Annotated in this window: 106 protein-coding genes (2 of these 106 cut by a window edge); 48 read left to right on the top strand and 58 right to left on the bottom strand. The window is 59.8% G+C overall.

Going from position 1 to position 115343, the window contains the following annotated elements; translation table 11 throughout:
- The 14 genes from lipA to leuS form a co-directional block, all read right to left on the bottom strand.
- Positions 1-774 carry the 5' portion of a lipoyl synthase gene (gene lipA, locus G5168_RS04255; RefSeq protein ID WP_139740976.1) on the bottom strand. Its footprint begins 192 nt before the window's first position, so the window shows 774 of its 966 coding nt (coding positions 1-774); its start codon is at positions 772-774; the stop codon falls past the left edge of the window.
- Positions 771-1448: a lipoyl(octanoyl) transferase LipB gene (gene lipB / locus G5168_RS04250; RefSeq protein ID WP_216953013.1), complete on the bottom strand. Its 678-nt coding sequence runs from the start codon at positions 1446-1448 to the stop codon at positions 771-773. The genes lipA and lipB overlap by 4 nt, the downstream gene beginning before the upstream one ends.
- A 62-nt stretch (positions 1449-1510) precedes the next feature.
- Positions 1511-1774 carry a DUF493 family protein YbeD gene (gene ybeD / locus G5168_RS04245; protein ID WP_005348100.1) on the bottom strand — a complete coding sequence of 88 codons (264 nt, stop codon included), beginning with the start codon at positions 1772-1774 and terminating at the stop codon, positions 1511-1513.
- A 292-nt stretch (positions 1775-2066) separates the two neighbouring features.
- A complete protein-coding gene (locus tag G5168_RS04240; protein ID WP_216953014.1) occupies positions 2067-3263 on the bottom strand; it encodes a D-alanyl-D-alanine carboxypeptidase family protein in 1197 nt (398 codons plus the stop codon).
- A 184-nt stretch (positions 3264-3447) separates the two neighbouring features.
- On the bottom strand, positions 3448-4431 hold the full coding sequence (locus tag G5168_RS04235; RefSeq protein ID WP_421230633.1) for a septal ring lytic transglycosylase RlpA family protein: 984 nt from the start codon (positions 4429-4431) through the stop codon (positions 3448-3450).
- Positions 4373-5371, bottom strand: coding sequence for a lytic murein transglycosylase B (mltB, locus tag G5168_RS04230; RefSeq protein WP_421172121.1), 999 nt, complete (start codon positions 5369-5371; stop codon positions 4373-4375). Before mltB ends, G5168_RS04235 begins: the two co-directional genes overlap by 59 nt.
- Positions 5371-6474 (bottom strand): rod shape-determining protein RodA, encoded by a 1104-nt coding sequence (gene rodA, locus G5168_RS04225; RefSeq protein WP_005335170.1) that lies wholly within the window; start codon positions 6472-6474, stop codon positions 5371-5373. Before rodA ends, mltB begins: the two co-directional genes overlap by 1 nt.
- Positions 6467-8389, bottom strand: coding sequence for a penicillin-binding protein 2 (gene mrdA, locus G5168_RS04220; protein WP_421172120.1), 1923 nt, complete (start codon positions 8387-8389; stop codon positions 6467-6469). The genes rodA and mrdA overlap by 8 nt, the downstream gene beginning before the upstream one ends.
- Positions 8390-8438: 49 nt before the next feature.
- On the bottom strand, positions 8439-8906 hold the full coding sequence (gene rlmH / locus G5168_RS04215; RefSeq protein ID WP_005335166.1) for a 23S rRNA (pseudouridine(1915)-N(3))-methyltransferase RlmH: 468 nt from the start codon (positions 8904-8906) through the stop codon (positions 8439-8441).
- 19 nt (positions 8907-8925) lie between these two features.
- Complete coding sequence (gene rsfS / locus G5168_RS04210) at positions 8926-9267, bottom strand: ribosome silencing factor (RefSeq protein WP_005335165.1); 342 nt, start codon at positions 9265-9267, stop codon at positions 8926-8928.
- 103 nt (positions 9268-9370) lie between these two features.
- Positions 9371-10021: a nicotinate-nucleotide adenylyltransferase gene (nadD, locus tag G5168_RS04205; protein WP_421172119.1), complete on the bottom strand. Its 651-nt coding sequence runs from the start codon at positions 10019-10021 to the stop codon at positions 9371-9373.
- Positions 10015-11052: a DNA polymerase III subunit delta gene (holA, locus tag G5168_RS04200; protein WP_227342067.1), complete on the bottom strand. Its 1038-nt coding sequence runs from the start codon at positions 11050-11052 to the stop codon at positions 10015-10017. The genes nadD and holA overlap by 7 nt, the downstream gene beginning before the upstream one ends.
- Positions 11053-11065: 13 nt before the next feature.
- Positions 11066-11548: an LPS assembly lipoprotein LptE gene (gene lptE / locus G5168_RS04195; RefSeq protein ID WP_227342068.1), complete on the bottom strand. Its 483-nt coding sequence runs from the start codon at positions 11546-11548 to the stop codon at positions 11066-11068.
- A 98-nt stretch (positions 11549-11646) separates the two neighbouring features.
- Positions 11647-14223, bottom strand: coding sequence for a leucine--tRNA ligase (leuS, locus tag G5168_RS04190; RefSeq protein WP_216953020.1), 2577 nt, complete (start codon positions 14221-14223; stop codon positions 11647-11649).
- Between the two features lie 145 nt (positions 14224-14368).
- Between leuS and G5168_RS04185 the strand changes: the two genes are divergently transcribed.
- On the top strand, positions 14369-14863 hold the full coding sequence (locus tag G5168_RS04185; RefSeq protein WP_005335155.1) for a zinc ribbon-containing protein: 495 nt from the start codon (positions 14369-14371) through the stop codon (positions 14861-14863).
- Between the two features lie 84 nt (positions 14864-14947).
- Here G5168_RS04185 and G5168_RS04180 read toward each other — a convergent pair whose 3' ends face one another.
- From G5168_RS04180 to fldB, 3 genes are all read right to left on the bottom strand, one after another.
- Complete coding sequence (locus tag G5168_RS04180; RefSeq protein WP_216953021.1) at positions 14948-16288, bottom strand: TldD/PmbA family protein; 1341 nt, start codon at positions 16286-16288, stop codon at positions 14948-14950.
- On the bottom strand, positions 16288-17688 hold the full coding sequence (locus G5168_RS04175; RefSeq protein ID WP_216953022.1) for a TldD/PmbA family protein: 1401 nt from the start codon (positions 17686-17688) through the stop codon (positions 16288-16290). Before G5168_RS04175 ends, G5168_RS04180 begins: the two co-directional genes overlap by 1 nt.
- Positions 17689-17890: 202 nt before the next feature.
- The gene (gene fldB, locus G5168_RS04170) at positions 17891-18409 is read right to left on the bottom strand and encodes a flavodoxin FldB (RefSeq protein WP_005335151.1); all 519 of its coding nucleotides are present in this window, start codon (positions 18407-18409) and stop codon (positions 17891-17893) included.
- 250 nt (positions 18410-18659) lie between these two features.
- Between fldB and xerD the strand changes: the two genes are divergently transcribed.
- Entirely contained in the window at positions 18660-19559 is a 900-nt protein-coding gene (xerD, locus tag G5168_RS04165; RefSeq protein WP_216953023.1) for a site-specific tyrosine recombinase XerD, read from the top strand.
- Between the two features lie 72 nt (positions 19560-19631).
- On the opposite strand, the gene mscL is transcribed toward xerD, so the two are convergent.
- Complete coding sequence (mscL, locus tag G5168_RS04160; RefSeq protein WP_047438040.1) at positions 19632-20042, bottom strand: large-conductance mechanosensitive channel protein MscL; 411 nt, start codon at positions 20040-20042, stop codon at positions 19632-19634.
- A gap of 316 nt (positions 20043-20358) precedes the next feature.
- Between mscL and G5168_RS04155 the strand changes: the two genes are divergently transcribed.
- The 4 genes from G5168_RS04155 to nqrE all read left to right on the top strand — a co-directional run bounded on the left by G5168_RS04155 (position 20359) and on the right by nqrE (position 24171).
- The gene (locus tag G5168_RS04155) at positions 20359-21006 is read left to right on the top strand and encodes a disulfide isomerase DsbC N-terminal domain-containing protein (RefSeq protein ID WP_421251877.1); all 648 of its coding nucleotides are present in this window, start codon (positions 20359-20361) and stop codon (positions 21004-21006) included.
- Positions 20972-22702 (top strand): single-stranded-DNA-specific exonuclease RecJ, encoded by a 1731-nt coding sequence (gene recJ / locus G5168_RS04150; protein ID WP_257691310.1) that lies wholly within the window; start codon positions 20972-20974, stop codon positions 22700-22702. The genes G5168_RS04155 and recJ overlap by 35 nt, the downstream gene beginning before the upstream one ends.
- A 278-nt stretch (positions 22703-22980) precedes the next feature.
- Entirely contained in the window at positions 22981-23373 is a 393-nt protein-coding gene (locus G5168_RS04145; protein ID WP_254204248.1) for a hypothetical protein, read from the top strand.
- Between the two features lie 198 nt (positions 23374-23571).
- Positions 23572-24171, top strand: a complete 600-nt coding sequence (gene nqrE, locus G5168_RS04140) for an NADH:ubiquinone reductase (Na(+)-transporting) subunit E (protein ID WP_257691309.1) — start codon at positions 23572-23574, stop codon at positions 24169-24171.
- A 65-nt stretch (positions 24172-24236) separates the two neighbouring features.
- Here the strand turns inward: nqrE and lnt are convergent, their stop codons facing one another.
- The 5 genes from lnt to miaB form a co-directional block, all read right to left on the bottom strand.
- A complete protein-coding gene (gene lnt, locus G5168_RS04135; RefSeq protein WP_421230627.1) occupies positions 24237-25781 on the bottom strand; it encodes an apolipoprotein N-acyltransferase in 1545 nt (514 codons plus the stop codon).
- A gap of 147 nt (positions 25782-25928) precedes the next feature.
- Entirely contained in the window at positions 25929-26813 is an 885-nt protein-coding gene (gene corC, locus G5168_RS04130) for a CNNM family magnesium/cobalt transport protein CorC (protein ID WP_203118663.1), read from the bottom strand.
- Between the two features lie 95 nt (positions 26814-26908).
- Positions 26909-27373 carry an rRNA maturation RNase YbeY gene (gene ybeY, locus G5168_RS04125; protein ID WP_005354089.1) on the bottom strand — a complete coding sequence of 155 codons (465 nt, stop codon included), beginning with the start codon at positions 27371-27373 and terminating at the stop codon, positions 26909-26911.
- On the bottom strand, positions 27370-28419 hold the full coding sequence (locus G5168_RS04120; protein ID WP_005362369.1) for a PhoH family protein: 1050 nt from the start codon (positions 28417-28419) through the stop codon (positions 27370-27372). The genes ybeY and G5168_RS04120 overlap by 4 nt, the downstream gene beginning before the upstream one ends.
- A 54-nt stretch (positions 28420-28473) precedes the next feature.
- On the bottom strand, positions 28474-29907 hold the full coding sequence (gene miaB, locus G5168_RS04115) for a tRNA (N6-isopentenyl adenosine(37)-C2)-methylthiotransferase MiaB (RefSeq protein ID WP_164536230.1): 1434 nt from the start codon (positions 29905-29907) through the stop codon (positions 28474-28476).
- 265 nt (positions 29908-30172) lie between these two features.
- On the opposite strand from miaB, the gene G5168_RS04110 reads away from it, so the two are divergent.
- From G5168_RS04110 to G5168_RS04100, 3 genes are all read left to right on the top strand, one after another.
- A complete protein-coding gene (locus G5168_RS04110) occupies positions 30173-31336 on the top strand; it encodes an FAD-dependent oxidoreductase (RefSeq protein WP_421251876.1) in 1164 nt (387 codons plus the stop codon).
- 49 nt (positions 31337-31385) lie between these two features.
- Positions 31386-31952, top strand: a complete 567-nt coding sequence (locus tag G5168_RS04105) for a cysteine hydrolase family protein (RefSeq protein ID WP_204383909.1) — start codon at positions 31386-31388, stop codon at positions 31950-31952.
- Between the two features lie 132 nt (positions 31953-32084).
- Complete coding sequence (locus G5168_RS04100) at positions 32085-32768, top strand: cold shock domain-containing protein (protein ID WP_421251895.1); 684 nt, start codon at positions 32085-32087, stop codon at positions 32766-32768.
- 90 nt (positions 32769-32858) lie between these two features.
- Here the strand turns inward: G5168_RS04100 and G5168_RS04095 are convergent, their stop codons facing one another.
- Positions 32859-33767 carry a LysR family transcriptional regulator gene (locus G5168_RS04095; protein ID WP_421251875.1) on the bottom strand — a complete coding sequence of 303 codons (909 nt, stop codon included), beginning with the start codon at positions 33765-33767 and terminating at the stop codon, positions 32859-32861.
- Between the two features lie 116 nt (positions 33768-33883).
- Here G5168_RS04095 and G5168_RS04090 point away from each other — a divergent pair, with 116 nt between their 5' ends.
- Together G5168_RS04090 and G5168_RS04085 are read left to right on the top strand one after the other, a co-directional pair.
- A complete protein-coding gene (locus G5168_RS04090) occupies positions 33884-34129 on the top strand; it encodes a hypothetical protein (protein WP_421230621.1) in 246 nt (81 codons plus the stop codon).
- The gene (locus tag G5168_RS04085) at positions 34126-34806 is read left to right on the top strand and encodes an HAD-IA family hydrolase (RefSeq protein WP_421251874.1); all 681 of its coding nucleotides are present in this window, start codon (positions 34126-34128) and stop codon (positions 34804-34806) included. Before G5168_RS04090 ends, G5168_RS04085 begins: the two co-directional genes overlap by 4 nt.
- Before the next feature lie 209 nt (positions 34807-35015).
- Here G5168_RS04085 and dcuC read toward each other — a convergent pair whose 3' ends face one another.
- Genes dcuC through G5168_RS04070 form a run of 3 tightly spaced genes read right to left on the bottom strand, consistent with a single transcriptional unit; the run spans position 35016 to position 39165 of the window.
- Complete coding sequence (gene dcuC, locus G5168_RS04080; protein ID WP_421251873.1) at positions 35016-36377, bottom strand: C4-dicarboxylate transporter DcuC; 1362 nt, start codon at positions 36375-36377, stop codon at positions 35016-35018.
- A 54-nt stretch (positions 36378-36431) separates the two neighbouring features.
- Positions 36432-37349, bottom strand: coding sequence for a ribonucleoside hydrolase RihC (gene rihC, locus G5168_RS04075; RefSeq protein WP_421251872.1), 918 nt, complete (start codon positions 37347-37349; stop codon positions 36432-36434).
- A 16-nt stretch (positions 37350-37365) separates the two neighbouring features.
- Positions 37366-39165, bottom strand: coding sequence for an adenine deaminase (locus G5168_RS04070; RefSeq protein WP_421251871.1), 1800 nt, complete (start codon positions 39163-39165; stop codon positions 37366-37368).
- 135 nt (positions 39166-39300) lie between these two features.
- On the opposite strand from G5168_RS04070, the gene G5168_RS04065 reads away from it, so the two are divergent.
- Positions 39301-40239, top strand: coding sequence for a LysR family transcriptional regulator (locus G5168_RS04065; RefSeq protein ID WP_421230617.1), 939 nt, complete (start codon positions 39301-39303; stop codon positions 40237-40239).
- Between the two features lie 178 nt (positions 40240-40417).
- Here the strand turns inward: G5168_RS04065 and G5168_RS04060 are convergent, their stop codons facing one another.
- Positions 40418-41020 carry a nitroreductase family protein gene (locus tag G5168_RS04060; protein ID WP_216953036.1) on the bottom strand — a complete coding sequence of 201 codons (603 nt, stop codon included), beginning with the start codon at positions 41018-41020 and terminating at the stop codon, positions 40418-40420.
- Between the two features lie 273 nt (positions 41021-41293).
- On the opposite strand from G5168_RS04060, the gene G5168_RS04055 reads away from it, so the two are divergent.
- Positions 41294-42826 (top strand): diguanylate cyclase domain-containing protein, encoded by a 1533-nt coding sequence (locus G5168_RS04055; RefSeq protein ID WP_421251870.1) that lies wholly within the window; start codon positions 41294-41296, stop codon positions 42824-42826.
- 251 nt (positions 42827-43077) lie between these two features.
- A complete protein-coding gene (locus tag G5168_RS04050) occupies positions 43078-43560 on the top strand; it encodes a YMGG-like glycine zipper-containing protein (RefSeq protein ID WP_421230615.1) in 483 nt (160 codons plus the stop codon).
- A gap of 80 nt (positions 43561-43640) precedes the next feature.
- Here G5168_RS04050 and G5168_RS04045 read toward each other — a convergent pair whose 3' ends face one another.
- The 5 genes from G5168_RS04045 to G5168_RS04025 all read right to left on the bottom strand — a co-directional run bounded on the left by G5168_RS04045 (position 43641) and on the right by G5168_RS04025 (position 48599).
- On the bottom strand, positions 43641-44597 hold the full coding sequence (locus G5168_RS04045) for a D-2-hydroxyacid dehydrogenase (RefSeq protein WP_421230614.1): 957 nt from the start codon (positions 44595-44597) through the stop codon (positions 43641-43643).
- Between the two features lie 143 nt (positions 44598-44740).
- On the bottom strand, positions 44741-45505 hold the full coding sequence (locus tag G5168_RS04040; RefSeq protein ID WP_227342082.1) for a DUF3530 family protein: 765 nt from the start codon (positions 45503-45505) through the stop codon (positions 44741-44743).
- A 134-nt stretch (positions 45506-45639) separates the two neighbouring features.
- Complete coding sequence (gene efp, locus G5168_RS04035) at positions 45640-46206, bottom strand: elongation factor P (protein WP_005335100.1); 567 nt, start codon at positions 46204-46206, stop codon at positions 45640-45642.
- A gap of 45 nt (positions 46207-46251) precedes the next feature.
- Entirely contained in the window at positions 46252-47460 is a 1209-nt protein-coding gene (gene earP, locus G5168_RS04030; protein ID WP_227342083.1) for an elongation factor P maturation arginine rhamnosyltransferase EarP, read from the bottom strand.
- A gap of 95 nt (positions 47461-47555) precedes the next feature.
- Entirely contained in the window at positions 47556-48599 is a 1044-nt protein-coding gene (locus G5168_RS04025; protein WP_005348017.1) for a GMP reductase, read from the bottom strand.
- Between the two features lie 381 nt (positions 48600-48980).
- On the opposite strand from G5168_RS04025, the gene G5168_RS04020 reads away from it, so the two are divergent.
- A complete protein-coding gene (locus G5168_RS04020) occupies positions 48981-49475 on the top strand; it encodes an ATP-dependent zinc protease (RefSeq protein WP_202001782.1) in 495 nt (164 codons plus the stop codon).
- Positions 49476-49513: 38 nt separating this feature from the next.
- Here the strand turns inward: G5168_RS04020 and G5168_RS04015 are convergent, their stop codons facing one another.
- The 7 genes from G5168_RS04015 to G5168_RS03985 form a co-directional block, all read right to left on the bottom strand.
- Positions 49514-50950 carry an ATP-binding protein gene (locus G5168_RS04015; RefSeq protein ID WP_202001785.1) on the bottom strand — a complete coding sequence of 479 codons (1437 nt, stop codon included), beginning with the start codon at positions 50948-50950 and terminating at the stop codon, positions 49514-49516.
- The gene (locus G5168_RS04010) at positions 50947-51633 is read right to left on the bottom strand and encodes a response regulator (RefSeq protein ID WP_005335091.1); all 687 of its coding nucleotides are present in this window, start codon (positions 51631-51633) and stop codon (positions 50947-50949) included. Before G5168_RS04010 ends, G5168_RS04015 begins: the two co-directional genes overlap by 4 nt.
- A gap of 132 nt (positions 51634-51765) precedes the next feature.
- A complete protein-coding gene (locus tag G5168_RS04005; protein WP_421202795.1) occupies positions 51766-52398 on the bottom strand; it encodes a tetratricopeptide repeat protein in 633 nt (210 codons plus the stop codon).
- 1 nt (position 52399) lies between these two features.
- Positions 52400-53269 carry an SDR family oxidoreductase gene (locus G5168_RS04000; RefSeq protein ID WP_421230613.1) on the bottom strand — a complete coding sequence of 290 codons (870 nt, stop codon included), beginning with the start codon at positions 53267-53269 and terminating at the stop codon, positions 52400-52402.
- Between the two features lie 34 nt (positions 53270-53303).
- The gene (locus G5168_RS03995) at positions 53304-53957 is read right to left on the bottom strand and encodes a TenA family transcriptional regulator (protein WP_421230612.1); all 654 of its coding nucleotides are present in this window, start codon (positions 53955-53957) and stop codon (positions 53304-53306) included.
- Complete coding sequence (locus tag G5168_RS03990; RefSeq protein ID WP_216953042.1) at positions 53954-55450, bottom strand: AMP-dependent synthetase/ligase; 1497 nt, start codon at positions 55448-55450, stop codon at positions 53954-53956. Before G5168_RS03990 ends, G5168_RS03995 begins: the two co-directional genes overlap by 4 nt.
- Entirely contained in the window at positions 55447-56121 is a 675-nt protein-coding gene (locus tag G5168_RS03985; RefSeq protein ID WP_139463518.1) for a thermostable hemolysin, read from the bottom strand. The genes G5168_RS03990 and G5168_RS03985 overlap by 4 nt, the downstream gene beginning before the upstream one ends.
- A 144-nt stretch (positions 56122-56265) precedes the next feature.
- On the opposite strand from G5168_RS03985, the gene G5168_RS03980 reads away from it, so the two are divergent.
- The gene (locus G5168_RS03980) at positions 56266-56913 is read left to right on the top strand and encodes a class I SAM-dependent methyltransferase (RefSeq protein WP_216953043.1); all 648 of its coding nucleotides are present in this window, start codon (positions 56266-56268) and stop codon (positions 56911-56913) included.
- A 46-nt stretch (positions 56914-56959) separates the two neighbouring features.
- Here the strand turns inward: G5168_RS03980 and G5168_RS03975 are convergent, their stop codons facing one another.
- Positions 56960-58348, bottom strand: a complete 1389-nt coding sequence (locus G5168_RS03975; RefSeq protein WP_216953044.1) for an NAD(P)/FAD-dependent oxidoreductase — start codon at positions 58346-58348, stop codon at positions 56960-56962.
- 28 nt (positions 58349-58376) lie between these two features.
- Positions 58377-59300, bottom strand: a complete 924-nt coding sequence (locus G5168_RS03970) for an ABC transporter six-transmembrane domain-containing protein (RefSeq protein WP_421251869.1) — start codon at positions 59298-59300, stop codon at positions 58377-58379.
- 107 nt (positions 59301-59407) lie between these two features.
- On the opposite strand from G5168_RS03970, the gene G5168_RS03965 reads away from it, so the two are divergent.
- The 3 genes from G5168_RS03965 (at position 59408) to G5168_RS03955 (ending at position 62176) form a co-directional block, all read left to right on the top strand.
- Entirely contained in the window at positions 59408-60001 is a 594-nt protein-coding gene (locus G5168_RS03965) for a TetR/AcrR family transcriptional regulator (RefSeq protein ID WP_216953045.1), read from the top strand.
- A gap of 107 nt (positions 60002-60108) precedes the next feature.
- On the top strand, positions 60109-61335 hold the full coding sequence (locus G5168_RS03960) for a winged helix-turn-helix domain-containing protein (RefSeq protein ID WP_216953046.1): 1227 nt from the start codon (positions 60109-60111) through the stop codon (positions 61333-61335).
- Positions 61336-61426: 91 nt separating this feature from the next.
- Positions 61427-62176, top strand: coding sequence for a substrate-binding periplasmic protein (locus G5168_RS03955; RefSeq protein WP_216954313.1), 750 nt, complete (start codon positions 61427-61429; stop codon positions 62174-62176).
- Positions 62177-62299: 123 nt separating this feature from the next.
- On the opposite strand, the gene frdD is transcribed toward G5168_RS03955, so the two are convergent.
- The 7 genes from frdD to mscM all read right to left on the bottom strand — a co-directional run bounded on the left by frdD (position 62300) and on the right by mscM (position 72122).
- Entirely contained in the window at positions 62300-62656 is a 357-nt protein-coding gene (gene frdD / locus G5168_RS03950; RefSeq protein WP_005335059.1) for a fumarate reductase subunit FrdD, read from the bottom strand.
- Between the two features lie 10 nt (positions 62657-62666).
- Positions 62667-63065, bottom strand: a complete 399-nt coding sequence (locus tag G5168_RS03945) for a hypothetical protein (protein WP_005335058.1) — start codon at positions 63063-63065, stop codon at positions 62667-62669.
- A gap of 16 nt (positions 63066-63081) precedes the next feature.
- Positions 63082-63816, bottom strand: a complete 735-nt coding sequence (locus G5168_RS03940; protein WP_005335057.1) for a succinate dehydrogenase/fumarate reductase iron-sulfur subunit — start codon at positions 63814-63816, stop codon at positions 63082-63084.
- A complete protein-coding gene (frdA, locus tag G5168_RS03935) occupies positions 63809-65593 on the bottom strand; it encodes a fumarate reductase (quinol) flavoprotein subunit (protein WP_047437968.1) in 1785 nt (594 codons plus the stop codon). Before frdA ends, G5168_RS03940 begins: the two co-directional genes overlap by 8 nt.
- Positions 65594-66102: 509 nt before the next feature.
- Positions 66103-67980: a methyl-accepting chemotaxis protein gene (locus G5168_RS03930; RefSeq protein ID WP_421251868.1), complete on the bottom strand. Its 1878-nt coding sequence runs from the start codon at positions 67978-67980 to the stop codon at positions 66103-66105.
- A 158-nt stretch (positions 67981-68138) separates the two neighbouring features.
- A complete protein-coding gene (locus tag G5168_RS03925) occupies positions 68139-68816 on the bottom strand; it encodes a glycerophosphodiester phosphodiesterase (RefSeq protein WP_421230607.1) in 678 nt (225 codons plus the stop codon).
- Positions 68817-68840: 24 nt separating this feature from the next.
- Entirely contained in the window at positions 68841-72122 is a 3282-nt protein-coding gene (gene mscM / locus G5168_RS03920; RefSeq protein WP_421230606.1) for a miniconductance mechanosensitive channel MscM, read from the bottom strand.
- Between the two features lie 155 nt (positions 72123-72277).
- Between mscM and G5168_RS03915 the strand changes: the two genes are divergently transcribed.
- Positions 72278-73615, top strand: coding sequence for an MATE family efflux transporter (locus G5168_RS03915; protein WP_106842912.1), 1338 nt, complete (start codon positions 72278-72280; stop codon positions 73613-73615).
- Positions 73616-73703: 88 nt separating this feature from the next.
- Here the strand turns inward: G5168_RS03915 and G5168_RS03910 are convergent, their stop codons facing one another.
- Positions 73704-74525, bottom strand: coding sequence for a peptidoglycan DD-metalloendopeptidase family protein (locus tag G5168_RS03910; protein WP_421251867.1), 822 nt, complete (start codon positions 74523-74525; stop codon positions 73704-73706).
- 302 nt (positions 74526-74827) lie between these two features.
- Here G5168_RS03910 and G5168_RS03905 point away from each other — a divergent pair, with 302 nt between their 5' ends.
- The gene (locus G5168_RS03905; RefSeq protein WP_227342102.1) at positions 74828-75607 is read left to right on the top strand and encodes a BPSS1780 family membrane protein; all 780 of its coding nucleotides are present in this window, start codon (positions 74828-74830) and stop codon (positions 75605-75607) included.
- 68 nt (positions 75608-75675) lie between these two features.
- On the opposite strand, the gene G5168_RS03900 is transcribed toward G5168_RS03905, so the two are convergent.
- The gene (locus G5168_RS03900; protein ID WP_005362277.1) at positions 75676-76575 is read right to left on the bottom strand and encodes a LysR family transcriptional regulator; all 900 of its coding nucleotides are present in this window, start codon (positions 76573-76575) and stop codon (positions 75676-75678) included.
- A 126-nt stretch (positions 76576-76701) separates the two neighbouring features.
- On the opposite strand from G5168_RS03900, the gene G5168_RS03895 reads away from it, so the two are divergent.
- The 4 genes from G5168_RS03895 to oxyR all read left to right on the top strand — a co-directional run bounded on the left by G5168_RS03895 (position 76702) and on the right by oxyR (position 81136).
- The gene (locus tag G5168_RS03895; protein WP_227343009.1) at positions 76702-77562 is read left to right on the top strand and encodes a Vmh family MBL fold metallo-hydrolase; all 861 of its coding nucleotides are present in this window, start codon (positions 76702-76704) and stop codon (positions 77560-77562) included.
- A 75-nt stretch (positions 77563-77637) separates the two neighbouring features.
- The gene (locus tag G5168_RS03890; RefSeq protein WP_227342104.1) at positions 77638-78282 is read left to right on the top strand and encodes a DsbA family protein; all 645 of its coding nucleotides are present in this window, start codon (positions 77638-77640) and stop codon (positions 78280-78282) included.
- A gap of 171 nt (positions 78283-78453) precedes the next feature.
- A complete protein-coding gene (locus G5168_RS03885; RefSeq protein WP_216978208.1) occupies positions 78454-80094 on the top strand; it encodes a methyl-accepting chemotaxis protein in 1641 nt (546 codons plus the stop codon).
- Positions 80095-80236: 142 nt separating this feature from the next.
- Complete coding sequence (gene oxyR, locus G5168_RS03880) at positions 80237-81136, top strand: DNA-binding transcriptional regulator OxyR (RefSeq protein WP_216953055.1); 900 nt, start codon at positions 80237-80239, stop codon at positions 81134-81136.
- Positions 81137-81185: 49 nt separating this feature from the next.
- On the opposite strand, the gene G5168_RS03875 is transcribed toward oxyR, so the two are convergent.
- Positions 81186-83657, bottom strand: a complete 2472-nt coding sequence (locus G5168_RS03875; protein WP_216953056.1) for a penicillin-binding protein 1A — start codon at positions 83655-83657, stop codon at positions 81186-81188.
- A 299-nt stretch (positions 83658-83956) separates the two neighbouring features.
- Between G5168_RS03875 and tapM the strand changes: the two genes are divergently transcribed.
- The 18 genes from tapM to G5168_RS03785 all read left to right on the top strand — a co-directional run bounded on the left by tapM (position 83957) and on the right by G5168_RS03785 (position 101752).
- A complete protein-coding gene (gene tapM, locus G5168_RS03870; RefSeq protein ID WP_302055918.1) occupies positions 83957-85018 on the top strand; it encodes a PilM family type IVa pilus assembly protein TapM in 1062 nt (353 codons plus the stop codon).
- Positions 85006-85584 carry a PilN family type IV pilus biogenesis protein TapN gene (tapN, locus tag G5168_RS03865; RefSeq protein WP_216953058.1) on the top strand — a complete coding sequence of 193 codons (579 nt, stop codon included), beginning with the start codon at positions 85006-85008 and terminating at the stop codon, positions 85582-85584. The genes tapM and tapN overlap by 13 nt, the downstream gene beginning before the upstream one ends.
- On the top strand, positions 85581-86180 hold the full coding sequence (gene tapO, locus G5168_RS03860; RefSeq protein WP_216953059.1) for a PilO family type IV pilus biogenesis protein TapO: 600 nt from the start codon (positions 85581-85583) through the stop codon (positions 86178-86180). Before tapN ends, tapO begins: the two co-directional genes overlap by 4 nt.
- On the top strand, positions 86177-86710 hold the full coding sequence (locus G5168_RS03855; protein WP_216953060.1) for a pilus assembly protein PilP: 534 nt from the start codon (positions 86177-86179) through the stop codon (positions 86708-86710). Before tapO ends, G5168_RS03855 begins: the two co-directional genes overlap by 4 nt.
- A gap of 16 nt (positions 86711-86726) precedes the next feature.
- Positions 86727-88940, top strand: a complete 2214-nt coding sequence (locus G5168_RS03850) for a type IV pilus secretin PilQ (protein WP_216953061.1) — start codon at positions 86727-86729, stop codon at positions 88938-88940.
- A 191-nt stretch (positions 88941-89131) separates the two neighbouring features.
- Positions 89132-89650, top strand: a complete 519-nt coding sequence (aroK, locus tag G5168_RS03845) for a shikimate kinase AroK (protein WP_005347909.1) — start codon at positions 89132-89134, stop codon at positions 89648-89650.
- A gap of 14 nt (positions 89651-89664) precedes the next feature.
- Positions 89665-90747, top strand: a complete 1083-nt coding sequence (gene aroB, locus G5168_RS03840) for a 3-dehydroquinate synthase (protein ID WP_227342105.1) — start codon at positions 89665-89667, stop codon at positions 90745-90747.
- Positions 90737-92317, top strand: a complete 1581-nt coding sequence (locus tag G5168_RS03835) for an SPOR domain-containing protein (RefSeq protein ID WP_421172090.1) — start codon at positions 90737-90739, stop codon at positions 92315-92317. The genes aroB and G5168_RS03835 overlap by 11 nt, the downstream gene beginning before the upstream one ends.
- 70 nt (positions 92318-92387) lie before the next feature.
- On the top strand, positions 92388-93260 hold the full coding sequence (locus G5168_RS03830) for a Dam family site-specific DNA-(adenine-N6)-methyltransferase (protein WP_005335008.1): 873 nt from the start codon (positions 92388-92390) through the stop codon (positions 93258-93260).
- A gap of 189 nt (positions 93261-93449) precedes the next feature.
- Positions 93450-94124 carry a ribulose-phosphate 3-epimerase gene (rpe, locus tag G5168_RS03825; RefSeq protein ID WP_005335006.1) on the top strand — a complete coding sequence of 225 codons (675 nt, stop codon included), beginning with the start codon at positions 93450-93452 and terminating at the stop codon, positions 94122-94124.
- Positions 94111-94779: a phosphoglycolate phosphatase gene (locus G5168_RS03820; RefSeq protein WP_227342109.1), complete on the top strand. Its 669-nt coding sequence runs from the start codon at positions 94111-94113 to the stop codon at positions 94777-94779. The genes rpe and G5168_RS03820 overlap by 14 nt, the downstream gene beginning before the upstream one ends.
- Positions 94780-94821: 42 nt before the next feature.
- A complete protein-coding gene (gene trpS, locus G5168_RS03815; protein WP_219296416.1) occupies positions 94822-95826 on the top strand; it encodes a tryptophan--tRNA ligase in 1005 nt (334 codons plus the stop codon).
- Positions 95827-95943: 117 nt separating this feature from the next.
- The gene (locus tag G5168_RS03810; RefSeq protein ID WP_216953064.1) at positions 95944-96159 is read left to right on the top strand and encodes a hypothetical protein; all 216 of its coding nucleotides are present in this window, start codon (positions 95944-95946) and stop codon (positions 96157-96159) included.
- Positions 96160-96180: 21 nt separating this feature from the next.
- Entirely contained in the window at positions 96181-96762 is a 582-nt protein-coding gene (locus tag G5168_RS03805; protein ID WP_216953065.1) for an aminodeoxychorismate synthase component II, read from the top strand.
- Between the two features lie 277 nt (positions 96763-97039).
- Positions 97040-98257: an aspartate aminotransferase family protein gene (locus G5168_RS03800; protein WP_216953066.1), complete on the top strand. Its 1218-nt coding sequence runs from the start codon at positions 97040-97042 to the stop codon at positions 98255-98257.
- A 76-nt stretch (positions 98258-98333) separates the two neighbouring features.
- Positions 98334-99353, top strand: a complete 1020-nt coding sequence (gene astA / locus G5168_RS03795) for an arginine N-succinyltransferase (RefSeq protein ID WP_005334994.1) — start codon at positions 98334-98336, stop codon at positions 99351-99353.
- Between the two features lie 72 nt (positions 99354-99425).
- Positions 99426-100895: a succinylglutamate-semialdehyde dehydrogenase gene (gene astD / locus G5168_RS03790; RefSeq protein ID WP_227342111.1), complete on the top strand. Its 1470-nt coding sequence runs from the start codon at positions 99426-99428 to the stop codon at positions 100893-100895.
- A 59-nt stretch (positions 100896-100954) separates the two neighbouring features.
- Positions 100955-101752, top strand: coding sequence for a DUF1338 domain-containing protein (locus tag G5168_RS03785; RefSeq protein WP_227342112.1), 798 nt, complete (start codon positions 100955-100957; stop codon positions 101750-101752).
- A 92-nt stretch (positions 101753-101844) separates the two neighbouring features.
- Here the strand turns inward: G5168_RS03785 and G5168_RS03780 are convergent, their stop codons facing one another.
- Both G5168_RS03780 and G5168_RS03775 read right to left on the bottom strand, forming a co-directional pair.
- Entirely contained in the window at positions 101845-102963 is a 1119-nt protein-coding gene (locus tag G5168_RS03780) for an anhydro-N-acetylmuramic acid kinase (protein WP_227342114.1), read from the bottom strand.
- Between the two features lie 123 nt (positions 102964-103086).
- Positions 103087-104412, bottom strand: a complete 1326-nt coding sequence (locus G5168_RS03775; protein WP_157161227.1) for a peptidoglycan DD-metalloendopeptidase family protein — start codon at positions 104410-104412, stop codon at positions 103087-103089.
- A gap of 109 nt (positions 104413-104521) precedes the next feature.
- On the opposite strand from G5168_RS03775, the gene tyrS reads away from it, so the two are divergent.
- The gene (gene tyrS, locus G5168_RS03770) at positions 104522-105721 is read left to right on the top strand and encodes a tyrosine--tRNA ligase (RefSeq protein ID WP_005347884.1); all 1200 of its coding nucleotides are present in this window, start codon (positions 104522-104524) and stop codon (positions 105719-105721) included.
- 42 nt (positions 105722-105763) lie between these two features.
- Here the strand turns inward: tyrS and G5168_RS03765 are convergent, their stop codons facing one another.
- Positions 105764-106699, bottom strand: a complete 936-nt coding sequence (locus G5168_RS03765; RefSeq protein ID WP_167570375.1) for a LysR family transcriptional regulator — start codon at positions 106697-106699, stop codon at positions 105764-105766.
- A gap of 108 nt (positions 106700-106807) precedes the next feature.
- Between G5168_RS03765 and budA the strand changes: the two genes are divergently transcribed.
- Together budA and alsS are read left to right on the top strand one after the other, a co-directional pair.
- Positions 106808-107602, top strand: a complete 795-nt coding sequence (gene budA / locus G5168_RS03760) for an acetolactate decarboxylase (RefSeq protein WP_421251866.1) — start codon at positions 106808-106810, stop codon at positions 107600-107602.
- Between the two features lie 18 nt (positions 107603-107620).
- Entirely contained in the window at positions 107621-109291 is a 1671-nt protein-coding gene (gene alsS, locus G5168_RS03755) for an acetolactate synthase AlsS (RefSeq protein ID WP_421251865.1), read from the top strand.
- A 114-nt stretch (positions 109292-109405) separates the two neighbouring features.
- Here alsS and G5168_RS03750 read toward each other — a convergent pair whose 3' ends face one another.
- Together G5168_RS03750 and G5168_RS03745 are read right to left on the bottom strand one after the other, a co-directional pair.
- Complete coding sequence (locus tag G5168_RS03750; protein ID WP_076492884.1) at positions 109406-110818, bottom strand: MATE family efflux transporter; 1413 nt, start codon at positions 110816-110818, stop codon at positions 109406-109408.
- Between the two features lie 73 nt (positions 110819-110891).
- A complete protein-coding gene (locus G5168_RS03745; RefSeq protein ID WP_064338523.1) occupies positions 110892-111830 on the bottom strand; it encodes a LysR family transcriptional regulator in 939 nt (312 codons plus the stop codon).
- 498 nt (positions 111831-112328) lie between these two features.
- On the opposite strand from G5168_RS03745, the gene G5168_RS03740 reads away from it, so the two are divergent.
- Complete coding sequence (locus G5168_RS03740) at positions 112329-113621, top strand: HAAAP family serine/threonine permease (RefSeq protein WP_005338498.1); 1293 nt, start codon at positions 112329-112331, stop codon at positions 113619-113621.
- Positions 113622-113687: 66 nt separating this feature from the next.
- Here the strand turns inward: G5168_RS03740 and G5168_RS03735 are convergent, their stop codons facing one another.
- A complete protein-coding gene (locus tag G5168_RS03735; protein ID WP_216949498.1) occupies positions 113688-114716 on the bottom strand; it encodes an MBL fold metallo-hydrolase in 1029 nt (342 codons plus the stop codon).
- Between the two features lie 155 nt (positions 114717-114871).
- Here G5168_RS03735 and G5168_RS03730 point away from each other — a divergent pair, with 155 nt between their 5' ends.
- Positions 114872-115343, top strand: partial view of a LysR family transcriptional regulator gene (locus G5168_RS03730; RefSeq protein WP_421251864.1) — the 5' portion only. 428 nt of this gene lie beyond the right edge of the window; the window shows 472 of its 900 coding nt (coding positions 1-472); its start codon is at positions 114872-114874; its stop codon lies beyond the right edge, outside the window.

Genomic DNA, 115343 nt, shown 5'->3' with positions numbered 1-115343 from the left:
GTTGACGCCGTGAGCGCGTAGATCCTTGAGCACCTCGACGATCTCTTCGTTGGTCTCGCCAAGGCCCATCATCAGACCGGACTTGGTCGGTACATGGGGGTGCATCTCCTTGATACGGCGCAGCAGCTCCAGCGACCACTTGTAGTCGGCACCCGGGCGAGCGACGCGATACATGCGCGGCGCAGTTTCCAGGTTGTGGTTGAATACGTCCGGCGGCGTTTCGCGGAACACCTCAAGGGCCTGCTCCATCCGGCCACGGAAGTCCGGGGTCAGGATCTCGATGCGGGTCTGCGGGCTGTGCTCGCGGATCTCGCGGATGCAGTCGGCGAAGTGCTGGGCACCGCCGTCGCGCAGATCGTCGCGGTCCACCGAGGTGATCACCACATACTTGAGGTTCATCTCCTTGATGGTGAGCGCCAGCTTCTTCGGTTCTTCCGGATCGAGTGCCAGCGGGCGGCCGTGGGCCACGTCGCAGAAGGGGCAGCGACGGGTGCAGATCGCGCCCATGATCATGAAGGTGGCCGTGCCGTGGTTGAAACACTCCGCCAGGTTGGGGCAGGAAGCCTCTTCACAGACCGAGTGCAGCTTGTTCTTGCGCAAGGTGCTCTTGATGTGTTCGATCTTCTGGCTGGAAGGGGGGAGTTTGATCCGCATCCAGTCCGGCTTGCGAAGGATTTCTTCGTTGGGATCCGGCATGAATTTCACCGGGATCAGGGCCATCTTGTCGCCATCGCGCAGCTTGACGCCCGGCTCCATACGAACGGGTTTGCTCATGATTCACTCTCGGTGTTTGTTATTGTCTGATAGCCAATCAGGCTGGCCAGTTCGGCCACCAGAATGGATTGCGCCTCGGCCACGCTCTGCGGGCCGCCCAGGGCGCTGGTCTGGGTCATGGCCATGCCCGCATAGCCGCACGGATTGATGTGCAGGAAGGGGGTCATGTCCATGTTGATGTTGAGGGCCAGCCCGTGGAACGAGCAACCCTTGCGGATGCGCAGTCCCAGCGAGGCAAGTTTGGCCTCCATGCCAAGGTCATTTTTCACATAGACCCCGGGGGCATCTGCCTTGGCATAGGCCTGGATATTGCTTTTGGCCAGGGTGTTGATGATGGCTGTTTCCAGCGCGGTCACCAGCTCGCGCACCGAGAATTTGCAGCGGCGGACATCCACCAGGACGTAGAGCACCAGCTGGCCCGGGCCGTGATAGGTCACCTGACCGCCGCGATCGCTCTGCACCACCGGGATATTGCCCGGATTGAGCAGGTGTTCGGCCTTGCCGGCCTGGCCCTGGGTGTAGACGGGGTCATGTTCGACCACCCAGAACTCGTCCGGGGTGTCGCTGGTGCGGTTGTCGGTGAAGGCTTTCATGGCGTCCCATACCGGCTGGTAGGGGCGGCGACCCAGCTGCCTGACTATCAGGCTGTGCTGAGCGGGGATCTGGGATGACATGGTGTCCTCGTGGCGTGCTGCGGCCAAAAACAGTCGCCCCGCAGAACGGGGCGAGAGAGAAATTACAGTACGTATTTCACCAGCTCGATCTTGCCAAGCGCAGTGTACATCGCTTCGATGTGCTCTTTGCTCTGGGCAGTCACGGTCACGCGAACTGAGTGATAGTTGCCCTTGGAGCTGGGCTGGACGGTCGGGCTGTAGGTGCCCGGAGCATGCTGCTGCAGCACTTCAACCACCATATCCGGCAACGCAGGATCCGCGATGCCGAGTACCTTGAACGGGAATTTGCAGGGAAACTCCAGCAGTTCATCAAACTTGGTATTCATTTACTCACCTTTTTCGTCATCAGCATGATGACTTCATCTTGGATGGCTAGTGGCCGATGGCCCTTGGAGGCCGCCATTTCAAGTCTGTATGGGTGCGGCTAAACCCTATATGGGCGCCGCACACTCCGGGATCAAGGCCGGGAGCGGTCAGACAAGGATGGAAGTGCTGCTTTTTACCACAAATCAGGGTAAGGCGGAACCTGCAGTTTACAGGGTTATTCACTGCCATTGTCCGGCGCAGACAGCAGCGGCGCCTGTTGGCGCCGCTGTTTGGTGAGGATTGTGCGTCGGATTACTTGAACCAGCTGGTGACCAGCAGTACCAGGTAGTCCCACAGACGGCTCATTAAGCCACCTTCCTGCACCTCTTCCAGAGCGACCAGCGGTACCTGCTTGATCTCTTTGTCACCCTGCTTCAGGAACACGGTACCAACGCGTTGACCCTTGGCCAACGGGGCTTTCAGCTCGCTGTCGAGCTGGAAGTCTGCCTTGAGGTTGTTGCCCTGACCGCGGGTGACCAGCACGGAGACATCCTTGTCGACGCCCAGTTTCACTTCAGATTTGTCGCCCATCCAGATCTTCTGGGTGACCAGCTCGGTGCCTGCCTTGTACGGAGTCAGGCTCTGGAAGAAGCGGAAGCCGTAGGTGAGCAGTTTCTTGCTCTCGGCGGCGCGGGAGGCTTCGCTGCTGGCGCCCAGTACCACGGCGATCAGGCGCATGCCTTCGTTGTTGGTGGCAGAGGAGACCAGGTTATAGCCGACCTGGCTGACGTGGCCGGTCTTGATGCCATCCACTTGCAGGGATTGATCCCACAGCAGGCGGTTGCGGTTGTGCTGGGTGATACCGTTGAAGACGAAGGATTTCTGGGAGTAGATCTTGTACTCCTCCGGCTGATCATGGATCAGTGCCTGACCCAGGCGGGCCATATCACGGGCTGTACTGTAGTGACCCTCTTCATCCAGACCGTGGGGGTTCTTGAACTGGGTGTCCTTCATGCCGAGCTTGGCGGCCCAGGCATTCATCAGGCTGGCGAAGGAGTCGGTACTGCCGGCCAGATGTTCGGCCATGGCGACGCAGGCATCGTTGCCGGACTGGATGATGATGCCCTTGTTCAGGTCATCGACAGAGACCTGCTTGCCCACCTCGATAAACATCTTGGAGGAGTCTGAGTAGTTCTTGGACCAGGCGTTCTGGCTGATGGTCACCATGTCGGTGCCCTTGATGTTCCCCTTGTGCAGCTCGTCGCCAACGATGTAGGAGGTCATCATCTTGGTCAGGCTGGCAGGGGGCAGACGCTCGTCGGCGTTCTGCTCGGCCAGCACCTGACCGGAGTAGTAGTCGATCAGGATATGGGCCTTGGCGGAGATCTCCGGCGCGGCGGGAACCACCACTGGGTTGGCGTTCGGCGTGGGTGTCGGCACCGGCGTATTGGCCTGAGCGGTTACGCTGATCAGTGAGGCCAGAAGAACTGAACGGGCAAATTTGGACATCTTGAAATTCCTGCGAGCCAGATGGGGATAAAATGCGGGCCTAACTATACCAGATGCGCCCGCAGGTTATAGTCCGACATGGCGATCATGACTGGTTTTTTATCCATCAATCCCTGCCATCACGCCATAAAGCGACGTGATGGCGGGGCCGGGAGATTGGTCACCGCCGCTGTCAGAGGAGGGATCAGGGCACGATAAAGGCCTGTTCCAGTCCCCCTTGCCGTACTTTTTCCAGCAGTGCGGCTTGTTTATCCGCCTCCACCGGGCCGATCAAGACCCGGAAGATGGCGCCATGGGCTTCAATCCGGTAGGGCACACCATGGCGCTGGGTCATCACCTTGCCCATCGCCTCGGCCCGATCCCGGGAGCCGCTGGCCAGTACCTGGATCATCTTGCCATCACCGCTGCTGGCAGGAGCTGCGGTCTTGGCGGGAGCTGGCTTGACAGGTGCCGCTTTGGCGGGCGTGGTCGCGGGCGCCTTGACGGGAGCGGGTTCGGCGGCGGGGGTCGCCATCGCCAGGGCGGTCGGTTCACCCAGGAAGCCATCTTGCGCCACTGTGTTGGATGCCGTTGCTGGCGGGGTGGTCGGGGTCATCTCGATGGGCTTCATCGGTTCCATGATCACCATCTGGTCCGGGGTGTCGTTGATCAGCTCCAGTCGAACGCGAGCTGTGCCGCTATCGACCATCTCCAGCTGCTTGGCCGCTGCGTAGGAGAGGTCGATCAGGCGCGGGCTGTTGAATGGACCGCGATCGTTGACCCGCACTATGGTCTCCAGCCCGTTGTCCAGATTGGTGACCCTCACATAGCTCGGGATGGGCAGGTTGCGGTGGGCGGCGCTGAACAGCTTGCTGTCCAGCACATCGCCGTTGGCGGTCTTCTGGCCGTCCAGATCCGGCGACAGCCAGCTGGCGGTGCCCTCTTCGCTGTAGTGTTTGATGTCGCGCCACACCTCGTGCTTCTGCTTGCCGATCCAGTAGTCCCGGTTGCCGCTGGCACTCAGGGGCTCGGGGCGCGGAATGGCGCCGGTGGCTTGCGGGATCTCGATAACGGGTGGCTTGTTGACCGGTGCTTGCGGCTTTACGGGGGCGCTCTGTTCCGGCTGGCTGCTACAGGCGGCCAGCAACAAGCTCAGGCTGAGCGGGAGGAGTTTGTGACGAAGATGCATACGCTTCCTGAATGGCTTGGCTAAGTTGATACACCGCCATCGCATAGAGTGGGCTGCGATTGTAACGGGTGATCACATAAAAGTTATGCCGTGCGACCCAGTATTCCGGTCCATCGGCTTGGGCAAACGCCAGCAACTTGACCGGCGTCTGTGGGGCCAGCGGCGTGGCGAGCTCAATCCCTGCCGCCGCCAGTTCTGACCACTGTTGTGTTAACTCGGGCTCAGGCCTGAGTAGAGGTTCGACTGCCATCAACCCGATCTGGGCCGGTTCCACCACGGATTCGCCCCAGCGCCACTGGTGGCTGGCAAAATAGTTGGCCACGCTGCCGATGGCATCGACCGGGTTGGCAAACAGATCCCGCTTGCCATCCCCGTCAAAGTCGACGGCGTAGTGGCGGTAGCTGGAGGGCATGAACTGCCCCATCCCCATGGCGCCGGCATAGGAGCCCTTGAGGGCATCGAGTTGCCACCCTTCCTCTTTGGCCAGCACCACCAGCTGGGCAAACTCCTTGGCAAAGAAGTCCGCCCGCTCCGGGTAGTGAAATCCAAGGGTGTAGAGGCTATCGAGCACCGGATGGCGGCCCATCTGGCGACCGTAGAAGGTCTCGACCCCTATGATGGCCACGATGAGCGAGGCGGGCACCCGATAGGTCAGCTCCGCGCGGGCCAGCGTCTCGGCATGTTGTTGCCAGAACTGCTGGCCATCACGGATCCGATCCGGGGTAACAAACAGCGGCCGGTAGCGATGCCAGGGCTTGGCCTCCCACGGCTTGCTGATGGTGTCGAGCACCTCCTGCCGTAATTGGGCTCGGGCGACGGCCGCTTGCAGCTCCGCCAGCGGCACCTGCTGCTGGTCGGCGAGCAGGGCCAACCGATCCGGCGCCACGGCGGCGGTCGCCATCGTGGTGGCGAGCGAGAGCAGCAATCCAACCCGTCTCATCAGGCGAGCAGTCTTCTATGAGTCTGGATGGACATCAGTATGCCAAAGCCGGCCATCAGGGTCACCATGGAGGTGCCGCCATAGCTCACCAGCGGCAGGGGAACCCCCACCACCGGCAGGATGCCGCTCACCATGCCCATGTTGACGAACACATAGACGAAGAAGGTGAGAGTGATGGCGCCGCCCAGCAGTCGCTCGAAGCTGTTCTGGGCCTGCATCGAGATAAACAGACAGCGGCTGATGACGTAGAGGTAGAGCACCAGCAGCAGGGCAACCCCCACCAGACCAAACTCCTCGCTAAATACCGCGAAGATGAAGTCGGTGTGGCGCTCTGGCAAGAACTCCAGCTGGGACTGGGTCCCTTGCAGCCACCCCTTGCCGAAGACGCCACCGGAGCCGATGGCAATCTTGGACTGGATGATGTGGTAGCCGCGGCCGAGCGGGTCTTTCTCCGGGTCGAGCAGCATCAGCACCCGCTGGCGCTGGTAGTCGTGCATCAGGAAGAACCAGAGCACCGGCATAAAGGCCAGCATCAGTAGAACCGCCAAGCCGATCAGCCACCAGCTGAGCCCCGCCAGAAAGATCACGAAGAAGCCGGAGGCGGCCACCAGAATGGAGGTGCCAAGGTCCGGCTGGGCGGCGATCAGCAGGGTGGGCAGCAGCACCATGATGAGGGCGATCACCACATGGCTGAACTTGGGTGGCAGCGAGTGGCGACTGAGCCAGGCCGCCACCATGATCGGCATGGAAAGCTTCATCACCTCGGAGGGCTGGAACTTCATAAAGCCCAGATCGAGCCAGCGCTGGGCCCCCTTGCCGATGTGGCCAAACACGTCCACCGCAATCAGCATCAGCACCACCACGGCGAACAGCGGCACCGACCAGCGGGCGTAGAGGGAGGGGGGCAGCTGGGCCAGGCCGATCATTAGGGCAAAGGCGAGACCGCCGCGCACCAGCTGGCGCACGATGGAGTCCATATCCTGACCGGAGGCGGAGTAGAGCACCACCATGGAGAGGGTCATCACGGCCAGCAGACCGAGCAGCAGGGGCAAGTCGATATGCAGCTTGTACCAGATGCTCTGCTGGCGGGCAGAATTACTCATTGGGAGCGACCTCACTCGGTTGGGACGGCTTTTCCGGTGCCGGTGGCAGTTGCGGATCAGGGGGCAGCAGATAGGCATCCAGCATCTGGCGTGCAATGGGCGATGCAGCTCGACCACCACCACCTCCGATGGAGTTTTCCAGTACCAGAGCTACCACCGCTTTGGGTGCCTCGAAGGGGGCATAAGCAACGAACAAAGCGTTATCGCGATGCTCTGCCTTGACCGTCTTGATGTTGTAAACCTGATTTTCCTTCAAACCGACTACCTGGGCTGTGCCCGATTTGCCGCCTGAGGAGTAAGGCGCCTTGGCAAACGAGTGACGGCCACTGCCTTCACTGCCATGGTTGACTCGCCACATCCCATCCTGCGCCACTTTCCAGAAGCTGTCGTTCTTGAGCTTGAGGGCGATATTGGGGTTGATGGGGGCATCGACTACCCCCGCCTGCGAGGCGGTGCTCTTGAGCAGGTGCGGGGTGACGTCGTGACCATTCTGGGTCAGGATGCTGATCGCCTTGGCCAGTTGGAGCGGGGTGGCGCTCCAGTAGCCCTGACCGATACCGACCGAGATGGTGTCACCCTGATACCAGGGCTGGCGCCAACGGGCCATTTTCCAGTCACGGGACGGCATGACACCCTTGGTCTCTTCATAGAGATCGACCCCGGTGTACTGACCGAAGCCGAACTTGGTCATATAGCTGTGGATCTTGTCGATGCCGACCCGATAGGCGAGATCGTAGAAGTAGGTATCTGCCGAGACCTCGATGGCGCGATAGACGTCGAGCCAGCCATGACCCCAGCGGCGCCAGTCGCGAAACTTCTTGGTGGTACCGGGAATGGAGAAGCTCGGGCCGCCGAAATAGCGGTAGCCCGGGGTGATGGCCCCCTCGTTGAGACCCATGATGGACATCATGGGCTTGACGGTGGAGGCAGGGGCATAAATGCCCTGAGTGGTGCGGTTCACCAGCGGCCGTGCCGGATCGTTGAGCAGTGCCGAGTAGTTGGCGCTGGATATGCCTGTCACGAACAGGTTGGGGTCATAACTCGGGCTCGACTCCAGCGCCAGGATGGCACCGGTTTTCGGGTTCATCATCACGATGGCACCACGCTGGCCGGCCAGCAGTTGCTGGGCCTTGAGCTGCATCCGGACGTCGATATTGAGGTAGATATCCTTGCCCGGAACCGGAGGCTGGAACTTGAGGGTGCGGACAATCCGGCCGCGGTTGTTGACCTCGACCTCCTGATAACCCGCCACCCCGTGCAGCTCATCCTCGTAATACTTCTCCACCCCCTGCTTGCCGATATCCTTGGTGGCGGCATAGTTGGCGAGTTTGTCCTCTTTTTCGAGACGCTCCACGTCGCGGGTGTTGATCTTGGCCACATAACCCAGCGCATGGGTCAGGGTGTCGCCAAACGGGTAGTAGCGCTTGAGGTAAGCCTCGATACTGGCTCCCGGATAGTTGTGCTGGTTGACCGAGAAGAGTGCCACCTGATATTCGGTCAGCTTTTCGTAGAGAGGGACCGGCTTGAAGCGACGTTGGCGTTTCACCTCGGTCAGAAACTTCTCTTTGGTGCCTTCCGGCAGACCCAGCAGGGTGATCAGCTGATCAGCGGTTTTTTCAAGATCCCTAGTCTCTTCCGGGACGATTTCCAGACTGTAGACAGGGCGGTTCTCCGCCAGCAGCACGCCGTTGGTGTCGTAGATGAGACCCCGGGGTGGCGCCACCGGCACTACACGGATGCGGTTGGAGTTGGAACGCGTCTGGTAGGTGTCGTAGGACTCGACCTGCAGATAATAGAGATTGCCCAGCAGCACCAGCATCAGCACGACGATGCCGATGTAGGCTACCAGGGTGCGCCGGAAGAACAGATTGCCCTCGGCACTGTGATCGCGCATTTCGATGCGTTGTTTCAGCATGCCTTTACCTCGGGTTTGTGGGGGGCAATAACAGCAGGAGCGGCATGGTTCACTCTCTGTGATAAGGGTGATTGGTCGTTATGCTCCAGGCACGGTAGAGGCTCTCTGCCACCAGCACCCGCACCAGCGGATGGGGCAGGGTGAGCGGTGACAGTGACCAGCTCTGTTCGGCTGCAGCCTTGCACTCGGGGGACAAGCCTTCCGGCCCGCCTACCAGCAGCGCGACATCGCGGCCATCGAGTTTCCACGCCTCCAGCTGGGTAGCCAACTGCTCCGTGGTCCAGGGCTTGCCCGGAATGTCGAGGGTGACGATGCGCGAGCGCCCCGCAGCCGCCAGCATGGCTTCCCCTTCCTTCTGCAGGATGCGCGGAATGTCGGCATTTTTGCCCCGTTTGCCTGCGCCAATCTCGACGAGTTCAAATGGCATGTCTTTGGGGAAGCGGCGACGATACTCTTCGAAGCCATGCTCTACCCAGGCGGGCATCTTGGTGCCCACCGCAATCAACTGGATCTTCATGGTCGTTACACTTGTGCTCTTATTGCGTATTCATTTGAGCGGCACCGCTCCACAGCTTTTCCAGTTGGTAGAAGTCACGGTGTTCATCCTGCATCACATGCACGATCACCGAGCCCATATCTACCAGCACCCATTCACCGCTCAGTTGCCCTTCCACGCTCAGTAGATCCAGACCCGCGTGGCGGGCCTCGCTGGCCAGATGGTGGGCAATGGCGCTGACGTGACGACTGGAGTTGCCGGAACAGATGATCATGGTGTCAGTAATGCTGGATTTGCCGCGTACATCGAGGGTGATGATGTCGCGGCCTTTCATGTCATCGATCTTGTCGATGATAAAGGCATGCAATTCTTGGCCTTGCAATGAGTCTCTCCTGTATTCCGGCGCGCAGCGTTTGCGTCAGGGCGGCGGATTATATCATGGTCACTCCCGTTTCCCATCGGGCGGGGCGGGATTACGACAGGGGCTAGCGGCGGTTGGCGCGGTAGAGCCCCTGTTGATCAATATAGTGCGCAACCGACTCGGGCAAGAGGTAGCGGGTGTCTTTCCCCGCATCCAGCAAGGCCCGCAGTCGGGTGGCTGACAGTTCGATGGGCTGGTTGTCCGCCAGCCAGATATGACCGGCCAGACGCTGATGCAGCGCGTTGGCATCCGTGGTGTGATGGCGCGCCAGCAGCTGCGCTACTTCGGCCGGATACTCCGGTTGCCAGCCCGGCCGTACGCTCACCACCAGATGGGCATGGTCGAGCAGCTCCTGCCAGCGGTGCCAGCTTGGCAGGCTCAGCAGGGAATCCATCCCCATCAGAAAACAGAGCGGCGTATCGGGCAGTTCATGACGCAGCTCGATGAGGGTATCTATGGTGTAAGAGGGCTTGTCCCGTCTCAGCTCCCGCTCATCCACCACAAAGTGGTGGTTCTCTGCCGCCGCCAGTTTGACCATGGCGAGACGCTGTTCGCTGGAGCAGAACGGATTGGCGCGGTGGGGCGGGATATGGTTCGGGATCAGCCGCATTTCGGCCAGCCCGAGAGCATCGCGCGCCTCGATCGCCGGGCGAAGATGACCGATATGGATGGGGTCGAAGGTGCCGCCAAGCAAACCGACAGGCGCCTTCAGCACGGGCTGCTCTCCATCACCAGCGGCAGCGGGGTGCCATCACGAAAGCCGAGGGCAATGGTCTGCAGCATCAGCCACGCCTGTTCGGTATCAAAGCGGCGCTGGGCGCCATCCAGTTGCGCCATCAGCTGCCATAGTTGTTGCAACTTGGCGAAGGGGAGACGAGTCAGCGCCTGTTGAATGAGCTGCTGGCGGCTCTGCCAGATGCGCAGGCGGCTGAAGTGCTCCCCCAGCGGCTGGCCGTTGCGCATCGCCAGCGACAGTTCGGTCAGCTGCTCCAGCTCGCGGCAGAGGGTCCAGGCCAGCATCCCCGGCTCGGTGCCTTCGGCCCGCAGAGCTGCCAGAATGCGCTGGGCCCGGTTCACCTTCCCCTCCAGCAGGGTATCGACCAGCTGGAACGGGGTGAAGTGGGCGTGGCGGATAATGGTCTCTTGCAGATAGGTGACGCTGATGGGCTGGGGCGGCGAGAGCAGGGTCAGCTTCTCGATCTCCTGACTGGCGGCCAGCAGGTTGCCCTCGTAGGAGTGGCACATGAAGTTGATGGCATCCGGCAGCGCCTTGAGGCCGAAACGCGCAAAACGGGCACTCATCCAGCGCGGAAAGAACTTGGGTTCCGGATGGTTGACCGGCACATAGGTGCCAATCTGGTAGAGCTTGTCGAACCAGGCTGCTTTCATCTGGGTCTGGTTGAGGCGACCGCCGCTCAGCACCAGCAGCAGGTCGGGATGAAGCTGCTTGCCAATTTCGCTGATGCGGGCGGCCAGATCCTTGTCCACCTTGGCGGGCAGCTCCAGCTCGATGATCTGGCGGGCGGAGAAGAGGCTCATGGCCTGACAGGCATCGTAGACCTGATTCCAGTCCAGCCCCTGTTCCACCACGAAGGTGTGGCGCTCATCGAAACCCTGCTTGCGGGCGACCTGACGGATGGCATCGATGGCCTCCAGTCGCAGCAGGGGCTCGTCGCCAAAAACGAGATAGCAGGGCCGAAGCCCTGCTTTGAGGTGGTCACCAAATTGTTCCGGGTAGACTCTCATCAAAATACTCGCATCAGAAGCTGACCTGGCTCAACTGCCGGATCACCTGATTGGCCGCCTGCTCCTGCATCTCGCGGTTGAGCTGCTCCTGCTCACGGGAGGAGGCGAGCGCGGCATCCGGCTTGTTGAGGAAGCTGCGGTTGAAGTTGATGGGGAAGACTTGGGTCGGCTTGCCGGGGGCCGAGATGGTGAACTGGGTAGTGAAGCCCAGCACATATTCGGTGTCCGTCCCCAGCGCGTTGACCGAGGCGACCTGACTGGTGCTGCCTATGCCGCCCAGAGTGAGCACCGGAATACCCTCCTTGTCGGCCAGAGTTACGCCAGAGGCCTTCAGGCGGGTGGTGACCATCCGGTAGAAGTCGCTCTTGTTGTCGCCCACGACCTTCATGGTCATCAGCTCGGCCGGAATGCCGGTGCCGCGCATGTGAAAACCGCAGCCTTGCAGCAGCAGACCAGCCAGCACGATGGCCATCCAGCGGGTGAAGATGGTGCCCATAGAAAATCCTCTTTGCATTAAGGGAAAGCGGCGGGCGCAGGGCCCGCCGTTATCATCCGTTTGCTGTCACAGATTGGCAATGATCAGTTGGCAGCCGATCAGTTAGCGACAATATTGAGCAGCTTGCCAGGTACATAGATCACCTTGCGCACGGTCAGACCGTCGGTGAACTTCTGTACCGAGGCATCAGCCATCGCCAGCTTCTCGACGTCGGCCTGGCTGATCTCGGCCGGCACGGTCAGCTTGCCGCGCATCTTGCCGTTGATCTGTACCACCACCAGCTTCTCGGTCTCGACCATGGCCGCTTCATCGGCCACCGGCCAGGCTGCGTGATCGATGTCGTCGCCCTTGCCCAGCATCTTCCACAGCTCGAAGCCGATGTGCGGAGTGATGGGGTAGAGCATGACTACCACAGCTTCCAGCGCTTCCTGCATCAGGGCGCGGTCCTGCTCGTCGTTGCCCAGCTTGGCCAGATTGTTCATCAGCTCCATGATGGCTGCGATGGCGGTGTTGAAGGTCTGACGGCGACCCACGTCATCACTCACCTTGGCGATGGTCTTGTGCAGTTCACGGCGTACCGCTTTCTGCTCGTTGGTGAGAGCCGCTACATCCAGTGCGGCAACGGCGCCACCGGAAACGTGTTCGAAGGTGACGCGCCACAGGCGACGCAGGAAGCGCTGGGCACCCTCTACGCCGGAGTCGGACCACTCCAGCGTCATTTCTGCCGGAGAGGCGAACATCATGAACAGACGGACGGTATCGGCGCCGTAACGCTCGACCATCAGCTGCGGGTCGATGCCGTTGTTCTTGGACTTGGACATCTTGGTCATGCCGGAGTGCATTACCTCACGGCCTTCGTTGTCGATGGCCTTGGTGATGCGACCCTTCTCGTCACGCTCTACCTTGACGTCGGTCGGGCTGACCCAGACGTTGCCGCCCTTCTCGTCTTTGTAGTAGAAAGCATCGGCCAGCACCATGCCCTGGCAGAGCAGGCGCTTGAACGGCTCGTCGCTGTTGACCAGACCCGCGTCACGCAGCAGCTTGTGGAAGAAGCGGGCGTAGAGCAGGTGCATACAGGCGTGCTCGATACCGCCGATGTACTGATCCACCGGCAGCCAGTGGTTGGCAGCAGCCGGATCCAGCATGCCCTTGTCGTAGTCCGGGGAGCAGTAGCGCGCGTAGTACCAGGAGGACTCCATAAAGGTGTCGAAGGTATCGGTCTCGCGGAACGCTTCCTGACCGTTGTAAGTGGTCTTGGCCCACTCGGCGTCAGCCTTGATCGGGCTCTGGATACCGTCCATCACCACGTCTTCCGGCAGCAGTACCGGCAGCTGGTCTTCCGGCGTCGGCACCACGGAGCCGTCAGCCAGGGTCAGCATCGGGATGGGGGCACCCCAGTAACGCTGACGGGAGACACCCCAGTCACGCAGACGGTAGTTGACGGTGCGCTTGCCCTTGCCGAGCCCTTCCAGCTTGCTGGCGATGGCATCGAAGGCACCCTGGAAGTCGAGACCGTCAAACTCGCCGGAGTTGAACAGCACGCCCTTCTCGGTGTAAGCCGCTTCGCTCACGTCGACGTCGCCATCAACCGGCTTGATCACCGCCTTGATGTCGAGTCCATATTTGGTGGCGAATTCGAAGTCACGCTGATCGTGGGCCGGAACCGCCATTACGGCGCCGGTGCCGTAGTTCATCAGCACGAAGTTGGCGACCCAGACCGGTACCTTGCGGCCATCCAGCGGGTGAATGGCATAGAGGCCGGTGGCCATGCCCTTCTTCTCCATGGTGGCCAGTTCTGCTTCGGCTACCTTGGTGTTCTTGCACTCTTCGATAAAGGCGGCCAGCTCCGGATTGTTCTGGGCTGCTTGCAGCGCCAGCGGGTGACCGGCAGCGATACCGACATAGGTGACGCCCATGAAGGTGTCCGGACGGGTGGTGTAGACCTCCAGCTGATCAGCCTGACCCTCGATGGCAAAGCTGATGTTGACCCCTTCGGAGCGGCCAATCCAGTTGCGCTGCATGGTCTTGACCATTTCCGGCCAGCCTTCCAGATTGTCGATGTCGTTGAGCAGCTCTTCGGCGTAGTCGGTGATCTTGATGAACCACTGGGGGATCTCTTTCTGTTCCACCGGGGTGTCACAGCGCCAGCAGCAGTTGTCGACCACCTGCTCGTTGGCCAGCACTGTCATGTCGTTCGGGCACCAGTTGACGGAGGAGGTCTTCTTGTAGACCAGACCCTTCTCGTAGAGCTTGGTGAAGAACCACTGCTCCCAGCGGTAGTAATCCGGTTTGCAGGTGGCGATTTCACGATCCCAGTCATAACCCAGACCCAGCATCTTCAGCTGGTTCTTCATGTATTCGATGTTTTCGTAGGTCCAGGGCGCCGGCGCGGTATTGTTTTTGATCGCGGCGTTCTCGGCCGGCAGACCGAATGCATCCCAACCTATGGGTTGCAGCACGTTCTTGCCATTGAGGCGTTGATAACGGGAGATCACATCACCTATGGTGTAGTTACGAACGTGCCCCATGTGTAGTCGACCAGACGGATAGGGGAACATGGACAGGCAGTAGAACTTCTCCTTGTCTACCTTCTCCACGGCCTTGAAGGTTTTCTTGGCATCCCAGTGCTTTTGCACTGCTGGTTCGATTGATTGGGGAACGTATTGCTCTTGCATTGGTGACATCCGGATCTGTGAAATGAATAGATAAATCAGCTGGGAAATCGCAATAGAATACCCATATCCTGCGGCGGCAACAACCGCCAGCGTCCCTTGGGCCTTAAGCCGGGCCAGATCAGGGTTTAGTAGAGGAGTTAGAGCCATGGACAAACGTCAAAAAGGGTACGAAGCCTTCATTGCCGAGCTGCAAAAACAGTGGCAAGAGACTGAAGAGTTCCAGGGGGAGCGCCTCAACCGGATGATTGCCAAGGTGCAGGCCTATCTGGAGGCAGCAAGTGACCTCACTCAGGACGAACTGGCGCTCATCGCCGAGTACGTGAAGCGGGATCTGGGCAACTATGACGAGGGGCGCCATGACGATAGTGCGCAGGTGGAAGAGTCTGCCTTTATGTTGGCCTTGAAAGACACCGCCTGGTCCTGGCTGGCGGATGTGACCGACCGCGCCCAGGTGGAGTGGCGGGAGCTGGCCGACGAGCTGGAGCACAAGGGGGTCTATGAGGCGGGCGACTGGGTGGGGCTCGGGGTCATGGTGTGCGACCAGTGCGGCTGGCGCCATACCGTGCTGCATCCCCAGCAGCTCGATACCTGCCCCGAATGCGGCTGCGCCGAGTATCATCGCGAGCCGCTCTCGCCCTGAGTCATGCCATCAAGGCGGACGAGATAACGAGTAAAAAGGCGCCATCAGGCGCCTTTTTCTTGCTTGCAGGTTTCGTCGGGGCGTTTACTTGCCTGCGACGGAGAGGCCACCAAAACGGATAAGCGGGGAGTAGAAGCCCTTGCTGTCGTTGTGGTGCAGGGTATCGCCGACCGCTTCCAGCTCGCCCAGCAGGCGGTAGAAGTTGCCTGCTACAGTGATGCCGCGCACCGGCTGCAGTCGCACCCCATCGCGGCAGAGGAAGCCCGACGCGCCAAAGGAGAAGTCACCGCTCACCGCATCGGCACCCGAATGCAGACCGTCCAGCTTGACCAGCTCCAGATAGTCGCCGCTCTGCACCTCCGCTTCACAGTGAGGGCCCGCGCCAAACACCAGATGGCGAGCGGTCACATCGAGGGCGCTGCGGGCACCGCGGGCGGCCGAGCCGTTGCTGGCCACACCAAAGTGGCGGGCGGTGGCGCTGTTATGGAGCAGGGTCTTCAGCTCCCCTTCGCCAATCAGCAGCAGATCCGAGCTGGCCGCCCCCTCGCCATCAAACGCCTTGATGTTCATGCCGCCCGGCATATAGACCCTGCTCTCCAGAGTGAGCCAGCGTGACGCCACGCTCTGGCCGACCTTGCTGCGCCAGGGGTTGATCCCCTGCTGGGCCCACTTGCCCGACAGCACGCCCTGAAAGCAGCCAAACAGGCTGGCAAAGCAGTTGGTGCTGAAGATGACGCTGTAGCGACCGCTCGGCACCGCTTCACCGGGCAGCAGTCCATCGGCGATGGCGTAGATCTGCTCGATGAGTCGCTGGCTATCCAGCTCGTCGAAGCGACGGCCATACTGCCCCTGCGAGTGCATCGACTGGCGGCCATCCCGTTCCACCAGCGCCGAGGTGTAGCAGCCGACGCTAAACTCGCCGTGCTGGCAGAGGGTGCCCTGACTGTTGGCGAGCCAGAGCTGGCTCTCCCCTTCAAAGAAGCTGTTGTAGGGGGCGCCGCTCACATCGGGCATGGCCAGCATGTCAGATTCGAGGCGCAGGGCCAGGGCGATCTTCTCCTCAACCGGCGTGGTATCGGGCTGGTTGATTTCGGCGCAATCTGTGGTGATCCGGCTATTGGCCACCGAGATGCGCTGATCCGGATCCACCTTGGCAAAGCGGCTGGCATCGAGCGCATCTTGCAGCATTGCATCCAGCGCCAGCTCATCGAGGGATTCCGAGTAGGCGATGCCGACCCGACCCTCTTTGATCAGGCGAATGCCGAGCTGCTGGCTGCTGGTGACCTTGTATTCACCCAGCTCGCCCTTGTCTGCCTTGAGGGAGAAGGCCTTCTCCTGATTGGCGATGATGTCTGCCTCGGCGTTGAGGTCGGCCACCTTGTCGAGCAGGCGGGTGAGCAGTTGGTTCATGTCGAGCTGGCTCATCAGGCGTTCCCTCCCACCAGAATATTGTCCACTTTCAGCGCCGGCTGGCCCACCGAGGTGGGCACCGAGCCCGAGACCGAGCCGCACATACCGGCGGCCAGTGCCAGGTTGCGGCCCACCATGGAGATCTCTTTCAGCACCTGCGGGCCGGTGCCGATCAGGGTGGCAGACTTGAGCGGCTTGGTGATTTTGCCGTGCTCGATGAGGTAGGCCTCCTGCACATTGAAGTTGAACTCGCCGGTGCCGGGCTGTACCGAGCCGCCCCCCATCTTCTTGGCGTAGATGCCGTGCTCTACCGTGGCCAACATGTCGTCGAGGCTGTGGTGGCCCGGCTCGATATAGGTGTTGCGCATGCGCGAGGTGGGGGCGTACTTGTAGGATTCGCGCCGCCCGGAGCCGGTGCGTGCGTAGCCTGTTTTGAGGGCACCCATTCTGTCCACCAGAAAGCCGGTCAGTACCCCGTCCTTGATGAGCTGGGTATGCTGGGTAGCCATCCCCTCGTCATCGACGTTGATGGAGCCCCAGGCGTTGCTCTGCAAGCCTTCATCCACCGCATTGACCACCGGATTGGCGATAAGCTGGCCCATCTTGTCGTGGAACACCGATGCCTTCTTGGCCACTGAGGTGGTCTCCAGCAGATGACCGCACGCCTCGTGGAAGATGACGCCGCCAAATCCGTTCTCCATGATGACCGGCAGGGTGCCGCTCGGGCAGGGAGCCGCGCCCAGTTTCACCAGTGCCTGACGGGTGGCGGTGAGCGCCAGCTCGCGCGGATCGATGCGATCGGCATGCTCCCACCCCATCAGGGCGCCGGGGGCCTCGTAACCGACGCTCTGCTCGCTCCCTTCCATGGCGATGGTCTGGGCCATGATGCGGTTGTAGTGGCGGCGATCGGCTACTTGCACTCCTTCGCTGTTGAAGATTTCCACCTCCTGCTCCCAGCCCAGCACGTTGCCGGAGAACTGGCTCACCTTGTCGCTCTCGGAGCGGGCCGCTGCATCCATGGCGTGCAGATAGGCGATCTTCTGCTCCAGCAGCTTGTCTGCCGACAGGGGCAGCGCCACCGGGTTGCGATCGCTCAGGCGGGTGAAATCGAAGGCGGTGGCGGTCACCACGGGGTCGCGGCGGTCTTTGGCCGCCAGCAGGGTGACAATGCGCAGCAGCTCGTCGCGGCTGGCCAGATTGGTGTAGCCGTAGAGCACCTTGTGGCCGTAACAGAGGCGCACGCCGATACCGAAATCGAGGCCGCCGCTGATGTTCTCTATCTGGCTGGAGAGCAGGCTGAGCTGGCTGCGGCGCTTGCGCTCCACAAACAGCTCGGCAAAATCGGCACCCAGCGCCAGCGCGTGATCGAGCACGTCACGGGCGATGGCGGGGGCCAACAGGGAGAATGGAGTCATAGAATATCCTTTTCTGGTCTGTCCGTTTGCTTCCGACATCCGGCTCTGATTGTTATGGGATGTCGAGTCCATTGTTGCAGACCAGCACAAAAAAGTCGCTATAGCGTCATGCGATGATACCGATTGAGAAAATCGGTGCGATAACTGCGCCCGGCGGCCAGGGCCAGGCGCTCAGGGTCGTTTTGCCAAAACGTGGGAAAGGTCAGAGCAGGGCGTGGATTTCGCTCAGGATCTGCTCGACCCACTGCTCGATGCGCGGATCGGTCTGGTCATATTGGTTGGCATCGTCCAGCGCCAGCCCGACGAAGTGACGGCCATCGTCGATCAGTGCCTTGGAGGCATCGAATTCGTACCCTTCGTTGGGCCAGTAGCCCACCAGCTTGACCCCTTTTGGCACCAGCTGATCGTGCAGCATGCCGAGGGCGTCCTGGAACCATTCGCCATAACCGAGCTGATCGCCGAGGCCAAACAGGGCCACGATGCGTCCCTCCAGATGGAGATCGGCGATATCTTCCCAGCGGGACTCCCAGTCCTCCTGCAGTTCGCCAAAATCCCAAGTGGATATGCCGAGGATCAGGATCTCGTAATCCTCCATCCGGCGCAGGGAGACATCCTTGATATTGTGAATATCCACCAGCTCGGGGCCGATGAGGGCGCGGATCTTCTCGGCAGCCATCTCGGTGTAGCAGGTGGTGGAACCGTAAAACAGACCAATCTTCATCGCTCTACTCTCTGTTGGCGCTTTCTCGCTTGCTTTTGGCGCGTTCTCGCATGCTCGTGTGGGCTGCGCCATGTTGGCAACACGATGGGTAACGTAAGGGGAGGGCGCCAGTCTAGCAGATTGCCATTCGACCTTCACCGCCCGGCAAGGTGCGTGGCAAACGTGCCTTATCTTTCCAATGAAAGTGCCTTGTCTTTCCAAGGAGTTGGCGCGTTACAATGGGCCATCGATCCCCTGATTGCAGCGCACCATGAGCAAACCCGACCCCCATCCCCTGATTGAACCCTTTCTCGACGCCCTCTGGCTGGAGCGGGGATTGTCTGACAACACGGTCAGCTCCTATCGCAGCGATCTGGAGAAGTTCTCCCTCTGGCTCGACGAGCAGGGGAGCTCGCTGCTGCTGGCGGGGATGGACGAGATCCAGCACTACCTCGCCTGGCGGGTCGATCACCAGTTTGCGGCCAGCAGCACCGCCCGCTTCCTGTCGGCCCTGCGCCGTTTCTATCAGTATCTCAACCGTGAGAAGCTGCGCAGCGATGATCCGACCGTGCTGCTGGAGGGGCCCAAGCTGCCGAAAAAACTCCCCTCAGATTTAAGCGAAACGGAGGTGGATGCGTTGCTGAGTGCGCCGCTGGTGGATGACCCGCTGGAGTTGCGGGACAAGGCAATGCTGGAGCTGCTCTACGCCACCGGGCTGCGGGTTTCCGAGCTGGTGGGGCTCACCGCCGAGCATATCAGCCTGCGGCAGGGCTTGGTGCGGGTTATTGGCAAGGGTAACAAGGAGCGGTTGGTGCCGATGGGCGAGGAGGCGATGCACTGGCTGGAGCGTTACTACCGCGAGGCCCGCACCCTGCTGCTGGGGGGCACCAGCTCGGATGTGGTGTTTCCCTCCAAGCAGGCCCGTATGATGACCCGCCAGACCTTCTGGCATCGCATCAAACTCTATTCCCTGCGGGCCGGGATTAATGGCGAGCTCTCCCCCCATACCTTGCGCCACGCCTTTGCCACCCATCTGCTCAACCACGGCGCCGACCTGCGAGTGGTACAGATGCTGCTGGGCCATGCGGATCTCTCCACTACCCAGATCTACACCCATGTGGCCAACGAGCGACTCAAGGCGCTGCACGGGGAGCATCACCCCAGAGCTTGAGTGGCTGTCCTCCCAAAAACAAAAAACCGCCAGCAGGCGGTTTTTTTATCTCTACACGACAGGAGATGGCGCTTATTTCCCTTGCTGGGATTTCAGCAGATCACGGATCTCGGTCAGCAGCTCCTGATCCTTGGTCGGGCCTGCCGGAGCGGCGGCTTCTTCTTCCTGCTTTTTCTTGAGGGTGTTGATGGCCTTCAGTCCCATAAAGATGGCAAAAGAGATGATCAGAAAGTCGATGATGGTCTGAATGAACTTGCCATAGGCGATGACCACGGCGGGTGTTGCACCTTCAGCGGCCTTCAGGGTGACCGCCAGGTCGCTGAAGTCCACGCCGCCCAGGATCAGGCCGATGGGCGGCATGATCACGTCACCGACAAAAGAGGAGACAATTTTGCCGAAGGCGGCACCAATGATGATACCGACCGCCATATCGATGACGTTGCCGCGGGCGGCAAAGGCTTTGAACTCTTGAATCAGACTCATTATTTCCTCCGAAATTAAACAAGATAGCGCGTTGATTACCCTTGCCAAAGGGCGAACTCTTGTCAGGAAAAACAGAGGCTAAGCCGCGTTGTTCCTGTCGTCCTGACTAGCTTGCGGGCGTTATGAGTCCTTGGCAATCGGGGGGAACCTTTTTTTTGGTACAAAGTGATATTAATTTTTTGATAAGTAGCTGATTGAATGATGAGCTGTGCTGCTGTAGTTTGCTGGGTCGATTCATTCATACCGCGTGAGTAAACAAGTGAAGTATTTACTACTGGGAATGATGCTTTTGTGCACATTTGCTGCCAGAGCGGGGATGGATACCCAAACCTTGAAACAGACCATTACCGCCCGGTTAGGGGTCTCTGTTTATCTGGTGGAACAGACCCCCATTCCCGGGCTCTATATGCTGGGCACTTCGCAAGGGGTGCTCTACAGCGATGCCAAGGGGAACTATGTGGTGCAGGGGGTCATGCTGGATATGACTCATAACATGAAGAACCTCACCATCTCGGGCATGCGCGAGCAGCGTCGACTGGGCTTGTCCCAGGTGACCCATCCACCGGTCGTGCTCCAGGCCAGTAATGAGCGTTATCGGGTTGCGCTCTTTTTCGGTGAGCAGGATGCCGCTCGTCGCCAGCTGTCCGGCACGCTGCAACATCTGCAGGCGTCCGGGGTCAGTGTCGAGCTCTACCCCGTGATTGAACATGCAGGACAGGCTTCCCACTGGTGCAAGGATCCCCTGCTACAGAATGATCCCTTCAAAGCCTATTTGCCTCAAAAGGAATGTAGTGAGACCCTTATCGAGAATATTGGCCTGAGCCAGTGGTTGGGGGTCAAGGTACTGCCTGCCTGGGTCTCCTCTGATGGAGATCTGGTAAGGGGCTACCAGAGCCCGGAACAACTGCTCAAGATACTGGATCACATTGATGCCCCTGCAAATCCGTCGTCGTCCGCGAGTTGATGATTCCCATCTCCCCGCCACCCTGCACCCCCTGCTTCGTCAAATCTTCGCCAGCCGTGGCGTAGAGGATCCCGCTCTGCTCGAGCGCAGCGCCAGCCAGTTGCTGCCTCCCCAGCGCCTCTATGGGATGGAGCGTGCGGTGCCTCTGCTGGCGGATGCCCTGACTACCCAGAAACGGATCCTTATCGTCGGCGACTTCGACTGCGACGGCGCCACCAGCTCGGCCCTGTGTGTGCTGGCCCTGCGCGCCATGGGGGGGCGCCATATCGATTTTCTGGTGCCCAACCGCTTCGAGTTCGGTTATGGCCTCACCCCCGAGATCGTCGAGCTGGCGGTGGCCCGCGGCGCCGAGTTCCTGATCACGGTGGATAACGGCATCTCCAGCATCGCCGGGGTGGCGGCGGCCAAGGTGGCCGGAATGCAGGTACTGGTTACCGATCACCATTTGCCGGGTCAGGAGCTGCCTGATGCCGATGCCATCGTCAACCCGAACCAGCGCGGTTGCGATTTTCCCTCCAAGTCCCTGGCCGGGGTGGGGGTAGCCTTCTACCTGATGGCGGCCCTCAACACCCATCTGCGTCAGCTCGGCTGGTACGAACGGCAAGGGTTGCGCGCCCCCAATGTGGCGGATTACCTCGATCTGGTGGCCCTCGGCACGGTCGCCGACGTGGTGGCCCTCGATGGCAACAACCGCATTCTGGTCCATCAGGGGTTGCAGCGGATCCGGGCCGGGCGCTGTCGCCCCGGCATTCAGGCGCTGGTGGATGTGTCGGGCCGCGATGGTCGTCGCCTCACTGCCTCCGACCTCGGTTTTGCACTGGGGCCACGCCTCAATGCGGTAGGGCGCCTCGATGACATGTCCCTCGGGGTCGCCTGTCTGCTTTGCGATGATCTCAATCTGGCGCGCCAGCTTGCGGCCGAGATGGACAGCCTCAATCAGGAGCGCAAGGAGATCGAGCAGGGGATGCAGCAGGAGGCCCTCGCTACCCTGGAGCAGATCCGGTTTCGCGATGGCGAGGTGCCGTCGGGCATAGTGCTGCACCGCAACGAGTGGCATCAGGGGGTGGTGGGGCTGGTGGCCTCCAAGGTGAAGGAGAAGTACTACCGCCCGGTCATCGCGTTTGCCGAGAGCAGCGAGAGCGAGCTCAAGGGCTCTGGCCGCTCCATCCCCGGGGTGCATCTGCGCGATGCGCTGGAACTGCTCGACACCCGCCACCCGGGGCTGATGGGCAAGTTTGGCGGCCACGCCATGGCGGCGGGGCTGACCCTGCCCAAGGCCAATATCGAAGCGTTCGGGCGGGCCTTTGAGGCGGTCATCAGCGAGCTGGTGACGCCGGAGCTCTTGACCGGGGTGCTGCTCACCGATGGAGAGCTGCTGCCGGACGAGCTCACTCTCGAGCTGGCGGAGCTTATTCGCGCCTCCGGCCCCTGGGGTCAGGCCTTCCCCGAGCCGCTGTTTGACGGCGAATTCGTGCTAGTGCAGCAGCGGCTGGTGGGGGAGAAGCACCTCAAGATGATGCTGACTACCGATTCTGGCCACGCGGTGGATGCCATCGCCTTCGGCGTCGATATCAAGCGCTGGCCCGATGCCTCGGTCAAGCGGGTGCGGCTTGTCTACCGGCTTGACGTCAACGAGTGGCGCGGCAACCGCAGTGTGCAGCTGCTGGTGGAGCATCTGGAGGCGGCCGGTCTCTGAGCAGGTAGGATTGCTGCTCTGATCGTTGACATCGCTGACAACGGCCACCCTCGGGTGGCCGTTTTACTGTGGGCCCGGGGGTGACTCTACCGCCTTGTTATGTTGGTATTTAATTGCTGGCTTTCTTAGAAAGAGGGTTTTTAGTATCGTTTTACGTCAGTTAGTACGGTTTCAAATTCAAGAAAAAGAGGCGTTGTGATACATTCATCCCCGCATCATTTTGTTGTTTGAACGGGACTGACTCTTTGCTGCCTTTTGGCCGACTATCGACCTGGGCGATGGTCCTCGCTATCGCCAGCCTGCTGTGGTTTGCCGCTTTCGCTGCGGTAGGGGTCACTGCAACACCTCATCAGGCGTCGGTCAGGCAGAAGGTCTCGATGCAGTTGCATGAGCAATCCGATCCGGGATTGGTCAACAGTGTCGGCCTTCCTCCTGCCTCCCAGTGGCGACTCGGCTTCGAGCCGGGGCGGCGACTCGAAGGGGCCACTCATTCCGAGCGCTATCAGATGGTGCTGGCCTGGTTCCAGCACGATATCCTCGGCCTGCTCTGCGGTCTGCTACTGGTTCTCCCTCTTCTCTATGTCAGGCAGCTCCCGGTCTACTTCGGTTATTTGCACCGACGGCTGCTGCGCTGTCGCCACCTGCAATATCGTTTCTGTCACGGCGACTAGCCCACCCTGCTGGCGGGCGCCCATCCACCTTTTCACTCGGTTTGTAACGCTCCTGATTGACTGACGGGCAGGCTGATACCTGCTGCCTGCGCTCTATCGTCTGGTGCTGCGTCCGCGCTTTCTGTTGTGTCGTCCATGCTGCTGGCCATCGGCCAGAGGCAGACTTTTCTTTGCGCAAACATCTGGTGAGCACACCCTATGGACTACTACTTCAACCTGTTTATTCACTCGATCTTTGTCGAGAACCTCGCCCTGGCCTTCTTTCTGGGCATGTGTACCTTTCTGGCCGTTTCGAAGAACATCAACACTGCCTTTGGCCTTGGCATGACAATCCTGGTGGTGATGGTTATCGCCATTCCCCTCAACAACTTGATTTACCGCCATATCTTGCGGGCAGGCAGTACCTTTTTCGGGGAATTCGATCTGGGATTTCTCGATTACATCATCTACATCGGGGTGTTGGCGGCGTTGGTGCAGGTGATGGAGATGCTGCTCGACAAGTACGTTCCGGCGCTCTATCAGGCGCTCGGCATCTATCTGCCTCTGTTGACGGTGCACTGCGCCATCTTTGGCGGGGTGATGTTTATGGCGCAGCGGGATTACGATTTTGTCGAGTCGCTGGTCTACAGCGCAGGCTCCGGGCTTGGTTGGCTGCTGGCCATTGTCGCCATGGCCGGTTTGCGCCAGAAGCTAAAATACGCCGATGTCCCCGATGGGCTGCGGGGCATCGGCATCACCTTTATCGTGGCAGGGCTGATGTCCCTTGGTTTCATGTCCTTCTCCGGCATATCACTTTGATTGGAGATGAAAAAAACGAGGCGCCTGCGGGCGCCTCGTTGTTTATCAGGGATTGCGGATGGCCATTACAGCTCGCGGGCCCAGGGGTGAGCCTTGGGACGCAGGGCCAGCGCCAGACCCAGCAGCAGTACGGTCAGACCGTAGAGAGGCCAGCTGCCAAAGCGCAGGTAGGGGGTCTCGCCGTGGGCGGGACGCACTTCGCTGCGCAGCACGCCCGCTTCAAACTGCGGGATCTGGCCGATGATGCTGCCGTCGATTTCGGTAACGATGGTGATGCCGGTGTTGGTGTCCCGCAGCAGCGGACGAGCCAGCTCCAGCGCGCGCATCCGGGCGATCTCCATATGCTGCCAGGGGCCAATGCTGGTGCCGAACCAGGCATCGTTGGAGACGGTCAGCAGGAAGTCGGTATCGGCATTGACGTTGCGGCGCACCTCCTCCGGGAAGATGATCTCGTAGCAGATGGCGGCGGCGAACTTGAGCCCCTTGGCGATCAGGTTTGGCTGCACTTCGTCACCCCGGCTGAAGGAGGACATCGGCAGGTTGAAGAAGGGGGCGATGGGGCGCAGCAGATCTTCAAACGGCACGAACTCGCCGATGGGCAGCAGGTGGTACTTGTTGTAGCGGTTGGAGTGGTTGTAGAAGTAGGACTCCTTGCCATCCGCATCCTGCACCCCCATGCCGAGCACGGTATTGTAGAAGCGCTGTTGCTGCTCGTCGTAGTGAATAATCCCAGCCAGCAGGCCGGTATCGTTCACCTTCATCGCCTTGTCCAGATTCTCCAGATAGGGGCCCATCGCCTTCTCGATGGCCGGGATCGCCGACTCCGGCCAGATGATGATGTCAGCATCCTGATTCTCGCGGCTCAAGTCCTGATAGGTGCGCACCGTGGGGGCCAGCGCCTCCGGATCCCACTTGAGGGACTGGGCGATATTGCCCTGCACCAGTGCCACCTTGACCGGTTCGCCACGGGTCACCCAGTTGAGTTGCATCAGGCCGTGAGCACCGGCAACCAGCAGGGCGGGCACCGCCAGCCAGAGCGGGGAGCGGGATTTCCACACCTGCCAGATGGCGGAGGCAGAGAGCAACAGGGCGAGGGTGATGCCCTGCACCCCAAGGATTGGGGCGAAGCCCCTGAGCGGGCCGTCGATCTGGCTGTAGCCAAACCAGAGCCAGGGGAAGCCGGTCATTACCCAGCCACGCAGCCAGTCCGCCAGCAGCCAGAGTGTCGGGAAGGCGAGCAGCCAGCGGCTCCAGTGACGGCCGCCAAAGAAGCGGGCAAAGACCCAGCAGGCGAGCGTCGGGTAGAGCGCCAGATAGGCGGAGAGCCCGGCCAGCAGTACGAAGGCCATCGGCAGCGGGATGCCGCCAAATTCAGTCATGCTGACGTGGATCCACCATAGCCCCGGCAAAAAGAGTCCCATGGCGTAGCCAAAGCCACGCCAGGCGGCCTGCTTTGGCGTGGCTTTGTCCAGCAGGGCGTAGAGGCCCAGCAGGGAGGGGATCACCAGCGGCCAGTAGCCAAAGGGAGAGAAAGCCAATATAGCGATGGCACCACTGGCCAGTGCGCCGAGGCTCAACAGGATTTTGGACGTAACGGGGGATAATCTCACGGGCGATGGTGCTCGTCTTGGTCTGAAACTGGGTCGAATGGCCGGTATCTTAACCTGTAAGCGGGGCAACGGCGAGCCTCGATGCCGGTGGCAGAGAGCACAACGCCCCGAGGTCGGGGCGTTGTTTCACACATTGAGCGGATCTGCTTATTGCGGCTCGGATTGCGCCGCCGCGTGGTGCTCGGGGATCTTCACCTGCAACTGCTGCAGACGACGCCGGTCGGCATGCATCACCTTGAACAGGTAGCCGTCCAGCTCGATCTCCTCGCCCTTCTTGGGCAGATGACTGAAGGCGTGCATCACCAGACCACCCACAGTATCCACCTCTTCATCGCTGAACTGGGTGCCGAAGAAGTCGTTGAAATCCTCGATCTCGGTAAGGGCACTAACCGAGAAGACCCGTTTGCTGATGCGGCGGATCTCGTCCGGCTCATCCTCGATGTCATCGAATTCGTCATCTATCTCGCCGACGATAAGCTCGAGAATGTCTTCAATGGTCACCAGACCGGAGACGCCACCAAATTCGTCGACCACGATGGCCATGTGGTAGCGCTCTTCACGGAACTCCTTGAGCAGACGGTCAACCCGTTTGCTTTCCGGCACGATCACCGTGGGGCGCAAGATTTTCTCGAGCTGCAGCGGCTCGCTGGCGTGATGGCCGCCAAACCCGAAGGGGAGCAGATCCTTGGCGAGCAGAATGCCCTCCACATGATCCTTGTCCTCGTTGATCACCGGGAAGCGGGAGTGGCCGGACTCGATGATCACCGGCAGGATTGCATCTACCGGTTGGGACTTCTCGATGGTCACCATCTGGGAGCGGGGGATCATGATATCGCGCACGCGAAGATCGGCGATCTCCAGCACCCCCTCGATCATGTCCTTGGTGTCCTGATCGATGAGGTCGCGCTCTTCGGCATCGGCTATCACGTCTACCAAATCATTGCGGTCTTTTGGCTCGCCCTGGAAGAGTTGGCTGAGTTTGTCGAGCCAGGTTTTCTTCGGCGAGCCGGTACTAGGGTGATCGTCGGTCATTTTCTCTCTTGGTTACTCGTATGAACACACTTGAAATAGTTCGGGTTATATAAGGATGGTCATCTGCTGTTTCAAGACGATGACCGTCCGGCGTTTTACTCTTCGTCGTTCAGATAAGGATCGGCAAAACCGAGCTCCTGCATGATGTCGCGCTCAAGCGCTTCCATCTCTTCGGCTTCCTCATCCTCGATATGGTCATAACCTAGCAGATGCAGACTGCCGTGCACAACCATGTGGGCCCAGTGGGCCATGAGGGGCTTGCCCTGCTCCTCGGCCTCGCGCTCTACCACCTGACGGCAGATCACCAGATCGCCGAGCAGCGGCAGCTCCAGACCGGGTGGCGCCTCGAACGGGAAGGAGAGCACGTTGGTGGGCTTGTCCTTGCCGCGATAGGTGAGGTTGAGCTCGTTGCTCTCCGCCTCGTCGACGATACGCACCGTTACTTCTGCCTCCTGCTGGAAGCCGAGAATGGTGCCGTCGAGCCAGCCTTGCAGTTGGGCTTCGGTGGGCAGGCCATCAGTGCTGGCACTGGCCAGCTGCAGATCCAGGGTTACGCTCATTGCTCGCTCTCTTTGCTGGCGTTTGTTTGGCCGGCCACCTTCTCGGCGGCCTGTTTGGCATCGAATGCCTCGTAAGCCTGCACGATGCGGGCCACCACCGGGTGGCGCACCACGTCTTTGGACTCGAAGAAGTTGAACGACAGACCATCGACCCCTGGCAGCACTTCCAGCGCGTGACGCAGGCCGGATTTGGCGTTGCGCGGCAGGTCTACCTGGGTGATGTCACCGGTGACCACTGCCTTGGAGTTGAAGCCGATGCGGGTGAGGAACATCTTCATCTGCTCGGTGGTGGTGTTCTGGGCCTCATCGAGAATGATAAAGGCGTCATTGAGGGTTCTTCCGCGCATATAGGCGAGCGGCGCCACTTCGATGATGTTGCGCTCCATCAGCTTCTCGACCCGCTCAAAGCCCAGCATCTCGAACAGGGCGTCGTAGAGCGGGCGCAGGTAAGGATCTACCTTCTGGGAGAGATCCCCGGGCAGGAAGCCGAGCTTCTCACCCGCTTCCACCGCCGGACGGGTCAGCAGAATGCGGCGAATTTCCTGACGCTCCAGCGCATCCACCGCCGCTGCGACCGCCAGATAGGTCTTGCCGGTACCGGCCGGGCCTATGCCGAAGCAGATGTCGTGGCGCACGATATTGGCAATGTACTGAGCCTGATTGGGGCTGCGTGGCTTGATGAGACCGCGCTTGGTCTTGACCGTCACCTCCTTGCCATAGGGGATGCTCGGCGCCGGTTCGTCATCCTGCTCCAGCACCCGCGACTCCTGAATGGCCAGATGGACCATGTCGGGGGTGATGTCGGTCACCTTGCCACCCTTGAGGGGCTGGGTTTCCACATAGAGGTGCTTGAGGATGACGGCGGCGGCATCCAGCTGGGCCGGTTTGCCCACCAGCTGGAAGTGGCTGTCACGGTAGCTGATCTCGACGCCGAGGCGGCGCTCCAGCTGCTTGATATTGTCATCGAAGGGGCCGCACAGGCTGGCAAGGCGCTGGTTGTCGGCGGGCTCCAGATGCAGATTCAGGGTCGAGATGTGTCGGCTCAAAATATCCTCGTCTCAAGGCGCTCCCCATCCGCCGGGCGAATGGGGAGGAGGGGATTAATGGGGTGTGAAGGCGGCCACGCCCAGCTCGTCCGGTACGTTATCCGGGCGACGGGCTAGGATTTCGCTCGGTGCTGTGGCGATCCGCAGGTTCATCTCGCTCTCGCCGCGGATGAACTTGCCGCGCAGGGAGTTGGGACGCACCTCGGTGATCTCCACGTCGGCAAAGCCGCCGATCAGGGTGTGCTGGCCTTCGAAGTTGACCACCCGGTTGTTCTCGGTGCGGCCACACAGCTGCATCGGGTCGAGCTTGGAGGGTCCTTCCACCAGGATGCGCTGGGTGGTGCCCAGCATGGCGCGGCCAATCTGCATCGCCTGGTTGTTGATGACGTGCTGCAAGCGGGCCAGACGGGCTTTCTTCACTTCCATGTCGACATCGTCGGGCATGTCGGCGGCCGGGGTGCCCGGGCGCGGACTGAAGATGAAGCTGAAGCTCATGTCGAAACCCACATCCTCGATCAGCTTCATGGTCGCTTCAAAGTCTTCGTCCGTCTCGTTCGGGAAGCCAACGATGAAGTCGGAGCTGATGGTGATGTCGGGACGGGCGGCACGCAGGCGACGGATCTTGGATTTGTACTCCAGGATGGTGTGCGGGCGCTTCATCATGGTCAGAATACGGTCGGAGCCGCTCTGCACCGGCAGGTGCAGGAAGCTGACCACTTCCGGGGTATCTTTGTAGACTTCGATGATGTCGTCGGTGAACTCGATCGGGTGGCTGGTGGTGTAGCGAATGCGATCGATACCGTCGATGGCGGCCACCAGACGCAGCAACTCGGCGAAGGTGCAGATGCCGCCATCAAAGGTCGGGCCGCGGTAGGCGTTGACGTTCTGGCCGAGCAGGTTCACTTCGCGCACGCCCTGCTGGGCGAGCTGGGCGATTTCGTAGAGCACGTCGTCCAGCGGTCGGCTCACCTCTTCACCGCGGGTGTAGGGCACCACGCAGTAAGTACAGTATTTGGAGCAGCCTTCCATGATGGAGACGAACGCGGTAGCCCCTTCGGCGCGCGGTTCGGGCAGGCTGTCGAATTTTTCGATCTCGGGGAAGGCGATATCAACCTGGGCACCACGGCCCTCTTGCACTTCCTTGATCATGGTGGGCAGGCGATGCAGGGTCTGCGGGCCGAACACGATATCCACATAGGGAGCGCGTTGGCGAATCGCATCGCCCTCCTGAGAGGCAACGCAGCCACCCACGCCGATCACCAGACCGGGCTTTTTGGCCTTGAGCTTTTTCCAGCGTCCCAGCTGGTGGAACACCTTCTCCTGCGCTTTTTCGCGGATGGAGCAGGTATTGAGCAGCAAGACATCTGCCTCTTCGGGCTCTTCGGTAAGCGTGTAGCCATTGCTGGCATCCAACAGGTCGGCCATTTTGGACGAGTCATACTCGTTCATCTGGCAACCCCAGGTTTTAATGTGAAGTTTCTTGCTCATTGCTTCTCTTGACTTGTTTTGAAATCGGCATGGTCAAAGGACCGCGCATTTTACTCCGCAATCTGGATACTGCCTAGCTAATATCCAGCTGGCAATGGTGCTCACCCGATACCTGTTGCCAGCAAGCTCAATAAGCTTTCTCCTTGATTTGACGCAGCAATTCCCCGTTTGTCTCACTGTTTATCAGTCGCCCTTGCGCTATCATGCAGCCATCCGGTTCACGTCCGGGCGCTGTCGCCGGACGCACCCTTTCAGGAATACATGTATGGAACAGTGTGATATCGCCATCGTCGGCGCCGGCATGGTGGGCGCCGCCACCGCCTGTCTGCTTGCGGCTCAGGGTCTCTCGGTGCGGGTCATCGAGACCCAACTGCCGGAGCATTACGCGCCGGAGCAGCCGCTGGATCTGCGGGTCTCCGCCATCAGTCAGGCCTCGGTGGCGCTGCTGGAGCAGGCCGGTGCCTGGCACCATCTGCAGCAGATGCGGCTCTGCCCCTATCGCCGGCTGGAGACCTGGGAGCTGGATGGCTTTGCCACCCGCTTCAATGCCGCCGATCTCGGTCTGCCCCAGCTTGGCTACATCATCGAAAACCGGCTCGTGCAGCTCGCCCTGCTCAAGCGGATGGAAGAGTTTCCTACCATCCAGACCCACACCCCGGCGGCTGTGACCAGCCTGCGCCAGAGTGCGGATGAAGCTGTGCTGACTCTGGATGACAGCTCCGAGCTGGCCGCGCGCTGGGTGCTGGCTTGCGACGGCGCCGAATCCCACACCCGCAAGCTGGCGGGTATCGGCGTATCGCGCTTCGAGTACCGCCAGCACTGCATGCTGATCAATATCGACACCGATTTTGCGCAGGAAGATATCACCTGGCAGCAGTTCACCCCGAGCGGCCCGCGCGCCTTCCTGCCATTACCAGGCCAGCACGGCTCTCTGGTGTGGTATGACAGCCCGGCCCGGATCCGCGCTCTGGCGGCCATGAGCAACGAAGGGCTTGCCGCCGAAGTGCGCCGCCACTTCCCGAGTCGGCTCGGCGGGTTCACCGTCACCGGCAAGGGGAGCTTCCCGCTGGTGCGCCGCCACGCCAACGACTATCACGTCGGTCGGGTGGTGCTGCTTGGCGATGCTGCCCACACCATCAACCCGCTGGCGGGGCAGGGGGTCAACCTCGGCTTCAAGGATGTCGCCTGCTGGGTCGACTTGCTGCAAGGTGCTGGCGCTGACTGGCATCAACTTGTGCTGGCCGAGCGCTACGAGCGGCGCCGTCGTCCCGACAACCTGCTGATGCAGTCGGGGATGGATCTCTTCTACGGGGTGTTCAGCAACGAGATTGGCCCGCTCAAGCTGGCCCGTAATCTGGCCCTCAATCTGGCGGATAAAGCTGGCCCCTTAAAGGAGATGGCGCTGCGATATGCACTGGGGCTGGTTTGACAGATAGAAACCAGATAGCACGGGCTGAATGCGCTAAGGAGCAAAGGTGATGAACAAGGCACTGCTGGTGATCGATTTTATCAACGATATTGCCCACCCCGACGGGCGCATTGCCGCCTCCGCAGCCCATGTGCTGGAGCAGGATGCCATCGCGCATGCCAATCAGGCGCTGGCCCATGCCCGCGCCAACGGCTGGCTGGTAGTGCTGATCAAGGTGGGCTTTGACGGCGGCTATCAGCTGCAGCCCAAGGGGTCTCCCATGTTTGGTCGCGCTCACCAGTTGGGGGCGCTCTCCTTGGCTGACAGCGGCACCGACTTTCATCCGGATCTGGATGTGCAGCCCGGCGATCTGGTGCTGACCAAGCCCAGGGTCAGCTCCTTCTATGGCACGGCGCTGGAGCCTGCGCTGCGGGCCAATCACATCGACCACCTCTATCTGTGCGGGGTGAGCACCAGCTGGGCCATTCAGGCGGCAGCGCGGGATGGTCACGATCGCGACTACGCCATCACCATTCTGGATGATGCCTGCGCCGCCGCAGATGCCACCGAGCATCACACCTCGCTGCGGATGCTGGGTCGCATCGCCGAGATCATCAAGGTGTCCCAGCTGGCTTGATCCTTAACGCAGGCTGCGCCCGATCACCGTGTTGAGATTGACTCTGCAGATCCCTGTTGGGCCGCTGCGCTTTTGGGCAACATGATTGTCGGGCAAGATAGTGCTCACATGGATAACAACAAGGATGGACAGATGCGTTATCAGGGACGGATCGCGAGCTGGAACGAGGCGCGCGGCTTTGGATTTATTACGCCGGAGCAAAATGGCGCCGAGCAGGCAATCAATGGAGCACGCAGTGCAGGGCTGTTTGTGCATGTTACGGCGCTGCAATCAGATGGCCGAGTGCCAGAGCCGGGGGAGCGTGTCACCTATCTGATCGGCAGTGGCCAAGATGGCAAACCGAGGGCGTTACAGGTCTTTTTCCCCGATCGCCCGCTCACGTTGGCGGGTGTTGTGCCGTCGGTCGCACCATCAGCAGCAAGATCAGCCGCATCATCGGCGGCGCCTGCATTTCGGGCGGCAAGTCAGCCGCCAAGACCCACTTCTACCAGAGAGCGGAGTAACCCCTATCGACGTCTCAAGAGCAGCTGGAGTGGTAAATTGCTCCCCCTGTTGCTGCTCGTCGGCCTCTTTTCCATCTATTCCCGCTTCTTTGCCAATTTGTCGCCCGCATCGCCAGTTACTCAAGAGGAGGTTAGTTCCATCTTCAGTACGCCACAGGCAGCGACCTTTACTCGCCAGTGTGATGGTCGGCAGCATTGCTCCCAGATGACCTCCTGCGAGAAGGCAACCTGGTTTTTACAAAACTGCCCTGGTACCAAGATGGATGGGGAAGGAGATGGCATCCCCTGTGAAGATCAGTGGTGTGTTAATTGAAATGCTTTGATTCACAAAGGCCCGATTAATTCATCTCGATTGCTGAGCGCTATCTTCTCCTGGTTCCGTCTGCGGGAGTTTTTGGCTGGGTCAGCGATCGATTGTGGCTGGGTGCGGTGCGGGATGGGGATCGAGGACCAGCTGCACGAAGCGATCGCGGATCGGGTCGGCAAAGGCGGGGTTCCACACCAGACTTATCTCCCACTCGGAACAGGGGCCAAAGAGGGGATAGAGGGTGACGTCCGGGCCCGCGATAAAGCTGACGCTGTGCGGCAGGATTGCATTACCTATGCCTGCCGCAACCAATGCCACCAGAGTCTGAATATCCTCTGCCTCTTGAACCATGCCGGTCAGCCGGTTGGCGCCGAGAAACCCGGCGATCTGCCGGGTTAGGCCGGGACAACGGTAGCCCACCATCTGCAACAGGGGTTGACTGGTCAGTGCCTGCTGGACGTCAAACGATGACGGATCTGGCTGGGTCATCCGGGTTGGCACCGCCAGTACCAGCCGGTCGGTCAGCAGCCGATGCTCCTGCAACAGCGGAGTCTCTGGCCGACGCATAAAACCAAGTTGCAACTGGCCGGAGAGCAGCTGCTCCTGCTGGATGGCGGAGGGCATATCCTGCAGATGGACCATTACGTCCGCGACCTGTTGTTTGAAACGGGCCACCAGCGAGGGGGCCAGCGCAAAGCTCGATAGTCCAAAGCCAATCTTGAGCCGACCGGCGACCCCGCTCGCCACCGCCAGAGCATGGCTCTCGAACTCCCGCCCATGCTCGACCAGTGCTCTCGCCTGGTTGAGCAACTGGGCGCCGAGCGCCGTCAGCTCGGCACCGTGGCGGCCCCGCTTGAACAGGGTGCTGCCGAGAGTCTGCTCCAGCCCCTGGATCTGCTTGGTGAGGGCCGGCTGGGTAATGAAGAGGCGGCTGGCCGCTTCCCGGTAGTTGGCGGTCTCGGCCAGCGTCACAAACGCCTGTAGTTGCCTCAAGTCAAATTTCATTCCAATTGGTTATCCAAAGTGGCTATTTATTGATTATAAATTATCTAATCGCCTTGTTCTAATGGCTCGGCAAGGGGGGAATCGCCCTCCTCTGAACCGGAACAAGGAGCCATATCATGTCTACCCAGCGCTATCTCTTTTTGATCAAGGGCACCCTGGTGCTGGCCCAGCCATTGGCGGCCCCGGAGACTGGGGAGCTGCTCGCCAGCCTGCTGCAACAGGGTTTTGTGGTCGGCCCCTTGCAAGTGTGGGCTGGCAGTGCCGAGCAGGCGCTGACCTGTTACGAGCGGGCAGCCCAGCAGCAGGCCTTTGCCGATGCACTTTCTGGCGCTGCCCTCGAGCCTGCCGGTGATCCGGCATGAGTTCCGCCACGCACTCACTCACCCTGTCGGTATCCGCCCTGCTGTTCGATATGGATGGCACCCTGGTCTGCTCGACCGGCGATGTGGAGCAGGTATGGCGGCTCTGGTGTCGTGAACATCTGCGCGATCCCGAGCCGGTGTTGGCGATGTGTCACGGTATGCGTTCGCGCGAGGTGATCCGGTCGCTGGCTCCGCAACTGGATGTGGAGCGAGAGGTCGCGCGGCTTGATGAGTTGGAGATGCTGCATACCGGCGGCGACGCCATCGCAGGAGCTGGCGAGTTGCTGCGCCACCTGCCGCCACAGCATTGGGCCATCGTGACCTCCGCTGGTGAGCGGGTTGCCCGCCATCGCCTGAATTGTGCCGGTTTGCCGCTGCCGGCCGTGTTGGTGGGAGCCGAAGCGGTGATCAATGGCAAACCCGATCCCGAGCCCTATCTGCTGGGCGCTGTACGGCTTGGCGTGCCACCCGCTCGCTGTCTGGTATTTGAGGATGCCCCGGCCGGTATTGAGAGCGCCCTGCGTGCAGGCTGCGCCGTGGTACAGGTGGGGGGCGATGCACCGCTCAACCCTGCGGTGGTGGCGGTGATCCGCGACTGGCGCGAGGTGAGAGTGGTGTCAGGGAAAGGCGAGTCCTTGCTGGTGATGCTGTCGATGCAGGGCGCCAACCAAGAATGACGGCACGAGAGCTCTGGGAGTTGAATTAGGGGGCTGAGCCTGATGGCTGGCGGTCAGTTACTCAGGCGCATGTGGCTCTTGGTCGTAAAAGTTATAGACGATCCCCACCGATTATCTTCCGGGCGTTTACATGCAGTGGGTTCACTTTCAACCGGAGGTAAAAAACCGTCTGCAGGCGACCGGATTGATCGCCTGCAGATGGAGCTGGTTTAGCTGAACAGCAGGTAGGAGAGGGTCATGCAGCAGATGATGCCCGAGATGATGGGCACCGAGGTGCGCTTGATGATCTCGATGGGATTGCTGCCGGTGATCGAGGCGATGACGATGATCACCGCGGCGACCGGCGACATGGATCGGATCAGGTTGGCAGTGAGCTGCATCGGCAGGGCCACCGCGACACTGTTGACGCCGACCTTCTCAGTGATCTCGGGAATGATGTTGATAAAGGAGTAGAAGACTGCCAGCCCACTGCCGCTGATAAAGCCGATCAGCGCCGCCGTACCGGAGAAGAATAACATCAAGATGGAGCCGACGCCGTCGATGTGTTTCACGCTATCGACCAGGGTATCGATGATGCCGATGGCTTTCAGTCCCTCCACCAGCATGCTGGCCGCTACTATGAGCGAGACCACCTGAGCCAGACCCGTCCCCATGCCGGTGAAGAAGATGGCGAACTCCTTGCTGGTCTCCTTGATATTGCCTTTGCGCAAGAGTTCTACCCCTATGGTGAGCAGCAGGCAGACGAAGGTGATCTCCACCAGCCCTAGGGAGATATGGGTGAAGCAGATGCCGAACAGCAGTACCAGCACCAGCGGCAGTACAGGGAAGAGGCCGTAGTAGGCGGGTGACAAGCCGGTGGGCACGGCGAGCGATTCCTCTTTTTCCTCTAGTCCGCTGCGCGACTGCTGCCGCTTGTCCATCGCCTTCTGCCAGAAGTAGTGCACCACTGCCATCAACGCCAGTGTCGGCAGCGAGATGGGGGCGTGGTAGGAGACGATGTACTCCACCAGCGGGATGCCCAGCTTCTGGGCGGCCAGCACGTTATCGGCCCCCAGCGGGCTGGGCATGATGGTGGCAGTGGTGGCAATGACGGCCCCCGCGGTGAGGGAGGACATGTTCGATGCCTTCAGTACCGGATAGAGGGTCGCCATCAGCAACACTGCCAGACTGGCAGCGCTTGGCACCACCAGCGAGAGCAGATTGCCCAAGAGGAAAATCACCGGCACCAGCAGGTAGGGGGAGCGGATGCGACTCAAGGGGCGGGTCAGCAGCATCACGGTGACGTCGTTGGCGCCGATGTGGCTCATGTAGCTGGAGAAGCCGAACAGCACCATGATGGTGAGGCCGACATTGCCCATCTGGCTGATGAAGATCTGCTTGATCTGGACGAAGGGATCAAGCCAGCTGAGGCCGCTGCTCTGCGCCGCAGGCAGCAGGGGGTGGCCCAGTCCGACGGCGGCAAACATCAGCAGCAGCCCGGCGCCAAACAGCACTATCTTGGCATCGTAGTTTTTGGCGATGAGATAGCCGCAGATGACCAGGATCAGGGTGCTGACAATTATTTCCAGCATGTTTCCAACACTCTCTTCTTGATGTGAATGGGCCAGCGGGCTGGCGGTTCGGGATCAGATGGCGCGGGCAAGGGTCTCCATGCACCAGGCCCTGAATCCGGGCACGTCGATATCGAGACACACCTCGGCGTTGGGCGGGCGTTTGAGCCGGTTGTTGATATCCACCGAGGTGGTGCCGAGGGTGTGCTCACCCCGGGTCTCGATGGCCACATGGCAGGCCCGGGTGATAAAGAGATCGGGGCGCACCAGATAGGCAATGGCGCAGAGATCGTGCATCTTGAGCCCGGTCTGCATACTGCCGCCGCGATAGTGGCCGAACAGGGCGTGGAGCATGGCGCCGGTGCGGTTGAGGGCGGGCAGCGCCGCAATCATCTCGCCGGTCAGGGTGGCCCGGCTGGTGACATCGAGTCCGCACATCACGATGGGCAGACCGCTGCTGAAGACGATGTGAGCCGCCTCCGGATCCACGTAGATATTGAACTCGGCATTGGGGGTGTGGTTGCCCCGACCGGCCGAGCCGCCCATCAACACGATCCGCGCGATCTTCTCCCGACACTCGGGGTGCAGGGTGAGCAGCAGGGCGATATTGGTCAGCGGCCCGATGGGCACCAGCGTCATGGATTGTTCGCTGGCGAGCAGGGTGCCCTTCATGGCTTCGACGGCATGCTCCGGTATCGGCTGTTGCCCGGGCTCGGCAAACTCGTAACCATCGAGGCCGGAGTGGCCATGGATATGGCTGGCATTGTCGAGGGGGCGCACGAGGGGCTGGCTGGCCCCCTGTGCCACCGGCACCTCTTGGCCGAAAAAGTGCAGCAGGCGCAGGGCGTTGCGGGTGGTCTTGCTGACATCGACGTTGCCGGCGACCGTGGTGATGAGCGCCAGCTCGATCCCGGGGTGAAACAGGGCGGCGGCGATGGCAACGGCATCGTCGATGCCGGGGTCGGTATCCAGAATAATGGCGACAGGGTTCACGCTGTTCTCCTCGAGGTTAATCGGCTTGGCTGGCATCGTGGGGCCAGCAGCAGATAAAGGGGTCGACAATCTCGCGGGTCAGGCCATCGGTGAGGCCGAGATCGGTCAGATGGGGCCCCGCATTGCAGGCAAGGCCGGTTCCCTCGATGGCCTTGAAGACACGGTAGGGGGGCTCCCACTCCACCACCTTGCCGCTCACTTCGCGCAGAGCGTGGAAGCTGGCGGCCAGCTCGCTGGCCGGCAGGTCGGAGAGCATGCCGGCGATGGGCATGGCAACGTGGGCCAGCACCTCACCCTGCTGGACGACCGCCATGCCGCCCCCGCTGGTGATCAGAGTGTTGGCGGCCAGCATCATCTCTTGCGGGTCGCGCCCCAGCACCACCAGATTGTGGGAGTCGTGGGAGTAGCTGGTGGCGATGGCCCCTTGCAGCTCGCCCCACCCCTCCAGCAGCGCCAGCCGGGTGCCCGCCTGATGGCGGCCATGGCGGTGTTGCACCGAGATGAGGCTAAATCCCGCAGGCACGATGACCTGACCATCCCGAACCTCAACCTCGGTTTCACTCCACTGGGTGAAGCGAGCCCCCTTGATGGTCTTTAAGCGGGCCCGACCCGCAGTCAGCCCGGGCACCCGGATGATGAACTCCTCCAGCGTGCGCAGGGGGATCTGCATGGTATCGCGTGGCGCCTGACAACCTGCGACAGGCTCGGAGGGGCTGAGAATGGCGCCATGGCGGGCGACCCGCTGGCCACCGCTGTAGACCCAGATCGGGTTGAGATCGGTGAGGTTGTCGAACACCACCAGATCGGCGCAGCGGCCGGCGGCAACCAGCCCCAGATCGTTGCGCTGCAGCCGGATGGCGGCATTGAGGGTGGCCATTCGCAGCACATCGGGCACCGCCAGCCCGAGTTCAGCCAGCAGCTTGACCAGCGCAATCATGCCCCCTTTCTCCAGCAGCATGTCGGGCGGCACATCGTCGGTACAGAGGGTGATTTGGGAGGAGAGGTGGGGCAGCTGTTTCAGCGCCGCGACGATCTCCGGCAGCAGGTAGGGGTGGGAGCCGCGCAGCTGCAGGGTGAGCCCGGCCCGCAATTTTTCCAGCGCATCGGCAGCCGAGGTGAGTTCGTGATCCGAGCTGACCCCGGCAGCCAGATAGGCTTGCAGCCGGTGACCAGTGAGGCCCCGGGCGTGTCCCTCAATCAGGGCATTGCGTTGCAAACCGGCGTGCAGAATGCCGGTCATCCGCTCGCTGCCGCCCAGCACCCCCTGCATGTCCATCACCTCGGCGATTCCCGCCACCTCCGGCCACTCCAGCATGGTGGCCATCTCGGGGCCGTGGAAGTCGGCGCCCGACATCTCGAGACCCGGCGTCGAGGGAACGCTGGAGGGGGCGGCGCAGATGACCCGCAGCGGCAGATTGCGGCTGGCGTCGATGGCGTAGCGCACCCCCGCCAGCCCGAGTACATTGGCCAGTTCGTGGGGATCCCAGAAGATGGTGGTGGTGCCCTGTGCGACCACCACATCGGCGTAGCGCTCCGGCGTCAGGTGGGAGCTCTCCACATGGACATGGCTGTCGATAAGACCGGGCGAGAGATAGGCGCCGGCCAGATCGTGGGTCTCGCGTGCCTGCTGGAAGGAGCCGACCGGATGGACGCTGGCGATCAGCGGGCCGACCAGCCCCACGTCGACGGGGCGGATCTCGCCGGTCACCATGTCGATCAGGTTGGCGTTGGTCAGCAGCAGATCGAAGGGGGCTTCGCCGAGGGCAGCCTGCACGACGCGGCGGCGCAAGTTGAGGGATGCATCTTGTTCACACATGAAGGAGATGGCCTGACAAGGGGAATAATGGGCCCACTTTAGGGAGGGGATTGGTCCGTGCATAGCGCAAAGAATTTATAACTGGATAAGAAAGGGTTATGCTGCTGCAAACGTTTTTCTCCGGTTGTCGATTTCATGTCCGAACCTTGGCGCCGTCTGCCTGCGCTCTCTCTGAAGCAGATCCAGTATTTTGTCACGCTGGCCCAGCTGCGCCACTTCACCGAAACGGCCAATCAGATGGCCATCAGCCAGCCCGCCCTGAGCAGTGCCCTGCGCCAGATTGAATCTGTACTAGGCGGCAAACTGTTTCACCGCACTGCGCAGGCGGTCACCCTGACCGAACAGGGGGAGGCGATCCTGCCCCACGCCAAGGGGCTGCTCAATGTGGCCCACGCCGCTTTTGCCGATATGCAGCAGGTGATGGTCGAAGGGGGCGATGGCACCCTGCGCATCGGTCTGATCCCGTCGGCCTGCACCCTGATGTTTCCGCTGGCGGCCGCCCGTCTGCAGCAGCAGTTTCCGGGCTTGCTGGTCGAGTTTCAGGATCACACCAACGACGGTCTGTTGCAGGCGCTGGCCGAGGGGTCTCTGGATGCGGGGATTGGCGTGCTGGATGGCGAGTTGCCCGACTCGCTGGAGGTGACGCCGCTGCTGGACGATGCGCTGGTGGCGGTGATCAACCGGCAGGATCCGCTGGCAGGGGAAGAGGCCATCAGCTGGCATGAGCTGACCCGCCGCGACATCGCCCTTTTTGCCAGAGGCAACGTCAGCCGGCAGGTCAACGGACTGGCCCAGAGCCAGTTGCCCGGGCTCAAGCCCAGATACACCACAGATTATGTCGAGACGCTTTACGGCTTGGTGCGCTCAGGGTTGGCAGTTGCTATCCTGCCCGGACTCTATGCCGCGAACCTGCGCGATCCCCAGCTGAAAGTCGTGGCGCTGCACGAGCCAGTGCTGAGTCGAACCCTGGCGCTGATGTGGGCGAAAGGACTCTCCCGATCAACTCGCATCGACGAAGGGCGAGCCCTGCTGCGCGCCACCATTATCGAACAGCTAAGTAGTCAGCACGGCTGAGGCTGGCACGAGGTGAAGGTGGAACCTGGAGAGACATCCCTGCTGGTGACGCTGCCCGCCTGAGCTGTGGTGCGAGTGCGTGACGACCGCAGATTGCGGTATGAACCATCGCTATCCGAACTCTTGATGTCGCAATAAAAACGCCCCCGAGATGCGGGGGCGTTTTGCTATCTGGCCGTTATTTGAAAACGCGGAAACGGGTGGCATCGTCGATGAAGGTCTTGTCGCCGGCCGGTTGCTGGATGCTGCCAAAGGGCATCTGGGCACGCAGCAGCCAGCTGGCTGGCAGGTTCCACTCCTTGCGTACCGCCTCGTCGATGAGGGGGTTGTAGTGTTGCAGGGAGGCGCCGATCTTCTCCTGGGCCAGGGTAGTCCAGACCGCAAACTGGGCGATGCCGGTGGCATGTTCCGACCAGATGGGGAAGTTGTCTGCATAGAGGGCAAACTTTTGCTGCAGATCCTTGATGACGTCGGTGTCTTCGAAGAACAGCACAGTGCCGAAACCTGCGCGGAAGCTGCCATCCACCTTGGCCTCACTCTGGGCGTAGGCCTCCGGCGGCACGATCTTTTTCAGCTCGGCTTTGACGATATCCCACAGCTTATGGTGCTGGGCGCCAAACAGGATGACGGCGCGGGAGCTCTGGGAATTGAAGGAGGAGGGGCTGTGCCTGATGGCATCCTGGATCAGGGCCGTCAGTTGTTCCGGTGTATGGGACACCTGGCTGCCCAGGGCATAGATGGTACGACGTGCTTTGATCTGTTCGATAAACGGACTGCTCATAACATCTCCTTGTTCTGCTTGGCGTTGCAGCCGGTGATGGACGGTTTGTCCAGCGCCGGCCGCGTCAGGTATAGACTATAACACCCGCAATGCAGAGCGGGGTTAACCCGGAGTAACTAGCGTTTTTCCTGTCAGTTGATATTCGTTTGCGAACCTTGATGTTTTGTTAGTATTGGAAATGTCATTAAAGGGGCGTTGAAGTGATATTAATCAATGATTCACTCTCCTTTCTCTCGCACAATCCCGCTATGTTTTCCCCTGTTCGGATGTCATGTGAGCCGCTCGTATCTCAACAAGCGTTACTATGTGCTGGCCCCCCTCTCCGCACTGCTTGGCTTGTTGATCCTGATCGTGACTATCATCATGGCCATTGCCAGCTATCTGCGGGATATCGACATGACGGTATCCGGCTTCGGTCACATGGCTTCCTCCGTTGAGGCGTCCTTGATCCACGAGATGGTGAAGGTCAATGAGCGGCAACTGGCAGTGCTGGAGGGCTCCCTAGACAAGGAGAAGATAGCCCGCGGCGAGCCGGCCGACTCTCCCATCTGGGCTATTGCCCATCAGATCAAGCCCGGCAACCACTATATCTACTTTTACAACCTGAAAGCGGATCGCATCGACAGTTACCCGGAGTGGCTCGCGCCCCCAGGTTATAAGGCAGCGCTGCGCCCCTGGTATCAGGTGACCGCCATGCCGGGCGACGAGCCCGTCTGGTTTGGCCCCTACCCTGAATACAATACTCAGGAGCTGATTCTCAGCCTGATCAAACGGGTGAGGGATGAGCAGGGGCAGTTGCTGGGTCTGCTGATGGTTGACATGTCATTCGACTCGCTGCAGCAGGCGCTGCAGCGCACGGTCGGTAGTAATCAGGCGGCACTCTATCTGACCTTGCGTGACACTGATCAGCTGGTAGTGGGCAGCAATATGGATCTGCTGGCGGCCAACACCATCAAGCAGCATCAGAATCAGCAGTGGCTCGGCCTGGATGTGCTGTGGCATGGGACGTATATCAAGCGCGAGCTGGCGGATATTGGTTGGGATCTCAACATCTATCTGCCGCCAGTACTGTTTCGTGACAGCCTCTACGATGCGTTGCAGATGGTGGTTTTTCCACTGCTCTCTCTGTTTGCCATCTGGTGTTGCAGCCTGAGTCTGCTGGTGCGGATCTTCCGCCAGGAGCAGGAGCTGGTGTCGGGCTCATTGACCGGCATCGTGCGCGATCTGGAGCGTTCAGCGCCTGTCAGTGAGCCCAAGACCTGGTTCGTGAGGCGTAGCCTGAACGAGATCGATCAGGTCAGGGCCAGTTTTCTCAAGGGGCAGGATGCGCTGTTGCGGGATCCCCTGACCGGTATCATGAACCGACGAGCCTTCGAGCAGCACAAGGCGGCACTGGAGCAGAGGGGGGCGTGCTTCTGGCTGCTGCTGTTTGATGTCGATCACTTCAAGGGGATCAACGACAGCCAGGGCCATGCCTTCGGCGATCAGGTGCTGTGTCGGGTGGCCAACTGTCTTGCTGATGTGCTGGGGGTGAGTACGGTTTACCGGATAGGTGGGGATGAATTTGCCGCTCTGCTGCAACAGCCACAGGATGAGTTGGCGGAGAAACTCGGTTGTCTGCTTGAACTGGTGCGTCAGCAACAGTGGCGTGAACACCATGGGCCGATCACCCTGAGTGCCGGCGGCGCCTGCCATTCTCCTGCCGCCGGCCCTATCTTCGAGCGGGCTGATGCTGCCCTCTACCGCAGCAAGGAGGCTGGCCGGAACTGCTGGCATCTGGCTGAAGGGGGTGGCAGGGGCCCTTGACTGACAGCTTTTGTCCCAGCGCGCTGACTATTCGACAGGACGCGGCTGCCAGGTTATCGGTCACTTTGTCGTGACTGTCTGGTTCAATGTTAATTTTCACGTTTTAATTCAATAGGTTGATTCTACTCTTCCTGTGTTGGCTGTGACTGTACTGCCATTGACTGTCGCATCCCTGTTTTCTGCTGGCTGGCGAACCTGATAGCTCTTTGTATAGTGCTGCTGATTATTAATCAGGTTTGACAGGAGTATCCATGGATATGAGTACGCGTGGCATCGGTGCTCTGGCTCTGTTGGGGGCGTCATTGCTGGGCAGCACTGCGGCCCACGGTTCGGAAACTCTCAACACCATTCTTGGTGGCGGGGCGGGCGGGGTGGCGGGCTCCATGATCGGCAAGGAGTTGGGGGGAGATACCGGTGCGCTGGTAGGTGCGGCCATTGGCGGCGCAGCCGGTGGTGCGGCGACGGCCAACAAGGGCAACAAGAATGAAGCGGCCCTTGGCGGCGCGGTGGGGGCGCTGGGTGGTGCCGCCATCGGAAAGAGTGTCGGTGGCGATACCGGTCAGCTGATCGGCGCCGGGGTCGGCGGGGCGAGTGGTTCGGCCATCGGTGCCAAGAGCGGCGATGGCCACAAGAGCCAGGATCGCTATTACGATGATGACGATGATCATCACCATCACAAGCACCACAAGAAGTACAAAAAGCATAAGAAGCACAGATGGCACGACGACGATTGATGTGCGCTGAGTGAGTGCGAAAGATGCAAAACGGGGCCTGTTGGCCCCGTTTTGCATTGTGTGGTGACTCGCTCGTGCGGTTACACCAGCCGGTGCTGGCGGCGACCGGCGGCAAAGGCGTTGATGTTGTCGATCAGCTGGTCGGCCAGTCGCTGCATCGACTCTTCGCTGGCCCAGGCCACATGGGGGGTCAGAATGAAGTGAGGGTATTGCAGCGCCTTCATCAAGGGATGGTCGGTGGGCGGGGGTTCGACGCTCGCTACATCGAAACCGGCGCCACCTAGGCGGCCGTTGGCCAGCGCTTGCAGCAGCGCCTCCTCATCCACCAGCCCACCGCGGCCGACGTTGATCAGCAGGGCGCCCGGTTTCATCAGATCCAGCTCCCGCTCGCCAATCAGGTTGCGGGTGTAGGGGGTGAGCGGGCAGTGCAGGCTGATCACATCCGAACTTTGCAGCAACTCGTCGAGGGGCAAGCGATCCTCGTCGTGACTGGCGCCGACCTGGCTCTGGGCGTAACGCACTGTCATCCCCATCCCTTTGGCCCGCTCGCCGAGCGCCTGTCCGAGCGTCCCTTTGCCGATGATGCCAAGCTGTTTGCCGTGCAGATCCATGATGTTGTGGTCGAAGAAGCAGAACTGGCCGCTCTGTTGCCAGCGCCCCTCCAGCAGCGACTGGCGCCAGCAGAAGAGGTTGCGCGACAGGGCCAGCATCAGCGCCATGGCGTGCTCTGGCACCGAGGGGCCCGAGTAGTTGCGGATATTGCACACCCCAACGTTGGCGGCGCGGCACGCTTCCAGATCCACGTTGTCGCTGCCGGTTGCGGCCAGGGCGATGAGTTTGAGCTCCGGCAGCTGGGCCAGTTCGGCGGCGCCGATCCGTACTTTGTTGATGATGGCGATGCTGGCATCTTTGAGCCGTTCCACCACCTGTTCCGGGGTAGTACTTGGATAGCTCTGCCAGTGGTGGGGGAAGTCGGGGTGATGCAGGGTGATGCCCGCATCCAGGGTATCGCTGTCGAGAAACACAATCTGCTGCATGAGCCTTCCTGCCATTGTTCAGGTTCGAGAGGCCATGATGCCAAAGAGGATGCAGTTAGGGCCAGCCTGCCGCTGTGTCATGGCTGGGCTTTATCCGGCAGATGTGAGCTTGCGCGCTTTATTGCGCCACGCTAGCGGCCGGTTTAGAGCCAGCCCAGATGGTTGAGCCAGCCCTGAATGCGGGTGGGGGTCTCCTCCAGCTCAATCAGGGCGTAGGGGCGATAGTTGAGCTTGTTGCTGCGCCGGCTCTCGCTTTTGCGGGCCTCGGCGGCCAGCAGTGGCCAGCGACCGCCATCCTCCTGATAGAGGTCCAGAGTGGGGATGGCCGCCTGAGCCACCTGTTTGGCCAGGGTCTGGTTGCTCTGCTGGTTAGGGAAAAAACCATCGAGCAGCACCAGCGCGTCGGGGGCGGGCAACTGTTCGCTGGCGATGAGGTTGGCAGTCCAGGCGGCGCCGGTACCTTGCGCCAGGATCAGCTTGAAGCCCCCCTCCTGCAACTTGGCATCCGCCAGCTTGCTGATCCGCTCGGCAAACTGCTTGCGAAACTCATCGCTGTTTTTCGCTTTTTTCTCGGTGGCTGGGTCCAGTTCGGTCTGCTGGGGAGAGGGGAGCAGAAGCAGGGTATCAAAACCCAGTCGGCCGAGGGCGCGAGTCAGTTGCCAGAGCTGGCCGCTGCGCTGCCAGTCGGGCAGTAAAATGGCGAGCCCCAGATAGTTTTCACTGTCGTGTTTGGCGAACAGCACCGTCTGTTTGTCGATCTGGGTGGCATCGGGTAGCCCTTTCCAGTCGCTCGCTTGCCAATGGTCGAGGGGCAGTGGCTCGGCAACGGGGGGGGCGACCTCGCTCGCCTCTGCCCCATGGCCAGCCAGCAAGGTCAATAACAGCAGTGATAAGGATAATCTGGCCATAGTGTGCTCCCCCGATTATCTGGGTTAGCGGCTGCGGCGGGATTTTCTGAAGGCGGGCGGTGTGATGGCAACTTGGAGGCAATAAAAAAGCGAGCCGGTGGCTCGCTTTTTTGCAATCAATTCAAAGCGGTCAATTAGTTGACGCGACGCTTGAATTCGCCGGTGCGGGTATCGATTTCGATCTTGTCACCGATCTCTACGAAAGCGGCAACAGCCAGCTCGTAGGTAGTGCCTTTCAGACGGGCAGGCTTGGTCACTTTACCGGAGGTGTCGCCACGGGCAGCCGGTTCGGTGTACTCAACTTCGCGCACGATGGTGGTCGGCAGTTCTACGGAGATGGCTTTCTCGTTGTAGAAAGTCACTTCACACAGATCTTCCATGCCGTCTACCAGGTAGTTCAGCACGTCACCCAGGTTGTCTTTCTCTACGTCGTACTGGTTGTACTCGGTGTCCATAAAGACATACAGGGGATCGGAGAAGTAGGAGTAGGTGCACTCTTTACGTTCCAGCTGAACTACGTCCAGCTTGTCGTCGGCCTTGAAGACGGTCTCGGTAGCGCTGCCGTTCAGCAGGCCCTTCAGCTTCATTTTGACCACGGCGGAGTTACGGCCGGATTTGTTGAATTCAGCCTTCTGAACCACCATCGGCTCGGTGCCGATCATGACTACGTTACCAGCGCGGATTTCCTGTGCGGTTTTCATGTAAAAAATTCCTGTTCGTGAAACGGACGGATAAAAACTGCCAGATTATATACGGCTTTCTAAAAATTTCACCAACCGTGTGACGAGATCCCCATCCCGGAGCAACTTCTTTGACCAGCTTCGCCCATGTTGCTGCCAAATGGCGCTATATCGGGGCCATTGGGCCCAAAGTTCGCCGCAATCTTCGCCACAGTTGAGGGCCAGATTAAAGCGGTGCAGCCATTGAGCGCACTCGGCGGGCAGATCGGATAAGTAGTGGTCAAGGAACTGCTCCAGCTTGACCAGATGGGCTTCCTCCTCCTGTTGGTAGATATGCCAGAGGAAAGGACGAGCGGCCCACTGGGCCCGAACGAAGGAGTCCTCCCCACGCACCAGATTGAGATCGCAGCTCCAGAGCAGTCGATCGTAACCGGCCTGATCGGTCATCGGCAGCAGCTTGATGGTGAGGTTGCCCGAGTGGAGCAGATCCCCCGCTTTGGCTGCAGGGATGGCATCAGTCAGACCGGCACCGGTGAGCACATCGTTGAGAGAGCGCCCCAGCGGCAGCAGTAGGGTGACGGGCGTGGCGCTATGGCACCAGCTCTCGACCAGGCTTTGCAGTGCATCGCTCTCGTAGGTAAAGAGGCTGACCCGCAGCTCGTGCTCTTGTTTTGGCGGCAAACCAAGGCTGGCCCAGTAGGCGGTAAGTCCCGCATCATCTTGCTGCCACTGTTCCCGTTCGGTGATGAGGTCGCGTTCGCACAAAAGGCCGCCGGTTTTAGCGGTAAAGCCCGGGAAGAAGAAGTATTTGTTGAGGCTTTTATTGCCAACCCGCTGGGGCGAGGCGAGGCCGTGGCAATCCTCGACCCAGCTCTCCGCCGAGAGGTACTCCAGATTGATCCAGCAGGGGGGCTTGGGTTGGCTCGCCATCAGTTCGGCCATTCGTTCAATGAAGGGGGCGGGCAACTCGCAGGCAAAGGCCTCGATCACCACCTTGGCCGGTGCCATGTCGCTCGGCAGGGTCTCATGCCAGTGCTGGATATAGATGCCTTCGACCCACTGGCCATCCTGCGCCGGGTCGAGCCCGGGGCAGATGCGGGCGAAACTTGCCAGATCGTCCACCCAGAGTCGCACCTGAACCTCATCGCCATGTGCCGCAATATTCCCCTCCCGTTTTAGCTGGCGGGCGAGTCGCCAGGTGACACCGATGTCGCCGAAGTTATCGACGACGCAACAGAAGATATCCCAGTCAAACGGGGGCAGGTGAGTGGTCATGGCTCGGGATCCCAGATGCAAAAAAACCGGTGCGCAGGGTAGCACACCGGTTGACTGGCTTCTAACCGTCAGCGCGTGACGGTCGCTGCGGCAGCTTACTCCTTGCCGTAGACGTTGTTCTCTTGCTCGCGAACCCGGATGAAGGTGGTGCGCTTGGTCAACTCTTTCAGTTGGCTGGCTCCGACGTAGGTACAGGTGGAGCGCACGCCGCCCAGAATGTCGCGCACGGCGTTCTCGACCGGGCCGCGGTAGGGCAGCAGCACGGTTTTACCCTCGGAGGCTCGGTACTCGGCGACGCCACCGGCGTGCTTGTCCATGGCGCTGGAGGAGCTCATGCCGTAGAACTTCATGAAGGGTTCGCCGTCTACATCGACGATCTCGCCACCGCACTCTTCGTGGGCTGCCAGCATGCCACCCAGCATCACGAAGTCGGCGCCGCCGCCGAAGGCTTTGGCGACGTCGCCCGGGCAGGTGCAGCCGCCGTCACCGACGATCTGGCCGCCGAGGCCGTGGGCCGCGTCGGCACACTCGATGATGGCGGAGAGCTGCGGGTAGCCGACGCCTGTCTTGACGCGAGTGGTACAGACCGAGCCCGGGCCGATACCGACCTTGACGATGTCGGCGCCGGAGAGGATCAGCTCTTCGACCATCTCGCCGGTCACTACGTTGCCCGCCAGAATGACGTGGTTGGGGCAGGCTTCACGAATCTTGCGTACGAACTCGACGAAGTGTTCGGAGTAGCCGTTGGCCACATCGACACAGATGAAGCGCAGCGCTTCGGACATGGCGAGGATCTGGCGGGTCTTGGCGAAATCTTCAGCCGAGGTGCCGGTGGAGACCATCACATGGCCCAGCAGCGCCGGGTCGGTCTCGTTGACGAAAGCTTGCCACTGCTCAAGGCTGTAGTGCTTGTGTACCGCGGTCATCATCTCGAAACCGGCCAGCGTGCGCGCCATGGCGAAGCTGCCGACGGTATCCATGTTGGCGGCGATGACGGGTACGCCTTGCCATTGGGTCTGAGTATGTTTGAAGGTGAACTGACGGGTCAGGCTTACTTGGGAACGGCTCTTGAGAGTAGAGCGCTTGGGGCGGAACAGGACATCCTTGAAACCGAGCTTCAAGTCTTCTTCGATACGCATTACAAATTCCTTATTGAGCCTTGTTGAAAGTCACTTTTGCAGTGGCAAATTTTCGGCAGGCGCAAAAAAACCGGTGGTTTTCAGGCCCTCCGGTTTACAACAGTGTAGGCAAAAATCCCTTCAGAACAAGACTGATAATTTGTAAATCCTTGTGGTAGCCTTTGGCGTCACAACCTGAGGTTAACCACCAGTTTCATCCAGCACCGTTCGGTGCCTTGCTCTCCTACGATATTCCCGCCCGCTTGGGCCGCCGTTCGGCCACTCTTTGTCCTCTCTCTCCTGACCCGCCAGATATTATCCAAGTAGCTGAAATAAATCGGATTGACCCACAATGGGACTGTGGTAGATCTGGGCGCAGGATTGACAAGGCAGGGCAGTAAAATGGGCAAGATGATGGTGGGGATCACCCTGATGCTGGCACTGTGTGGCAGTGCGCTGGCTGAGACCCCGGCCAGCTATGGCTGGATCGAGAAGGGGCTTATTTTGCCTACCGGCGTGGCGGTGAAGATGAAACTCGACACCGGGGCGCTCACCTCTTCCCTCGATGCACGCTCCATCACCAGATTCAAACGGGATGGCAAGCCCTGGGTGCGCTTCATGCTGGTGGTAACTGATGCCGACAGCGGCAAGCTGGTCAAACAGCAGTTCGAGCGGCGGGTCGAGCGCAGCGTGACGGTGCGCGGGGCGGGCGGCATGGAGCAGCGGCCAACGGTGACCATGTCCATCTGTCTGGGGGACAAGGTGTATGAGGAGTGGTTTACCCTGCGGGATCGCAGCAAGATGATCTATCCGGTGCTGCTGGGCCGACGTCTGCTGGCGGAGCTGGGCCCGGTGGATGCCAGTCGAACCTTTACCGTGCAGCCAGATTGTCATTGAAAGTAAAGAGCCCGCATCGCGGGCTCTTTACTTATCGCTTATCTTGCCGGCGGGAGCGGGAGTAACACGCTCACCTCCAGCCCCCCTTCCGGCCGGTTGTGGACATCGAGGTCGGCGCCGTGCAGTTGGGCGATGCGTGAGACGATGGCCATGCCGAGCCCCACGCCATCCCCCTGCTGGGGATTGACCCGAAAGAAGCGTTCATACAGCCGGGGCAAGGCACTGGCGGGAATGCCGGGGCCGTTGTCGCTCACATCCACCCTCACCCGGTTGCCCTCTCGCAGTACCCGCACCCTGATCTCGCCCTCTGGCTGGGTGTAGCGCAGCGCATTGTCGATGAGATTACTGAACAGCAGGTCGAGCAGGGTGGCCTGCCCCATCACCAGCTGCGGCAATTCACACTCCAGCGACAGCTGCTGATCCTTCTTGAGCGCGATGGGTGCCAGGGTCGCGAGGGTGCCTTGCAGCAGGTGACCCACCTCCAGTTCGGTCAATACCAGCCCCTGCTGGTTGTCGATGCGGGCCTGGGTCAGTAGTTGCCGGATCAGCCGATCGCTGCGATCGAGGGCCTGCAGCATCTTGTGCAGGGATTGCTGGCGGCTCACTTCATCTTCGGCAGCCAGGGCATTTTCACTGTGGATCCGCAGTACCGCCAGCGGGGTGCGCAGCTCGTGGGCCGCCTCGTTGGTGAACTGCTTCTCCCGCTCTATGGTCTCCGCCAGCGCCTGCATCAGCCGGTTGATCTCGTTGGTGAGGGGGGTCAGCTCCTGCGCGCTTATCTTGAGGCTGAGCGGGCTCAGGTTGGCGGGGTGACGTTCGCTGATGGCCTGGGCCAGCTGGCGCAGGGGGGCCAGCCCGCGGGTGATGAGCCACCAGAGCAGGGCCAGCAGGAAGGGGAGAGTGATCAGCAGCGGCAGCATGGTGAGGGTTGCCATCTTGCTGGCCAGTTCGCTGCGCTCGTCGTCCCGCTCGGCTACAACCAGCCAGGTCTGCTCCTGCTGGTTGTAGAGAGTGAAGGTGCGCCACTGGTGGTTATCTTTTTCGACCGTGTCAAAGCCGATGGCCAGGGTGACCAGCGGCTGCTCCGGGGCGCTGGGGGCGCGCAGTAGCAGGCCGCCCTTTTCATCGAGCAGCTGGAAGTAGAGATTGCGTTCGAACTCGTGGCCGTAGGGGGTGATCTCCCGATCCTCGCCGGTCAGGTTGAGGCTGGGGTCTTTTTGCCACTCATCGGGATTTTGCGCCTCCCACTCCTGATAGACGGTGCCGTTGGCGGGCAGTTGCCCCTGCTGGGCCATGTAGCGGGCCAGCAGCTGGTTGGTGATGCGCGCCGACTGGGCTAGGCGGGCATCAAACAGCTCCTCCATTTCGTGGCTCGCCTCCATGTAGCCGATAAAGGCGCTGATGGTGAGACTCAGGCTTACCAGTGTCAGGATACCGGTGAGCAGAAAGCGGCGAATGGAGCGCGGGCGTTTCATCGTGCGGGTGTCCGGCTTGGCTGTTCGAGCTGGGGAATGATGTAGCCGACCCCGCGAATATTGCGGATGAGGTCGCTGTAGAACTTCTTGCGCAGATGGTGGATATGCACCTCTACCGCGTTGCTCTCGGCCCCTTCATCCCAGCCGTAGAGGCTCTGTTGCAGCTGATCCTTGCTCAGCACCCGGCCGCTCTGGCTGATCAGCTCCTGCAGCAACTTGTATTCGTGGGGGGTGAGTTTGACCGCCTCCCCCTGATAGGTGACCTGCTGGGATTCGGGATAGATAAGGATGTCGCCATACTCCAGTACCGCCTGAGCCTGCCCCTTGCTGCGGCGAACCAGGGCGCGCAGGCGTGCGTTGAGCTCCTGCAGGGCGAAGGGCTTGACCATGTAGTCGTCGGAGCCAGCATCGAGGCCAACCACCCGATCGTCCAGCGCATCGCGGGCGGTGAGGATCAGCACCGGCAGCTGGTGTCCTTCACGCCGCAACTTGCGCAGCAGGCTGAGGCCGTCGATGTCGGGCAGGTTGAGATCGAGGATCAGGGCGGCGAACTCGTCGCTCTTGAGGGCTGCCAGAGCGGGCAACCCCTGTTGCAGCCAGTCCACCGTGTAGCCGCTATGGCGCAGTGCATCCTGCATACCATCCCCCAGCATCACATCATCTTCCACCAGCAGGATCCGCATTCTTTTCTCCCTTGGTTTGTTGGGTGTGGCGATCTGGCTCAGCGCCAGGGCGTGCCGTGGCATAAACAACCCTGCCCACCAGTATGCAAGCTGGTGGGCAGAGTTTAAATAGTTCTTTGATCCATCAGGGTTTTATAGCTTGGCCAGCCGATCGCGGATCTCCATTCTGCGCCCTTCGTCGGCCACTTCGCGACCCGGGCGGGCTGGGGCGACCAGCGCCTTGTCGAGATAGGTTTTGGCCTCGGCCTTGCGACCCTGATCCAGCAGGAAGTCGCCATAGAAGAAGTTGGGGTCGATGCCATCCGGATTGATGGCCAGCGCCTGCTTGAGCAGCTGCTCTGCCTTTTCGTCATCGCCAAAACCGACCGGCCAGCCGGGCACCTGATAGTAGAGGGAGCCCAGGCTGGTATAGGCGGAGCCGTCCAGCGCCTTGGGATCCTGTTTGAGTGCCAGCTCCAGCTTGGCTTTGGCCTCTTTCACCAGACCCAGTGCCCCCAGCCCCCCTTTGGCCCCCGCCCAGGTGCTCTTGACGATGGCCGACCAGATCAGCAGATCGGCGCGAAAAGGCTCCTTGGCGCTGGCCGCTTCGGCCTGGGTGCTCAGGGTTTCGAGGCAGCTCTCTTTCGCCTTGCCGGTCTGTTGATACTGGCAGACGGCCCACTGTTGCTGGATGGGGACGAGGGCATCACCCGCGGCCATGACCGAGGAGGATCCCAGCAGGATGGCGATGGCACAAGAGGTCACTGATTGACGGAAAAAGTTCATATTAATGCTCCTTCTTGGTCGGGATCGGGCGGGACAAGTCTGGTTGTGGCGCGCTGTTGGCGCCAGCATCAGCCGTCCCTGGCTGAAGATGACGGGCATAACGTTTGATGATCGGCAGCTGTCTGGCCAGCGCCTTGTCGACAATGCCGGGCAGCAGGGCATTGAGCCGCACGAACAGTTTTTCCGGCCAGCCGAGCCAGCTGCGGCGGGTTTCGTTGCACAGGGCGATGACCGCCTCTTCGGCCACCTCCTGCGGGCTGTCGGTCTGGGTGCCGAGCGCCGCATTCATCTCGTAGGCGGCCTCGGAGTTGAGTTTGGTGCGGGTGGCGCGTGGGGCAAAATGCAGCACCTTGATGCCGCTCCCCTCCAGCTCCCGTCCCAGCGCTTCGCTAAAGCCGCGCAGGGCAAATTTGCTGGCGCAGTAGACGCTGTAACCGGGGTAGCCAATGCTGCCCAGGCTCGACCCCATGTTCATGATGATCCCCGGCTTGCGCAATCTGGGCAGCAGGGCGCGGGTGAGCTGGATTGGCGCCTCGATATTGAGCAGCAGCTGGCGCTCCACCTGCTCGAAGCTCTGATCTTCCAGCCAGGCAAACTGGTTGCAGCCAGCGTTGTTGATCAGGATGTCGAGTCCATTCTCCAGCGCCGGGTGTTGCAGCAGCTTGGCTCGCTCCTGTGCAGAGCCGAGGTCGGCGAGCACCACCTGATGGCGCTCGGGATGCGGCAGTGACTTGCACAGCCGTTCCAGCACAGGAGCACGGCGACCATGCAGCAGCAGGTGGGCCCCCTGGGCCGCCAACTCCTGCGCGAGCTCTTCACCTATGCCACCGCTGGCGCCGGTGAGCAGCACGAGTTTCCCTTCAAGGTTCATGGTGTGGGTTCCCTTTTTGCTGTCTGCTGCCAACTTATACAGTGGCGGTGAGGTTGTAGAGCATCTCGCCATAGAGACGATAAACCACCTTGGCCCCGTGAATGATGGCGGCTTGATCCGCCGGGCTCTCGACCCGATCCATCAGGGATTCAAAGAACTTGAGGTGCTCCTGATCCAGGGCGCCGTGGGAGCTCAGGTAGCTCATCGCCTGGGGTGGCAGGCCGAGGCCCTTTTTCAGCTGGTCGGCGACGGTGAGGGCGATGGCCACGCTGGTGCCTTCCAGCACCTGTACCATGCCGAAGAAGCCCATGGGGTTGCCGCGCTGGATCTGGTCGTAGAGGAAGGCGACCATCAGCTCGATGGACAGCCCGGGCTGGCCGTGGCGCACCGCCTCGGCATCACCGCCACAGGCGCGGATATCGCTTAAGATCCACTCCTGATGGCCATACTCCTCGTCGATGTATTCGGCAATGGCGCCGCGCACCCACTCGTACTCCTGACCCAGCTTGCCGCCGGTGGCCATCAGGAGCGGAACTGTGTGGCGCACGTGGTAGTAGGCCTGCGCCAGAAAGGCGAGATAGGTGTCACGGCTGATATCGCCACGGCGACAGGCTTCGATAATGGGGGCGTTGAACAGATGCTCACGCTCACTGGCAGTGGCTTGTTGCAGAGTCTGGTAGAAGCTCATGACGATTCTCCTGTAAGGCATTGGCTGATTTGCCGGGAAAAGTGTTGGTAAATCTCGTTGCGACGGGGGCGCCCGTTGGCGGTCAGCAGCCCGGGATGTTGATCCAGCGCCACCGGCAACCAGTGGTGCAGCCGGGCATAATCGGGCAGCCGCTGGTTCAGACCGGCGATCTGGTGGGGCAGATCCGCCTCTTTGCCCGGCAGGGGCTGGATCAGCGCCACGTTGGCAGGCTGGCCATCGCCAAACACCACGATGCGGGCGATGGCGGGGCAGAGCTGGGCCTCGGCTTCCACCCACTCGGGGGAGAAGTTGCGGCCAAAGGCGGTGATCTGGACATTCTTCTTGCGCCCGGTGATATGGAGGTAGCCCTCATCATCGAGATGACCCAGATCGCCTGTGGCGATCTGCATGGCAGAAGGTTCGCCAGTGGCGATCTGTTCGGGAGTCGGTTCGTTGCTGCCGAGATAGCCCAGCATGGCACTGCCGCTCACCATAATTTCGCCGTCGCTGGCGATGGTGACCTGACAGTGGGGCAGGGGGCGGCCGACGCTGCCGGGCTTGTCAGCATCCGGGCTGTTGAGCGCCACCACGGAGCCACACTCCGAGAGGCCATATCCCTCATACACCGGCAGGCCGAGCTGGCGGGCATGTTTGATCAGGTCGGGGGCCACCTTGCCGCCACCGACGGCAATAAAGCGCAGGCTCTTGAGCTGTTGGGCCAGCGTTGGGGTGCTGATGCAGAGCGCCAGTAGCAGGCGCAGCAGTTCGGGCACCAGCACCAGACTGTGGGTCGACCAGCGCAGCAGCGCTTCCCCCAGCATGGCCGCATTGAGCGAACTGGAGCCGGTGAAACCGAGCTCCCCGAGGGACGGAATGCGGCTGCAGGCGCCGGTCAGCAGCGGCACATAGAGGCCGGTGATGTTCTCAAGCAGGGTCGCCAGCGGCAGCAGGGTCAGGTGTTTTTCCACCTTGGCTGGCGCAACCCGCTCGGCCAGCGCATGGCTTACCGCCATCATCTGGGTCAGTAACAGGCAGACGCCCTTGGGCTGGCCCGTGGTGCCGGAGGTGTAGGTGATCTTGGCAGTGCCCTTGGGAAGCGCCGGTCGATTGGCCGGGATATAGCGCCAGAGCGGCAGCTCGCCGGTGATCAGCGAGAGCGGCTCGGCGGCATGCCACCCCTGATGATATGGCCCCACCAGCGCATCGGCGCCGCTGCTCTCCAGCAACCAGGCCTGCTGGGCCTGACTGAAGAAGTGGGGCACCGGAATGACCACGATACCGGCACGGGTGCAAGCGAGATCCAGCAGCGCCCAGGGCAGGCCGTTGTCCAGTTGCAGCGCCAGACGGCTGATGTCGAGCTGTTGCAGCTGGCTGGCCAGACGCTGGATCTGTTGCCACAGGGTCTGGTAATCGAGACGCTGCTGGCTGCTCAGCAGCGCAGGGGATTGCGGATCCTCGTGGGCATGTTTGGCGATGGCGTCGAACAGGCTCATTGGGCGCACCTTTTTTGATGGGTCTGGTTATCACTGCTCTTGCTGGTCTCGTCAAACAGGGTCGGCATGGGGGCCAGCAGATTGAGCAGCAGGCTGCGCTGGGCGAGCACCTCGCGCCCCTGATTGATGTCACCCACCATCACCTTGGGTTGGCAGCGGTAGTACTCACCCCAGGCATCGGCGTCGGCTCCCACCTGATGGGCCTGTGCGGGGGCCAGCTCCACCGGATTGAGTTGCAGGCGGGCAAAGCTGTTGCGCAGCTTGGCTGTGCCGGTAAAGACCACGTAGTCGAGGGCGTTTTCACATAGCAGACGACACAGGGCCGCGAACATCAGGCGGGCATTGCCCGGTTCGCTGCAGGCCAGATTGCCCACTTCGATAATGCGGTTGCGTGCCGGATAGACTCCGAGGCGGGTATTGATGGCGGCCTCGATGGGTTGCTCCAGATACTGTTCCAGATAGAGAGGCCCCTCACTGGCATGATTGAGACCACAGGCACCGACCAGCGTCCCGTCCGCCCGATAGAGCCCCAGCAGACAGGGGAGGAAATGGGGGATGCGGGCGTTGAACTCGAGGGTGTAGGCTGCCTGGATATAGGTTTGCAGCGCCATGACCTGCTGCGGGGACTTGGCTAGCAGCAATCGGTAGGGGGCCTGGATCTCGATGGTCATGGGTGACTCCTTCTCTTGCGATGGTTTGAGAGTAAAAGGGCAAACTTAAGAAACCCTTAAGGAGCAAAAAAAGTTGTCAGCGAGCCAGCGGGCAGGCAATCTGCGCCGCTGTTATCCAACAGGAAGCCCCCAAGAGGAACCGCCATGTCATCCACCGTCAGCTGCCCCCTGTGTGCCAGCCATCGCAGTTATCCCCTGCCGGTGGCGGGCAAACGCTATCATCGCTGCCTCGCGTGCGAGCTGGTCTGGCTGGATGAGGCGGATCATCTGGATGAGGCGGCGGAGAAGGCGGTCTATGACGGTCACGACAATCGGGTGGATGATCCCCGTTATCGCACTTTTTTGATGCGGGCTTTTGGCGAAGTGCTGGCGCGGGTGCCGCTACCTGCCAGTGGTCTCGATTTTGGCTGTGGCCCGGGCCCGGCGCTGGTGGCGATGGGGCGTGAGGCGGGTTACCAGATGGCGGGGTATGACAAGTTCTACGCCGATTTTCCAGAGTTGCTGATGCGTCAGTATGACTTCATCACCAGTACCGAGGTGATCGAGCATATCGCCGAGCCGCGCACGGTGCTGGCGCAGTTGTGGGATTGCCTCAAGCCCGGTGGCCTGCTGGTGCTGCAGACCCAGCGGGTGCTCAGTGACGAGCGGTTTAAAAACTGGCGCTATCGCCACGACCCGACCCACATTGTCTTCTTTGCCGAGGCATCGTTTCAGGTGTTGGCCGCCAGCTGGCAGGCCGAACTCAGCTTCCCCCACGCCGATGTGGTGGTATTGCAGAAAGGCACGCCCTGAGGCGTGCCTTCGTCTGTTACTCGGCTGTTTCTTGCTCGGCTCTCGGTTACTCCTTGTAGCCCTTGTCCTGCCACTGGTAGTACATCAGGGCAGATTTGACGCCGATTGACTTGAACGGCTCTGGCGGCAGCCACATCGGCAGCGTCTGCTCCGCGTGGTTGAACCAGGGATGCTCCTTGCCCTGATAGAGGCTGGCCACGATGTCGCCAAACAGGAAGGAGAGGTTGATGCCGTGGCCGTTGTAGCCGAGGGCGTAGTAGATGTTCTTGTGATCCCCCATTACCCCCACCGCTTCAGTGCTGTCGCCGGTCATGCCGAGCACCCCGTCCCACACCTGCTCAAACTTGATCCCCTTGAGGGCCGGATAGAGGGTCACCAGCTCGGTCATCATCATCTCGCTGACCCGATTGAGATCTCCCTTGTAGTTGAGGCCATCGTTGAAGACGTACTCGGCATTGCCACCGCCGATGACGATGCGGTTATCCGGGGTCAACACCAGATGGAACAAGATGTTGCGGGTGTCGTAATAGGGCACCCGACTCTGCCACTGGATGGCGGCCAGCTGTTTTTTGGTAAGCGGCTCGGTGACGGCGCTCTGGGCGTGTACCGGAAAGACCCGCCCGCTGAAGTAGCCAAGTTTTGAGGTATAGCCGTTGGTCGCCAGCACTATGCTGTCGGCGGTCACCTTGTACTTGTCGGCTACATTGAGCTCGATCTGCTTGCCCTCCTTGATCCCCATTACCGGGCTCTGCTCGTAGATGGTGACGCCCGCCTGCTCCACCGCCTTGCGCAGGGCATTGACCAGTTTCATGGCGTGTACTTGGCCGCCATTGGGGTCGTAGACCGCCCCCACGTAGCGGTCGGTGCCGAGTTTTTCCTCTGTGGTATCGGCGTTCCAGTACTGGAGCGGGATGCCGAGGCGATTGGCGGTTTTCACATAGTCGCGGTACTCGGCGATATCCTCCTCATCGAGGATCGCCTCCACATAGCCATCGAGCTTGAGGTCGGCCTCGACGCCGGTTGAGGCGACCAGCGCCTGCAGCTTGCGCATGCTGGCGACGGTGAGATCGTAGTGACGTTTGCTCGCTTCCCCCTCTTCGTAGAGGTCCATCACCTCGGAGCCCGGCAACACCATGCCGCCGTTGCGGCCCGAGGCACCGCTGCCCACCTGTTTGGCCTCGAAGATGGCGATCTTGAGCGACGGATTGGCCTTGGCCAGATGCCAGGCGCTGGAGAGGCCGCTGTAGCCGCCACCTATGATGGCGATATCCACCTTCAGATCTTGTGCCAGCGGGGCACTCTCCTCTGCCGGTTTCTCCTTGAACCAGTAGCTGGTGTTGGGCTCAAAGTCGCTCATCTTGGGGCCGCAGGCGGCGAGGAAAAAACAGCTGATGCACATGGTCAACGCTCGTTGGCAAAGGGTGGTCGGATTCATCTTCTACTCCGGTTACAGATACAAAATATCAAATCATTTCATCGGGTTGGGCGGTATTGACCCGGCGGCCTATGTCTCGCAGCCGGGCCAGCTGATCGGCAAGACCGGGCCCCTCATCCAGGCTGGTGACAAAGTTCCAGAGGTAGGTCATCACAGCATAGACATGGCCTGCCGAGACCTGGGGTTGGGCCATCAGCATGGTGATGGCCAGCAGGAACAGCAGGGAGGCGCTGATGCCGACCGCCAGAAAAGCGAGTGCCTCCCGATCCGAAATCCGGATTCGGAGCCAGGCCAGCGCGCGGTAGTGGCGGGCGAGGCTGGTTGATTGGGCATGGGTGACCAGTTTGACCTCGTGTTCCAGTCGATCGTTGAGCCGCTCGTGCAGCAGCTGGTTCTTGCGCGAAAAGCCGGGCAGCAGCAGGCCGAACAGCAGCAATACCCCCATGCAGGCGATGCCGACCCAGAACTCGATCACCATCAGCATCACGGCCGCCCCGACGATGGAGATCAGGCTGGTGGCCAGGATCGGGATATGTTTCTCGAAGAAGTCGACAAACTCCCGCGCCAGGGTGACCCGCGCCACTATGGTATATTGCCCCTCCTGCTGCTGGCGTTGTGTCAGGATCACCGGCACCGCCAGTGCCGCATAGATATGGGTAAAGGTGCGGGTATCGACCGCCCGGCGCAGGGCGCCGATGAGCCAGAACAGCAGCACGATCAGGGCGTAGCTTGAAGCCTGCCACCACTGGCCCTTGACGATGGCGTCGATGGCAAAGCCGGCAAACAGGGGATAGACCACCAGCAGGATGTTTTCGAGGGCCACCAGCGAGAAGGTGCCCGCCAGCTTGAGTGGATTGGCCCGCGCAATCGCCCCCAGCGAACGACCGGCCGAGTGTGGCAACGGCGTGGCCTGCTCGTCGCAACTGGCTGCCGAAGTGGTTGGTGTTGTCATGGGTTATCTCCTAAGATGTCGGAAACGCTAAGTTTGAGCGAGTGCTCAAAGCTTGTTTGAGCGACTGCTCAAAGTCAAGCAGAACGATGGATATCGCAGGAGGTCAGATGGCACGCCCATCAGCAGAACAGCGCAAAGAGATGATCATCGAGGCAGTACTGGCCCTGTTTCGAGAGAAGGGGATGGCGGCATCGTCAACCCGTGATATTGCCGAGCGCACCGGTCTGGCGCGCAGTCACGTCTACCACTACTTCAAGGATTGGAAGGAGCTCTGCCTCTGTGCCGTGGAGCGTTTCACCTATCAGGAGATCGCCGAGCAGCGGGAGTGGCTGTTGCCGCTGCCGGCCCGCGAAGCGTTGCCGCTCTTTGTGCGGGACAACCTGCCGACCAGTCAGGATGCCTCCTGGGCCATCTACCTCGATGCCTGGAACGAGTCACTGCGCGACCCTGTGTTTGCCGAGAGCTACCGCAAAATCATTCTGGCGTGGCGCGAGGTGTTGGAGCAGATCCTGCAAAAGGGGATCGACAGCGGCGAGTTTGTAGCGGGCGATGCCCGGCGACTGGCGCGCCAGGTCACCTCCCTCATCAACGGCTATGCCGATGACCTTATTCTGGAGCCGACCCCCGAGACGGTAGAGGCCACTTATCAAGAGATCATGCTGGTGGTCAATCAGCTGGTCTTGCCCCCGGCCCACTCATAGCGGCGCTGGCACACAAGGGAGGGGAGGCATGCCAGCGTGGTACCTCCCCCGGTTTTGTTGGCTATCCGTCGGGCGTGCGATGGTCAGATACCAGGGAGCGGTTGTTGATGTCGATTACCCATTTGTCACTGCAAGATGCCCGTCATCTGCAACTGGCGGCGCAGGGGCTGCTTGCCCCCCGTCGCAGCAAGGCGACCCCGGCTGATCTGCTGGCCACTATTCGCCGCATGGCGCTGCTGCAGATCGATACCATCTCGGTGGTGGCGCGCAGCCCCTATCTGGTGCTCTTTAGCCGCCTTGGCCAGTACGAACCGCGTTGGCTGGAGCAGCTGTTGGCCGACGGCGAGATCTTCGAATATTGGGCCCACGAGGCCTGCTTTGTGCCCCGCGAAGATTACCGATTGCTGCGCCACCGGATGCTTGACCCTGCCGCCATGGGCTGGAAGTTTTCGGCCAACTGGCTCGCCACCCATCAGCAGGAGATTGGCCAGCTGATCGAGCGCATTCGCCGGCACGGTCCGGTGCGGGCGGCTGACTTTGAACGCACAACAGGCAAGGGGAATGGCTGGTGGGACTGGAAACCGGAGAAGCGCCATCTGGAGGTGTTGTTTACCACCGGTCAGCTGATGGTACGGGAGCGGCGCAACTTTCAGCGAGTCTATGATCTCGCCGAGCGGGTCATCCCCGAGTGGAGCGACCAGCGGGATCTGCCAAGCGTCGAGCAGGCGCAGCGGGATATGGTGCGCGCCAGCTGCCGGGCGCTGGGGCTGGTCAAAACCGGTTGGGTGGCGGACTACTACCGGCTGCGGCGCGGCAAATACGATGACCAGCTCCATCAGCTGGCGGACGAAGGGGAGCTGTTGCCGGTACGGGTGGAGGGATGGCAGTACGGCGCTTTTGTGCACGCCTCGCTGGCCGATGAGCTGGCAAGGGCACAGGCGGGCACCCTCAAGGCGACCCATACCACAGCCTTGTCGCCGTTCGATCCGCTGGTGTGGGATCGCAAACGGGCCAGTGAGCTGTTCAACTTCGACTATCGCATCGAATGCTATACCCCGGCCCCCAAGCGCCAGTATGGCTACTTCGTGTTGCCCTTGCTGCATCGTGGCAAGCTGGTGGGCAGGATGGATGCCAAGGCCCATCGCCAGCAGGGGATCTTCGAGATCAAGAGCCTCTATCTGGAAGCCGGGGTGAGAGTGACCCGTACGCTTGCACAGGATCTGGTGAAAGCCCTGCAAAAGCTGGCTGACTGGCACCAGACGCCGCAGCTTCGTTATGGTGCCATTCCGGCCAATTTGCTGGCGTTGTGGCATGAAAGCGCCCCTGCAAAGTGAGCAAAATCTCTTCTGGGCTAAGCTGCAAGAGGGATAAACAGTCCGGGAGCGGGAGATGAAACGAGCGGCAACATGGTGGGCGGGATTGGCGATGGCCATTTTGTCCCCCGCGCTATGGGGGCAAGAGCCACCAGTGAAGATCTGTCTGGGGGAGGGCAACGAGTGGGCCCCCTTTACCTACTGGGAGCGCAAGGACGGTGTGCCCGATACCAGCCGCCTGACCGGTTCGGCGACCACACTCGTGCTCGATGCATTGGAAAAGAGCGGATTGTCATATCAGATCCGCTATCTGCCCTGGGCGCGGGTCCAGCAGGAGCTGGCAGACTATCGCCAGAATGGTCTGTGCGAGTTGACCTGGGATGCCAGTTACAAACCGGAGCGGGCCGAGTTTGCTTTCTACAGCGTTCCTCTCTATTACACCCGCCTCGGCTTTTTCTATCTCAAGCGTCGCTTCCCCGACGCACCAGATTTACAGATGGTCAATCGCTCACGTGTGTGCGGGGTGATTGGCTATAATTACACCCCCTACGGTTTGGCACAGGAGCCACGCAGGGTGAGGCAGTTACAGCAGGCGCTCGATATGCTGGAGCGGGATCGCTGCGATTTTCTGCCAAGCGAAATTGAACCACTGGTGAGTGGCATCAGTCTCGGGATTTACCAGAGCGAGAGTGGATTGCTCAACCTCGTCTTGCCCAGCCGAAAGCAGTTTTACCTGCTGGTCAGCAAGGGCTCCCCCCGCGCTCACGAGCTGGTGAATAACCTCAATCAGGCTCTGGTGGCGTTTCAGGAAGGAGGGCATGCCGACGAGGTGATGCGCCGTTTCTTGCCGCCGATGGAGTAGGTGCTCATCAGGAAATGCAGCTGAAAAGGGCCAGCCTGAGCAATCTTGCTGGCCCTTTTCAGCTGTTCAGGAGGATAAAAAAACCGGGCAGAGTGCCCGGTTTGGTCTATCAGTCAGATGTGATTACTGGAGTACCAGCACCATCAGCAAGCCGACGCTAATGGCAGATACTAGGAAGGCAAAGCCATAGAACACATAGTGGTGCAGCTTGGTGGTGTGGATCCCCAGATCGTGCAGACCGTGGTAGATACGGTGCATACCGTGCCAGACTGGCAGGGCGATGATCACCAGCAGGATGCAGGCACCCCACCAGGAGCTGGCGAACGCGTGCACGCGGTCATAGCTCATGGTTTCCACGTCCATGATGCCCATGGGCACCAGCAGACCGGTGATGAGGACAATGACCGGCAGCAGCATGGCAACGACCATGCCACCCGCACCAAACAGACCCCAGTAAATTGGTTCGTCAGAACGTCTCATTGTTTTCTCCTCAGGCCACGATGATCAGGACAAGCAGGGACACCACCGCCAGCGCCACATACTGGGCGAGAACGATCGGCTTCTCCGGTACCAAGTCTTCACCACGGAAGATACGCATGGCTTTCGGCGCCAGGGCGAACCAGGTTTTGGCATGGAACAGGCACGCCGCCAGAGCGACGACATGGAACAGGATGGCGATCGGGCTTTGCAGGGATTCCAGCCAGCCGTTGAACGCTTCCTGACCCTGAACCAGGCGCATCAGGCCCCACATCAGCACAACGGCGTAGATGGAGACGAAGATACTGGTGCCTTCACGGATCATGTAACCGGTGTAGAAGGCGTTCTTCAGCCACCAGTCTTTCTTCATTTCGCGGACGTAAGGTTTACGTTTGCTATCAGTGTTGTTCATGGTCTCAATCCTGCTCTCAATCTGGCTTGAACATGGCGATCATGTAGTCCTTGGCGCTTTCGACCTTGCCAAGCTGGATGGCCGCTGCCGGATCGACGCCCTTCGGGCACACTTCGGAGCAGTAGCCCACGAAGGTACAGCCCCAGACGCCTTCGTCCTGGCTGATGATGCGCATACGCTCTTTGGCGCCGGCATCACGGTTGTCGACGTTGTAGCGATAGGCCAGAGCCAGTGCCGCCGGACCGGTGAACTTCTTGTTGATGCCGTACTGCGGGCAGGCCGCGTAGCAGAGACCACAGTTGATGCACTGGGAGAACTGCTTGTACTGCGCCATCTGGGCCGGCGTCTGGATGTACTCGCCATCACACAGGCTGCGCGGCTCGCTCGGGATGATGTACGGCTTGATGCTCTCCAGCTTCTCGATGAAGTCGGACATGTCGACCACCAGATCGCGCTCGATCGGGAAGTTGTTGAGCGGCTCGACGGTCATCTTGCCCGGCAGATAGTCGCGCAGGAACGCCTTGCAACCCAGCTTGGGCACGCCGTTGACCATCATGCCGCAGGAGCCGCAGATCGCCATCCGGCAGGACCAGCGGAAGCTCAGGGTTGAGTCCAGGTGATCCTTGATGTACTGCAGAGCATCCAGCAGAGACATCTCTCTCTGGTATGGCACCTGGAAGGTTTGCATCCAGGGCTCGTTATCCTGTTCCGGACGGTAGCGCAGGATCTCAATTTCAATCATCTCAGCCATTCTTCTTAGCCTCGTCTTGTTTCTCACCCTCGGAGCCGTACACGCGTTTTGCCGGCTGGGACTTAGTGATCTTCACATCGGAGTAATCGATGGAGGGCGTTTCGCCATTTTTGTAGAACGAGAGCGTGTGCTTGAGGAAGTTCACGTCATCGCGCTCTTCGTAACCATCCAGACGCTGGTGGGAACCGCGGGACTCTTTACGATTGATGGCGGAGTGCGCCATGGCTTCAGCCACGTCCAGCATGTAGCCCAGTTCGATGGCGTACAGCAGATCGGTGTTGAAGACAGAGGACTTGTCGTTGATCTTGACCTTCTTGTAACGGGCTTTCAGCTCGTTGATCTTGTCGATGGTGCCCTGCATCAGCTCTTCGGTACGGTAGATACCGACACCGGCTTCCATGGACATGCCCAGCTCGTTGCGGATATCGGCCGGGTTTTCGGTACCGTCTATGTCCATCAGGGAGAGGTGCTGCTTGATGAGCGCCTCGGCCTTGGCGGCCAGCGCTTCGGTATTGCCATGCTTCTGAGTCTTGGCAAATTCACCTGCCTGCTCACCGGCCAGCTTGCCGAATACCACGATCTCGGACAGGGAGTTGGAACCCAGACGGTTGGCACCGTGCAGACCGACGGAGGCACATTCGCCCGCGGCGTAGAGGCCGGGCAGACGGGTGGCACACTTGTTGTCAGTCTCGATACCACCCATGGTGTAGTGGGCAGTCGGACGTACCGGGATAGGCTCTTTGGCCGGATCCACGTTGACGTAGGCTTTGGCCAGTTCGCAGATGAACGGCAGACGCTCTTTCAGGTATTTCTCGCCAAGGTGACGCAGGTCGAGGTGAACCACATCGCCCATCGGGCCCTGAATGACGCGACCTTTCTGCTGCTCTTGCCAGAATGCCTGGGAAACACGGTCGCGCGGACCCAGCTCCATGTATTTGCTCTTCGGCTGGCCGATCGGGGTTTCCGGGCCCAAGCCGTAGTCTTGCAGGTAGCGGTAGCCATCCTTGTTCAGCAGGACGCCACCCTCACCACGACAACCTTCGGTCATCAGGATGCCGGTGCCCGGCAGACCGGTCGGGTGATACTGGACGAATTCCATATCACGCAGCGGTACGCCGTGACGGTAGGCGAGTGCCATGCCGTCGCCGGTGACGATGCCACCGTTGGTGTTGTAGCGATAGACACGGCCAGCACCGCCGGTTGCCACGATCACGGATTTGGCCTGGATGAAGCGGGTGATACCGTTCTGGATGTCGAAGGTCAGTACGCCCTGGACACGGCCGTCGTCCACGATCAGATCAAGGCAGAAATGCTCGTCGAAGCGCTTGATGCTCGGGTATTTGACGGAGGTCTGGAACAGGGTGTGCAGAATATGGAAACCGGACTTGTCTGCGGCGAACCAGGTACGCGGAACCTTCATGCCACCAAACGGACGCACGTTGGCTTTACCATCCGGCTTGCGGCTCCAGGGGCAACCCCAGTGCTCCAGCTGGATCATCTCTTTGGTCGCGTTGTTGACGAAGTATTCCACTACGTCCTGCTCGCACAGCCAGTCACCACCGGAGACGGTGTCGTTGAAGTGGTTTTCGAGGGAGTCGTCATCACGGACGACACCGGCGGCGCCGCCTTCGGCAGCAACCGTGTGGCTGCGCATCGGGTAAACCTTGGAAATCAGGGCGATGTCCAGGTCTGGCTGTGATTCGGCTATAGCGATAGCGGCGCGTAAGCCGGTACCGCCAGCACCGATGATGGCCACATCGGTCTTGATAATATCCACATCTGCCTCCTTAGGGATAGATTTGCTGGGCACGATTTTGCTCTATGAAAAAAATTCAGGCTTGATGCAAGTCAAACTGCTAGGTTTTATTCCCTTTTTATTGGTTATTTTTCTATAAAACACCCAAATCCCTGGATGAAAATGTCGTTATTATCGTCATTTTTTGGTGTTACTGAGCAGTTGAACACCTAGCTACGAGCACTTTAACTTCTGGATTGTACGTAGTTTTCTTTCAATAAAATGCGAATCACCTCTCTTTTTAGGTACTCGCGAAAAAAATTTTAAGTTTTTTATTGTAATTTTTTAATGAGAATTATTGGCATTTATCTATTCGGATAGAAATAGGTAATCCGAAATGCTGCGGTGACCACGGCGGTGATCTGATAATTCCAGACGAATTACAAGGATTTCAAGGCGGGGTATTTGGCGGGTAATGTGAGATTACTCACTGAAAATTAAGCGCTATTTAGAAAAATAAAAGGGGCCTGTACGGCCCCTTTTGCTCATCCTCAAATGCGGAACATACCGACCTGATTGCTCAGTTCACCCGAAATATTTTTAAGTTGTTCAGAGAGATGGCGTGAGCTGTCTGCATCCACTGCCAGTTCGTCCGAGACATCTTTCACCGCCTGAATGTTGCGGCTTACCTCATCGGTGACGGCCCGCTGCTCTTCAGCCGCGCTGGAGATCTGGGTCGCCATGTCGGAGATCTGGTTGATCGAGGTGGTGATCTGCTCCAGCGCATGGGTGGCGTTGTTGGCGTCATCCACGCTGTTCTGGGCCAGCAGCTGGCCTTCGTGCATGGTGCTGACCGCCCCCTGGGTATTGCGTTGCAGGGTTTCGATCATATTGCGGATCTCGACGGTGGAGCTGTGGGTACGCTGTGACAGGACGCGCACCTCGTCGGCAACCACCGCAAAGCCGCGACCCTGTTCACCGGCACGTGCCGCTTCGATGGCGGCGTTGAGTGCCAGCAGGTTGGTCTGTTCGGCGATGCCCTGAATGGTGGAGAGGATGGTGTTGATCTCCTGAGCGTTTTTCTCCAGTTCCTGAATGATGTTGGAGGCCTGTTCCACCTGGGTGGCCAGATCGGTGATGGAGCGCTGGTTGCGGGCGATCACCTGCTTGCCATGTTCGCAACTGCTGCTAGAAGAGCGGGCTGCTTCGGCGGTCTGTTCGGCGTTGCTTGCCACTTCAACGGCTGTGGCCGACATCTCGTGTACTGCAGTAGCGATCTGGGAGATTTCGTTTTGCTGACGTGCCAGCCCCTGATTCGCCTTCTCCGCCATGCTGTGGGAGGATTTGGCCTGCTGATTAAGCTGGGTCGAGGAGTTGGAGATATCCTGCACCATCACATGGATCCGGTCGATGAAGGTGTTGACGTGCTTGGCAACCGCGCCCACCTCGTCTTCCCGCTCGATCTTGATGCGGCGGGTCAGATCACCGTTGCCGCGTGAGAGATCGGCAATCGCTTCGCCCAGGGTTTTCAGGGGTGCCAGTGAACCATTGATGGCGACATAGGAGAAGCCAGCCACGATCAGTATGGTGATAAGCCCCTGGATGAGGGAGGAGGTGACCATGCTGCGCACCGACTGATAGGCGGTCTCCTCATCCACCATCATGCCGTAATACCAGTTGGTATTGGGGATTGCGTTGAAGTCAAAGACCTCTTTCTTGCCACTGATCACCAGCTCGTTGATCATGCCGTCATGGGCGATCTGGTTGATGTAAGAAGCGGTCAATTCAGGGGCCAGTGCGGTGGCAGACTTGAGACTCAACGAGGCATCCGGGTGGGCGATGATGGTGCCATTACTGTCTACCAGAATGGCGTAGGTGCCCTCGGTAGTGACTGCCAGAATATCCGAGATAAGGGCGCTGATGGATACGTCACCGGCGATGACGCCCTGAGTGTTGCCGCGCTGGAACGGCTCGGCAATGGTGACAATCAGTTGTCCGGTAGAGATATCCGCATAAGGGGCAGTAATGACCAGTTTGCCAGCTGCCATCGCATCCTTGTACCAGGGGCGTTGACGGGGGTCATAACCGGCAGGGAGGTTGGTGGGCTTGCTCTGGATCATCTTGCCATCGGCAGTACCGGCATAGACCAGGTCGAATCCACCTGCATTCATGGATTGGGCCAGATGGCTGATGGGTTCATCCTCTTTGGTGAAAGCCTCCTTGGTGGTGCTGACGATGGCGATACGGGAGTCAACCCAGCGGGAGATCCCCTTGACGTTGGCCATGGAGCTTTCGTCGATGATATTCCAGACCAGCCGCTGGGTTTCGCTGCGCAGTTGCGAGGTGTTGTACCAGACCTGTATCCCGGTGATCACCAGAATGATGACCCCGATAGCCAGGACCAGCTTGTTTTTAATCGATAAGTTCATAGTTACATCCTTGTGAGCGTCAGTCTGAGTGTGTGGAAACTGGTTATTGTTATGTGCCTGTTCTTATCGGCTGAAGTTGAACTCTTTGTATCCCGATCAGCTATTTAAAGTTAGTGCCTAAATCAGAGCTTATCCATATGTGTATCCTTGTCAGGTGGCTACAGGAAACGATCTGGACGATTGGTGAAGATTCCATCGACCCCCATGCTGGCTAGTTTTTCATAATCTTCATGATAATCAACGGTATAAACTAGAACCCTTAATCCGCGTTGATGTGCATCTTCCACCAGTATCCGGTCGACAAAATCCACGTCGCAGTTAAGTGACCAGGCCCCCAGCTCATCAGCAAACAGCGCCAGGTTGAGTGGCAGATTGGCGGTCAGGGCGCCGAGGCGGATATCGGGCCGCAAGGCGGCAAATCGGGCCAGCTCCGGGTGATGGAAGGACGAAACCACCCACTGGCCGGGAGTAAAGCCCAGCTCGGCCTCTGCCCGTCGGGTCAGGGCTGCCACCGCATCGGCGGTATGAGCCCCCTTGAGCTCGATGTGCAACTCGCAGCGTCCGGCTATGATCTCCATCACCTGCCAGAGGGTCGGGATCACCTCTCCTTCACCGGCATCAAGCTGCTCCAGATAGGAGCGGGATTGCTCGGTCAGTACCCCCTTGCCATTGGTGCAGCGCTCCAGCCGCCGGTCGTGGAAGACCCACAACTCGCCATCGGCCGCCTGCACGTCGATCTCGATGGCTGATGCTCCCAGCTCCAGCGCTTTGGCCATCGCCTTGAGAGTGTTTTCGGGGGCCAGACCGCTGGCGCCACGATGGGCAATAATCTGCATGTTCTGCTCCTTTTACCTCGCGGATCAGCCGCGGCTCAGGTGAATGTCGATCTGTTGATGGGGCAGAGTAAGTCCCTGCTGCTGCATCTTCTCCAGCACCAGCGAGTGAACCTCGTGAGTGATGGGCATCCGGTGATCCATGTTGTTGACGTAGAGGCGGATCTCGTAGATCAGCGCCGAGTCGGTGAATTCGATCAGGAATACTTCCGGACTGGGGGTCTCCAGTACCAGAGTAGAGGCATGGATCGCCTCCTCAAGAATACGTTGCACCAGTTTCGGATCACGGGTCAGACCGATCCGGATCCGCAGTTTGACCCGGGTTATCGCATCGGAGAGCGACCAGTTGATGAACTGCTCGGTGATAAAGGCCTTGTTGGGCACGATGATCTCCTTGCGATCCCAATCCACTATGGTGGTCGCCCGGGTTTTGATCTTGGTTACGGTGCCGGTGAGATCGCGAATGGTCACAGTGTCACCGAGCCGGATTGGTTTCTCGAACAGGATGATGAGGCCGGAAACAAAGTTGGCGAAGATCTCCTGCAGGCCGAAACCCAGCCCTACCGAGAGGGCGGCCACCAGCCACTGGGTCTTCGACCAGTCGATACCGAGCATGGAGAAACCGGTGAGGGCGCCAACGAGGATCACCAGATACTTGCTGATCGTGGTGAGTGCAAAGCCGGTTCCGGGAGAGAGGCTGAGGTGCTGAAGCAGGGTCAGCTCCATCAGCCCCGGCAGGTTGCGGGCGGTCACCACGGTCAGGATGAAGACGAAGGCGGTCAGCATCAGATCCTGCAGGGTGATGGCGGAGAGCTGCTCGATGCCACCAATCTTGCTGCTCACCTGCCATACCTCGATATTGCTGAGGAAGCTGAACGCCGAGTTGAGATCCGACCATTGCACTACCACCAGCATGGTGAAGCCGAGCATCAGCAGGGTGCGCACCAGCCCCAGCGACTGGGCGCTGATGGTGTCGAGGTCCAGCTCAGTCTCTTCCACCACATCGGGGATCTCCGAACTTAGCTCCTCCTGATTGTCGTCACGGCCGCGCTGGGCCAGCATCTCGGCCCGCTTGCTCTTGGCACGCTCGAAGGCAAGGCGGCGGCGCTGGATCAGCATCCAGCGTCTGGCCAGATAGTAGATCAGCAGGCAACCCAGCCCCATCAGCAGGCTCAGCTCCAGCTGGCGCAGCAGGGTGCGCGAGGTATAGAAGTAGCCAAACAGGGCGCCGATCACCGCCAGCAGCGGCGCCAGCATCAGGCTGTTCCAGATGAAGTGGTGCAGCAGATGGGGCTTGGTCATGTCGGTCTGGCCCCAGGTGAGCGGCAGCCGCTCCCGGTTGAGGCGGGCAAAGAACAGCAGCAGCCAGAGTGCACCGATCATGAAGGCCATCCGGCCGAGGGAGTCGTAGAAGGCGTGCTCCTGATAGCTGTTGGCCATCCCCTGCACAAAGAAACTCGGGATCAGCACCAGCAGCAGGGTGCGAAACTGCCCCCATACCTTTTGCACCTGTTCCCGGGGCCAGCGGAAGTGGTGGATCAAAATCCCCCGCTCCAGCGTCAGATGGCGGGCCATCACCAGTGCCAGCAGCAGAAACCAGATCTCGCCAAGGCCGCGTGCTACCGCCACCGCAAACGGGTATTGCCAGGCCCCTTCGAGCAGGCCGCGCACCATCAGCACCATGGCGGGCAAGGGGAGGGCGGCAAGCAGGGAGCGCAGCAGCAAGCGGCTGGTGAGGCTGAATTTGTCCTGGGTCACCTTGCCGATCCGCGGCGCAATATGGTCGCAATAGAGGCTCAGGTGACGGGCCAGCTTGAACCAGCTCCAGGCCAGCACCAGCAGACCAATACCGGCTAGCGTGAGGCTCAGCGGGCTGTTCTCGGCGATGGCATAGGGCAGTTGCAACCAGTTGTCCGGGTTGAAGGCCAGGGTCAGCGCGGCAGGAATACCGAGCATCACCTGTGGGGTAAAGGGGCGCACATCCGGCATCCAGAACAGGTGGCTGGCGCTTATTTCGCGGATCTCGTCGATCTTGCTGTTCTGGCGGCTGTATAGAAGCTTGAGACGAGTCTGCTCCTGAATGAGGGTGTCTGAGGCGTCGTTGAGCCGGGTCAGCAGTTGGCGCCGGGCCTTGAGCAGGTTGTCGAGCACCGCTTGCTGTGGCCGATCGAGCGTCACCTCCTCTTCGGCCATCAGCTTGTCGCGCAACTGGCGGGTATCCTTGAGCCCATCCTGCTCGCTCTCGTACTGGTACTTGGCCATGCGGGCGCTGACGATGGCGGACTCCAGCTTGTCGAGGGGGAACTGGGGAGGCAGATCGGAGAGTTTGCTGCGCAGGTTCTCGCCGTAGGCATTACTGATCTGCAGCCACTCCAGCTGTTCGCGCACCGAGTTGACCAGCTCATTCAGCTCAAACAGATTTTTGTCGACGCTGCGCTGCTCATCCTGCACCCGCTCAATCTGATCTTCCAGTGTGCCGAGCTGGATGGAGAGCGCCTGATTCTGCTGTTGTTGCTCCAGCAGCAGCGGCATGTCGGTGGTGAGCTGTTTGCGCAGCCGTTCGCTCTCCTCCAGCGCCTGCTCGGTCTTCTCCCGCCGCAGTTGGTTCTGCTGGGTCAGCAGGCTGGCTTGCCACTCATCCTCGTCGGCGATGGCCAGATTGAGCTCCTGCAGTTTCAGCTTGCCGAGATCGTTGCGCTGCTGGGCAGAGAGCTGCTCCAGCTCCAGCATCTGGATCCGGTCGGAGAGGCTCTGCTCTTTCATTCTGGTCAGCAGCAGCTGTGCCTCCTGCTGGCGATCCGATTCGCTGCTGAAGCTCAGTCGCTCCAGCTGGCTGCGGGTCAGTTGCAGCTGTTTGCGCAGATCATCCACCCGCAGGTGATACTCCTGCCCGGTACTCTCTAGCTGGTTGAGGCTATCCATCACCCCCTGCCGCTCCTTGCGCAGGTTGAGCTGGCGGTTGCTGCTCAGGCCTATGGCCTGGCGCAGCGCCTCCTCCTTGAGGCTCGCCAGCGGCGGGCGAGCGGCGGGCTGATAGTTGTGCAGGCTCTCCTTGAGCCGTGCCGACTCCTTGGGGTAATCGATAAGGATCTGCTGATAGGCTTTGCTCTGCTCCCGGTAACGCTCGGCCTCTCTGGCAAATTGCAGCGCCTGCTGGTAGCTCTCCCGCAGCTTCTGGTTTTCCGGGGTATCGCTCTTGGGCACGCTCTGCAACAGGGATTCGGCCTGGGCAATGGCATCGTCGGCGCGCACGGCTGGCGGCAACAAGATAAGGGAGAGCAGCAAGAGGGTGAGCAGGCGTTGCAACATGAGGCTCGTTTCCGTTCAGAAGAGGTGGCCCTAGCCTAAAACAGGGCAGGGAGGCGGGTAAAGCAGTCTATATTAATGATTCATAACACAAATAACAGGAAGTCGTGCTGCCGTTTCGCTATGATCCCGGCCGCTTTCTCTCCACCGAGTCGAATATGTCAGCTGTTGATCTGGGCACAGCCCCGCTATCTCGCCTTTTCTGGCGTTACGTAACCCCGACCGTGGCGGCCATGCTGATCACCGGCATCTATGTCACCATCGATGGCATCTTCGTTGGCCATGTGCTGGGTCAGGATGGCATGGCCGGTTTGATGCTGGCTTATCCCATCTGCGCCGTGCTCTATGCGGTGGGGGCGCTGATCGGCATGGGGGCCTCGTCGCTGGTCTCCTTCTATCTGGGGCAGGGCAACCCGGCCAAAGCCCGCCATATCGTCGGAAATGCGCTGGTGATGGTGTTGCTGGCCTCGGCACTGCTCAGTTTTATCGGGATCCGCTATGGCGAGCCCATGCTGGCCTGGATGGGGGCGGAGGGGGAGATCTTCACCGCCGGGCTCTCCTACCTGCAGGCCTACGCCTGGCTTGGCGTCTTTGCGGTGCTGTCGATGGCGTTCAGCTCGCTGCTGCGCAACGATGGGCGCCCCGGATTTGTCACCCTCATCATGGTAGTCGGGGGGCTGCTCAACGTGCTGCTCGACTATCTGTTGATGGTGGTGTTTCCGTTCGGACTGGCCGGGGTGGCGACGGCCACCATGCTCTCCCAGGCAGTGACGGGCCTTGCTTGCCTGTGGCACTTCTTCACACCGCGTAGCCAGCTGCGGATAAGTTGGGACACCTTGCGCCCCGATCTGCGGCTGATGGGCGAGACGGTGCGCCTCGGGGTCTCCAGTTTTCTGATGTACCTCTATCTCTCGGTAGTGCTGGCGCTGCACAACAAGGCGTTGCTGGCGGTCGGCACTTCGCTGCATGTGGCGGCCTACGGGGTGATCAGTTACACCGAGGCCTTCTTCTATCTGGTGTTCGAGGGGATCGCCATGGGTATCCAGCCCATCGCCAGCTTCAACGCAGGAGCCGGTCACTGGCGGCGGGTGCTGCGGATCCGCAACCTGGCACTCGGAGTGACGTTGGGGATCGCCCTGTGCGCCATGTTCCCGCTTTATCTGTGGCCGGAGGCGGCGGTCTATCTGTTTGCCGGCGACAACGCCACCCTGCTGCCGGTGGCGAGCCTCGGGATCTGGCTCTACTTCTGGGGGCTGCCGATGGAGGGCTTGCTGCTGGTGGGGGCCACCTACTTCCAGGCCATCAATCGGGCTCGCATCGCCTCCCTGCTCACTGGTGGCAAGCTGGTGCTGATCGGCGGTTTCTTGTGGGGATTCTCGACCCTGTGGGGCGTGCCCGGGGTCTGGCTGGCATTGCCAACGTGCAGCTCATTGCTGGTGTTGGTGATGTGGCGGGCGATGCGTCGGGAGTCCGGCGCCCACGCGCTGGCCGGATAGGTAATCAGGTTCGACGTGCAGATAGCAGACAGGCAGCCATGGGCTGCCTGTTTTGTTAGAGGATGTTTTGTTAACGGGCTCTGCCGATTCAGGGCTTGAAGGCACCGATAAAGATGGCGGGATCGACCCGGGTGTCGTTGAGGCTGACGTTCCAGTGCATATGGGGGCCGGTAGCGCGGCCGGTCGAACCGACTCGCCCGACGATGCCGCCACGCGGCAGGCTCTGGCCGAGCTTCACATCGATCTTCGACATGTGGCAGAACATGCTGATGAGCCCCTGACCGTGGTCGACAAAGACGGTATTGCCATTGAAGAAGTAGTTGCCGATCAGGATCACCTTGCCGGCGGCGGGGGACTTGATCGGGGTGCCGGCGTCCACGGCGAAGTCGAGGCCGGAGTGGGGATTGCGCTCCTCGCCATTGAAGAAACGACGCAGGCCAAACGGGCTGGAGAGGGGGCCGTTGACCGGCTTGTCGAACAGCAGGTTGCTCGGCTGGTTGGGGCTGAAGGTCTGGTAAGCCCGGGTCTGCTCCGCCAGCTCTCGGTTGATGCGGGTCATATCCTCGGCGAGCGGATTGACCTGACGGCTGTTCTTGAGCTTGATGTGCTGCTCGCGGTAGTGCTTGGGGGTCACGGTGAAGCCGAGAGTACGGCCATCACCTGTGGTCAGTTGCTGGGCGCCGGGCGTGCTTTTCAGAGAGACGCCGACGATGGCGATCCACTGGTTGTCTTCGCGCACTACCAGCACGGGCTTGTCGTGATAGCGGGCCGTGGGGGCAGTGGGTGACGCGCCAAGAGGGATCACCGCAACGCCACCTGGTACCGGATGGTTGAGCAGGCGACTGATAAAACCCTCGGCCAAGGCCGACTGGCTGGCCAGTAACAACAACAGACAACACACAACTCTCATGACGATACCACTCGATGTTAAAGCGCCCGGGATGGCGGGATGACAACCCCCTGTCCGGCATTCGTCGATCACTAAAGGGTGATCACGGCACGCTGGCCACGACAGGCGCGGCTGGGGAAGGGGGCAGATTGTGCCTCGTTATGGTCGGGGCAGCCAGTGGCGGGGCGTGGCTGATGCCCCTTTTGTGCATAGTTGCGTCAGGTTTTATGTCGTGCTCGGGTTGCTTCGCCATTGAGTCGCCCCCGCCCTGGCTCTAGAATCGGCTTCCGGCACTTATGCCACCGACACTCCGAGGAGACGATATGAACGGATTACCCCCTTTGCGCACCACACCGGCCCGATACACGACAGGTCGTGGCTGGCTCTGGGTTCGCAGCGGGTTCGATATCTTCAACAAGGGGATGGGGATCAGCGTAGCCATGGTGCTGGTCTGGTTTATGGTGGGCATGCTGCTGGAGCAACTGCCGGCGGGGGGCCTTATCTCCCAGCTGCTCTACATGGTGTGGGGCGCGGGTTGGGTGGCGGTCGCCGCTCGGGGTTATCGGGGGGAGCCGCTGCAGTTTGCCGATCTCTTCGCCGGTTTTCGCCACAAGTTGACCCCGCTGATGCTCGGCGGTCTGCTGGTGTTGCTGCTGTTCAGCCTGGTTGGCCTCGTCTGTCTCGGTCTGCTCTCCGTGTGGGGGCTGCTCCCGCTGTTGACGCAGGATCCCGAGAGCATGGTGGTCTCTGCCAGCCAGTTGCAACAACTGCTGCTGGTGTTGCTGGTGGGAATGCTGCTCATCATTCCCGTGCTGATGGGGGTCACCTTTGCTCCTGCGCTGATCTACCACCACGATATCGGCATCATCCAGGCGGTGCGTCTGAGCTTCTTCGGCTGCTGGCGCAATATGTGGCCCTTCTTCTGGTGGGGGCTGCTCTCAGCCATGTTGCTGCTGTTTGGCGCGGCGCTGCTGCTGGTGGGTCTGCTGGTGGTGATCCCGGCGCTCAACTACTCCATCTATGTGGCTTATCGGGATATTTTCCTGGACGAGAGTGCGCAGCAGGAAGCGCCTCACTCAGAACCATTCGGATTTGAAGCCTGATCAAGGGATCGGAATGAAGAAGGGGCACGCAGCGGCCCCTTCTCTTCATGGTCGGGTTTGAGGTGTGCTTACTCCTGCCAGATGGGATCCGCCGCCATGCGGGCTAGCAGAAAATCGAGGAAGCTGCGCAGCAGTGGCGACATCTGTTTGCGGGTAGCATACACCCCGTAGACCCCGAGGCGCTTGGGCTGCCAGTCGGTCAGCAGGGGCACCAGTTCTCCGCGCTCCAGATAGGGTTGGGCCGAGTAGCGTGGCTGCAGGCTGATCCCTGCGCCTTCCAGCGTTGCTTCCAGCAGCAGGTTGGAGATATTGGCGCTCAGGTTACCGCTGACCGGCACTGACTCGGGACCGTCCGGTCCATTAAACTCCCACAGGCTCTTGCCGAAGTAGGTGTAGGTGAGGCAGTTGTGCAGCGCCAAATCCTGCACCTTGTGTGGCATCGGATGACGGGCCAGATAGGCCGGGCTGGCACAGACTACCGAGTGGCAGGTGCCGAGACGGCGCGCCACCAGATTGGGGTCGAGGTCGTTGGTGATGCGCACCGCCAGATCGATCCGCTCCTCTACCAGATTGACGGTTCTGTCGAGCAGCAGAATGTCGATGGCCGTCCCCGGGTATTGCGCCAGATAGTCGTTGGCAGCCCCGACCAGCAGCGCTTCTGACAGGGAGTAGCTGCTGGTGATCCGCAGTTGTCCCTTGGGGGCGTCATCTCCCTTCACGGCGATCTGCTCCATTTCTTCGCCGAGGGCCAGCATGGCGCGGGCCCGGTTCAGCGCTTCCTCTCCCGGCCCGGTCAGGCTCAGACGACGGGTGGTGCGGTGCAGCAGGCGAGCGCCCATCCAGCTCTCCAGCTCGGCCAGATAGCGTGACACCATGGCGCGCGACATATCCAGTTTCTCTCCGGCGCCGCTCAGGCTCCCCTGTTCGACTACGCTGACGAAGACCCGCAATGCGGTCAGTCGATCCATGTATGGCTCTCTATATGTTCGATAAGTGCAACAGTGATGTGCTTTTTATGCTGTATTTGCACCTTATGTGATCCAATACACTCTGTCCATCAAATGAACCCCCGAATACTTAATGAGGAATAGATGATGAACAACACCCTGATCCGCAACCTGACTCTGGCGACCACCCTGCTGAGTGGCGCCGCACTGGCAGCCCCCCTGAGCGTGACCGTCTATAACCCTGGCGAGAAGGCGATCTTCCCGGTCTCCTCCTCACTGGTGACCGGTGACAAAGAGGCCATCCTGATCGATGCCCAGTTCGACGTACAAAATGGTCAGGCGCTGGTCGACATGATCAAGAAGAGCGGCAAGAAGCTGACCACTGTCTATATCAGTGCCGGTGACCCCGACTTCTACTTCGGTCTGGAGCCGGTCATGGCTGCGTTCCCGGATGTCAAGGTGCTGGCCGACCAGCATGTGGTTGACCACATCAACCAGACCAAGGATGCCAAGCTGAACTACTGGAGCCCGATCCTCGGCAAGGGGGCACCGAAGAGCCTGACCGTGCCGCAAGTGATGACGGCCAGTCACCTGACGCTGGATGGCGAGAAGATTGAAATCAAAGAGATGAACACCCCGAATGCCTACCTCTGGGCCCCTTCCATCAAGACTGCTTTTGGTGGTGTGCCGGTTTACCACGGGGTGCATGTCTGGATGGCCGACAGCCAGACCAAAGCGGCCCGCAGCAACTGGGTCAAGGCGCTGGACAACCTGCTGGCCCTGAAACCCGAACGTGTAGTACCGGGCCACTTCCTGGGCACTGCGCCCAAAGGCACTGCTGCTGTGACCTTTACCCGTGACTATGTAGAGCGTTTCGAGCTGGAGCTGGCCAAGGCAAAAAATTCCGGCGAGCTGATTGAGGCCCTGAAGAAGGCCTATCCGGCACTGCCGGTTGACGATGGTCTGGCCATCGGTGCCAAGGTCAATACCGGCGAGATGAAGTGGTAAGCCACTGAGCCTGCTCTCCCTGTGTTTTTTTACCGGGCCTCAGGGCCCGTTTTTTTATCCGAGATTGAAGCGAGAATGAAGATGAGCGAACCACAAACCATCCTCCATTATGTCTATGACCCGCTCTGTGGCTGGTGCTACGGTGCCGCCCCCCTGTTGCAGGCGGCAGCCACCATTGACGGGCTCGAGATCGAGCTGCATGCGGGCGGTCTCTGGCTGGGTAGTCGCCGTCAGCCGATGGGCGAGGCATTGCGTGATTATGTGCGCCCCCATGATCAGCGGATCGAAGCGCTGACCGGTCAGCATTTTGGCGAGCGCTACTTCAACGAACTGCTGCTGCGGGAAGGGGCTCTGCTGGACTCCGAGCCGCCGATCCGCGCGGTCTTGGCCGTCACGACATTGGGGGGCGATGGGCTGGCCATGTTGCACCGGATCCAACAATCCCACTATAGGGAAGGGAGCTGGATTGGTGAGCCGGCGTTTCTTGCCAGGCTGGCGGCAGAGCAGGGGATTGCAGCGGAGGCATTCCAGCAAGCTTATCTGCAGGCCCCCTTGCTGCAACATCTGGCAGATAGCCAGGGTTGGATGAAATGGCTGGGTGGTCAGGGTTATCCTACCCTTGGGCTGATGCACAAGGGGCGGGTCACGCCTGTACGGGTTGCCGATTTTATGGGGGAGCCGGATGCTCTGAGCACGCATCTGCTGGCTCTAATGACATGATGGCTGTTATTTGAACACGAGACCGCTTCAGGAAAGGTGTCCAGGGCCGATAGGCAAACAATCACAGAAACGGTATGAAATCCTTCTGTTTTCCGGGTGCAGGCTATGCTCTATATGACCATTCCCGGTGGATGTTGCGGGAGTGAAGACTCATTTCAAGGAAGCCCTTATATGTTCAAAAACATGTCCATCGGCCAGAAACTGAGTGCCGGATTTGCCATCCTGGCCTTGTTGGTACTGGGCTTGGCCTGGTTTTCAATCAGCCAGCTGGCAAAGCTCTATGGTGATACCGAAACCATCACGGGTAATTTACTGCCTTCTACTCGTCTGGCGAGCCAGATGCATGTTGCCGTGCTGGATGCGCGTCGTTCAGAGTTGGCCCAGGTCATCGGTGGCCTGAACAAGGATGAGCAAGAGGTAAGCGATCGCACCCTGACCTTCAATAAGGCCAAGCAGGAATTTGAGCAAGCAGCCCAAAAATATGGTGCTTTACCTTTCACTACTGGTGAAGAGAAGCAGGTTTATGAGCAGGTGGTTGCGGCGGGGGCCAAGTATTTTTCGGTACATGACCAGCTGTTAAATGCCTTTGCTGCTGGCGATCTGGATAAAGTCAGAAGTCTGCGCAAAAACGAGACTCGTGCCGCATTGGAAGAGGTTGGTGCCAAGTCATATCGTTTGCGGGAGATCAATAACGAGATTGCCGATGAGATGGTGAAAGACATTGCGGCCATGTATAGCAATGCCAGAACCATGAGCATTATTGTCAGCCTGGTGACGCTGGCTTTTGTGGTGGTGATTGCCTGGCTGTTGACCGCCCAGATCCGCAATCCGGTGATGGCCCTGCTGGAGCAGACCCGCCGTGTCTCCTCCGGTGATCTTACCTCCCGCATCGATATGCAACAGTTCAACAATGATGAACTGGGGACTCTTGCCAAAGGGTTTGGCGAGATGCAGACCAATTTGCGTACCCTGGTCAGTGAAGTCTCGGGCTCAGTGGTGCAACTGAGTTCGGCCACCGAAGAGATGAGCTCGGTAGCAAGGCAGTCAGCGGCCAACATGAGTGCCCAGCAGCATGAACTTAATCAGCTGGCAACCGCGATGAACGAGATGCAGGCTACGGTTCAGGAGGTTTCTCGCAACACTAGCGATGCGGCCAGTGCCGCCACCTCGGCCAGCGAAACCGCAGAGATTGGGGCCAAGACTGTTAATGACTCTATTTTGCGCATCGAGCGGGTAGCGGGGGCCATCGAGAGCACTGCAGTGGTGATCCGCCAACTGGGCGATGATAGCCGCAATATCGGCATGGTGCTGGAGGTGATCCGCGGCATTGCCGAACAGACCAATCTGCTGGCATTGAACGCGGCGATTGAAGCGGCCCGGGCCGGTGAGCAGGGGCGGGGTTTTGCGGTGGTGGCTGATGAGGTGCGTACTCTGGCCAAACGAACCCAGGACTCCACCTCCCAGATCAATACCATCATTGCCGAGTTGCAGCAGCGTGCCGAACAGGCGGGCAGTACCATGCAACAGAGTCAGGAGCTGATGAACACCACGGTAGCTACCGCTCGGGAAGCGGGCGAGTCCATTTCCCAGATCAGTGGCTCGGTCAGCAGCATCTCCCACATGAACATCCAGATTGCGACAGCCACCGAAGAGCAGGGGGCGGTGAGTGAGGAGCTCAACCGCAACGTGGTCAATATCAGCCACGCCTCCGAAGAGGTGGCTGCCGGTGCCACCCAGATGGCTCAAGCTTGCAATGAGTTGAACCATCTGGCCAGCCAGTTGCAGGATATGGTGCGCCGTTTCAGGGTGTAATCCCTTGTCGAGTCAAACAGCCCGATTGCCGCGAGGTGATCGGGCTGTGTTATTTCCGAGGGCCAGAGCGAGCCGATGACTTGTTCCGCCGGGTGATATTGTGCATGCTGATGGCCCATTTTCCAGGCAGGACTCTTGCTGTATGAATCTTCGCGATCTCGAATATCTGGTGGCGCTGGATGAGGAAAAACATTTTCGCAAAGCCGCTGAACGCTGCTTTGTCAGTCAACCCACCCTGAGCGGCCAGCTGCGCAAGCTGGAGGATGAACTCGGGGTCATTTTGATCGAACGTACCTCGCGCAAGGTGCTGTTTACCCCGGCTGGCGATGCCATGGCCCATCAGGCTCGTCGGGTGCTCAAGGAGGTGCGCGAGCTCAAGAGCATCGGTCAGCACTTCTCCGAGCCGATGTCCGGGGAGATCCATATCGGTTTTATTCCGACCGTGGGCCCCTACCTGTTGCCCCGCATTATCCAGACCCTGCGTGAGCATTTTCCCCAGCTGGAGTTCTATCTCTATGAGGAGCAGACCCAAACCCTGCTCAAACGGCTGGAAGAGGGGGAGCTGGATTGCGTCATTCTGGCCGAGATGCCGGGGATGGAGGGGTTTGGTTCAATCCAGCTCTACCACGAGCCGATGTGGTTGGCTGTGCCTTGCCATCACCCCGAAGCACAGGCCAGACAGGTGCCACTCGGCAATCTCAAGGGCAAGAAATTGCTGATGCTGGCCGATGGCCACTGTTTGCGGGAGCAGGCGATGGGATTCTGTTTCGCCGGCGGGATAGGTGAGGATCAACGCTTCAAGGGGACCAGTCTCGAGACGCTGCGCAACATGGTGGCCGCCGGTAGCGGCATGACCCTGGTGCCAAAGCTGGCCGTACCCGCCGATCATGATGAGGGAGGTGTGAGCTATCGTCCTGTGGTTGACCCTGTGCCGGGTCGTACCATCTCGCTGCTCTATCGCCACTACTCGGTACGTCGCCCCTGTTTCAACGAGCTGGCCGCCTCGATTGCCACGCTGATGAGCAAGCAGTTGGCCCAATAAAAAAACCGGCAGCCAAGGCTGCCGGTTTTGCTTCTGCCGCGAGAGCAGCTTAGAAGATATCGTCGGTTGAGACAGGCCCTTCCACATCGGGGTTGTCACCACCATAGACCTGATTGCCGTCCGAACTGGGCGCGGCGTAACGGGTCGGCTCGGTCCCTTCCTTGAAGTATTCGTCGGTTCCGCCACTGGTCGCCAGCAGTCCGGTTTCGCTGTCAATCTTCACCGTCATGATCCCTTCGGGAACCGGCATCTTGTGCTCCGGCAGCTTTTTGAGGGCGACTTTCATGAAGTCGATCCAGATAGGCTGTGCAGCGCCACCACCAAACTCGGCACGGCCAAGGCCACGCTGGTGGTTGTCAAAACCGATCCAGGAAGTAGCTACGATGTCCGGGGTATAGCCGGAGAACCAGGCATCCCGCGATTCGTTGGTGGTACCGGTTTTGCCGGAGATATCGTGACGTTTCAGGTCACGGGCTGCACGCCAGCCGGTACCACGCCAGCCGTTGCCACCCCAGATGGCTGTGCTCAAGGTGTCGGTGATCAGGAACGCGCTCTGGGCACTGATGGTATGCGGGGCGATGGTTGGCGCGAGAGGGGTCTGCGTGCCATCTTGTGCTGCGCCATCAACAGTTGGCTCCGGCAGTGTGCTCTGCTCGGACGCCGTCTGCTGTTCGCAATTGTTGCAGGCAATGGCAGGATTGGCCTGATAGAGGGTGTTCTCCAGGCTGTCGGTGACTTTGTCGATGAAGTATGGGGTCACCAGGAAGCCACCGTTGGCCAGTACCGAGTAACCACGCACCACCTCGAGGGGGGTAAATTCGGCTGCGCCCAGCGCCAGTGACTCATGGGGCGAGATGAAGTCGCGGGGGAAGCCAAAGCGTGTCAGACCGTCGATATAGGTATCCAGACCGATGGCGCGCATCAGTCGAACCGACATCACGTTCTTGGACTTGGCCAAACCCAGACGCAGCGGGGTGGGGCCATCATAAACGGCCGGGGAGTTCTTGGGCTGCCACATGGGCCCTTTTGACGGATCCCACTGGTTGATTGGCGCATCGTTGATGAGCGACGCCAGGGTATAGCCGTGCTCCAGCGCGGTCGCATAGAGGAAAGGCTTGATATTTGAACCGATCTGGCGACGCGCCTGATCGACCCGGTTGAATTTGGATAGTTCGAAGCTGAAGCCGCCAACTACTGCTTCCAGCGCGCCATTTTTCGGGTTCATGGCAACCAGCGCGGCGTTGACGTCCGGGATTTGGGCCAGCAGCAATTCTTCGCCCTCTTCCCGCACCCAGATCTGGGCGCCGACTTTCAGTACATCGCGTGCCGATTTCGGGGCATAGCTTTGGCGGTCGTCGGTAATAAAGGAGCGAGCCCATTTAATGCCGTTCCAGCCCAGCTCTGCTTCCTTGCCATTTTTAAGTACCAGTGTGGCGCTACGGTCACCGAGCTTGGTCACGACTGCCGCCATCAGCGGATCATAAGTGGGTTGCTTGCCAAGGTGGGCCACGATCTGCTCGTAATCCCAAGCTGTTTCGCCTGCCTTCCACAACTGGGCCGTCGGGCCACGATAGCCGTGACGCATATCGTAGGCAAAGACGCCATCCAGCAGAGCCTGTCTGGCGGCCCTTTGGCGTTCGGCAGAGACGGTAGTGTAGACGTGCAGGCCCATGGTGTAGGCATCTTCACCAAACTGCTCTACCATCTTCTGGCGTACCATTTCACCCAGATAGGGAGCGTGCAGGGTCACTTCGGCGCCGTGAAAACGGGCCTTGATCGGCATTTTGGACGCTTCGTCAAACTGGGCCTGGGTGATCTTGCCGGTCTCCAGCATCCGACCAAGCACAACGTTGCGGCGCGCAAAGGCGCGCTCGGGGGATCGGATGGGGTTGAGCATGGAGGGGGCTTTGGGCAGACCGGCAATGATGGCGATCTCGTCCAGCCCCAGATCCTTGACCTCTTTACCAAAATAAACCTGAGCCGCAGCACCGATCCCGAAGGAGCGATAACCGAGAGGGATCTTGTTGAGGTACAGTTCGAGGATCTCGTCTTTTGAGAGATTCTGCTCGATCCGCCAGGCCAGGAAGACCTCCTTTATCTTGCGGATGATGGTTTTCTCATTGCTCAGGAAGAAGTTGCGTGCAACCTGCTGGGTAATGGTGCTGGCACCCTGACGGGCATGACCTGATACGGCCCAGACGGAGGCGGCGCGAATGATGCCGATGGGGTCAATGCCGGGGTGCTCGTAGAAGCGGGCATCTTCGGTTGCCAGTACGGCATCGATCATTGGTTGGGGGATTTCATCCAAGCGCAACGGAATGCGACGGATTTCGCCATATTGGGCGATCAATTCCCCATCTCGGCTGTAGACCCTCATCGGGGTTGCCAGTTTGACATCACGCAGTGCGGTGACATCGGGCAGTTGGGGTTTGATATAGAAGTAGATACCGATGAGGCTGGCAACACCCAGCACAGCACCCAGCATCATGACAATAAACAGGCGAACGAGCCATTTCAGCATGGAAGAACTACCAATCGTCTTAAATTTAGCCAACGGGCGCAGAGTATAGCCCTTTTGCCATCTGGAATTCGAGGTTTTCCTGTGGCAAGTCACCCATCGACAGGATGCGAGAGGTTAGCACTACAGTGAGCAATAACCAAGGTGCCTCCCTTTATCTCAAGAAAGCGAGGTGGGTCACTTTTCGGTATAAACTTTATGACATTGATAGTTAGAGCATTTAGGATGGATCAAGCTCTCATCTGATTAGAGTGTCCTACACTCAATTCAGGTATAAAACCCAATAACGCATGGATGTGTATATGTTTGGGCTATTTAATAAGGGATCCCTCCTCCCCCTGGTGGGCATTGATTTCGGTAGCCAGACCATCAAGGCCGTTACCCTCACTGGTCGTCCCGGCAAGCTGCATATTGAATCTGTTGCCGAGGTCGCCACCCCGAAAGGTACGCTGGTTGATTACCAGCTACAGGATATCGAGCGGGTCAGCCCATCTTTGAAAACCCTCAAGCGCCTTATCTCTGGCCACAGCGATTATGCCGCGACAGCGGTGACTGGTTCCAATGTGATCACCAAGGTCATCCAGATTGATGCTCGCCTTGGTGACAAGGAGCTGGAGAGTCAGGTGCAGCTGGAGGCCGAACAGATAATTCCCTTTCCCCTCGATGAAGTCAGCCTCGATTTTGAGGTGCTGGACACCAGCGCCAGTGAAGATCGTCAGGATGTCCTGTTGAGCGCAGCCCGTACTGAGAGCGTCAATGGCCGGGTCAGCGCTCTCGCTGAGGCTGGCATTGCCGTCAAGGTAGTGGATGTGGGAGCCCATGCCTTGGGGCGGGCCGTTGTGGCCTGTTTGCCCGAGTTGCAGGAGAGTGAGCGACCGATCGGGGTGATCGACATTGGCGCCAGTGCCATGACCTTCGCAGCCTTGGTCAAGGGAGAGGTGATCTACTCGCGCTTGCAGAATTTCGGCGGTGATCAATATAGCCAGGCGCTCTCCTCTTTTTATGGCATGACCCTCGATGAAGCTGAGCAAGCCAAGACCAAAGGCACCTTGCCTGTTGACCATGAGTTGGACGTGTTGATGCCACATATCAACTCGCTGTTGCAACAGGTGCGGCGCAATATCCAGCTGTTTTGCAGCTCGTCAGGTTATCGTGATATAGCCAAACTGGTGTTGACCGGGGGAGGCAGCTTGCTACCTGGCTTGTTGGTACAGGTAAAAGAGGAAGCCAATTGCGAGGTGTTTCATCCGGATTTGTTCGCCCTGTTTGGCAAACCGAAAGGAGAGGTTGATCTGGTACATGGCGCTAAATATATGACGGCATTCGGGTTGGCTCTGAGGAGTTTTACACCATGTCAAATATAAACCTTCTCCCCTGGCGCGAGGCTCGTGCTCAGCGGCAAAAGAAACAGTTTGGTGCCCTGCTCGGGCTTTTCGTGTTGGTCACTGTCGCACTGAGCCTCTTTGCCAACTGGCTGGTCGAGCGTCAGATTGCCGCCCAGCAGCAGCGTAATCAGCGTCTGGTTCAGGAGATGACCATCCTGGATGCACAACTGGGAGAAATCCGCCTGCTTAAAGAACGTCGCAAGGAGCTGATCGATCGGATGCAACTCATCGAACATCTTCAAATGCGTCGAAATGTGCCCGTTCGTCTTTTCAACCAGTTGCCCTCTCTGGTACCCAATGGGGTTTACCTCAATACCCTCTCGTTGCAGAACAATATTATCGATGTCAACGGCAAGACAGAAGCTTATGGTCGAGTGGCCAGCATGATGCGTCGAATCGATGGTTCCGGCTGGCTGGGACAGTCGAAAATAAGCACCATTTTTGCAGCGGAGGTCGCGCCGGTATCGTTGAGTCAATTCTCGATGATGTTCCTGATTGCCAATAATACCGCGGCTGCCGGGGATATGGCCAAGGAGAGCAAATGAACCTTCAGCAACTCAACGAGCTTGATCTGAATGACATCGCGAGCTGGCCAAAATGGGCGAAAGCTGTCTTTATCCTGCTGTGCTGTGTGTTGACTGGTGGCGCTATTTATTACTACGTGATTGCCAATTCCTTAGGCAATCTGACCAAAGAGAGCGCCAGAGAGACGGAGCTGAAAGGCCAGTTTGAAAGCAAGGCGATGCTGGCAGCCAATTTGGGCGCCTACAAGGCACAAATGATCCAGCTCGAGCAACTGGTCGATACCCAGCTCAAGCAGTTGCCCAATACCCATGAGGTCGCCGGTTTGCTGGACGATATCAGTTTTATTGCCACCGATAATGGCTTGAAACTCAATCGCATCAACTGGGAACCGGAGGTCAAGCACGAGTTTTCTACCGAATTGCCCATGCGGATCGAGGTAGTAGGTAATTATCATCAGATCGGCAAGTTTACGGCAGATATGGCAGCCCTGCCTCGTATCGTCATACTCGACTCCTTTACCTTGAGTCAGAGCAAGGATGAGGGAGACCTGATTGCTATGTCGATGCTGGCCAAAACCTACAAGTACAACGGTAAAACAGTGGAGCAGAAACAATGAGACGCATCTGCTGGTTGTTACCTGCCCTCTTGCTGACGGCCTGTGGTGGTCAGGAGGAGATGGATTCCTATATTGCCGAAACAAAGGCAAGACCCCCTGTACCTATTGAACCCTTACCCCAGTTGAAGCCGTTTTCCCCCATGCACTATCAACAACGCGATCTGCGTAGTCCCTTCATGATGCCGCAACCAGAAGCAAGTGTCGGGCGCGCGAATAGTGCCCAGGTGAAGCCTGATTGCGCACAGGTTATGATGGACAGAGAAAAAGAGGTATTGGAAAACTACTCTCTCGCCAGCTTGTCAATGCACGGCTCCTTGGGAAAGGCCGGGCAGTTGTGGGCCCTGATCAGCACACCTGATGGAAAATCAATACGGGTCGGGCTCAACCAGTATATGGGGCTCGATCAGGGTAGAGTCATCAAGATTACTCCTACGGCAGTGGATTTACTGGAAACCATTCCGGACGGGAAGGGGTGCTGGGTAACAAGAGAAACCCAGTTGGCGATGGCCAATATGCAAGAAAAACAATAATCAGGGACGAACAGCAATGAGAACAACCATAGACAGTGTAACAAAAGTGGCTTTGCTGTTTTGCGCCAGTGCCTTTGGTCAGGCGTGGGCAGTGGCAACCTTGCAAGAGATAAAAGTTAATCCATTGCTGGCAGACCAGTTGCAACTGGAGCTCAGCTTCAGCGAGCCTGTGAGTGGCTTTACCGATCGTCTCTCCTATCAACCTAACCAGCTCCTGTTGCATGTCCCCGGTGCTGTGGGCGCACTCAAGGTGAACCCGCTGCCTATTCAGCGTCAGGGAGTAGACAACATCAAGGTGGAAGGGAAGGGGGCAGGCCTTGATATCAAGATCGCTCTCGATCAGCTGGCTCCCTATCAGGTGCAGCAACAGGGTAATAAATTGCTGGTTTCCCTTGGTGAAGGGACCTCATCAGCTCTGATTAATGGCGAAAGCGCCCTGATTGCACCTGCCGCAACGGCTTCCTCAGCCATGGTGGCCACTCCAGCTCCTTCGGCACTGCTCAATTCTCAGGTTGTTGCCAAGTCAATGCCTGTTGCACCGGTAACCCCTCCTGTTGCGACGCCTGCTGCCAGCAAACCACTGCTCGGCAGCTATCAGAACAGTGGCGGTGGAGCCTATTTCAACTCGGTGACCGGGGTGGATTTTCGTCGTGGCAAGGATGGTCAGGGGGAGTTTCTGGTCACACTTGACAACAGCTCCGCTGCCGTCGATGTGAGCAGCCGCGGTCAAACTGTGCTGGCCAAGTTTCATGGTACTCGCGTGCCTGATGGTTTGCTTAATCTGATCAATGTACAGGATTTTGCGACACCGGTCTCTCAGGTTGAGGTGTCCCGGCAGGGCAACGATACCCTGTTTGAGCTGTCGGTTAATGGCCAGTTTGATTACCGTTACGATCAGGCTAATAAACTTTTCATTATCGAAGTGAAAAAACGCACGGCGGCATCTGCGTCTTCAAAGCAGTATCAGGGCAAGCCCATCTCATTGAACTTCCAGGATATCCCGGTTAGAACCGTGTTGCAGCTTATCGCTGACTTCAACAACCTCAATCTGGTTACTACCGATTCTGTGGCAGGCAATCTGACACTACGTCTGGATGGCGTGCCCTGGGAGCAGGCGCTTGACATCATTTTAAAAGTGCGCGGTCTGGATAAGCGGCTAGATAACAACATCCTGCTGGTTGCTCCGGCTGAAGAGATTGCAGCACGGGAGAAACAGCAGTTGGAGAGCCGGAATCAGGTGGCTGATTTGGCCCAGTTATATACCGAATATATGCAGATCAACTATGCAAAAGCATCCGAAGTGGCTGCTCTGCTCTCATCCGAGAGTACCAAGTTGCTATCGCCACGTGGCGCGGTGAGTGTGGATGAACGGACCAACGTGCTGGTTGTGAAGGATACGGCTGAGGTTATCAGCAGTATCAAGCGGATGCTGGATATTCTGGATATCCCGGTCAAGCAGGTGGTGATCGAAGCGCGTATGGTGACCATCGATGACGGTTTCGATGAAGCGCTCGGGGTACGTTGGGGAGTGACCAAGAACGATGGTCACGGCAACAGCACTTCAGGCTCTATTGAAGGGAATGATTCGTCCGGTAATAACGACGGTAGTTCAACGATTACCAGACCCTCGGTCGATAATCGGATGAACGTCAATCTGCCGGTGACCAATGCTGCCGGTACCTTGGCATTCCAGGTTGCCCGTCTGGCCGATGGAACCCTGCTTGACCTTGAATTGTCTGCGCTGGAAAAAGAGAGCAAGGCCGAGATTATCGCCAGTCCGCGGGTGACCACTGCGAACCAGAAACCGGCGTTGATCGAACAGGGTACCGAGATCCCCTATGTGGAGTCCTCTTCCAGTGGTGCAACCTCGGTCACCTTCAAGAAGGCGGTACTGAGCTTGAAAGTCACGCCGCAGATCACCCCTGACAACCGGGTGATCCTCGACCTGACCGTGACCCAGGATACCAAGGGCGAAACCGTACCGACCGGTACCGGTGATGCAGTCTCCATCAACGCCCAGTCCATCACGACGCAGGTACTGGTTAACAATGGCGAGACACTGGTGCTGGGCGGCATCTATCAGCAGACTATCAAAAGCGATGTGACCAAGGTGCCCTTGCTGGGTGATATCCCCGGATTGGGCGCCCTGTTCCGCAAGACCACCAGCGAGAACAAAAAGCGTGAACTGCTTATTTTCGTGACCCCCAAGATAGTCACCGACGCCTTCTGAAGGCTTTACATGTGAAGGTAAAACACATATAACCTTACGCCCCAATGAGGCTGGGGCGTAAGGGCTGCGGTTGCCAGTCCCGATATCTATTGAGATAATCCCCCTCCTGATCCATCGCAAGATAAGGTTCATAGGTACCCCGATCCAGTATTTATCGGGGTCGTACAGTTTGTAATTACTAACGAAAAAACATGGCTGAGAAACGCAATATTTTCCTGATAGGTCCCATGGGTGCGGGCAAGAGCACCATAGGTAGACATCTGGCAGAACAACTGCATATGGAGTTTTTCGACTCAGATCATGAGATTGAGCGCCGCAGTGGTGCTGATATCGGCTGGGTGTTTGATGTTGAAGGCGAAGAGGGTTTCCGTATTCGCGAAGAGAAGGTGATCAGCGAATTGTCTGAGCAGCAGGGTATCGTGCTGGCAACCGGTGGTGGAGCCATCAAGAGCCGGGAAACCCGCAACAAGTTGTCTGCTCGTGGCATCGTGGTCTACCTCGAAACCACCATTGAAAAGCAGTTGGCGCGTACACAGCGAGACAAACGCCGTCCTCTGCTACAGACTGAAGAGCCGCCGCGTGAGGTGCTTGAGCGTCTGGCACAAGAGCGCAACGCCCTGTATGAAGAAGTGGCTGACTTTGTTATCCAGACAGATGATCAAAGCGCAAAGATCGTTGCCAATCAGATTGTGAAGCTGATCGGTATGTAATCAAGAGGACGTCCATGGAACGGTTGAAGGTTGAACTGGGTGAGCGCAGCTATCCCATCGAGATAGCTGCCGGTTTGCTACAGCACTCCGAGGTGCTGGCAGCAAGCATCAAGGGCAGGCGGGTGATGATAGTGACCAATACGGTCGTCGCCCCGCTCTATCTTGAGAAAGTGACTTCCCTGCTGGCGGATTTTCAGGTGGAACACCTTGTTCTGCCCGACGGCGAGGCGTACAAGAACCTGGCGACCTTTGAGCAGATCATGTCTGCTCTGCTTGAAACCAACCATGGGCGCGATACGACACTGATCGCTCTGGGGGGCGGCGTGATCGGGGATGTGGTGGGCTTTGCGGCAGCAAGCTATCAACGTGGCATTCCTTTTATCCAGATCCCGACCACTCTGCTCTCCCAGGTTGACTCCTCTGTTGGCGGTAAAACCGCGGTCAACCACCTCCTCGGCAAGAACATGATTGGGGCTTTTTATCAGCCCAAACAAGTTGTTATCGATACCGAATGTCTGAGTACCTTGCCAGCCCGCGAATTTGCCGCAGGGATGGCCGAGGTGATCAAGTACGGCATCATTTGGGATGCTGATTTCTTCAGTTGGCTGGAGCAGAACATGGTGCGTCTGCAACAGCTGGAACCTGCCGCGCTGGCCTACGCCATCAAACGCTGCTGCGAGATCAAAGCCGATGTGGTCGGTCAGGATGAGACCGAGCACGGCGTCCGTGCGCTGCTCAATCTGGGCCACACCTTTGGTCATGCCATCGAGGCCGAGCAGGGGTATGGCAACTGGCTGCACGGTGAAGCAGTGTCCGCCGGCACCATGCTGGCTGCCTGGACTGCGCAGGCACGTGGCGATATGAGCGAAGCGGACGTTGCGCGAGTGCGCGCCCTGCTGCTGGCCGCCAATCTGCCCATTCATGCGCCTGCCGAGATGGATTTCGCCGCCTTTATTCGCCATATGCGCCGTGACAAGAAGGTGCTGGAAGGCAAGCTGCGTCTGGTGTTGCCGGTTGGCATCGGCCATGCGCAGGTGGTGGGGGATGTGTCCGATGCCGAGTTGCTGGCGGTGATCGAGTCTGGTCGTGACGAATAAACTGCTAAAACTTCCTTCCCAGCGGCAGCTGGTTGACCGGCTGCTGCATCTGATTGAATTCAATCACCCTTTCATTTTTCTCTCCGGTAAACCCGGTTGTGGTCGCGGTACCCTGTGCGAATCCCTGCTCGGCGTGTTGCCGGAAAAAGTGCGGGTGGTAAGCCTGATTGGTACGCCTGCCATGAAGATGGTGGATGTGCGCCAGCTGTTGCTGCCACAGGTGGTGGCGCGCCCGCTGTTCAATCCACAGGATGCGCTGGCGGAGAGCTTCTTTCGCATGCTGGAGGGGAGCAAGCCTGCCACCCTGTTGCTACTGATAGAGCGGGCCGACCAGTTGCCGGCCGACCTGCTGGGAGAGTTGTGGGCGATCATCCGTCATAACGATACCCTGGCGGCGCCCCATCAGCTGGCCATTATCGTCTCGGGCAGTGACGTCTGGTGTCGTACCCAACGGCCGCAGCTCAAAGGGCGAGCCATGCCAGCCCTTGAGCTGGAAGTGCCGCCACTGAGCCCGCCGGAGCAGCGCATCTTCTTGTATGAAAAAGCCAAAGAGCTCAAGATCCCGGCGACCCTCTTGCCCAAGCCGCAAGTGGAGGAGATCCTGAAAACGGCGAACGGACATCCGTCCACCATCATGCAGTTACTGGAGGATATCATGACCGACAGAAGGCCCAAGAAGCGTCAGGCGGAGTTGCCCGTCAAGAAGATTGCCACCGCTATCGCGCTGGTCGCTGGCGGCCTGCTGGCGTTGAGCTACCTGCTGCCTGCGCTTTTTGACAATGAAAGCAAACCGGCGCTGCAGGATCCGGCGCAGAACACGGCATTGCCGATCCCGGTAGCGGGAGGCGATCCCCTCACCGCAGGCGGTTCGAATACCGATGCCGCTGCACAAGGCGCGCAAAACCGCGATGCAGCCAACAATCCCAACGGGGTAGTGAAAGATTGGCAGCCGGAGGCGAAAGTGCTTCCCAAATCGGTGGAGAGCGAAACCGTGACCACCGAATCAACCAATTACGAAGGGCGTCGGGTGGTGATCTCTGACGAGGTCGTGCAAAAGCTGATGACCGAACCCAAGGTGAGCGGCGCTCTGCCTACTGACGTGGTGGACGAGCTGACCGGCAAGAACCCGAGTGGCACAGCCCCCAGTGGTGCAATCGCAACCACGGTGCCAGCCAGTACCTCCAAAGTACTGAATCCGGCGACAACCGCAACGCCTGCTGCTACCACCAAAACAGCCAGCAACGAGCCGGTTGCCGCGCCAGCACCCAAAGTGGCCCTGACACCGGTCGCCACCTTGAACAAGAAGCCGCGCAACCACTACAGCGTTCAGCTGATGGGGGCGAGCAACACCAAGGCGGTGGATCAATTTGTCGCCGAGCATAGTCTGGCGGGCAAGGTATGGGTCTATCAGACCAAATTCCGTGGCAGTCCCTGGTATGTGGTGCTGCAAGGAGATTATGCCGGTCTGACCCAGGCCAAGAGTGCCATTCGCAAGCTTCCGCCAGCCTTGCTGAAAGGCCAGCCCTGGCCCAAGTCGTTTGCACAGGTACAAAAAGAGCTGAAGCAATAGCCTTGATACCGGATAAGGGGGTAGAATCGTCCCCCTTTTTGGGTCTTGCCTTCTTACACACCGGATTTCCATGAAAAAAACACGCGCTTTTTTAAAATGGGCCGGGGGAAAATACTCCCTGGTTGAAGAGATTGCCGAGCGCCTGCCGGCCGGGCGTGTGTTGCTGGAGCCCTTCGTCGGGGCCGGGTCTGTGTTTCTCAACACCGACTACGACGCGTATGTGCTCAACGACATCAATCCGGATCTGATCTGCCTGTACAACCACCTCAAGCTGACGCCGGACAGTTTCATTGCCGAGGCGCGCAAGCTGTTTGTGGCAGAGCACAACCACAAGGCGGCCTATTATCGGCTGCGTACCCAGTTCAATCAGACCGAGACCACCTTCGAGCGGGCACTCTTGTTCCTGTTTCTCAACCGTCACGGTTTCAACGGACTGTGCCGCTACAACAAGAAGGGCGGCTTCAACGTGCCGTTCGGTTCCTACAAGAAGCCCTATTTCCCGGAAAAAGAGCTGTGGGCCTTTGCCGAAAAGGCGCAGAAGGCGACCTTTATCTGCGAGAGCTACGCCGACGCCATCAAGCGTGCCGAAGAGGATTGGGTTATCTATTGTGATCCACCCTATGCGCCGCTCTCCACTACGGCGAGCTTCACCACCTATGCCTCCGGCGGGTTTACCCTGGATGATCAGGCGATCCTGGCGCGACTGGCCCGCCACACAGCCGCTCACAAAGGGGTGCCGGTGCTGATCAGCAACCACGATATTGAGCTGACTCGTGAGCTTTATCGCGGTGCCCGCCTCGACGAGATCCTGGTCAAGCGCACCATCAGCCGCAATGGCGGCACCCGCAACAAGGTGGCCGAGTTGTTGGCGCTCTATCCGCCCGGAATCGAACCGGAGCAGGGCTACTATCCCAGCGACAGTGAACTGCTGCCACTGACGTAACAGACCATGCGGCGCCCAGGGGCGCCGTTTTTTATGGGCGAGTCCGCGCCCGTGCCGATGTCCCAAAACCTAGGTGGCTGGGGGAGGGGAGGCGATTGCCCCATTTACCCCGCATTCGAGTCGTTTTCGCCCGCCTTTTACGTTAAAATTGCGCCGCTTTTTCTCCCTGGCTGCCAATGGATGATGCTGATGAAAGACTTTCTGATTGCCCCCTCGATCCTCTCTGCCGATTTTGCCCGTCTGGGTGACGATGTAGCCAAGGTACTGGCTGCAGGTGCCGACGTGGTTCACTTCGACGTGATGGACAACCACTATGTCCCCAACCTGACCATTGGCCCCATGGTCTGTCAGGCGCTGCGTGACTACGGTATCGAGGCCCCCATCGACGTGCACCTGATGGTCAAGCCGGTGGATCGCATCATTCCCGATTTTGCCAAGGCCGGTGCTTCCCTCATCACCTTCCATCCGGAAGCGTCCGATCACGTTGATCGCTCTTTGGGCCTGATCAAGGAGATGGGCTGCCAGGCGGGTCTGGTTCTGAATCCTGCTACCTCGCTCTCCTGCCTCGAGTATGTGATGGACAAGCTGGATGTGATCCTGCTGATGTCGGTCAACCCGGGCTTCGGTGGCCAGAGCTTTATCCCCGGCACCCTCGACAAGCTGCGTCAGGTGCGTCGTCTGATCGACGAGAGCGGCCGCGATATCCGCCTCGAGATCGATGGCGGGGTGAAGGTCGACAATATCCGTGAAATCGCCGAAGCGGGCGCCGACATGTTTGTCGCCGGCTCTGCCATTTTCAGCCAGCCTGACTACAAGGCGGTGATCGACAAGATGCGTGCGGAGCTGGCTCATGTCACACGCTGAGCGCGCATTTGATTTGGTGCTGTTCGATCTGGACGGCACCCTGATTGACAGTGCCGCCCAGCTGGCGCTGGCAGTCAATCTGACTCTGGCAGACCTCGGTCTGGCACAGGCTGATGAAGTTGTGATCCGTACCTGGGTCGGCAATGGTGCCGACAAGCTGATCCAGCGGGCGCTCGCCTATCGCGAGGCTGACCCCGAGCTGTTTGCCAAGGCCAGACCGATCTTTTTCCAGCACTACAACGCCTGCCTGCTGCAAGGGCTGGCTATGTATGACGGGGTTGCCCAGAGTCTGCGTCGCCTGCAAACCCTGGGTTACAAGCAGGCGATCGTCACCAACAAGCCGAGTGATTTCGTGGCACCCATCCTCGATGCCCTTGGCATCAGCGATTGTTTCGAACTTTGGCTTGGCGGCAACTGCGTGCCAGTCAAGAAGCCGAGCCCGGAGCCATTGCTGCACGCTTGCCAGGAGTTGGGGGTGAGCCCGGCTCGCACTCTAATGGTGGGCGACTCCGAAAATGACGTGCTGGCGGCCAAGGCGGCCGGCATGAAGGTGGTGGGCCTGACCTACGGTTACAACTATGGCCGCCCCATTGCCGACTCCCATCCAGACTGGGTATTCGAGCAGTTTGCCCAGCTCGATGCACTTTTGGTCTAATAGCGCAGCTGGGCTGGCTGAATAACAAGGATTAACACTCTCATGACTAAACCAATCGTATTGAGCGGGGCGCAACCCTCCGGTCAGCTGACCATCGGCAACTACATGGGGGCCCTGCGTCAGTGGGTCAACATGCAGGATGAGTTCGACTGCCTCTACTGCATCGTCGACCTGCACGCCATCACCACTCGTCAGGACCCGGCTGCCCTGCGCAAGGCTTGTCTGGACGCAGCCGCCCTCTATCTAGCGGTCGGTATCGATCCCAAGAAGAGCACTGTCTTCATCCAGTCTCACGTGCCGCAGCACGCCGAGCTGGGCTGGATCCTCAACTGCTATACCCAGATGGGTGAGTTGTCGCGCATGACCCAGTTCAAGGACAAGTCCGCCCGTTTCGAGAACAACGTCAACGTCGGCCTGTTCGGTTATCCGGTGCTGATGGCAGCCGATATCCTGCTCTATCAGGCCAATCAGGTGCCGGTCGGCAACGACCAGAAGCAGCATCTGGAGCTGACCCGCGACATCTGTACCCGTTTCAACAACCTCTATGGTGAAGTGTTCACCATGCCGGAGCCCTTCATTCCGACCGAAGGGGCGCGGGTGATGAGCCTGCAGGATCCGACCAAGAAGATGTCCAAGTCGGATGACAACGAGGCCAACTTCATCGGCCTGCTGGAAGATCCCAAGCAGATCGTCAAGAAGATCAAGCGTGCGGTGACTGACTCCGACGAGCCGGCGGTGGTGCGTTTCGACCCGGAAAACAAACCGGGTGTCTCCAACCTGCTGACCCTGATGTCCGGCGTGACTGGCCGCTCCATCCCCGAGCTGGAGCAGCACTTCGAAGGCAAGATGTATGGTCACCTCAAGACCGAGACCGCCGAAGCCGTGGTTGCGCTGCTGGAACCGATCCAGGTTCGTTTCCACGAGTTGCGTCAGGATGAGGCCCATCTGATTGCGATTCTTGCCGAAGGGGCACAAAAGGCGCGTGAAAGAGCTGAAAAAACCCTGACCAGCGTATATGATGTAGTCGGCTTCGTTCCTCGAGCCTGACATACTGGGAAGGTGTAGTAGAAGAGAGCTGGGTATTTGCCTGGCTTTCTTTATTTTCCCACGTTGTATTTTGTTTAATTCTTTATTTCAACCCGGGTTATATCCCCAAGAGTACGCATGTCTGTTCAACCAAATATTTCGATTGAAGAGCTGAGTGATAAAGGTCACTGGCTGCGCAAGTTCCGCAAGGCGAAAAACCTCAATACCCTGCAATTGATGGTCTCCAATGCCATCGATAAACATCACAAGACTGCTGCCATCGCTGCAGCCATCTATCTGGCCGAGTGTCAGCGTGAACGGGAAATGGAACAGGGTCGTTATCTCGATCGTTAATTCTCCACTGTTGGTTATCTCATGCTGTTGTTGATCGATAACTACGACTCTTTTACCTGGAATCTGGTGCAATATTTCGGCGCCCTGGGACAAGAGGTTGTGGTCAAGCGCAATGATGAACTGACGCTTGATGCCATAGCGCAGCTCTCCCCCCGTTTTCTGGTGATCTCTCCCGGTCCTTGTACACCCAATGAGGCGGGGATCTCTCTCGATGCCATCAGCCACTTCGCCGGCAAGCTACCCATTCTTGGCGTCTGCCTTGGCCACCAGTCGCTGGCGCAGGCGTTTGGTGCCCGCGTGGTTCGCGCGCGTCAGGTGATGCATGGCAAGACCTCCCTGATTCGCCATCGCGGCGAAGGGGTATTCTACGGTCTAAAGGATCCCTTGCGGGTGACCCGTTATCACTCACTGGTGGTGGAGCGCGACACGCTGCCCGACTGCTTCGAGGTCACCGCCTGGAGCGAGCATGCCGATGGCTCGTTTGACGAAATCATGGGATTACGCCATAAGACACTTCCTGTCGAGGGTGTTCAGTTCCATCCGGAGAGTATTTTGAGCGAACAGGGCCATTTGCTGCTGGCCAATTTTCTGTCCTGTTCATAAAAATTTGTGATCACCTTCTCAAGTTTGAAAGAAGGTAAAAAATATTTCTCTGACACTTTATTCAGCCCCCTTCCAGCCCAAATTATCTCTTGCCAAGCCCCCCTGAGTCGTTATGCAATGCGGCTGCCTAAAATCTCAAGGTCAATCGAACATTGTTCCTCATAGGTCGTCTTGTTACAGACTTTTTACTTTATTTCTGTGATAATCCCGTCACGTTTACACGGATTTAACTTTTAGGCGGTGGATTATTCTGTCGCCGAATCTGAAGGAGAGCTATATGTCAGAGTTGTTGGCAGTGACACGTGAAGTGTTTGATGAAGTGATGGTTCCCAACTATGCGCCAGCCAAGATCATCCCGGTGCGTGGTGAAGGGTCACGTGTCTGGGATCAGGAGGGGCGCGAGTATGTCGACTTCGCCGGTGGTATCGCCGTTAACGGCCTGGGTCACTGTCATCCCAAGCTGGTCGAGGCTCTGAAAACCCAGGGCGAGAAGCTGTGGCACCTCTCCAACGTAATGACCAACGAACCGGCCCTGCGTCTGGCCAAGAAGCTGGTCGCGGCCACCTTTGCCGACAAGGTCTACTTTTGCAACTCCGGCGCCGAAGCGAATGAAGCTGCCCTCAAGTTGGCTCGCCGCTACGCCATCGAGAAGTTTGGCGAGCAGAAGACCCAGATCATCGCCTTCAATCAGGGCTTCCACGGTCGTACCTTCTTTACCGTCAGCGTCGGTGGCCAGGCTGCCTACTCCGATGGCTTCGGTCCCAAGCCCGGTGACATTACCCATGTTCCCTACAACGATCTGGCGGCACTAGCCGAGGTGATCTCCGACAACACCTGCGCCGTGGTGATGGAGCCGCTGCAAGGGGAGGGTGGCATCATTCGTCCTACCGACGAGTTTGCCAAAGGGGTGCGCGAGCTGTGCGACAAACACAATGCCCTGCTGGTGTATGACGAAGTGCAGTCAGGGGTCGGCCGGACCGGTGATCTCTATGCCTATATGGGGCTCGGCGTCACGCCGGACATCCTCACCAGCGCCAAGGCGCTGGGGGGCGGTTTCCCCATCGGCGCCATGCTGACCACCGACGAAATCGCTTCTTATCTGAAAGTGGGCACTCACGGCTCTACCTACGGCGGTAACCCGCTGGCCTGTGCGGTCGCCGAGGCAGTGATCGACGTGATCAATACTCCCGAGGTACTGGACGGGGTCAAGCGGCGCGAACAGCTGTTCCGCGATGGGCTTGAGGCGATCAACGCCAAATACCACTGCTTTAGCGAAGTGCGTGGCAAGGGGCTGCTGCTGGGTGCCGCTCTGAGCGAGGACTTCAAGGGGCGTTCCCGCGACTTCCTGCTGGCCTCTATCGATCAGGGGCTGATGGCACTGGTTGCCGGTACCAACGTGGTTCGTTTTGCCCCTTCACTGGTGATCCCGGAAGCGGACATCAAGGAAGGGTTGGCCCGCTTCGAGAAGGCGGTTGCCCAGGTGGTCAACGCCTGATTCCAAATTGAGGTGGGGAGCTCTCCCGGCAGGAGCCGGGCCCCCACCTGTCGTCAATGAAAGGGAGTTGTCATTTATGTTGGTTATCCGTCCCATCGAGCAAAAAGATTTTGCCGGGCTCAAGACCTGCGCCATCGAGTCCGGCACCGGCATGACCTCGTTGCCCGTCAACGATGAGTTGCTGCAGCGCAAGATCGATGCTTCTACCCAGACTTTTTCCGACAAGCCCGCCGGCAAGGGGGACTGCCTCTACTTCTTCGTGGCTGAGGATCTGGAGACCGGCGAGATGGTCGGCACCTGTGCCATCGATGCCGCGGTTGGCCTCTCCCAGCCGTTTTACAACTACCACATCGGCAAAGTGGTGCACTCTTCTCCCAAGCTCGGCATCTACAACGTCGTTGAAACCCTGACTCTCTCCAACGACTACACCGGCAACTCCGAGCTCTGCACCCTGTTCTTGCGCGAATGTGCCCGCGAAGGGCTCAACGGCCGCCTGCTCTCCAAGCACCGCTTTCTGTTTATGGCCGAGCACCCCGAGCTGTTTGACGAGACCGTCTTCGCCGAAATGCGCGGCGTCTCCGATGCCAACGGTCACAGCCCCTTCTACGAGTGGCTGCAAACCCACTTCTTCTCGATGGATTTTCCCACCGTCGACTATCTGACCGGCATCGGCAAGAAGCGTTTTATCGCCGAACTGATGCCCAAGTACCCCATCTACGTCAATTTGCTGAGCAAAGAGGCGCGGGCCGTTATCGGTCAGACCCACGAGAAGACTCGCCCGGCCATCAAGATGCTGCAGGACGAGGGCTTCGTGAACCGTGGCTACGTCGATATTTTCGATGCGGGCCCCACCGTCGAGTGCGACGTGAAGAATATCCGCAGCGTGCGCCGCAGCAAGAAACTGCGGGTGCTGGTGGGCGAGCCCATCGGTGGCAAGACCCACCTTATCTGCAACAGCCGTTTCGAGCATTACCGCGCCTGCTACGGCAATATCCGGGTCGATCTCGACAAGCACGAAGCCATCATCCCGCCCAAGATGGCGGCGGCACTCAAGGTACAGGATGGCGACATGGTGCGGGTGGTCGACCTCGACTGAGACAAACAGGACAAGCAAACCGATTATCAGGCAGGCAGCCGAGGCTGCCTGCCAGCGACAGGGAGTGAATGGATGAGCCAGTTAGTGCAATTTATCGACGGTCAGTGGCTTGCCGGTGAAGGCAAGCCGTTCGAGTCAACCGATCCGGCCAAGAACGAGGTGATCTGGCAGGGGGCTGCCGCCAGTGCGGCGCAAGTGGATGCTGCCGTCAAGGCGGCCCGTGCCGCCTTCTACCACTGGGCGGATTTGAGCCTTGAAGATCGTCTGGCCATAGTGCGCCGTTATGCCGACCTGCTCGGCGAGCAGAAAGAGGCGCTGGCCCTGACCATCGCCCGCGAAACCGGCAAACCGCTGTGGGAGACCCGCACTGAAGTAGCCGCCATGCAGGGCAAGATTGCCATCTCCATTCGTGCCCACGACGAGCGCACCGGCACCGTTGAAAATGCCATGCCGGGCGCCAAAGCGTTTGTCCGTCACAAGCCCCACGGCGTGGTGGCTGTGTTCGGCCCCTACAACTTCCCGGGCCATCTGCCCAACGGCCATATAGTCCCGGCCCTGATCGCGGGTAACGCCGTGGTGTTCAAACCCTCCGAGCTGACCCCCATGGTGGCCGAGGCCATGGTCAAGGTGTGGCAGCAGGCCGGATTGCCCAAGGGGGTGCTCAATCTGGTGCAAGGGGAGGTCGAGACCGGCAAGGCGCTGGCGGGCAATCCCGATATCGACGGCCTCTTCTTTACCGGCTCCTCCCGCACCGGCCATTTCCTCCATCAACAGTTTGCCGGCCAGCCGGGCAAAATTCTGGCGCTGGAGATGGGCGGTAACAACCCGCTGATCGTGAAAGATGTGAGCGACATCGACGGCGCCGTCCATGCCATCGTCCAGTCGGCATTTATCACCTCGGGTCAACGTTGCACCTGTTCCCGCCGTCTGTTTGTCGAGCGCGGTGAGCGGGGCGATGCCCTGGTCAATCGACTGATCGAGGTGGTCAGCCAGATCAAGGTCGGCCTCTACGACGCTGCCGAGCAGCCGTTCATGGGCTCGATGATTAGCGAGAAGGCAGCACTGGGCATGGTCGAGGCGCAAGCCAACCTGCAGCGCCTCGGTGGCGAGAGCCTGCTTACCCTCAAGCACCTGGAAGCGGGCACAGGCTTTGTCTCCCCGGGTATTATCGACGTGACCTCAGTCAGCGAGCTGCCTGACGAAGAGTACTTCGGCCCGCTGCTGCAACTCATTCGTTACGATGATTTCGATGCTGCCATCGATCAGGGCAACGCCACCCGCTACGGTCTCTCGGCCGGTCTGCTGGGGGATAAGGAGGCGGACTGGCACCACTTCTTCAAGCGGATCCGCGCCGGTATCGTCAACTGGAACAAGCCCATCACCGGCGCCTCCAGTGCCGCGCCGTTTGGTGGCATCGGCGCCTCCGGCAACCACAGAGCAAGCGCCTACTACGCTGCTGACTACTGTGCGTATCCGGTTGCCTCTGTCGAAGACAGCAAAGCCGCGATGCCGGATCAACTGTCGCCCGGCCTGCGCTTCTAATAACGACACGGGGCATCCAGCGGTGCCCCCATCTGTACCCGCAATCAAAGGAAAGAGAGATGCAAAAGGATATCGACACCCTGTTCAGCCATCTGTGGGACAACTACATCAAGGTGACCCCGAGCGCCCTCAAGGTGCACACCCTGCTGGGTGGCGGCGAGCCCATCGTCAACGATCACGTGGCGTTTCGTACCTACAACCTGCCCAAGCTGGGGCTGGAGAAGCTGGCCGCCCACTTTCTCGCGCTCGGTTACGAGCAGAAGGGCGAGTACGTCTTCAAGGCCAAGAAGCTCTACGCCAAGCACTTCGAGCATCAGGATCCGGACGCTCCCAAGGTGTTTATCAGTGAGCTGAAGGTGGAAGAGCTCTCTTCGGCTGCCCAGGCCATCATCCACAAGCTGGCCAATCAGGTGCCTGATCATCTGACCGATACCCCGGCATTTCTCTACACCGGCGCCCCCTGGCAGGTCTCCTATGCCGATTATCAGACTCTGCTGGCGGAGAGCGAGTATGCGGCCTGGATGGCAGCCTGGGGTTATCGTGCCAACCACTTCACGGTCAATATCAACAAGTTGAAGGATTTCGACACCATCCATCAGGTCAATGCGGCGCTGAAGGCGGCGGGTTTTGTGCTCAACAGCGTGGGTGGCGAGGTGAAAGGGGATCCGCAGGTGATGCTGGAGCAATCCTCCACCATGGCGGACAAAGCAGAGGTGCCGTTCAGCGATGGGGTGCGTACCATCCCGAGCTGCTTCTACGAGTTCGCCCTGCGCTACCCGCAGATAGATGGCGTGCTCTATCCGGGCTTTGTCGAAGCGTCCGCCGACAAAATTTTTGAGTCCACCAATGCCATGTAACAACGGGTGTTGGCCAAAGTGCCACTGTTCATGATGTGACATGACGACAGCCCCATATCGGGGCTGTCGTCATTTGCATATCTGGGGGATATCTAGGGTGCGGGGTAGAGAGCACCCAACACAGCCGGACGGCTGGCGCCGGTGACGGCGGGCAGGTTGCCGGGTTTGTGCTTGATAAAGCGCTCCGCCAGCCAGGCAAAGGCTGCGCCTTCCATCCAGTCGGGCGCAATGCCCAGTTCGGCGGTGCTGGCGATGCGCCATGCAGGCAGCAGGCTGGCCAACTCCTTCAGCAAGGGGGCGTTATGGGCACCGCCGCCGCAGACAAACAGCTCGGCTTTCGGCTGGCTGGCACCGACTGATTCGGGCCGGGCGGGCAGTTGGCGGGCGATGCTGTGGCAGGTGAGCGCCTGCAGGGTGCGCTGCACATCCACGGGGGCGTATGAAGTGCCTGCCAGCTCCCCATCGAGCCAATCGAGGGTAAACATCTCCCGTCCGGTGCTCTTGGGGGAGGGGGCGGCAAAGTAGGGGTGAGCCAGCAGTTTCTCCAGCAGGGCAGGGATGGGCTTGCCGCTGGCGGCCCATTTGCCACCGGCGTCATAGTTGCCGCCGTGGGGCTGATGGCGGCGATACCAGCCATCGAGCAGGGTGTTGGCCGGGCCGGTATCAAAACCATATACCCCGCCCGGATTGCCCGGCAGCACCGAGATATTGGCGATGCCGCCGAGGTTCAGTACCACTCGCAGGGCGCCGGGTTTGGCAAACAGCGCCTGATGGAAGGCGGGCACCAGCGGCGCCCCCTGACCACCGAGGGCCATATCCATGGTGCGAAAATCGGCGATAACGTCGATGCCGGTTAGCGCCGCTAGCAGGGCGGCGTTGCCGATCTGCAGGGTGAAGCCAAGCTGGGGGCGGTGGCGGATGGTCTGGCCGTGGCTGCCGATGGCGCGAATATCGGCGGGCGTGAGGCCCGTCTTGGCCAGCAGGGCGTGGGTGGCGGCGGCAAATTCGCGCGCCACCAGATTGTCGGCCACCCCCATGCGATCGATCTCGTTGTCGCTAGGGGTACAGAGCTCATGCAGCTCGTGGGCGGTGGGCCAGGGGTGGCTGAGGGCCGCCTCGACCCGCAGTTGATCCCCGTCGATCACCACCAGCACGGCGTCAATACCGTCCATGCTGGTGCCTGACATCAATCCGATATAGCGTTCAGCCATTGGCTCTCCTCACTCGCTGGTCGGGATAGTCCGCTTCCCGACACCGATGCAGCATGGCGCCGAGCCATGCGCAGGCAAAATAAAAAGGGCTGGCGGGGCTGCTACCCCGCCAGCCCTGATGGCTTAGTTGCCGCGGCTATCCCGCTTGTTCTGGGCCAGCTGCAGCTCGGGGCTGTCGAGCTTGGCCAGTTGCGGCATCGCCAGCTTTTTGAAGTTGGCCAGCTCGCGTCCGCTCAGGGTCTCTGCCTGCGGCAGGGTGAGGGTGCGCGGGTTCTTGTGAATGCCGCCCACCACGAATTCGTAGTGCAGGTGCGGGCCGGTGACGCGGCCGGTGCCACCCAGAGTGCCGATGGTCTGCCCCTGCTTCACCCGCTGTCCCTTGTTGACGGTGCGTTTGGAGAGGTGCAGGTACTTGGTCACATAGTTGCCGGCATGCTTGATAAAGACGTAGTTGCCGTTGAACTGGTTGTAGCCCGCCGCCACCACGTTGCCGGAGCCCGCCGCCATGATGGGGGTGCCCACCGGCGCCACATAGTCGATGCCGTTGTGGGGGCGGATCTTGCCGGTCACCGGATGGAGGCGGCGCGGGTTGAAGTTGGAGCTGATGTATTTGAAGTTGACCGGCGCACGCAGGAAGCTCTTGCGCATGGCTTTGCCTTCCGGGGTGTAGTAGTTGCCATCTTCATTGAGCACGGCGCGGTAGGCAGTGCCCTGGTTGACGAACTCGGCGGCCAGAATATCGCCGGAGGCGACCCGCTCGTCGTCGCGGAACTTGTCTTCATAGACCACCCGGAAGCTGTCCCCCGGCTGCAAGTCCTGGGCAAAGTCGATGTCCCAGCCGAAGATGGCGGCCAAGTCCATGATCTGATCTTCGGTCATCCCCGCATCCACCGCCGCGCCCCAGAAGCTGGAGCGGATCTCCCCCTTGCTCACCTGTTCGCGGGTGTCGAGGGCGATCTTGACGTTGCGGGCGACAAAGGTCTCCTCCTTGCGGCTCACCTTGAGCGCCTGCTCCAGACTGTGGGGGTAATAGAGGCTGTGCAGCTCGCCGTTCTCGGTGAGCGTGAAGGTGAGCTCCTGCCCCGGTTGCAGCATCCGCAGGGGATCGCTGCCCTCGAGCTGGTCGATCAGGTGCAGATCCGTGGTGCTCAGGCCAATGCGCTGGAAGATCACCCCCATGTTGTCGCCACGGCGCACCTTCACCTGCTTGGTGATATAGCGCGGCTTGGGCGGGGTAACGGGCTGGGCGGCCTCGGCTGGCAGCTCGTTGTTTAGCGCGTTGTCGTTGGCCGGTTCCCGCAGGGCAATTTCGTTGCCGTTTTCATCGACCCGTGTTGCTACTGCCTGTTCGCTGGGCCAGGCCGCCAGCATCATGATCATGATGCTCAAGATCAGCACCATCTTGCGGTGCCAGTGGGGGAGTGCGTTGAAGGCGTGCCAAATAACCATGAGAAGCAGATGAAGTCGGGCAGAATGGACGGATTTTACAGCCTTTCCAATTGGCCCGCCATTCCAGTAATATGTTTGGCCCTGTGGAATCGTGATGGAGAGTCAAAAAATGTCCCAGCTCGAGGTGGCGCTAGCCGAGATCAAGCGCGGAGCGGAAGAAATTCTGGTTGAAGAAGAACTTGTCGCCAAGTTGAAGGAAGGGCGCCCGCTGCGCATCAAGTTGGGCATGGACCCGACCGCCCCCGACATTCACCTGGGTCATACCGTGATCCTCAACAAGCTGAAGACCTTCCAGGATCTGGGCCATGAAGTGATCCTGCTGATCGGTGACTTCACTGCCATGGTGGGTGATCCCTCCGGCAAGAACGCCACCCGTCCGCCGCTCTCCGAAGAGGCCATCAAGCACAACGCCCTCACCTATGCCGAGCAGGCGTTCAAGATCCTCGACCCGGCCAAGACTCGCATCGAGTACAACTCGACCTGGCTGAGCGAGCTGGGTGCGACCGGCATGATCAAGCTGGCGGCCAAGCAGACCGTGGCCCGCATGATGGAGCGTGACGACTTCAAAAAGCGCTACACCGGCGGCCAATCCATCGCGATTCACGAATTCCTCTATCCGCTGCTGCAAGGCTATGACTCGGTCGCGCTGAAGGCGGACGTTGAGCTGGGCGGTACCGACCAGAAGTTCAACCTGCTGATGGGCCGCGAGCTGCAAAAAGATGCCGGCATGGCGACCCAGTGCGTGCTGATGATGCCGCTGCTGGTGGGTCTGGATGGCGTCAAGAAGATGTCCAAGTCCGCAGGCAACTACATCGGCGTCCACGACGCCCCGGGTGAGATGTTCGGCAAGATCATGTCCATCACCGACGATCTGATGTGGAACTACTACGAGCTGCTCTCCTTCCGTCCGCTGGCTGAAATTGAAGAGTTCAAGGCAGGCATCGCTGCCGGCACTCTCAACCCGCGTGATGTGAAGATCTGGCTGGCCAAAGAGATCATCGCCCGTTATCACGACGAAGCGGCGGCTGAAGCGGCCCACGAAGATTTCACCCAGCGCTTCTCCAAGAACGCCATCCCGGACGAGATGCCGGAAATCGAGCTGGCTCTGGAAGGCGAAGGTCTGGCCATTGCCAACCTGCTGAAAGAGGCCGATCTGGTGGCCACCACCTCCGAAGCGCTGCGGATGATCAAGCAGGGCGCGGTCAAGGTGGATGGTGAGAAGCTGGAAGATGGCAAGGCACTCATCGGTGCCGGTACCGCCGTCTATCAGGTCGGCAAGCGCAAGTTTGCCCGCGTGACGGTCAAATAAGCAGCACCGTCAAATAAGCCGTCGCATCAGGCAAGCTGGCCATCAAACCGGTTCAAGCTTGTTCAACAGGGCCTCCTTCGGGAGGTCTTGTCGTATCTGGGCAGCACGGATCTGGGCGATAAAGTGCCGCAACACGGCACTGCTTGGGTGTGGCCGTGTCGCCAGACTGATACTGGTCATCATGCCGTTGCCCTCAATGGGGTGATAACTGACCCCGAGCGGGCGCAGCGCCGCCACCGAGCTGGGCACCAGGGTTACGCCAAAGCCCGCCTGCACCATGCCGACGGTGGAGATCACCTGCGGGCATTCGGGCCCCAGTATCGGTTCGAACCCCGCCTCCCGGCAGAGACCCACTATTCCGTCATAGAGCCCGGGCCCGATGGCGTGGGGAAACAGAATAAAACTCTCGTCCTTCAGGCTGGCCAGTGGCAAGGGGCCCGGCTTGGCCTTGGGGTGGCTGGTGGGCAGGGCGATCAGCAGCGGCTCCTGCTCGATAAGGTGATGGGCAAAGCCCTCGCTACCCCGGCAGGGCAGCCGCAAGATGGCGGCGTCCAGCCGATCGTTGCGTAGCGCCTCCACCAGTGCCGGCATGGTGCCCTCCTGCGGGCTGAGGGCCACCTCGGGGTAGCGCTCCCGATAGTCGTGCAGCAGGGTCAGCACTGCAGGGTGGAGCACGGTGGAACCGGCAAAGCCGATCCGCAGTGCCCCCTGCTCGCCCCGGGCAATCCGCTTTACCTTCAGTTTTGCCGCATCGGCCAGCGCCAGGATCTGCGCCGCATCCCGATAGAGGCTCTCGCCCGCCTCGGTCAGCTCGACACTGCGGGTCAAACGGCGCAGCAGCGGGGTGCCCAGGGTCTCTTCCAGCTTGCGGATCTGCTGGCTCAGGGGCGGCTGGGCCATGTTGAGTGATTCGGCTGCGCGGGTGAAATTCTGCTTTTCAACAACGGCCATGAAGTAGCGGAGCGTACGAAGTTCCATATCGATTGAGTCTCAAAGTCATGGGATCAGCGTATTGGTGTTGAAATGTGAACCAAGTCACCATTGGATCCGAACGCTAACAGGATTCACGGTGGAGGTGAAACCCGAATGGAACATATTGCAACATCTGACAGTGCCGGGTGCAGCTGTGCCCCCGAAGTGAGCCAGCAGTTTTCCCGCTGGCGCAGGCAGCATGACGGTGGCGAGATCTACCAGAGCTCCCTGATGAGCGCCCTGCTGGCGGGGGTCTACGAAGGGGAGACCACCATGAGCGAGCTGCTGCGCCACGGCGACTTTGGCCTCGGCACCTTCAATCACCTCGATGGTGAGCTGATCGCCTTCGAGCGGCAGATCCACCAGTTGCGCTCCGATGGCTCGGCCCGGCCCGCCCGCGCCGATCAGAAGACCCCCTTTGCGGTGATGACCCATTTTCGCCCCTGTCTGGAGCGTCGCTTCGACCATCCCCTCAGCCGTGACGAGATCCACCAGTGGGTGGATCGGCTGGTGGGATCCGACAACGTCTTCGTCGCCCTGCGCCTCGACGGCCAGTTTGAGACGGCCAAGGTACGTACCGTGCCGCGTCAGGAGCCCCCTTATCGCCCCATGCTGGAAGCCATCGAACAGCAACCGCTGTTCCGCTTTGCCGCGGTGGCGGGAACCCTGGTGGGCTTTCGCTGCCCGCCGTTCGTGCAGGGGGTCAATGTGGCGGGCTTTCACGAACACATGATCACCGCCGATCGCAAGGGGGGCGGCCATCTGCTCGACTACACCATGGCCCACGGCACCCTGCGACTTTCAGTGGTGCGTCACCTCAATCTGGCCCTGCCATCGGATCCCGCTTTCCGGCAGGCCGACCTCAACCCCGCCGATCTCGATCGCGCCATTCAGGCCGCCGAAGGCTGATAGACAAGGATCAATATCATGGAAAACAGACAGTGGAAGTGCGGTGCCGAGCTGGTGGTTCGTCATCTGGAGGCGCAAGGGGTCAAGCAGGTGTTCGGTATTCCGGGGGCCAAGATTGACCGGGTGTTCGATGCGCTGGAGGACTCCCCCATCGAGACCATAGTGGTGCGCCACGAGGCGAACGCTGCCTTTATGGCGGCCGCCGTGGGGCGTCTCACCGGCAAGGCCGGGGTGGCGCTGGTCACCTCGGGCCCCGGCTGCTCCAACCTCATTACCGGGCTGGCGACGGCCACCTCGGAGGGGGACCCCATGGTGGCGCTGGGCGGTGCGGTTCGCCGTGCCGATGGCCTCAAACTCACTCATCAGAGCATGGATACGGTCAACCTCTGCCGTCCGGTCACCAAGTTCAGTGCCCAGGTCAACAGCGGGGCGGCGATTTCGGAAGTGATGGCCAACGCCTTTCGCGCCGCCGAGCTGGGACGGCCGGGGGCGGCGTTTGTCAGCCTGCCGATGGACATCATCAACAAGCCGGTACAGGGCAATGTGCTGGTGCCCCGCGAAGTGCCGGAGCCGGGCTGCGCCGATGAGCAGAATATGGAGCAGGCATTGACCCTGCTGCGCAACGCCCAGAATCCGGTGGTGCTGCTCGGCCTGATGGCCAGCCGGCCGGAAAATGCCGAGGCAGTGCGCGCCTTCCTCGACAAGGTGCGGCTGCCGGTGACCGGTACCTATCAGGCTGCCGGGGTGGTGGACAGCTGCCACTTCGATGACTTTGCCGGACGGGTGGGGCTCTTCAACAACCAGCCGGGGGATCAACTGCTGGCAGGGGCCGACCTGGTGATCTGCATCGGCTACAGCCCCATCGAGTACGACCCCGTGCTGTGGAATGGCGACCGGGAGCGGCGCATCCTCCATATCGACGTGCTGCCTGCCGATATCGACAGCAGCTACTGCCCGACCGCCGAGCTGGTGGGGTCGATCCGCGCCAACCTGTTGCAGCTGACCCGCATCATGGGCAATCCGAAAATCCGCCCCCCCGAGGTGGATCGGCTGCTGCAAGGGGTACGTCAGCAGCGGCTGCGACTGGCGATGCGGGCCGATGATATGCACGGCAATCCGGTTCACCCCTTGCGTATCGTGCGCGAGCTGCAGGATCTGGTGCGCGACGACATGACCCTCTGCGTCGACATGGGCAGCTTCCATATCTGGATTGCCCGCTACCTCTACAGCTTCCGCGCCCGTCAGGTGCTGATCTCCAACGGTCAGCAGACCATGGGGGTGGCACTGCCGTGGGCCATCGGCGCGGCGCTGGTAAGGCCGGGTGAGAGGGTGATCTCGGTATCGGGGGATGGCAGCTTTATGCAGTCGAGCATGGAGCTGGAGACGGCGGTGCGGCTCAAGAGCAATATCGTCCACATCATCTGGGTCGATAACGGCTACAACATGGTGGCGATGCAGGAGCAGCAGAAGTATTGTCGCACCTCTGGCGTCTCTTTTGGCCCCATCGACTTCAAACGCTATGCCGAATCGTTCGGGGCGGCCGGGTTTGCGGTGCGCTCGGCCGACGAGCTGCGCGCCACCCTGCGGGCCGCGCTGGCGGTGGAGGGGCCTGCTGTGGTGGCCATTCCGGTGGATTACTCCGACAACCCGGGGCTGATGGCCCAGCTCAGGCCAGAAGTATTGGCATAGTGTGGGCAGCAGTGCTGGCCTGAATCCTCGAGTAAGGGCAGGCAGACCCGCCCATATAGCAGAAACCGGCATCAGGGGATGCCGGTTTTTTATTGTTTTGCGGGATGGGTGGTCTTAACGGGCCAGCTGGACGGCGGCGCGTGCGCGGGCCGGTTGCGGGCGACGCTTGTTTTTTGGCGCGCAGGCCATCTTCAGGCGCAGCCACTCGCGCCACAGCAGCCAGCAGAGCGGCAGGGTGAGCAGCAGCACGGTCGCGGGCTGGGCCATCAGCACCCCATCACGACCCCACAGTTGTGGCAGCAGGAAGATGAGCGGCAGCAGCAACACGGTTTTGGCGATGGAGATGACCAGCGCCTGACGGGTACGCGCCATGGATTGCAGCAGCACTATGCCGAACATGATGATCCCCTCCAGCGGAATGGCGCCGAGGTTGAGGGTCAGGCTGCTGATGGCAGCGGCCAGCAGTTCGGGATCCTTGTCGCCGGTATAGAGCATGGCGACCTGTCCCGGCAGCAGCTGGATGGTGAGCCACACCAGCATGCCGTAGATAAAGGTGAACTTGAGCCCCATCTCCATGAGGTACTTGAGGTTGCGGTGGCGCTTGGCCCCCGCCGCTTTGCTGATGAGCGGCTGAATGCCGAACGCCAGCCCCTGCAGGATGACGATAAAGACCGCCTCGGTGTAACCGGCAACGGTAAAACCCGCCAGATCCTTCACATTGCCATACACCATCAGCTGGCTGTTGTGCAGCATCAGCAGCAGGCCGAGGTTGAACTGGGCAATCAGGCTCGGCAGGCCGGTAAAGAGCAGGTGCGGCATGGCGGGGAGGTTGGGCACCAGATCCCGCCAGCTGAGGCGCAGCCGCGCCCAGGGGGTAAAGAAGTAGCCAAGGCCGATCAGGCTCACCGCACCCTCTGCCATCAGGGTGGCTTGCGCAGTCCCGATCAATCCCAGCCCCAGCCGACCCACCATGATGTAGTTGAGGATGATATTGAGCACGGCGCCGCTGCTCACCAGCACCATGGCCAGTTTCGGGCGGCCATCGTTGCGCAGCAGATAGGGCACCGCCAGATTGCTGGCCAGCAGCAGGGTACCGCCGCCAATCCAGGTTAGGTAGTCGCTTGCCTGTTTCCAGGTCTCGGTGCCCTGTTCAATCCCCAGCCCCAGCAGGATATCGGTGTGGGTGTAATAGAGCAGCACCGGCGCAACGCCCCCGAGTCCGGCCAGCAGCCAGAGGGCGTTGACCAGCGCCTGACGGGCCAGCTTGTCGTTTTTCGCCCCTTGCTGGAAGGAGATGGCAGTGGCGGCCCCCATGCTGATCATGGCGGCCAGACCAATCAGCACCATGATGACCGGATAGACCAGGTTGATCCCGGCGAGGCCAGCGGCACCGACATAGTGGCCGACGAAGATGCCGTCGATGAGGTAGTAGGCCCCCGAGACCAGCATGGCAAGAATGGAGGGGAGGGCGTAAGCCCAGAAGCGACGGGTCATGGCCCGTTGCCGCAGTGTTAAATAGGCAGACATATCTGTTCTCTCGGGGAGTTCGATTATCGAACAGCTAGTCTAGATTAATACTTATTTGGTGATAATCAGGGTTTCACTTGATGAATTGCTGAGTATTACTCATTAATCCGGGGTTTTGGTAGTGGGCCTTGAGCATGTCGATCAGGATGCGCAGGCCGCTGCCCAGTTGATGCCGACTGGGATAGAAGAGGTAGAAGCCGGCAAAGGTGGGGCACCAGGGCTCCAGCACGGTGAGCAGTTTCCCTTCCGCGACTTTTTGGCTCACCTCCTCTTCCAGACAGTAGGCGAGCCCCAACCCAGCCTCGGCGGCGCCCAGATAGAGGGCCGGGGTGCTGGTGGTGAGCGGCCCGGTTACTTCGATCTCCAGCATGGTGCCGTCGGCGGCAAAGGCCCAGCGATAGTGATGGTGCGGAGTGAGGCGATAGCCGATGCAGGCGTGGCGGCTCAGCTCGCTCGGGTGCTCCGGCGTACCGTGCTCCGCCAGATAGGCCGGGGAGCCCACCACCAGATAACGCTGGGGCGGGCCGAGGGGGATGCCGATCATCTCCTTGGGCAGCAGATCGCCATAAAAGAGCGCGGCATCGTAACCATCTTCAATCAGCCGGGGCATCAGCTCCTGCTCCACCACCTCCACCTGCATCCGCGGATAACGGGCCAGATAGTCGATCAGCACAGGTGCCAGCAGGCTGTCGATGGCGCCGCGGGGGGCGCAGAGTTTGAGTCGACCCACCGGTTCATCGCTGTTGCGGGCTAGCTCGCAAAGCGCCTCTTCAAGAGTATTGAGGGTGGGGAGCAGCTGCTTGAGCAGCCGCTGGCCCGCTTCGGTCGGTACCACGGCGCGGGTGCTGCGGTTGAGCAGCCGCACCCCCAGACGGGCTTCCAGCCCCTTCAGGCTATGGCTGAGGGCGGAGGCGGAGACCCCGAGTTCGAGGGCGGCCTTGCTGAAACTGCGGTGACGGGCGACGGCGGCAAATACCGCCAGTTCGGCGAGATCGGTACGGGTAATGGTCATCATCAATCAACAAAAAGGCGTGAGTCACAAGGGTACGCCAAGGCCGTGCTGCACACAATCCGCGCTAAACGGGTGGCTTGTTGCAAATATGTAGCTGCTCGCAGGCCATTGATTCCAGTGAAACTAAGTTGAATTGTTAAAAAAAACTCACAATAAGGCGCTTTGAGTGTGATCTTGGTCGTCCGAAAGGCGACCAAAATCAAACTTTGGTTGATTAATTCAAAAAAACGCTGTGATTAATAAGGGCATTTAATTAAAGTCAGCCCATCAAGAGTGGCGCACGTTAATCGGTTGTTAAGTGAGACGGGCGCCGACCCTCAGGGTCAAAATCTCGCACTGTTGTTTGTTGCAATCCTGTTGTCACAAGGAGTGATGGCCAGGTTGCCGGGGGGCGAGAGGTTAATATCAAGGACGGACAGCAGGCGTTCCAGGGAGATGGAACCGGGCCAAGGCCCGACCAAACAAGAATCCCATTTTCCTAGATGACAGGAACAACGTATGTCTGACATGAATATTGCAGCTGATGGTCGTTTAGCCAGCAACACCTCCCGCGGCGTCAACAAGGCCGATGTGGTCTGGATGCTGGGTCTGTACGGTACCGCGATCGGTGCCGGTGTGCTCTTCCTGCCAATCAACGCCGGTGTAGGTGGTCTGTGGCCGCTGGTTGCCATGTTGATCCTGGCGCTGCCGCTGACTTTCTTTGCTCACCGTGGTCTGACCCGCTTCGTGCTGTCCGGCTCTACTCGTGATGGCGACATCACTGAAGTAGTAGAAGAGCACTTCGGCAAGACCGCAGGCAAATTCATCACCCTGCTCTACTTCTTTGCCATCTACCCGATCGTGCTGATGTATTCAGTCGCCATTACCAACACCGTCGAGAGCGTGATTGTTCACCAGCTGGGCATGTCTGCACCTCCCCGTGCCGTTCTGTCACTGGCCCTGATCCTCGGTCTGATGGCGGTTGTTCGTCTGGGCGGCCAGGTTATCGTCAAAGCGATGAGCGTGCTGGTATTCCCGTTCGTGCTCACCCTGATGGGTCTGGCGTTCTACCTGATCCCGCACTGGAACGGTGCCATCATCACTGAAGCTCCGGCCCTGTCCGACGCCTTCAACGGTGATTTCATCAAGACCCTGTGGCTGGCTATCCCGGTAATGGTGTTCTCCTTCAACCACTCCCCGATCATCTCCTCCTTCGCGGTGGACAACAAAGGTCGTTACGGTGAAGGTGCCGAGAAGAAGTGCAGCAACATCCTGCTGGGCGCCCACGTCATGATGGTGATGACCGTTATGTTCTTCGTATTCAGCTGCGTACTGAGCCTCTCCCCGGCTGACCTGGCTGCTGCCAAAGAACAGAACATCTCCATCCTGTCCTACCTGGCCAACCACTTCGATAACCCGGTTATCGGTACTGTGGCTCCGCTGATCGCCATGGTTGCCATCAGCAAATCCTTCCTGGGTCACTACCTGGGTGCGCAAGAGGGCATGAACGGCCTGATGGCCAAGGCGCTGCGCGAGAAGGGCAAGAACGTTGACACCAAGCAACTGAACAAAGTCACTGCCGTGTTCATGATCCTGACTACCTGGGCCATCGCCACCATCAACCCGAGCATCCTCGGCATGATTGAAGACCTGGGCGGCCCGATCATCGCAATGCTGCTGTTCCTGATGCCGATGTACGCCATCACCAAGGTTCCGGCCATGCGCAAATACGCTGGCAACATCAGCAACGGTTTCGTGACCATCATCGGCCTGATCGCCATGTCCGGTATCATCTACAAGCTGATTGCCTGATAACGTCGGTTACCAAGTTGAATGAAGAAGCCGCCTCGCAAGAGGCGGCTTTTTTATGGCCGGGATTCAGGATTGGGCATTGTCGATATTCTCCGACTGCCAGAGGGCGTAGCCCTTGCCGGAGGCCGTGGTGGGCAGATCAATCTGCATCAGGTCGTTGCCGATGACAAAGGGGCCCGAGTAGCGGGCACGCAGATCCTGCGCCAGATCTTTGACCCTGATCTTGCCGTTGAGGCCGATATGGCTGAACACGGTCAGCGCCGGTTTGGCTTCGTTCATTACCCGGGCCGCCTGCTCGGGGGAGGCGAGGTGACCGGCGATCGCCTTGTAGCCGGGGTTGGCCTTCATCTGCTCGGCAGAGGTCATGGAGACGCAGTGCACCAGCAGATCGGCCCCTTTGGCCTGCTTCACCACTTCGGGGCTGTAGCGGGTATCGCCGGAGAGCACCACGCTGTGGCCGTGATAGTCGATGCGATAGCCGAATGACGGCTTGATGTTGACCCCGTGGTCGTTGTCAAAGGCGGTTACCTTGACCCCGTCATGGTTGTAGACCACCCCGGCGGTGACCTCGTGGCTGTTGATCTCCACCCCGTCCAGAGGCGTTCCCTCATCCTTGACCCGGGTCGCGATGTCGGTGGCGTAGGCCTGCTGCAAGCCACGGGCGAGAGCTGTGGTGCCTTTGGGGCCGTAGAGTTCCATCGGCGCGTGGCGCTGGCCATAGGCCGGTTGTAGCCAGCCGGTCAGCCAGAGATCCGCCAGCCCGTTGGTGTGGTCTGAGTGAAAGTGGGTAAGGAAGAAGGCGTTGACCCGGCCGATGGGGATATGCAGCTGCCACAGGCGAGTGGCGGAGTTGCGGCCAAAATCGAACACCAGCTTCTGGTTGCCCGCCTCGACCAGAGTGCTGTAGCCGCCCCGGCTGATCTGGGGCACCGGAGTGCCGGTGCCGAGCAGGCTGACCCGAAAGATATCGGGCCGGGCTTGAGTTGCTGAGGCAGGGGCATGGTCGTGGTTGCTGATAAAGCTGCTCTCGGCAGCCTGACTGGCGCCGCTCGCCAGTAGACCGACCAGCAGGGCGGCCAGATAGGTGCTTTTCATGGGAATTTATCCTGTGGGGGAGGGATGGCATCACTGTATTGGTAACTAAAAGTTGAATAAATTGGCTAAAATCCATTTCTTACTAAACTTTTGGTTGTGAATCAGGGCCCTGGTCGCGGGCCAAACGGCCTTGAAACGGGCAAAAAGGAGGGGTTGTGGACCGATTGACCAGCATGCGTATCTTCATCCGGGTGGTGGATCTCGGCTCCTACAGCGCGGTGGCGAGCGAAGAGGGGATCAGCGCCCAGATGGTGGGCAAGCATGTGCTGGGACTGGAGCAGTGGCTGGGGGGCAAGCTGTTTCACAAGACCACCCGCCAGCAGACCCTGACAGAGCTGGGCCAGCTTTTTCTCGCTCGCTGCCAGCGGGTACTGGAGGAGCTGGCACTGACCGAGTCGCTCACCCAGAACCTGCTGGCCGAGCCGGCCGGACGGCTGCGCATCGCCGCTCCCCTCAGCTTTGGCCACCACCGGCTGGTGCCGCTGCTGCCCGCTTTTCTCGACCGCTACCCCATGCTGGATCTGGATCTGCAGCTCACCCCCCGCTGGGTCGATCTGGTGGAGGAGGGATTCGATGCCGCCATTCGCACCCTGCGCCCGCAGGATGAGGCATTCATTGCCCGTCCGC

Source organism: Aeromonas sp. 600724 (genome assembly GCF_049175135.1).
GTDB classification, from domain to species: domain Bacteria; phylum Pseudomonadota; class Gammaproteobacteria; order Enterobacterales; family Aeromonadaceae; genus Aeromonas; species Aeromonas veronii_A.
Note: the sequence above shows the minus strand (reverse complement) of the source record. Positions and strands in the feature narration are given on the sequence as shown.

Coding starts and splice junctions, on each gene's coding strand:
- lipB (WP_216953013.1), bottom strand. CDS start 1,448: ATGTCATCCCAGATCCCCGCTCAGCACAGCCTGATAGTCAGGCAGCTG.
- ybeD (WP_005348100.1), bottom strand. CDS start 1,774: ATGAATACCAAGTTTGATGAACTGCTGGAGTTTCCCTGCAAATTCCCG.
- G5168_RS04240 (WP_216953014.1), bottom strand. CDS start 3,263: ATGTCCAAATTTGCCCGTTCAGTTCTTCTGGCCTCACTGATCAGCGTA.
- G5168_RS04235 (WP_421230633.1), bottom strand. CDS start 4,431: ATGCATCTTCGTCACAAACTCCTCCCGCTCAGCCTGAGCTTGTTGCTG.
- mltB (WP_421172121.1), bottom strand. CDS start 5,371: ATGAGACGGGTTGGATTGCTGCTCTCGCTCGCCACCACGATGGCGACC.
- rodA (WP_005335170.1), bottom strand. CDS start 6,474: ATGAGTAATTCTGCCCGCCAGCAGAGCATCTGGTACAAGCTGCATATC.
- mrdA (WP_421172120.1), bottom strand. CDS start 8,389: ATGCTGAAACAACGCATCGAAATGCGCGATCACAGTGCCGAGGGCAAT.
- rlmH (WP_005335166.1), bottom strand. CDS start 8,906: ATGAAGATCCAGTTGATTGCGGTGGGCACCAAGATGCCCGCCTGGGTA.
- holA (WP_227342067.1), bottom strand. CDS start 11,052: ATGAGAGTCTACCCGGAACAATTTGGTGACCACCTCAAAGCAGGGCTT.
- lptE (WP_227342068.1), bottom strand. CDS start 11,548: ATGGGCACCATCTTCACCCGCTGGATGGCCATCGTGCTGGCTGGTCTG.
- leuS (WP_216953020.1), bottom strand. CDS start 14,223: ATGCAAGAGCAATACGTTCCCCAATCAATCGAACCAGCAGTGCAAAAG.
- G5168_RS04185 (WP_005335155.1), top strand. CDS start 14,369: ATGGACAAACGTCAAAAAGGGTACGAAGCCTTCATTGCCGAGCTGCAA.
- G5168_RS04180 (WP_216953021.1), bottom strand. CDS start 16,288: ATGAGCCAGCTCGACATGAACCAACTGCTCACCCGCCTGCTCGACAAG.
- G5168_RS04175 (WP_216953022.1), bottom strand. CDS start 17,688: ATGACTCCATTCTCCCTGTTGGCCCCCGCCATCGCCCGTGACGTGCTC.
- fldB (WP_005335151.1), bottom strand. CDS start 18,409: ATGAAGATTGGTCTGTTTTACGGTTCCACCACCTGCTACACCGAGATG.
- xerD (WP_216953023.1), top strand. CDS start 18,660: ATGAGCAAACCCGACCCCCATCCCCTGATTGAACCCTTTCTCGACGCC.
- mscL (WP_047438040.1), bottom strand. CDS start 20,042: ATGAGTCTGATTCAAGAGTTCAAAGCCTTTGCCGCCCGCGGCAACGTC.
- G5168_RS04155 (WP_421251877.1), top strand. CDS start 20,359: ATGGATACCCAAACCTTGAAACAGACCATTACCGCCCGGTTAGGGGTC.
- recJ (WP_257691310.1), top strand. CDS start 20,972: ATGCCCCTGCAAATCCGTCGTCGTCCGCGAGTTGATGATTCCCATCTC.
- G5168_RS04145 (WP_254204248.1), top strand. CDS start 22,981: ATGGTCCTCGCTATCGCCAGCCTGCTGTGGTTTGCCGCTTTCGCTGCG.
- nqrE (WP_257691309.1), top strand. CDS start 23,572: ATGGACTACTACTTCAACCTGTTTATTCACTCGATCTTTGTCGAGAAC.
- corC (WP_203118663.1), bottom strand. CDS start 26,813: ATGACCGACGATCACCCTAGTACCGGCTCGCCGAAGAAAACCTGGCTC.
- ybeY (WP_005354089.1), bottom strand. CDS start 27,373: ATGAGCGTAACCCTGGATCTGCAGCTGGCCAGTGCCAGCACTGATGGC.
- miaB (WP_164536230.1), bottom strand. CDS start 29,907: ATGAGCAAGAAACTTCACATTAAAACCTGGGGTTGCCAGATGAACGAG.
- G5168_RS04110 (WP_421251876.1), top strand. CDS start 30,173: ATGGAACAGTGTGATATCGCCATCGTCGGCGCCGGCATGGTGGGCGCC.
- G5168_RS04105 (WP_204383909.1), top strand. CDS start 31,386: ATGAACAAGGCACTGCTGGTGATCGATTTTATCAACGATATTGCCCAC.
- G5168_RS04100 (WP_421251895.1), top strand. CDS start 32,085: ATGCGTTATCAGGGACGGATCGCGAGCTGGAACGAGGCGCGCGGCTTT.
- G5168_RS04095 (WP_421251875.1), bottom strand. CDS start 33,767: ATGAAATTTGACTTGAGGCAACTACAGGCGTTTGTGACGCTGGCCGAG.
- G5168_RS04090 (WP_421230621.1), top strand. CDS start 33,884: ATGTCTACCCAGCGCTATCTCTTTTTGATCAAGGGCACCCTGGTGCTG.
- G5168_RS04085 (WP_421251874.1), top strand. CDS start 34,126: ATGAGTTCCGCCACGCACTCACTCACCCTGTCGGTATCCGCCCTGCTG.
- dcuC (WP_421251873.1), bottom strand. CDS start 36,377: ATGCTGGAAATAATTGTCAGCACCCTGATCCTGGTCATCTGCGGCTAT.
- G5168_RS04070 (WP_421251871.1), bottom strand. CDS start 39,165: ATGTGTGAACAAGATGCATCCCTCAACTTGCGCCGCCGCGTCGTGCAG.
- G5168_RS04065 (WP_421230617.1), top strand. CDS start 39,301: ATGTCCGAACCTTGGCGCCGTCTGCCTGCGCTCTCTCTGAAGCAGATC.
- G5168_RS04060 (WP_216953036.1), bottom strand. CDS start 41,020: ATGAGCAGTCCGTTTATCGAACAGATCAAAGCACGTCGTACCATCTAT.
- G5168_RS04050 (WP_421230615.1), top strand. CDS start 43,078: ATGGATATGAGTACGCGTGGCATCGGTGCTCTGGCTCTGTTGGGGGCG.
- G5168_RS04045 (WP_421230614.1), bottom strand. CDS start 44,597: ATGCAGCAGATTGTGTTTCTCGACAGCGATACCCTGGATGCGGGCATC.
- G5168_RS04040 (WP_227342082.1), bottom strand. CDS start 45,505: ATGGCCAGATTATCCTTATCACTGCTGTTATTGACCTTGCTGGCTGGC.
- efp (WP_005335100.1), bottom strand. CDS start 46,206: ATGAAAACCGCACAGGAAATCCGCGCTGGTAACGTAGTCATGATCGGC.
- earP (WP_227342083.1), bottom strand. CDS start 47,460: ATGACCACTCACCTGCCCCCGTTTGACTGGGATATCTTCTGTTGCGTC.
- G5168_RS04025 (WP_005348017.1), bottom strand. CDS start 48,599: ATGCGTATCGAAGAAGACTTGAAGCTCGGTTTCAAGGATGTCCTGTTC.
- G5168_RS04020 (WP_202001782.1), top strand. CDS start 48,981: ATGGGCAAGATGATGGTGGGGATCACCCTGATGCTGGCACTGTGTGGC.
- G5168_RS04015 (WP_202001785.1), bottom strand. CDS start 50,950: ATGAAACGCCCGCGCTCCATTCGCCGCTTTCTGCTCACCGGTATCCTG.
- G5168_RS04010 (WP_005335091.1), bottom strand. CDS start 51,633: ATGCGGATCCTGCTGGTGGAAGATGATGTGATGCTGGGGGATGGTATG.
- G5168_RS04005 (WP_421202795.1), bottom strand. CDS start 52,398: ATGAACTTTTTCCGTCAATCAGTGACCTCTTGTGCCATCGCCATCCTG.
- G5168_RS04000 (WP_421230613.1), bottom strand. CDS start 53,269: ATGAACCTTGAAGGGAAACTCGTGCTGCTCACCGGCGCCAGCGGTGGC.
- G5168_RS03995 (WP_421230612.1), bottom strand. CDS start 53,957: ATGAGCTTCTACCAGACTCTGCAACAAGCCACTGCCAGTGAGCGTGAG.
- G5168_RS03990 (WP_216953042.1), bottom strand. CDS start 55,450: ATGAGCCTGTTCGACGCCATCGCCAAACATGCCCACGAGGATCCGCAA.
- G5168_RS03985 (WP_139463518.1), bottom strand. CDS start 56,121: ATGACCATCGAGATCCAGGCCCCCTACCGATTGCTGCTAGCCAAGTCC.
- G5168_RS03980 (WP_216953043.1), top strand. CDS start 56,266: ATGTCATCCACCGTCAGCTGCCCCCTGTGTGCCAGCCATCGCAGTTAT.
- G5168_RS03975 (WP_216953044.1), bottom strand. CDS start 58,348: ATGAATCCGACCACCCTTTGCCAACGAGCGTTGACCATGTGCATCAGC.
- G5168_RS03970 (WP_421251869.1), bottom strand. CDS start 59,300: ATGACAACACCAACCACTTCGGCAGCCAGTTGCGACGAGCAGGCCACG.
- G5168_RS03965 (WP_216953045.1), top strand. CDS start 59,408: ATGGCACGCCCATCAGCAGAACAGCGCAAAGAGATGATCATCGAGGCA.
- G5168_RS03960 (WP_216953046.1), top strand. CDS start 60,109: ATGTCGATTACCCATTTGTCACTGCAAGATGCCCGTCATCTGCAACTG.
- G5168_RS03955 (WP_216954313.1), top strand. CDS start 61,427: ATGGCCATTTTGTCCCCCGCGCTATGGGGGCAAGAGCCACCAGTGAAG.
- frdD (WP_005335059.1), bottom strand. CDS start 62,656: ATGAGACGTTCTGACGAACCAATTTACTGGGGTCTGTTTGGTGCGGGT.
- G5168_RS03945 (WP_005335058.1), bottom strand. CDS start 63,065: ATGAACAACACTGATAGCAAACGTAAACCTTACGTCCGCGAAATGAAG.
- G5168_RS03940 (WP_005335057.1), bottom strand. CDS start 63,816: ATGGCTGAGATGATTGAAATTGAGATCCTGCGCTACCGTCCGGAACAG.
- G5168_RS03930 (WP_421251868.1), bottom strand. CDS start 67,980: ATGAACTTATCGATTAAAAACAAGCTGGTCCTGGCTATCGGGGTCATC.
- G5168_RS03925 (WP_421230607.1), bottom strand. CDS start 68,816: ATGCAGATTATTGCCCATCGTGGCGCCAGCGGTCTGGCCCCCGAAAAC.
- mscM (WP_421230606.1), bottom strand. CDS start 72,122: ATGTTGCAACGCCTGCTCACCCTCTTGCTGCTCTCCCTTATCTTGTTG.
- G5168_RS03915 (WP_106842912.1), top strand. CDS start 72,278: ATGTCAGCTGTTGATCTGGGCACAGCCCCGCTATCTCGCCTTTTCTGG.
- G5168_RS03910 (WP_421251867.1), bottom strand. CDS start 74,525: ATGAGAGTTGTGTGTTGTCTGTTGTTGTTACTGGCCAGCCAGTCGGCC.
- G5168_RS03905 (WP_227342102.1), top strand. CDS start 74,828: ATGAACGGATTACCCCCTTTGCGCACCACACCGGCCCGATACACGACA.
- G5168_RS03900 (WP_005362277.1), bottom strand. CDS start 76,575: ATGGATCGACTGACCGCATTGCGGGTCTTCGTCAGCGTAGTCGAACAG.
- G5168_RS03895 (WP_227343009.1), top strand. CDS start 76,702: ATGAACAACACCCTGATCCGCAACCTGACTCTGGCGACCACCCTGCTG.
- G5168_RS03890 (WP_227342104.1), top strand. CDS start 77,638: ATGAAGATGAGCGAACCACAAACCATCCTCCATTATGTCTATGACCCG.
- G5168_RS03885 (WP_216978208.1), top strand. CDS start 78,454: ATGTTCAAAAACATGTCCATCGGCCAGAAACTGAGTGCCGGATTTGCC.
- oxyR (WP_216953055.1), top strand. CDS start 80,237: ATGAATCTTCGCGATCTCGAATATCTGGTGGCGCTGGATGAGGAAAAA.
- G5168_RS03875 (WP_216953056.1), bottom strand. CDS start 83,657: ATGCTGAAATGGCTCGTTCGCCTGTTTATTGTCATGATGCTGGGTGCT.
- tapM (WP_302055918.1), top strand. CDS start 83,957: ATGTTTGGGCTATTTAATAAGGGATCCCTCCTCCCCCTGGTGGGCATT.
- tapN (WP_216953058.1), top strand. CDS start 85,006: ATGTCAAATATAAACCTTCTCCCCTGGCGCGAGGCTCGTGCTCAGCGG.
- tapO (WP_216953059.1), top strand. CDS start 85,581: ATGAACCTTCAGCAACTCAACGAGCTTGATCTGAATGACATCGCGAGC.
- G5168_RS03855 (WP_216953060.1), top strand. CDS start 86,177: ATGAGACGCATCTGCTGGTTGTTACCTGCCCTCTTGCTGACGGCCTGT.
- G5168_RS03850 (WP_216953061.1), top strand. CDS start 86,727: ATGAGAACAACCATAGACAGTGTAACAAAAGTGGCTTTGCTGTTTTGC.
- aroK (WP_005347909.1), top strand. CDS start 89,132: ATGGCTGAGAAACGCAATATTTTCCTGATAGGTCCCATGGGTGCGGGC.
- aroB (WP_227342105.1), top strand. CDS start 89,665: ATGGAACGGTTGAAGGTTGAACTGGGTGAGCGCAGCTATCCCATCGAG.
- G5168_RS03830 (WP_005335008.1), top strand. CDS start 92,388: ATGAAAAAAACACGCGCTTTTTTAAAATGGGCCGGGGGAAAATACTCC.
- rpe (WP_005335006.1), top strand. CDS start 93,450: ATGAAAGACTTTCTGATTGCCCCCTCGATCCTCTCTGCCGATTTTGCC.
- G5168_RS03820 (WP_227342109.1), top strand. CDS start 94,111: ATGTCACACGCTGAGCGCGCATTTGATTTGGTGCTGTTCGATCTGGAC.
- trpS (WP_219296416.1), top strand. CDS start 94,822: ATGACTAAACCAATCGTATTGAGCGGGGCGCAACCCTCCGGTCAGCTG.
- G5168_RS03810 (WP_216953064.1), top strand. CDS start 95,944: ATGTCTGTTCAACCAAATATTTCGATTGAAGAGCTGAGTGATAAAGGT.
- G5168_RS03805 (WP_216953065.1), top strand. CDS start 96,181: ATGCTGTTGTTGATCGATAACTACGACTCTTTTACCTGGAATCTGGTG.
- G5168_RS03800 (WP_216953066.1), top strand. CDS start 97,040: ATGTCAGAGTTGTTGGCAGTGACACGTGAAGTGTTTGATGAAGTGATG.
- astA (WP_005334994.1), top strand. CDS start 98,334: ATGTTGGTTATCCGTCCCATCGAGCAAAAAGATTTTGCCGGGCTCAAG.
- astD (WP_227342111.1), top strand. CDS start 99,426: ATGAGCCAGTTAGTGCAATTTATCGACGGTCAGTGGCTTGCCGGTGAA.
- G5168_RS03785 (WP_227342112.1), top strand. CDS start 100,955: ATGCAAAAGGATATCGACACCCTGTTCAGCCATCTGTGGGACAACTAC.
- G5168_RS03780 (WP_227342114.1), bottom strand. CDS start 102,963: ATGGCTGAACGCTATATCGGATTGATGTCAGGCACCAGCATGGACGGT.
- G5168_RS03775 (WP_157161227.1), bottom strand. CDS start 104,412: ATGGTTATTTGGCACGCCTTCAACGCACTCCCCCACTGGCACCGCAAG.
- tyrS (WP_005347884.1), top strand. CDS start 104,522: ATGTCCCAGCTCGAGGTGGCGCTAGCCGAGATCAAGCGCGGAGCGGAA.
- G5168_RS03765 (WP_167570375.1), bottom strand. CDS start 106,699: ATGGAACTTCGTACGCTCCGCTACTTCATGGCCGTTGTTGAAAAGCAG.
- budA (WP_421251866.1), top strand. CDS start 106,808: ATGGAACATATTGCAACATCTGACAGTGCCGGGTGCAGCTGTGCCCCC.
- alsS (WP_421251865.1), top strand. CDS start 107,621: ATGGAAAACAGACAGTGGAAGTGCGGTGCCGAGCTGGTGGTTCGTCAT.
- G5168_RS03750 (WP_076492884.1), bottom strand. CDS start 110,818: ATGTCTGCCTATTTAACACTGCGGCAACGGGCCATGACCCGTCGCTTC.
- G5168_RS03745 (WP_064338523.1), bottom strand. CDS start 111,830: ATGACCATTACCCGTACCGATCTCGCCGAACTGGCGGTATTTGCCGCC.
- G5168_RS03740 (WP_005338498.1), top strand. CDS start 112,329: ATGTCTGACATGAATATTGCAGCTGATGGTCGTTTAGCCAGCAACACC.
- G5168_RS03735 (WP_216949498.1), bottom strand. CDS start 114,716: ATGAAAAGCACCTATCTGGCCGCCCTGCTGGTCGGTCTACTGGCGAGC.